The organism is Bacillus altitudinis 41KF2b (assembly GCF_000691145.1).
Taxonomy (GTDB): Bacteria; Bacillota; Bacilli; order Bacillales; family Bacillaceae; genus Bacillus; species Bacillus altitudinis.
Window position 1 is genome coordinate 57,672 of sequence record NZ_ASJC01000004.1, and the last position, 115,343, is coordinate 173,014.

At 41.3% G+C, this 115,343-nt stretch carries 124 protein-coding genes (1 of these 124 only partly in view); 33 read left to right on the plus strand and 91 right to left on the minus strand.

Features of this window, described 5'->3' with window-relative positions; genetic code table 11:
• From budA to chrA, 4 genes are all read left to right on the plus strand, one after another.
• On the plus strand, positions 1–699 hold the 3' portion of the coding sequence (budA, locus tag BA79_RS08600) for an acetolactate decarboxylase (protein WP_370529243.1). The gene continues 63 nt to the left of window position 1, outside the view; the window shows 699 of its 762 coding nt (coding positions 64–762); the start codon falls outside the window, past its left edge; it ends in the stop codon at positions 697–699.
• A 153-nt stretch (positions 700–852) separates the two neighbouring features.
• Positions 853–1,329 (plus strand): chromate efflux transcriptional regulator ChrS, encoded by a 477-nt coding sequence (gene chrS, locus BA79_RS08605; protein WP_017360010.1) that lies wholly within the window; start codon positions 853–855, stop codon positions 1,327–1,329.
• Positions 1,330–1,366: 37 nt separating this feature from the next.
• The gene (chrB, locus tag BA79_RS08610; protein ID WP_034657685.1) at positions 1,367–1,927 is read left to right on the plus strand and encodes a chromate efflux transporter ChrB; all 561 of its coding nucleotides are present in this window, start codon (positions 1,367–1,369) and stop codon (positions 1,925–1,927) included.
• Positions 1,927–2,460 carry a chromate efflux transporter ChrA gene (chrA, locus tag BA79_RS08615; protein ID WP_035702275.1) on the plus strand — a complete coding sequence of 178 codons (534 nt, stop codon included), beginning with the start codon at positions 1,927–1,929 and terminating at the stop codon, positions 2,458–2,460. The genes chrB and chrA overlap by 1 nt, the downstream gene beginning before the upstream one ends.
• Positions 2,461–2,500: 40 nt before the next feature.
• On the opposite strand, the gene BA79_RS08620 is transcribed toward chrA, so the two are convergent.
• Both BA79_RS08620 and BA79_RS19580 read right to left on the minus strand, forming a co-directional pair.
• Positions 2,501–3,820, minus strand: coding sequence for a UDP-glucose dehydrogenase family protein (locus tag BA79_RS08620; protein ID WP_035702277.1), 1,320 nt, complete (start codon positions 3,818–3,820; stop codon positions 2,501–2,503).
• Between the two features lie 114 nt (positions 3,821–3,934).
• The gene (locus BA79_RS19580; RefSeq protein ID WP_003214884.1) at positions 3,935–4,078 is read right to left on the minus strand and encodes a YwzD family small protein; all 144 of its coding nucleotides are present in this window, start codon (positions 4,076–4,078) and stop codon (positions 3,935–3,937) included.
• A gap of 186 nt (positions 4,079–4,264) precedes the next feature.
• Here BA79_RS19580 and BA79_RS08625 point away from each other — a divergent pair, with 186 nt between their 5' ends.
• Positions 4,265–5,872, plus strand: coding sequence for an SWIM zinc finger family protein (locus tag BA79_RS08625; protein WP_008343292.1), 1,608 nt, complete (start codon positions 4,265–4,267; stop codon positions 5,870–5,872).
• Positions 5,859–8,636: a DEAD/DEAH box helicase gene (locus BA79_RS08630; protein ID WP_017360014.1), complete on the plus strand. Its 2,778-nt coding sequence runs from the start codon at positions 5,859–5,861 to the stop codon at positions 8,634–8,636. Before BA79_RS08625 ends, BA79_RS08630 begins: the two co-directional genes overlap by 14 nt.
• Positions 8,637–8,709: 73 nt before the next feature.
• Here the strand turns inward: BA79_RS08630 and ytvA are convergent, their stop codons facing one another.
• From ytvA to BA79_RS08645, 3 genes are all read right to left on the minus strand, one after another.
• Complete coding sequence (gene ytvA / locus BA79_RS08635) at positions 8,710–9,498, minus strand: YtvA family blue-light photoreceptor (protein ID WP_019743575.1); 789 nt, start codon at positions 9,496–9,498, stop codon at positions 8,710–8,712.
• A 153-nt stretch (positions 9,499–9,651) separates the two neighbouring features.
• Positions 9,652–10,512, minus strand: coding sequence for a Cof-type HAD-IIB family hydrolase (locus BA79_RS08640; protein WP_029575441.1), 861 nt, complete (start codon positions 10,510–10,512; stop codon positions 9,652–9,654).
• Between the two features lie 391 nt (positions 10,513–10,903).
• Positions 10,904–11,260 (minus strand): hypothetical protein, encoded by a 357-nt coding sequence (locus BA79_RS08645; protein WP_008343305.1) that lies wholly within the window; start codon positions 11,258–11,260, stop codon positions 10,904–10,906.
• 117 nt (positions 11,261–11,377) lie between these two features.
• Between BA79_RS08645 and BA79_RS08650 the strand changes: the two genes are divergently transcribed.
• Entirely contained in the window at positions 11,378–11,788 is a 411-nt protein-coding gene (locus BA79_RS08650; RefSeq protein WP_003215215.1) for a YwpF-like family protein, read from the plus strand.
• Between the two features lie 27 nt (positions 11,789–11,815).
• Here the strand turns inward: BA79_RS08650 and mscL are convergent, their stop codons facing one another.
• Both mscL and fabZ read right to left on the minus strand, forming a co-directional pair.
• Complete coding sequence (gene mscL, locus BA79_RS08655) at positions 11,816–12,211, minus strand: large conductance mechanosensitive channel protein MscL (RefSeq protein ID WP_007497563.1); 396 nt, start codon at positions 12,209–12,211, stop codon at positions 11,816–11,818.
• 126 nt (positions 12,212–12,337) lie between these two features.
• Positions 12,338–12,772, minus strand: a complete 435-nt coding sequence (gene fabZ / locus BA79_RS08660) for a 3-hydroxyacyl-ACP dehydratase FabZ (protein ID WP_007497564.1) — start codon at positions 12,770–12,772, stop codon at positions 12,338–12,340.
• Between the two features lie 219 nt (positions 12,773–12,991).
• Between fabZ and BA79_RS08665 the strand changes: the two genes are divergently transcribed.
• Complete coding sequence (locus BA79_RS08665; RefSeq protein WP_008343319.1) at positions 12,992–14,047, plus strand: tetratricopeptide repeat protein; 1,056 nt, start codon at positions 12,992–12,994, stop codon at positions 14,045–14,047.
• Positions 14,048–14,061: 14 nt separating this feature from the next.
• Here BA79_RS08665 and BA79_RS08670 read toward each other — a convergent pair whose 3' ends face one another.
• The 4 genes from BA79_RS08670 to spoIIID form a co-directional block, all read right to left on the minus strand.
• Positions 14,062–14,880, minus strand: coding sequence for a flagellar hook-basal body protein (locus tag BA79_RS08670; RefSeq protein ID WP_007497568.1), 819 nt, complete (start codon positions 14,878–14,880; stop codon positions 14,062–14,064).
• 30 nt (positions 14,881–14,910) lie between these two features.
• Positions 14,911–15,750: a flagellar hook-basal body protein gene (locus BA79_RS08675; protein ID WP_017360018.1), complete on the minus strand. Its 840-nt coding sequence runs from the start codon at positions 15,748–15,750 to the stop codon at positions 14,911–14,913.
• A gap of 134 nt (positions 15,751–15,884) precedes the next feature.
• On the minus strand, positions 15,885–16,886 hold the full coding sequence (gene mbl / locus BA79_RS08680; RefSeq protein WP_007497573.1) for a cell shape-determining protein Mbl: 1,002 nt from the start codon (positions 16,884–16,886) through the stop codon (positions 15,885–15,887).
• A gap of 185 nt (positions 16,887–17,071) precedes the next feature.
• The gene (gene spoIIID, locus BA79_RS08685) at positions 17,072–17,350 is read right to left on the minus strand and encodes a sporulation transcriptional regulator SpoIIID (RefSeq protein ID WP_008343327.1); all 279 of its coding nucleotides are present in this window, start codon (positions 17,348–17,350) and stop codon (positions 17,072–17,074) included.
• Positions 17,351–17,697: 347 nt separating this feature from the next.
• On the opposite strand from spoIIID, the gene BA79_RS08690 reads away from it, so the two are divergent.
• The 3 genes from BA79_RS08690 (at position 17,698) to BA79_RS08700 (ending at position 20,023) form a co-directional block, all read left to right on the plus strand.
• Positions 17,698–18,111: a MarR family winged helix-turn-helix transcriptional regulator gene (locus BA79_RS08690; RefSeq protein WP_025208119.1), complete on the plus strand. Its 414-nt coding sequence runs from the start codon at positions 17,698–17,700 to the stop codon at positions 18,109–18,111.
• Positions 18,112–18,126: 15 nt separating this feature from the next.
• Positions 18,127–19,314 (plus strand): MFS transporter, encoded by a 1,188-nt coding sequence (locus BA79_RS08695; RefSeq protein WP_017360020.1) that lies wholly within the window; start codon positions 18,127–18,129, stop codon positions 19,312–19,314.
• A 109-nt stretch (positions 19,315–19,423) separates the two neighbouring features.
• Positions 19,424–20,023, plus strand: coding sequence for an undecaprenyl-diphosphatase (locus BA79_RS08700; RefSeq protein WP_008343330.1), 600 nt, complete (start codon positions 19,424–19,426; stop codon positions 20,021–20,023).
• A 33-nt stretch (positions 20,024–20,056) separates the two neighbouring features.
• Here BA79_RS08700 and BA79_RS08705 read toward each other — a convergent pair whose 3' ends face one another.
• Positions 20,057–21,448: an MFS transporter gene (locus tag BA79_RS08705; RefSeq protein ID WP_035702282.1), complete on the minus strand. Its 1,392-nt coding sequence runs from the start codon at positions 21,446–21,448 to the stop codon at positions 20,057–20,059.
• A gap of 176 nt (positions 21,449–21,624) precedes the next feature.
• Between BA79_RS08705 and BA79_RS08710 the strand changes: the two genes are divergently transcribed.
• The 5 genes from BA79_RS08710 to BA79_RS08730 all read left to right on the plus strand — a co-directional run bounded on the left by BA79_RS08710 (position 21,625) and on the right by BA79_RS08730 (position 25,749).
• Entirely contained in the window at positions 21,625–22,512 is an 888-nt protein-coding gene (locus BA79_RS08710) for a transporter substrate-binding domain-containing protein (protein WP_035702284.1), read from the plus strand.
• Positions 22,513–22,553: 41 nt separating this feature from the next.
• Entirely contained in the window at positions 22,554–23,231 is a 678-nt protein-coding gene (locus tag BA79_RS08715) for an amino acid ABC transporter permease (protein WP_081826985.1), read from the plus strand.
• Between the two features lie 10 nt (positions 23,232–23,241).
• On the plus strand, positions 23,242–23,982 hold the full coding sequence (locus BA79_RS08720; protein WP_035702289.1) for an amino acid ABC transporter ATP-binding protein: 741 nt from the start codon (positions 23,242–23,244) through the stop codon (positions 23,980–23,982).
• Between the two features lie 192 nt (positions 23,983–24,174).
• Complete coding sequence (locus BA79_RS08725) at positions 24,175–25,383, plus strand: ammonium transporter (protein ID WP_017368194.1); 1,209 nt, start codon at positions 24,175–24,177, stop codon at positions 25,381–25,383.
• An 18-nt stretch (positions 25,384–25,401) separates the two neighbouring features.
• The gene (locus BA79_RS08730) at positions 25,402–25,749 is read left to right on the plus strand and encodes a P-II family nitrogen regulator (RefSeq protein ID WP_007497589.1); all 348 of its coding nucleotides are present in this window, start codon (positions 25,402–25,404) and stop codon (positions 25,747–25,749) included.
• Between the two features lie 85 nt (positions 25,750–25,834).
• On the opposite strand, the gene spoIIQ is transcribed toward BA79_RS08730, so the two are convergent.
• Positions 25,835–26,731 carry a stage II sporulation protein SpoIIQ gene (spoIIQ, locus tag BA79_RS08735; protein ID WP_008343344.1) on the minus strand — a complete coding sequence of 299 codons (897 nt, stop codon included), beginning with the start codon at positions 26,729–26,731 and terminating at the stop codon, positions 25,835–25,837.
• A gap of 127 nt (positions 26,732–26,858) precedes the next feature.
• Here spoIIQ and BA79_RS08740 point away from each other — a divergent pair, with 127 nt between their 5' ends.
• The 5 genes from BA79_RS08740 to rpsN all read left to right on the plus strand — a co-directional run bounded on the left by BA79_RS08740 (position 26,859) and on the right by rpsN (position 29,859).
• Complete coding sequence (locus BA79_RS08740; RefSeq protein WP_017360024.1) at positions 26,859–27,356, plus strand: GNAT family N-acetyltransferase; 498 nt, start codon at positions 26,859–26,861, stop codon at positions 27,354–27,356.
• Between the two features lie 227 nt (positions 27,357–27,583).
• Positions 27,584–28,006, plus strand: coding sequence for a DUF5362 family protein (locus BA79_RS08745; protein ID WP_007497598.1), 423 nt, complete (start codon positions 27,584–27,586; stop codon positions 28,004–28,006).
• A gap of 140 nt (positions 28,007–28,146) precedes the next feature.
• The gene (gene rpmG / locus BA79_RS08750) at positions 28,147–28,296 is read left to right on the plus strand and encodes a 50S ribosomal protein L33 (RefSeq protein WP_003214771.1); all 150 of its coding nucleotides are present in this window, start codon (positions 28,147–28,149) and stop codon (positions 28,294–28,296) included.
• Positions 28,297–28,376: 80 nt separating this feature from the next.
• A complete protein-coding gene (locus BA79_RS08755; protein ID WP_035702292.1) occupies positions 28,377–29,573 on the plus strand; it encodes a GTP-binding protein in 1,197 nt (398 codons plus the stop codon).
• Positions 29,574–29,589: 16 nt separating this feature from the next.
• Positions 29,590–29,859 (plus strand): 30S ribosomal protein S14, encoded by a 270-nt coding sequence (gene rpsN / locus BA79_RS08760; RefSeq protein WP_008343369.1) that lies wholly within the window; start codon positions 29,590–29,592, stop codon positions 29,857–29,859.
• A gap of 254 nt (positions 29,860–30,113) precedes the next feature.
• On the opposite strand, the gene moaA is transcribed toward rpsN, so the two are convergent.
• Together moaA and fdhD are read right to left on the minus strand one after the other, a co-directional pair.
• Complete coding sequence (moaA, locus tag BA79_RS08765; RefSeq protein ID WP_019743254.1) at positions 30,114–31,121, minus strand: GTP 3',8-cyclase MoaA; 1,008 nt, start codon at positions 31,119–31,121, stop codon at positions 30,114–30,116.
• Between the two features lie 10 nt (positions 31,122–31,131).
• Positions 31,132–31,920: a formate dehydrogenase accessory sulfurtransferase FdhD gene (gene fdhD / locus BA79_RS08770; protein ID WP_035702296.1), complete on the minus strand. Its 789-nt coding sequence runs from the start codon at positions 31,918–31,920 to the stop codon at positions 31,132–31,134.
• Between the two features lie 134 nt (positions 31,921–32,054).
• Between fdhD and BA79_RS08775 the strand changes: the two genes are divergently transcribed.
• Both BA79_RS08775 and BA79_RS08780 read left to right on the plus strand, forming a co-directional pair.
• On the plus strand, positions 32,055–33,320 hold the full coding sequence (locus BA79_RS08775; RefSeq protein WP_035702299.1) for an L-lactate MFS transporter: 1,266 nt from the start codon (positions 32,055–32,057) through the stop codon (positions 33,318–33,320).
• An 82-nt stretch (positions 33,321–33,402) separates the two neighbouring features.
• Positions 33,403–35,751 carry an FdhF/YdeP family oxidoreductase gene (locus BA79_RS08780; RefSeq protein ID WP_035702302.1) on the plus strand — a complete coding sequence of 783 codons (2,349 nt, stop codon included), beginning with the start codon at positions 33,403–33,405 and terminating at the stop codon, positions 35,749–35,751.
• Between the two features lie 51 nt (positions 35,752–35,802).
• Here BA79_RS08780 and BA79_RS08785 read toward each other — a convergent pair whose 3' ends face one another.
• The 6 genes from BA79_RS08785 to BA79_RS08810 form a co-directional block, all read right to left on the minus strand.
• Positions 35,803–36,477 (minus strand): VWA domain-containing protein, encoded by a 675-nt coding sequence (locus BA79_RS08785; protein ID WP_026050166.1) that lies wholly within the window; start codon positions 36,475–36,477, stop codon positions 35,803–35,805.
• A gap of 81 nt (positions 36,478–36,558) precedes the next feature.
• Positions 36,559–37,257 carry a VWA domain-containing protein gene (locus tag BA79_RS08790; protein WP_080934067.1) on the minus strand — a complete coding sequence of 233 codons (699 nt, stop codon included), beginning with the start codon at positions 37,255–37,257 and terminating at the stop codon, positions 36,559–36,561.
• Positions 37,258–37,581: 324 nt separating this feature from the next.
• Positions 37,582–38,604 carry a stage II sporulation protein D gene (spoIID, locus tag BA79_RS08795; RefSeq protein WP_008343381.1) on the minus strand — a complete coding sequence of 341 codons (1,023 nt, stop codon included), beginning with the start codon at positions 38,602–38,604 and terminating at the stop codon, positions 37,582–37,584.
• Positions 38,605–38,859: 255 nt separating this feature from the next.
• Positions 38,860–40,167: a UDP-N-acetylglucosamine 1-carboxyvinyltransferase gene (gene murA, locus BA79_RS08800; RefSeq protein WP_007497616.1), complete on the minus strand. Its 1,308-nt coding sequence runs from the start codon at positions 40,165–40,167 to the stop codon at positions 38,860–38,862.
• Between the two features lie 32 nt (positions 40,168–40,199).
• Entirely contained in the window at positions 40,200–40,934 is a 735-nt protein-coding gene (locus BA79_RS08805; RefSeq protein ID WP_008343385.1) for a YwmB family TATA-box binding protein, read from the minus strand.
• Positions 40,935–41,062: 128 nt separating this feature from the next.
• Positions 41,063–41,293 (minus strand): DUF1146 family protein, encoded by a 231-nt coding sequence (locus BA79_RS08810; protein WP_008343389.1) that lies wholly within the window; start codon positions 41,291–41,293, stop codon positions 41,063–41,065.
• Positions 41,294–41,463: 170 nt separating this feature from the next.
• Here BA79_RS08810 and BA79_RS08815 point away from each other — a divergent pair, with 170 nt between their 5' ends.
• A complete protein-coding gene (locus tag BA79_RS08815; RefSeq protein ID WP_019743250.1) occupies positions 41,464–41,937 on the plus strand; it encodes a hypothetical protein in 474 nt (157 codons plus the stop codon).
• A 41-nt stretch (positions 41,938–41,978) separates the two neighbouring features.
• Here the strand turns inward: BA79_RS08815 and BA79_RS08820 are convergent, their stop codons facing one another.
• The 21 genes from BA79_RS08820 to prfA form a co-directional block, all read right to left on the minus strand.
• Positions 41,979–42,374 carry a F0F1 ATP synthase subunit epsilon gene (locus BA79_RS08820; RefSeq protein WP_008343393.1) on the minus strand — a complete coding sequence of 132 codons (396 nt, stop codon included), beginning with the start codon at positions 42,372–42,374 and terminating at the stop codon, positions 41,979–41,981.
• Between the two features lie 24 nt (positions 42,375–42,398).
• The gene (gene atpD, locus BA79_RS08825) at positions 42,399–43,820 is read right to left on the minus strand and encodes a F0F1 ATP synthase subunit beta (RefSeq protein ID WP_008343395.1); all 1,422 of its coding nucleotides are present in this window, start codon (positions 43,818–43,820) and stop codon (positions 42,399–42,401) included.
• 24 nt (positions 43,821–43,844) lie between these two features.
• On the minus strand, positions 43,845–44,711 hold the full coding sequence (locus BA79_RS08830) for a F0F1 ATP synthase subunit gamma (protein ID WP_017368206.1): 867 nt from the start codon (positions 44,709–44,711) through the stop codon (positions 43,845–43,847).
• An 88-nt stretch (positions 44,712–44,799) separates the two neighbouring features.
• On the minus strand, positions 44,800–46,308 hold the full coding sequence (gene atpA / locus BA79_RS08835; RefSeq protein WP_008343398.1) for a F0F1 ATP synthase subunit alpha: 1,509 nt from the start codon (positions 46,306–46,308) through the stop codon (positions 44,800–44,802).
• Positions 46,309–46,324: 16 nt separating this feature from the next.
• Complete coding sequence (locus tag BA79_RS08840; protein ID WP_007497632.1) at positions 46,325–46,870, minus strand: F0F1 ATP synthase subunit delta; 546 nt, start codon at positions 46,868–46,870, stop codon at positions 46,325–46,327.
• Entirely contained in the window at positions 46,867–47,379 is a 513-nt protein-coding gene (gene atpF, locus BA79_RS08845; RefSeq protein WP_007497634.1) for a F0F1 ATP synthase subunit B, read from the minus strand. The genes BA79_RS08840 and atpF overlap by 4 nt, the downstream gene beginning before the upstream one ends.
• A gap of 120 nt (positions 47,380–47,499) precedes the next feature.
• Positions 47,500–47,712: a F0F1 ATP synthase subunit C gene (gene atpE / locus BA79_RS08850; RefSeq protein ID WP_003214968.1), complete on the minus strand. Its 213-nt coding sequence runs from the start codon at positions 47,710–47,712 to the stop codon at positions 47,500–47,502.
• A gap of 48 nt (positions 47,713–47,760) precedes the next feature.
• Entirely contained in the window at positions 47,761–48,495 is a 735-nt protein-coding gene (gene atpB, locus BA79_RS08855; protein ID WP_007497637.1) for a F0F1 ATP synthase subunit A, read from the minus strand.
• Positions 48,496–48,502: 7 nt separating this feature from the next.
• Positions 48,503–48,886 (minus strand): ATP synthase subunit I, encoded by a 384-nt coding sequence (locus BA79_RS08860; protein ID WP_007497639.1) that lies wholly within the window; start codon positions 48,884–48,886, stop codon positions 48,503–48,505.
• Positions 48,887–49,384: 498 nt separating this feature from the next.
• The gene (gene upp / locus BA79_RS08865) at positions 49,385–50,014 is read right to left on the minus strand and encodes a uracil phosphoribosyltransferase (protein ID WP_003214553.1); all 630 of its coding nucleotides are present in this window, start codon (positions 50,012–50,014) and stop codon (positions 49,385–49,387) included.
• 147 nt (positions 50,015–50,161) lie between these two features.
• On the minus strand, positions 50,162–51,409 hold the full coding sequence (gene glyA / locus BA79_RS08870) for a serine hydroxymethyltransferase (RefSeq protein WP_026050167.1): 1,248 nt from the start codon (positions 51,407–51,409) through the stop codon (positions 50,162–50,164).
• Positions 51,410–51,586: 177 nt separating this feature from the next.
• Positions 51,587–52,126, minus strand: coding sequence for a TIGR01440 family protein (locus BA79_RS08875; protein ID WP_007497644.1), 540 nt, complete (start codon positions 52,124–52,126; stop codon positions 51,587–51,589).
• 12 nt (positions 52,127–52,138) lie between these two features.
• On the minus strand, positions 52,139–52,588 hold the full coding sequence (gene rpiB, locus BA79_RS08880; protein ID WP_003214714.1) for a ribose 5-phosphate isomerase B: 450 nt from the start codon (positions 52,586–52,588) through the stop codon (positions 52,139–52,141).
• Positions 52,589–52,729: 141 nt separating this feature from the next.
• Positions 52,730–53,188: a low molecular weight protein arginine phosphatase gene (locus BA79_RS08885; RefSeq protein WP_017360042.1), complete on the minus strand. Its 459-nt coding sequence runs from the start codon at positions 53,186–53,188 to the stop codon at positions 52,730–52,732.
• 63 nt (positions 53,189–53,251) lie between these two features.
• Positions 53,252–53,806: a manganese efflux pump MntP gene (locus BA79_RS08890; protein ID WP_035702305.1), complete on the minus strand. Its 555-nt coding sequence runs from the start codon at positions 53,804–53,806 to the stop codon at positions 53,252–53,254.
• Between the two features lie 60 nt (positions 53,807–53,866).
• Positions 53,867–54,919 carry an L-threonylcarbamoyladenylate synthase gene (locus BA79_RS08895; protein ID WP_081826986.1) on the minus strand — a complete coding sequence of 351 codons (1,053 nt, stop codon included), beginning with the start codon at positions 54,917–54,919 and terminating at the stop codon, positions 53,867–53,869.
• 161 nt (positions 54,920–55,080) lie between these two features.
• Positions 55,081–55,524: a GNAT family N-acetyltransferase gene (locus tag BA79_RS08900; protein ID WP_035702311.1), complete on the minus strand. Its 444-nt coding sequence runs from the start codon at positions 55,522–55,524 to the stop codon at positions 55,081–55,083.
• A 63-nt stretch (positions 55,525–55,587) separates the two neighbouring features.
• Complete coding sequence (spoIIR, locus tag BA79_RS08905) at positions 55,588–56,238, minus strand: stage II sporulation protein R (protein WP_035702313.1); 651 nt, start codon at positions 56,236–56,238, stop codon at positions 55,588–55,590.
• Between the two features lie 163 nt (positions 56,239–56,401).
• A complete protein-coding gene (locus tag BA79_RS08910; protein ID WP_017360046.1) occupies positions 56,402–56,881 on the minus strand; it encodes a hypothetical protein in 480 nt (159 codons plus the stop codon).
• A gap of 137 nt (positions 56,882–57,018) precedes the next feature.
• Positions 57,019–57,906: a peptide chain release factor N(5)-glutamine methyltransferase gene (gene prmC / locus BA79_RS08915; protein WP_035702317.1), complete on the minus strand. Its 888-nt coding sequence runs from the start codon at positions 57,904–57,906 to the stop codon at positions 57,019–57,021.
• A complete protein-coding gene (gene prfA, locus BA79_RS08920) occupies positions 57,896–58,963 on the minus strand; it encodes a peptide chain release factor 1 (protein ID WP_008343422.1) in 1,068 nt (355 codons plus the stop codon). Before prfA ends, prmC begins: the two co-directional genes overlap by 11 nt.
• 210 nt (positions 58,964–59,173) lie before the next feature.
• On the opposite strand from prfA, the gene racA reads away from it, so the two are divergent.
• The gene (gene racA / locus BA79_RS08925) at positions 59,174–59,725 is read left to right on the plus strand and encodes a chromosome-anchoring protein RacA (protein ID WP_035702319.1); all 552 of its coding nucleotides are present in this window, start codon (positions 59,174–59,176) and stop codon (positions 59,723–59,725) included.
• Between the two features lie 35 nt (positions 59,726–59,760).
• On the opposite strand, the gene BA79_RS08930 is transcribed toward racA, so the two are convergent.
• The 10 genes from BA79_RS08930 to BA79_RS08975 form a co-directional block, all read right to left on the minus strand.
• On the minus strand, positions 59,761–60,717 hold the full coding sequence (locus BA79_RS08930; RefSeq protein ID WP_017368214.1) for an AEC family transporter: 957 nt from the start codon (positions 60,715–60,717) through the stop codon (positions 59,761–59,763).
• Positions 60,718–60,808: 91 nt separating this feature from the next.
• Positions 60,809–62,509, minus strand: a complete 1,701-nt coding sequence (gene malS, locus BA79_RS08935; RefSeq protein ID WP_024718762.1) for an oxaloacetate-decarboxylating malate dehydrogenase — start codon at positions 62,507–62,509, stop codon at positions 60,809–60,811.
• Positions 62,510–62,788: 279 nt separating this feature from the next.
• Complete coding sequence (locus tag BA79_RS08940; protein WP_007497666.1) at positions 62,789–63,391, minus strand: thymidine kinase; 603 nt, start codon at positions 63,389–63,391, stop codon at positions 62,789–62,791.
• A gap of 87 nt (positions 63,392–63,478) precedes the next feature.
• Positions 63,479–63,679 carry a 50S ribosomal protein L31 gene (gene rpmE / locus BA79_RS08945; RefSeq protein WP_003215407.1) on the minus strand — a complete coding sequence of 67 codons (201 nt, stop codon included), beginning with the start codon at positions 63,677–63,679 and terminating at the stop codon, positions 63,479–63,481.
• Positions 63,680–63,809: 130 nt separating this feature from the next.
• Positions 63,810–65,093: a transcription termination factor Rho gene (rho, locus tag BA79_RS08950; RefSeq protein WP_007497667.1), complete on the minus strand. Its 1,284-nt coding sequence runs from the start codon at positions 65,091–65,093 to the stop codon at positions 63,810–63,812.
• A gap of 364 nt (positions 65,094–65,457) precedes the next feature.
• Positions 65,458–66,423 (minus strand): class II fructose-bisphosphatase, encoded by a 966-nt coding sequence (gene glpX / locus BA79_RS08955; protein ID WP_007497670.1) that lies wholly within the window; start codon positions 66,421–66,423, stop codon positions 65,458–65,460.
• A 32-nt stretch (positions 66,424–66,455) separates the two neighbouring features.
• The gene (murA, locus tag BA79_RS08960; protein ID WP_007497673.1) at positions 66,456–67,745 is read right to left on the minus strand and encodes a UDP-N-acetylglucosamine 1-carboxyvinyltransferase; all 1,290 of its coding nucleotides are present in this window, start codon (positions 67,743–67,745) and stop codon (positions 66,456–66,458) included.
• Positions 67,746–67,991: 246 nt separating this feature from the next.
• Positions 67,992–68,630, minus strand: coding sequence for a fructose-6-phosphate aldolase (fsa, locus tag BA79_RS08965; RefSeq protein ID WP_003215343.1), 639 nt, complete (start codon positions 68,628–68,630; stop codon positions 67,992–67,994).
• 111 nt (positions 68,631–68,741) lie between these two features.
• Positions 68,742–69,599, minus strand: a complete 858-nt coding sequence (locus BA79_RS08970) for a class II fructose-bisphosphate aldolase (protein ID WP_007497678.1) — start codon at positions 69,597–69,599, stop codon at positions 68,742–68,744.
• A 178-nt stretch (positions 69,600–69,777) separates the two neighbouring features.
• A complete protein-coding gene (locus BA79_RS08975) occupies positions 69,778–70,152 on the minus strand; it encodes a response regulator (RefSeq protein WP_003214681.1) in 375 nt (124 codons plus the stop codon).
• 180 nt (positions 70,153–70,332) lie between these two features.
• Here BA79_RS08975 and BA79_RS08980 point away from each other — a divergent pair, with 180 nt between their 5' ends.
• A complete protein-coding gene (locus tag BA79_RS08980; RefSeq protein WP_035702323.1) occupies positions 70,333–70,863 on the plus strand; it encodes a DUF2529 domain-containing protein in 531 nt (176 codons plus the stop codon).
• Between the two features lie 42 nt (positions 70,864–70,905).
• On the opposite strand, the gene pyrG is transcribed toward BA79_RS08980, so the two are convergent.
• The 13 genes from pyrG to BA79_RS09050 all read right to left on the minus strand — a co-directional run bounded on the left by pyrG (position 70,906) and on the right by BA79_RS09050 (position 85,326).
• A complete protein-coding gene (gene pyrG / locus BA79_RS08985) occupies positions 70,906–72,513 on the minus strand; it encodes a glutamine hydrolyzing CTP synthase (RefSeq protein WP_035702325.1) in 1,608 nt (535 codons plus the stop codon).
• Between the two features lie 238 nt (positions 72,514–72,751).
• Positions 72,752–73,288 (minus strand): DNA-directed RNA polymerase subunit delta, encoded by a 537-nt coding sequence (gene rpoE / locus BA79_RS08990; protein WP_017368217.1) that lies wholly within the window; start codon positions 73,286–73,288, stop codon positions 72,752–72,754.
• A 482-nt stretch (positions 73,289–73,770) separates the two neighbouring features.
• Positions 73,771–74,274, minus strand: a complete 504-nt coding sequence (locus BA79_RS08995) for a hypothetical protein (protein WP_035702327.1) — start codon at positions 74,272–74,274, stop codon at positions 73,771–73,773.
• A complete protein-coding gene (locus BA79_RS09000; RefSeq protein WP_035702329.1) occupies positions 74,253–74,864 on the minus strand; it encodes an ATP-binding cassette domain-containing protein in 612 nt (203 codons plus the stop codon). The genes BA79_RS08995 and BA79_RS09000 overlap by 22 nt, the downstream gene beginning before the upstream one ends.
• 39 nt (positions 74,865–74,903) lie before the next feature.
• Positions 74,904–75,425: a stage II sporulation protein M gene (locus BA79_RS09005; RefSeq protein ID WP_035702331.1), complete on the minus strand. Its 522-nt coding sequence runs from the start codon at positions 75,423–75,425 to the stop codon at positions 74,904–74,906.
• Positions 75,426–75,438: 13 nt separating this feature from the next.
• The gene (locus BA79_RS09010; RefSeq protein ID WP_248596533.1) at positions 75,439–76,545 is read right to left on the minus strand and encodes a hypothetical protein; all 1,107 of its coding nucleotides are present in this window, start codon (positions 76,543–76,545) and stop codon (positions 75,439–75,441) included.
• Positions 76,546–76,580: 35 nt separating this feature from the next.
• Complete coding sequence (locus BA79_RS19585) at positions 76,581–76,748, minus strand: hypothetical protein (protein ID WP_169738192.1); 168 nt, start codon at positions 76,746–76,748, stop codon at positions 76,581–76,583.
• A gap of 154 nt (positions 76,749–76,902) precedes the next feature.
• Positions 76,903–77,193 carry an uberolysin/carnocyclin family circular bacteriocin gene (locus BA79_RS09015; RefSeq protein ID WP_035702336.1) on the minus strand — a complete coding sequence of 97 codons (291 nt, stop codon included), beginning with the start codon at positions 77,191–77,193 and terminating at the stop codon, positions 76,903–76,905.
• Positions 77,194–78,770: 1,577 nt separating this feature from the next.
• Positions 78,771–79,913 carry an acyl-CoA dehydrogenase gene (locus BA79_RS09030; RefSeq protein WP_035702342.1) on the minus strand — a complete coding sequence of 381 codons (1,143 nt, stop codon included), beginning with the start codon at positions 79,911–79,913 and terminating at the stop codon, positions 78,771–78,773.
• Positions 79,914–79,929: 16 nt separating this feature from the next.
• Positions 79,930–81,042, minus strand: coding sequence for an acyl-CoA dehydrogenase family protein (locus BA79_RS09035; protein ID WP_035702345.1), 1,113 nt, complete (start codon positions 81,040–81,042; stop codon positions 79,930–79,932).
• 11 nt (positions 81,043–81,053) lie between these two features.
• Positions 81,054–81,917 (minus strand): 3-hydroxybutyryl-CoA dehydrogenase, encoded by an 864-nt coding sequence (locus tag BA79_RS09040; RefSeq protein ID WP_035702348.1) that lies wholly within the window; start codon positions 81,915–81,917, stop codon positions 81,054–81,056.
• Between the two features lie 19 nt (positions 81,918–81,936).
• A complete protein-coding gene (locus BA79_RS09045) occupies positions 81,937–83,112 on the minus strand; it encodes an acetyl-CoA C-acetyltransferase (RefSeq protein ID WP_035702351.1) in 1,176 nt (391 codons plus the stop codon).
• Positions 83,113–83,214: 102 nt separating this feature from the next.
• Entirely contained in the window at positions 83,215–85,326 is a 2,112-nt protein-coding gene (locus BA79_RS09050; protein WP_035702354.1) for a (Fe-S)-binding protein, read from the minus strand.
• A gap of 143 nt (positions 85,327–85,469) precedes the next feature.
• On the opposite strand from BA79_RS09050, the gene cls (BA79_RS09055) reads away from it, so the two are divergent.
• The 3 genes from cls (BA79_RS09055) (at position 85,470) to BA79_RS09065 (ending at position 87,969) form a co-directional block, all read left to right on the plus strand.
• Positions 85,470–86,666, plus strand: a complete 1,197-nt coding sequence (cls, locus tag BA79_RS09055; RefSeq protein ID WP_035702357.1) for a cardiolipin synthase — start codon at positions 85,470–85,472, stop codon at positions 86,664–86,666.
• A 12-nt stretch (positions 86,667–86,678) separates the two neighbouring features.
• A complete protein-coding gene (uvsE, locus tag BA79_RS09060; RefSeq protein WP_035702359.1) occupies positions 86,679–87,641 on the plus strand; it encodes a UV DNA damage repair endonuclease UvsE in 963 nt (320 codons plus the stop codon).
• A 73-nt stretch (positions 87,642–87,714) separates the two neighbouring features.
• A complete protein-coding gene (locus BA79_RS09065) occupies positions 87,715–87,969 on the plus strand; it encodes a hypothetical protein (protein ID WP_017360064.1) in 255 nt (84 codons plus the stop codon).
• A gap of 30 nt (positions 87,970–87,999) precedes the next feature.
• On the opposite strand, the gene BA79_RS09070 is transcribed toward BA79_RS09065, so the two are convergent.
• From BA79_RS09070 to cls (BA79_RS09085), 4 genes are all read right to left on the minus strand, one after another.
• On the minus strand, positions 88,000–88,998 hold the full coding sequence (locus BA79_RS09070) for a S66 family peptidase (protein WP_035702361.1): 999 nt from the start codon (positions 88,996–88,998) through the stop codon (positions 88,000–88,002).
• 71 nt (positions 88,999–89,069) lie between these two features.
• A complete protein-coding gene (locus tag BA79_RS09075) occupies positions 89,070–89,312 on the minus strand; it encodes a hypothetical protein (RefSeq protein ID WP_035702363.1) in 243 nt (80 codons plus the stop codon).
• A gap of 125 nt (positions 89,313–89,437) precedes the next feature.
• On the minus strand, positions 89,438–91,153 hold the full coding sequence (locus BA79_RS09080) for an ABC transporter ATP-binding protein (protein ID WP_035702366.1): 1,716 nt from the start codon (positions 91,151–91,153) through the stop codon (positions 89,438–89,440).
• Between the two features lie 105 nt (positions 91,154–91,258).
• Positions 91,259–92,761 (minus strand): cardiolipin synthase, encoded by a 1,503-nt coding sequence (cls, locus tag BA79_RS09085; protein ID WP_035702369.1) that lies wholly within the window; start codon positions 92,759–92,761, stop codon positions 91,259–91,261.
• 156 nt (positions 92,762–92,917) lie between these two features.
• On the opposite strand from cls (BA79_RS09085), the gene BA79_RS09090 reads away from it, so the two are divergent.
• Entirely contained in the window at positions 92,918–93,886 is a 969-nt protein-coding gene (locus tag BA79_RS09090; protein ID WP_035702371.1) for a S66 family peptidase, read from the plus strand.
• Positions 93,887–94,409: 523 nt separating this feature from the next.
• On the opposite strand, the gene argS is transcribed toward BA79_RS09090, so the two are convergent.
• The 5 genes from argS to speE form a co-directional block, all read right to left on the minus strand.
• A complete protein-coding gene (argS, locus tag BA79_RS09095; protein ID WP_035702374.1) occupies positions 94,410–96,083 on the minus strand; it encodes an arginine--tRNA ligase in 1,674 nt (557 codons plus the stop codon).
• Positions 96,080–96,502 (minus strand): YwiB family protein, encoded by a 423-nt coding sequence (locus tag BA79_RS09100; RefSeq protein ID WP_007497707.1) that lies wholly within the window; start codon positions 96,500–96,502, stop codon positions 96,080–96,082. Before BA79_RS09100 ends, argS begins: the two co-directional genes overlap by 4 nt.
• 124 nt (positions 96,503–96,626) lie before the next feature.
• Complete coding sequence (locus BA79_RS09105) at positions 96,627–96,974, minus strand: hypothetical protein (RefSeq protein WP_007497708.1); 348 nt, start codon at positions 96,972–96,974, stop codon at positions 96,627–96,629.
• A 79-nt stretch (positions 96,975–97,053) separates the two neighbouring features.
• Positions 97,054–97,926, minus strand: a complete 873-nt coding sequence (gene speB / locus BA79_RS09110; protein WP_035702376.1) for an agmatinase — start codon at positions 97,924–97,926, stop codon at positions 97,054–97,056.
• A gap of 69 nt (positions 97,927–97,995) precedes the next feature.
• Complete coding sequence (gene speE, locus BA79_RS09115) at positions 97,996–98,826, minus strand: spermidine synthase (protein ID WP_003214614.1); 831 nt, start codon at positions 98,824–98,826, stop codon at positions 97,996–97,998.
• 225 nt (positions 98,827–99,051) lie between these two features.
• Here speE and BA79_RS09120 point away from each other — a divergent pair, with 225 nt between their 5' ends.
• A complete protein-coding gene (locus BA79_RS09120) occupies positions 99,052–101,121 on the plus strand; it encodes a transglycosylase domain-containing protein (RefSeq protein ID WP_035702379.1) in 2,070 nt (689 codons plus the stop codon).
• Positions 101,122–101,246: 125 nt separating this feature from the next.
• Here BA79_RS09120 and BA79_RS09125 read toward each other — a convergent pair whose 3' ends face one another.
• Together BA79_RS09125 and BA79_RS09130 are read right to left on the minus strand one after the other, a co-directional pair.
• Positions 101,247–101,765, minus strand: a complete 519-nt coding sequence (locus BA79_RS09125) for a YwhD family protein (RefSeq protein ID WP_007497712.1) — start codon at positions 101,763–101,765, stop codon at positions 101,247–101,249.
• Positions 101,766–101,777: 12 nt separating this feature from the next.
• Positions 101,778–102,434 carry a site-2 protease family protein gene (locus BA79_RS09130; protein ID WP_029575408.1) on the minus strand — a complete coding sequence of 219 codons (657 nt, stop codon included), beginning with the start codon at positions 102,432–102,434 and terminating at the stop codon, positions 101,778–101,780.
• 113 nt (positions 102,435–102,547) lie between these two features.
• On the opposite strand from BA79_RS09130, the gene BA79_RS09135 reads away from it, so the two are divergent.
• Positions 102,548–102,733: a 2-hydroxymuconate tautomerase gene (locus BA79_RS09135; RefSeq protein ID WP_008343530.1), complete on the plus strand. Its 186-nt coding sequence runs from the start codon at positions 102,548–102,550 to the stop codon at positions 102,731–102,733.
• A 52-nt stretch (positions 102,734–102,785) separates the two neighbouring features.
• Here BA79_RS09135 and BA79_RS09140 read toward each other — a convergent pair whose 3' ends face one another.
• The 4 genes from BA79_RS09140 to BA79_RS09155 all read right to left on the minus strand — a co-directional run bounded on the left by BA79_RS09140 (position 102,786) and on the right by BA79_RS09155 (position 106,046).
• Positions 102,786–103,598 carry a zinc-dependent metalloprotease gene (locus BA79_RS09140; RefSeq protein ID WP_035702382.1) on the minus strand — a complete coding sequence of 271 codons (813 nt, stop codon included), beginning with the start codon at positions 103,596–103,598 and terminating at the stop codon, positions 102,786–102,788.
• A 223-nt stretch (positions 103,599–103,821) separates the two neighbouring features.
• The gene (locus BA79_RS09145; RefSeq protein ID WP_007497715.1) at positions 103,822–104,322 is read right to left on the minus strand and encodes a YwgA family protein; all 501 of its coding nucleotides are present in this window, start codon (positions 104,320–104,322) and stop codon (positions 103,822–103,824) included.
• A 30-nt stretch (positions 104,323–104,352) separates the two neighbouring features.
• Positions 104,353–105,654: an HD domain-containing protein gene (locus tag BA79_RS09150; RefSeq protein WP_007497716.1), complete on the minus strand. Its 1,302-nt coding sequence runs from the start codon at positions 105,652–105,654 to the stop codon at positions 104,353–104,355.
• A 170-nt stretch (positions 105,655–105,824) separates the two neighbouring features.
• Entirely contained in the window at positions 105,825–106,046 is a 222-nt protein-coding gene (locus BA79_RS09155) for a YuzB family protein (protein ID WP_003215259.1), read from the minus strand.
• Positions 106,047–106,288: 242 nt separating this feature from the next.
• On the opposite strand from BA79_RS09155, the gene BA79_RS09160 reads away from it, so the two are divergent.
• A complete protein-coding gene (locus BA79_RS09160; RefSeq protein WP_035702384.1) occupies positions 106,289–107,089 on the plus strand; it encodes an RsfA family transcriptional regulator in 801 nt (266 codons plus the stop codon).
• A 35-nt stretch (positions 107,090–107,124) separates the two neighbouring features.
• Here the strand turns inward: BA79_RS09160 and BA79_RS09165 are convergent, their stop codons facing one another.
• The 11 genes from BA79_RS09165 to BA79_RS09220 form a co-directional block, all read right to left on the minus strand.
• Positions 107,125–107,358 (minus strand): DUF5970 family protein, encoded by a 234-nt coding sequence (locus BA79_RS09165; RefSeq protein WP_035702387.1) that lies wholly within the window; start codon positions 107,356–107,358, stop codon positions 107,125–107,127.
• Entirely contained in the window at positions 107,355–109,631 is a 2,277-nt protein-coding gene (locus BA79_RS09170; protein WP_035702389.1) for a glycosyltransferase, read from the minus strand. Before BA79_RS09170 ends, BA79_RS09165 begins: the two co-directional genes overlap by 4 nt.
• Positions 109,632–109,734: 103 nt before the next feature.
• Complete coding sequence (locus BA79_RS09175; protein WP_035702392.1) at positions 109,735–110,220, minus strand: tetratricopeptide repeat protein; 486 nt, start codon at positions 110,218–110,220, stop codon at positions 109,735–109,737.
• Positions 110,221–110,259: 39 nt separating this feature from the next.
• Positions 110,260–111,105, minus strand: a complete 846-nt coding sequence (gene lipL / locus BA79_RS09180) for an octanoyl-[GcvH]:protein N-octanoyltransferase (RefSeq protein ID WP_035702395.1) — start codon at positions 111,103–111,105, stop codon at positions 110,260–110,262.
• 232 nt (positions 111,106–111,337) lie between these two features.
• On the minus strand, positions 111,338–111,733 hold the full coding sequence (locus tag BA79_RS09190) for an SMI1/KNR4 family protein (protein WP_035702401.1): 396 nt from the start codon (positions 111,731–111,733) through the stop codon (positions 111,338–111,340).
• A 32-nt stretch (positions 111,734–111,765) separates the two neighbouring features.
• On the minus strand, positions 111,766–112,041 hold the full coding sequence (locus tag BA79_RS09195; protein WP_035702404.1) for a hypothetical protein: 276 nt from the start codon (positions 112,039–112,041) through the stop codon (positions 111,766–111,768).
• A 65-nt stretch (positions 112,042–112,106) separates the two neighbouring features.
• The gene (locus BA79_RS09200) at positions 112,107–112,379 is read right to left on the minus strand and encodes a hypothetical protein (protein ID WP_024719454.1); all 273 of its coding nucleotides are present in this window, start codon (positions 112,377–112,379) and stop codon (positions 112,107–112,109) included.
• 114 nt (positions 112,380–112,493) lie between these two features.
• The gene (locus BA79_RS09205) at positions 112,494–112,829 is read right to left on the minus strand and encodes a hypothetical protein (protein WP_024719455.1); all 336 of its coding nucleotides are present in this window, start codon (positions 112,827–112,829) and stop codon (positions 112,494–112,496) included.
• A 14-nt stretch (positions 112,830–112,843) separates the two neighbouring features.
• Complete coding sequence (locus tag BA79_RS09210) at positions 112,844–114,550, minus strand: T7SS effector LXG polymorphic toxin (RefSeq protein ID WP_035702408.1); 1,707 nt, start codon at positions 114,548–114,550, stop codon at positions 112,844–112,846.
• 11 nt (positions 114,551–114,561) lie between these two features.
• Positions 114,562–114,840, minus strand: a complete 279-nt coding sequence (locus tag BA79_RS09215; RefSeq protein ID WP_035702411.1) for a YwqI/YxiC family protein — start codon at positions 114,838–114,840, stop codon at positions 114,562–114,564.
• A gap of 4 nt (positions 114,841–114,844) precedes the next feature.
• Positions 114,845–115,243, minus strand: a complete 399-nt coding sequence (locus BA79_RS09220; RefSeq protein ID WP_008343584.1) for a YwqH-like family protein — start codon at positions 115,241–115,243, stop codon at positions 114,845–114,847.
• Positions 115,244–115,343 lie beyond the last annotated feature (100 nt).

The following is a 115,343-nucleotide window of genomic DNA, read 5'->3' on the forward strand; positions in this document are numbered from 1 at the left end:
GTATCAACCATGACCTCCTTGCTGGAAGCCGTATACGATGGAGATTTCTCCCTATCACATATTCCCGAGCACGGTGATTTTGGCATTGGCACATTCAATCAATTAGATGGGGAACTAATCGGCTTTGATGGCGCTTTTTATCGACTGCGCTCTGATGGAACAGCCACACCAGTAACCGATCAAGATTATTCACCATTCTGCTCTCTAGCATTCTTTGAAACGGACATCGTTCATCGAATTGATGCACCGATGACGTCCAAAGAGCTAGAGGAAGAAATCGACCGAATCTTACCGAGCAAAAATGTCTTTTATGCGATCCGCATCGATGGGTCATTCAAAAAGGTTCAAACCCGTACGGTTGAAAAACAGGAAAAACCTTACGTTCCGATGGTAGAAGCAGTTAAGTCACAGCCTATTTTCGATTTCGAAAATATTCGCGGGACAATCGCAGGATTCCGAACACCGCAGTACGCACATGGCATTGCGGTAAGCGGATATCATCTCCACTTTATTGATGATGATCGCAGTGTCGGCGGGCACGTATTTGATTACACTGTGGATCAAGTGACCATCCGAATTTCCCAAAAGCGTCACATGAATTTACACCTTCCAAATACGCAGGAGTTCTTCCAAGCAGACATTGATCGTGCTGACCTTGCACAACAAATTGCCAGTGCGGAAAGCAGCCCAGAAAAATAAAATGAACACACCTCGGTGATGCCGGGGTGTTTTTTTATGCAAAAAGATATGTTATCTTCTTTTATTATTTCATTTCGTTACTCAATTAAAAATCAAACATTCTATCCGTAATAAAATATGATAGAATATCAACAGAAGAAAGGTGGTTATACGATGGCACATGAATATCGCATTCCAAACTTAACATTAGATGAAAGAGATAAACAAATTCTTTCCTTATTACACGAGGACGGGCGTATGTCCTATACGGATCTAGGGAAACAAGTCGGCCTTTCCCGTGTTGCTGTACAAGCCCGTATTCAGCAGCTCATTGAAGCAGGTGTCATTGAACGATTCACCGCTGTCATTAATCCAGCAAAGATCGGCATTCATGTCTCTGTCTTTTTTAACGTAGAGGTTGAGCCGAAATGTTTAGAAACAGTCGCCCTTCAGCTTGAGCAGGAAACAGCCGTCACAAGCCTTTATCATATGACAGGACCAAGCAAGCTGCATATGCATGGCATTTTTCAAAATGAACAGGAAATGGAGACGTTCCTGACAAAGAAGCTGTACCCACTTGAAGGCGTCGTCAGTGTTGACTGTCAAATGCTCATTAAACGATACAAAAGCCGAATGGGCATGAAATTGTAGATAGGAGTTGAACCACTTGCAATCATATCTTGAACTCATGATCGCCATGGTGCGAACCGGTATTCTGGGATTTGGCGGAGGACCTTCTGTGATCCCGCTCATTCGCCATGAAGCGGTCGTCAAATACAAATGGATCAATGATGACGAATTTGGAGAAACACTCGCCATCGCCAACGCATTACCTGGACCGATTGCTACGAAAATGTCGGCATACCTCGGCTATCGATTAAAAGGTGTATCTGGCGCCATTGTTGCAACAGCTGCACATATTTTACCGACATGTCTCGCTATGGTGGCACTTGTTACACTTGTCAGCGTCTTAAGCTCTTCAGTCATCATTCAAAATATGATCGGTGCTGTGACACCAGTGATTGCCGTTCTGTTAGGAATGATGGCATATGAATTTGGACAAAAAGCGTTGAAGGGCTTCGGCATGATCTTCGGAATCGCCCTATTCCTTTTGGCATTTGTCGGTCTTCAAGTACTCTCGATTCATCCAGGAATCATTGTCATCATCTTTTTATGTTATGGTGCCTTTCATTTTAGACTGAAAGATCGCTGGACTCGAACAAATAAAGAGAAAGGAGTGTCTTCGTGATGCTGATTCTCTTTTTATTCTGGGCATTCTTCTTATCCAATCTGTTAGGGTATGGCGGAGGACCTGCCTCCATTCCGCTCAATTATGAAGAAATCGTCAATCATTTTCATTGGATGACAAACGAAGGATTCTCCAATATGCTCGCATTAGCCAACGCACTTCCAGGTCCAATCGCTACGAAAATTGCGGCTTATGTAGGCTATGATGTCATGGGATGGCCAGGCTTTATCGTTGCACTACTTGCGACGGTCCTGCCGTCTGCTATTGGATTGATTTTATTGCTAAAACTCATTGATCGTTTTCGCCAATCTTCTGTCGTCAGAGGTATGACTCTATCTGTGCAGCCTGTCATTGCGATGATGATGCTTTTATTAACATGGGAAATTGGCGGAGATGCCGTGAAAGCCATTGGCTGGACGCAATCACTTGCCATTGCCGCCATTTCATTTTTCTTTATGACCAAATTCAAATTGCACCCTGCTTTTCTAATAGTGGCTGCATTTTTATATGGCGGATTCATTCTTCCGCATTAACGCAAAAACCGATAACACGTGAAGTTATCGGTTTTTCTCATTACATATAAATAGGAGAGACAGGCCTGCGCCCAATAGAATGATACTCGACACCAGCTGCTTCTGCCGCTTCAAGCGTATGACAATTCCGGCCATCAAAAATGATCGGCTGCCTCATGAAATCTTTATAAGCTGAAAGTGGAAAGGACTGAATATCCGCCCACTCAGTTAATATACAGACAGCATCAGCATCCTTGATCGCCTCTTCAATCGTTTGAGCAAAAAGGACTTGATCAGGCAGTTCTTGAGCTGCATTGCGAGCGGCAGCAGGATCATAGGCTACGATCTCCGCTCCTAATTGATGGAGCTGATGAGCGATCGGGATTGACGGCGCCTCTCTCATGTCATCTGTATTCGGCTTAAAGGAAAGGCCAAGAAGAGCCATTCTCTTCCCTTCCAAGTTTTCTCCCATCCGCTCCTTCACACTTCGAATAAAACTTGCTCGCTGCTCATTGTTGACTTTGATGACAGCCTTCAATAGCTCAAAATCATGGGACACATGCCCTGCAATTTGGACAAGGGCATTTGTATCCTTCGGAAAACAGGAACCTCCGTAACCAATGCCTGCCCTAAGAAACGAAGCACCAATCCGCTGATCGAGTCCCATCCCCTCTGCAACTCTCTCAACATCAGCTCCCGTTTTTCCACAAATCGAAGCAATTTCATTCATAAAGCTGATTTTTGTGGCAAGAAATGCATTTGATGCGTATTTGATCATCTCTGCGCTTTTCCGATCTGTTCTCACGAATGGAATGTGGAAATCCGCATACATAGACTCTAGCTGATCTAATCCGTTCTTTGTTTCGGCTCCAATCACCAGCCGATCCGCTCGCAGCGTATCTGAGATGGCAGACCCTTCTCGTAAAAATTCTGGATTCGATGCGATAGATAATGGCTCCTTACGACCTAACACGTGATGAATCAAATGATCAATTTGATCGCCCGTTCCGACAGGCACTGTACTTTTCACGACAAGCACTGCGCCTGGCTTTGCTTGTAAGCCCATCTCCTTTGCCGCTTGAAAGACATACTGCAAATCTGCTTGACCGTCTGCCTGCTGCGGGGTACCGACAGCAATCATTAACACGTCAGCCTGCGAATAGGCTGACGCTCCATTCATATGAAAACGAATGCGTCCTTGCTCCATATTCCGTTTGAGCAGTTCTTTTAATCCCGGCTCGTACATCGGAGGATTCCCTTGCTTCAGCTGCAAGACCTTCCGCCGGTCAATATCCATACATGTCACATCATGTCCCGCCTCTGCTAAACACACCCCTGTGACAAGCCCTACATACCCACAGCCTGCAATCGCAACCTTCATGACACATCAGCTCCCCATACTCCTTATGCTTGTAATGTCATCGTATGCCGGGGATTTTCGTTCCATTCATAAAAGCATACAAAAACCCCCTGCTGAGAGAGCAGGGGGTTACTTTTATGAAACAAGGCCATTTCGAATATGAGCAATCAGATTTTCAAGCATTTCTTTTGTTGTGACATCATTGGAATTTTCACCAATATCATGAGCGTACATCAAAATCTTTAAAAACTCTTCTTGATTTAAACCCTTATTATCCATGTCTGTATCCTTTCGATTCCACTAATTTCATTATTATATGCTGTATGGTTGGTTTATGCAATACTCTAATACATCATTCGACAGCTTTTGAAATTTATGACCATTTTCATGAAAAACTTTTTTATAAATCACCATTGAGCTATAATAAAAGAATTGGAATCTTTTACTTGGTTAGGAGCGGATCAAATGCTTCAGCACAACATCAACGAAGAAGAAATCAAACAAACAGCCGAACAGATCAAAGAACTTCTTCCTGCAACAGATGAAAACAAGCAACTCATCAAAAAAGCATTGATTACTTATAGACAGGACAGCGTATATCGGCTCAAGCAAGAGTCTGATACCGAATGGTCAGCTTATGTACATGATGTCGTGGCAGCAAGAGTCCACCTTCATGTGCTGTTTCCAGTGAGAAGCAGCTGCTCATGTCCAGCTGATGGACTATGTAAACACATCCTCGCTGTCTTCTTTTCGCTATACGCTCAAGTAGAGAGTGTGACCGGCTTTACAGAAAATTGGTCAGAGAAGGATGAATTACAGCGCAGCAAAGAACTCATTCGTCAGCACTTCCAAGTGAAGCGCCCAGATGAACAATCACTTCAGAGCTGGCTGAATTTTTTCCAGGAGGAATTTCACCTCTGGCTGAAACGGACACCGAAGCACCAGCAAACACCACAGCATTTGTATTACGGCTATTTATCGATCCTGAAAAAACACGCACCCACTTCACCTGAATTCAAGAGTTTGTATGCGATTCATACGTCTATCGATGTGTGGTTAAGGCTCCATGAGCTAATCGACCTCGGCCGCCTCGATGCCGAAAAAGACTTTTATTCAATGAATCCATATGTAGAACAGCTCATGAACACCATTTTTGATTCAGTGGATCATTTGAGGACATACGCCCTTTCCTTTTCCCTCGATCCGTTTCTTGAAAACACACCAACTGCCGTTCGGACACTTCTTCAAATCAGCGGACCTTTCCAGCATGAACGAGTTGCGGTCTTTATGGAAATGTGGGGAACTATATTAAATAGAGGGAAATGGGTCAAAAAAGAAACAGAATTACTCAAGAGCGCCCAACAGCAGGAGCAAACGGTTGAGCGCACCATTGGGCTGATGCATATGGATTATTTGCTAAAAGAAGACGAAAGACTCTTCCAGCAATTAAAATTGCTCAATGCAGATATGCTGCCAAATGTGCTCAATTGGCTAAAGGATCTCACAAACCGCAAGGACTGGAAGCGTCTCAAACTTTGGTATCAAGAGATCACATATGTATTAGAAGAATATTGCCAGCTTGACCTATCTTATAGAGAACTGCGTGGAGCCGTCAGCGATTTCTTCTTTTATTTAGACGCGTACTTTAAACAGACGAAAGATCATTTCTTGTATGAACGCTATCTCCAAATCTGTATGCCTTATGCATTTACTGAATATAGTCAGCTCTTATATGCACAAGAACGCTATGCAGAATGGATTGAAATACACAGCCTCGTTGGTTTCTCTATCAGTGAGTTGGAGAAAGAATTAATAAAACAGATTGCAAAGGAAGAGCCTGAAGCACTCATTCCTTCATACCACCGGGAAATCTCACTGCTTCTCGATCAAAAGAATCGAAGTGCTTACCGGGAATCTGTGAAAATGCTCAAGAAACTGCGTACGCTTTATCATAAAACGAAGAAAAACGCGGTGTGGGAAAGATATGTACAGCAGCTGCAAGATTCAACAAAGCGGCTGCGTGCGTTCCAAGAGGAAATGAAGAAAGGAAAATTAATTGATGACACGCCATAAACAAATTGTCATTCATGCAGAACAAACCGAAGATTTCTCTTTCACCATTTCAGCGCAAGCAGAGGACGGACAGCCTGTACCGCTAAATGAAATGAAGAGGCAGCTTTTCCAATGGCACGAATCATCTTTTTACGGAACATTCTTAGAAGATGTGAGCTTTATTGGCACACCTGCCTTCCTGTTAAGTCCTTGGATGACCGTTGAATTGCTAGGGAAAAATTCATTCAATACTTTCAGCCATGTGACGTTAACGGATGAAACAGAGCCGCTTATGAAAACAGCCTCAACCATTTACGAATTCATCGAGGATGAAGATTTTGTCCCAGATTTCGAGGCATGGACAAAAGGAATGCTTCGCTTTAAAGACAAAGAAGGTCTGTTAGATGGCTACACAGCTGATTGGTTCTCCTTTGCCGTACAGGATTACATTCAATATGATGATGCCTTGCAGCACAAATGGAACCGAATGACTGCACAATCGCCTGCTCTTTCCTCCTTCCAAGGTCATTTTTTAGATGAACAGGATTTCTTGGAAACGATCGGCTGGATTGATGATGAGACGCCTTTCACTGTCGGCTTGCGTTTAAATGAGCCTGATTTCGACGGAGATGATTGGAAAATTGAACTGTTTTTGCGTGATAAGAAAAACAGTGATCTGCATTTCTTTGAAGGCATCCGTTCTTTAAAAAAATCATGGCGTCCGTTTCAAGAAAAAATCACCAGAGAGCTGGAGCGGTTCGGTCAGATTGTCCCTTGGCTCTCATTTACATCTGGTACCACCCTCATGTCAGAAGAAGAAGCGTGGCTCTTCCTGTCTGAAGCGAGTGAAACACTTGTGAACATGGGGATTGAGATCCTGCTCCCATCATGGTGGCAAATCGTCAAAGAAAGCACCATGATGCTAAAAGCACGGATTTCCTCCACACCACGAGGCGAATCGCACGTTGGAATGGATGCCCTTATGGACTTTAATTGGCGCTTTGCCACAAACGGGATTGAGCTGACAGAAGATGAATTCAACGAGCTTGTTCAAAGTAAACGTCGTCTTGTCAATATTCGTGGACAATGGATTAAAATCGATCCGACCTTTATCCAGCAAATGAAGAAATGGATGGAGCGCGCTGAGAACGAAGGACTTCATATGTCGGATATTTTGTCACGTGAACTCGCAGACCAAGAGGCCTCTTCTGAGTCGATTCCTGAGCTGCTAGACAGTTCGGCCTTTGCCCATATTCAATTTGAACTTTCGTCTCAATTACGAGGGCTTGTTCATCAGTTAAATGATACACAAGAGCTGCCATCCTACGAGATGAGTGAGTCCTTTAAGGGCACACTGCGCCCGTATCAGCAGCACGGTGTCAACTGGCTTCTGTTCTTAAGGTCTCATGGATTCGGGGCTTGTTTAGCAGATGATATGGGTCTTGGAAAAACGATTCAAATGATCGCTTATTTCACCTATTTGAAGGAGCATCAACAAGACGCCGCTCCATCTCTCATCATTGCACCGACTTCCGTATTAGGGAACTGGCAAAGAGAGCTAGAAACATTCGCACCACATTTGAATGTCGCTCTGCATTATGGACCATCACGTCCACAAGGTGAGAACTTTACAAAAGCGTACGAATCAACAGATATCGTCCTCACTTCGTATGGTCTCTCACATTCTGACCGTGATGAATTAACAGCAGCCAAATGGAATACCATTTGCTTAGACGAAGCCCAGAACATTAAAAATGCCCATACGAAACAATCGAGAGCCATTAGGCAATTAAAAGGACAGCACCACATTGCCCTCAGCGGGACACCGATGGAGAACCGTTTGACAGAGCTTTGGTCTATTTTCGACTTCGTGAACAAAGGATATCTCGGCAGCCTGACCAGTTTTCATAAAAAATTCGTCCTTCCGATTGAAAAAGACCGTGAAGAAAAAAGAATCCAACAGCTGCAGCAGCTGATCAAGCCATTCTTATTAAGACGGACAAAACAAGATGAAGAAGTCGCACTCAATCTGCCAGAGAAACTAGAAGAAAAAGAATTCATCCCGTTATCTGCAGAGCAGGCATCTTTATATGAACAGCTGGTCAAAGATACATTCGAACATATGGCCTCATTAACAGGGATGCAGCGGAAAGCCATCATTTTAAGTATGCTTGGCAGACTCAAACAAATTTGCGATCACCCTGCTCTTTATTTAAAAGAGAGCGGAACAGATGTAAAATTGTTGAAGCGTTCATTAAAAATGGATAAATTAGCAGAGCTGTTAAAAGCCATACACGAACAAGGAGAAAGCTGCCTCATTTTTACGCAGTATATTGAAATGGGCAACATGATCAAACAGCTGGCTGAAAAGATGTTTGGAGAACCAGTTCAATTTTTAAATGGGAGCTTATCAAAACATGATCGGGACAAAATGGTGGAACGCTTCCAGAAAAAAGAGTTCAACATCTTAATTCTTTCTTTAAAAGCAGGAGGAACCGGACTAAACTTAACCGCCGCCAATCATGTCATTCACTACGATAGATGGTGGAATCCTGCTGTAGAAAACCAAGCAACAGACCGTGCTTACCGCATCGGGCAAAAGCGGTTTGTTCATGTCCATAAGATGATCACAACCGGCACGATAGAGGAAAAAATTGATCAAATGCTCGAAACAAAACAAACGTTAAATGATCAAATTATCCAAAGTGAAAGCTGGATTACAGAGCTGTCAACGAACGAACTAGAAGATTTATTCACGTTAAGTGCAGCCGCTCAATCATCGTAATGACAGCAAAAAGAGGACTTTTCTCAGGGCGTGATGAAAAGTCCTCTTTTTTTAATCTCATCTAAAGGAATGCTTAAATTTGCAGCTTTTTCAATGCAGATTTCACATTCATATACGTGTTCAACTCACGGAAGTCCTCTCTCATTTCTCCCATTTTCATCGCAAGATTTGGTTTAATACCTGTCACGATCAGTTCTGTGCCAGTCATTAAAATCAAATCATTTAGCTTAAAGATCGCATCCGCCACAAATGAATCCACCTCTAATAAACCAGACAGATCCACAATGAAGTAATCGTCTTTGGATTGAGAGATATAAGTGGAAACCGTTGAGATGATTTTATCAAATCTTGGCGCTGTTAACGTACCTATGATGGGCAGGACAGAAATACCATCCTTCACCGGAACAATCGGGACAGAAATATTCAATACTTCATCAATGGATTGCTCAAGAAGCTCTTGCTGTTCCTTCTCTTTCGTAACATCCTTTTGCAGACCAACGAAATAAAGGCGTTTCCCTTCATTTTCATCAATCCATAGAGGCGCCACACTTAACTCGTTCCAAAACATTTGACCAGATTTTTTATAGTTTTTCAACTGAACAGTGACAGCCTCTTTGTTTTCAATGGCTGTCCTAATTTGTTTGAGAGCAATCTGTTCAGTTTCATCTCCTTGAAGGAAACGACAGTTCTTTCCTAATACTTCGGTTTCTTGATAGCCTGTCATATCTAAAAAGCCCTTGTTCACATATATTAAAGGATTATCAGGTAAAGACGGGTCCGTCACCGTCAGGCCAACCTGAGTATAGTCTAAGGCTTCCTTGATTAAATGCAGATTGTCGGACTTATAAGATTCCAGCGCCATTCGTTTACTCTCCTTAACTTCCTTACAAGCGGGTTATATTCATAATTAAATTATATGATGTTCCATAGCAGGTGTAAATAGAAGTAGTTCTGAATTCCTCTTTTGTAGAATGCGCTTCACCCTATGTCATTTATACAAATACATGCGATTCAATTATTTCAAAAGATGTTGAATCATATGTGCCACACCATGTTCATCATTTGTTAACGTGACGTGATCAGCTAATTCTTTTATATCCTTTCTCGCATTCCCCATTGCAATTCCAACCCCAGCTGCCCGAATCATCGATTCATCATTTAAACTGTCTCCTACAGCCGCTGTTCGGCTTAATGGAATACCGAGCTTTTCTGCCAGCCTGGTTAACGCCTGCCCTTTCGACGCTTCCTTTGCTCCAATTTCAAAGTTATGATCAGCCGAACTAACCAATGTTAATTCAGAATCATGTCCAAACGCCTCCCATCCGGCTTTCAATCTGTCTTGAAAAAATGAGAAACCTAAGATGTTATAAAACGAAAGATTCTGATCCTCACGAAACAATTCTTGATATGTATCAATATAAGCAAAACCTGACTGGCTGTATTGAACTTCAGCCGCTTGCTCAAGAACACGCTGATCCGTTTCTGGATTTGCACTCTTTAAGCGGTCCATTTCTATCGCCAGAAGCTCCCTGCCGCGGTTTGGTGTGTAAATGGCTTCATTCGTAAACACTTCATAGTAATAATCACGCTCTTCAAGCCATGATAAGATGTGTTTTGCTTTTTCTTCTTCTAGAACAGCCGAATGATATACTTGACCTTCTGGATCATGAATCACAGCTCCATTTGCACTAATGACCCACGTATTCATCCCAAGCTGATCAAAAATAGATTTCACATCAAAATACGCTCTGCCTGTTGAAACGACAACCTCAATCCCACTCGCTGCTGCTTCCTTTAACGCCTGCTCGTTTTCCTGACTCACTTTGTGCTCACTGTTCAATAAAGTTCCGTCTAAATCCGTTGCGATTAATTGAATGTTTGTCATCGGTCTCTCCTTTTTTGCCTGCATTTTCAGTTGACCTTCCGTTTATCAAATCCATCATCATTATGAAATGAGTATCCACTATTTGCAAGGGATGATCGGCTTATCAATGAATATAAGAGTACCCGGTCACGCTACATGACCGGATACGCATAAGGGGATTCACAGGGGACACATGACTGATACAAATAAACCTTGGTTCTACTATTACGCAGTGAATATGTGTACAAGGCAAAGTCTATCAGCTATAGCTAGAGGGGGGCCGCGAGATGCTAGACCTTTGCCTTTTGCCTCCTTTCCTTTCAGCTAACCCTAGTCTACTGAGAAATAGCACAAGAGACAAAAAACGAAAATGACAAAATCGTTCTTCAAATTCTTTATTTTCTCAATCATTTTTACTTTTTACCGCTTGCGTATAAAACATCATCTTATTTTGTTTGACGAAATACTTATTTTTCATAAATTGATAAAAAACATCTGAATGAATCCAATTACTAGAAGGCATGTGAATATAGTCAGACCCGTCCCACGCAAACCAATAAAAACAAAGCCTTCCATCATGAATTGACAACTGAAATTCAAAACAGTCCATTTGATCGTCTGTCACGTATTGAAAAGTGAGGGACTCCCCTTCTTCCATATACACATCACAAAATGAGAGAATATCTCCCCATGTATAGACCCTAACATTGCTTTCCTTTTCCTCACCAATATGTATGTTTCGAAGTTGATAGGACTCCATAAAACATCTCCTTTCACTTATATGCAGCTAGTTCTGAGTAGGCAGCGGTTTCATTTATACAGATGTTGTATGCTATAATGATACTTACGAATAATGAACGCTTGTGAGGTGATAAATATGAAAACCTTTAGGCTGATTGATTTAAAAATCGAACTTGATCCAAAGCAAGATAAAATGTCCAGCATTCCCCTTCGTGACGGCTTAATCATTAATAAAGAAGATGGCGAAAATCACTGGATGATCGAGGCACTGATTCCAAAGAAGCATAGACAAGTGTTTGAGGTGCTCTTCCAGCAGCATACAGAAGTAAAGATTCTCGTGACGATTACAAAAGAAAACAACCGCCCTGTTCATCTATCGGTCCAAGTCAAAAACATCGTTGCCTTAGAAGAAAACATATCTGTATTACTCGACGGTAAAATGATCACAAATCGTTACAGAACAGAAACCGAAGAAGTATTAAAAGACCTCGTCAAAGAGGGGCTATCAGGAGAAAAACTGCTGGATGCTTTTAAACAGAACACATAAAAAAGAGCGGGATGAGCCGCTCTTTTTCTATTGCACATCTTTCGATTGGCTTTGATTTTTCAAAAGATCTCTAATTTCGGTTAACAACACTTCCGTTTGATCTGGCGTTTCAACCACTTCTTCTTCCTCTACCTTTTTCCGTTTTAATTTATTTAAATAACGAATAAAGATAAAAATGGAAAAGGAGATAATCAAGAAATCGACCACTGTTTGAATGAAACTTCCATACAAAATTTGAGCAGAACCGATTTTAATAGACAATCCACTAAAATCATGCCCCCCGACAATAATACCAACAAGCGGCATAATTAAATCATTCACAAGAGAAGTGACAATTTTGCCAAATGCTCCCCCGATGATGACACCGACAGCCAGGTCAATCACATTCCCCTTGACGGCAAACTCTCTAAATTCTTTCAGCATTGTTTATCACCTTCATCTTTTTTTGTCTAATATGACGTTTTTTTGTCAAAAAAGCAAGTCCTTATCCGCTTTGGCTGAATGTTTCCATATAAAAAACGGTTCATACATGATGAACCGTCAGACACATTACGATACTTTAGGACCGATAGAAAATGTCAGTTCTGCTTCACATGCCACTTCGCCATCTACTGTTGCAACTGCTTTTCCTTTGGCAACTGGACCGCGAAGACGCGTGACTTCAACCTCTAAACGTAGCTGATCGCCGGGTTTGACCTGTCTTTTGAATCGGCAGCTGTCAATCCCTGCAAACAAACCAATTTTCCCTTTGTTCTCTTCTTTACCTAACATGATGACCCCAAAAACTTGAGCGAGCGCTTCTACAATAAGCACACCCGGCATGACGGGGTATCCTGGGAAATGGCCATTAAAAAATTCTTCATTTACTGTGACATTTTTGATTCCAACCGCTCTTTTCTCACCATCAACTTCTAAAATACGGTCAACCAATAAAAATGGATAACGGTGTGGAATAATGTCTTGAATTTGCTGAGCATCAAGCATGTCTTGATCTCTCCTTCTTTTCTATATCGCTAATCTTCATTTGATTCCTATTGAAGTATATTATGAATGCAGTCATTTTTCAATGTCTAGCCAACAATTATGGTAAAAAATAACATCTATTATTACCTATTGTCATGAAATATAATCCACTCTACACTCATCGTTTTTTCACAAATATGGTAATATATATTACATCATTGATTGAATAAGAGGGTAAAAATGAATTTTATAAGCGATAAATCCATTAAAAAACTTCTCCATTCGTGGTATACAATGCTAAAACATCGACACTTTTCGAAGGCTGAAGAGATCAAAACGTCCTTAACCAAATATAAACGTAGATTGTCAAAGAAACAGGAGCTTCATTTACATTATCAGCTTATGCTTTTTCGCCATCAGCTCTGGATGAACCAAACAGAAGACTTAGAAAAACTGAAGCATGAACTCATGCTCCACAAAGATCAAATGAACGATCAACTACAATATTATTTTTACTTTTTTCTCGGTTTATACGAATCTTTAAAGAGCGATCAAAATGATGCCATTCATTATCTTGAAAAAGCAGAAGAGAAACTGCCCCTGCTAGACGATGAGCTAGAGGAAGCAGAGTTTCATTTCCGTACAAGTGGTGTTTATTATAACAACCGCTATTCACTGTTATCCATTCGACATGTTGAAAAAGCCATGAATATCTTTGCAAAGCACGGGGATATCCACAGCATTTATCGGTGCAAAATTGTGCTCGCACTTAACTTTAGTGACCAAAAAAAATATGAAGAAGCAGAAGCTATTTTTATTGAAATTATTGAATACGTGAAAATGATTGATGACCAAGAACTGCTTGGTATCGTGTATTATGACGCTGGTTTTATCAAGTCGAGACAGAATCGTCATAAGGAAGCACTAGAATACTTTAAAAAAGCGCTTCGGCTCCCAGCATACCGGAAGTCTGCCCACTCCTATGTATCGTGTCTCTATGAAACTGTGCGTTCCTGCTTTAAAGAGAATTTAACTGATGAAGGAATGAAATATATTCAAAAAGGGCTAAAAGAAGCCGTTGATGCCCAATTTGATCTATTAAGAATCAAGTTCCAAATTTTATTCCTTCTCTACAGCCAAACGCCCAAGGCAGATGAACAGATTGCTACACTCGTCACATGTCTTGAACGAAAAGAAGCCTGGATTGATCTTGAAGATCTGCTTGCAGATGTCTCAGATTTTTATAAAAAAAAGGGCGACTTTGAGCGAGCCGCCTTTTTTATCATGAGAGGCTGACATCCGCCTGCTCATTATCGAATGGTATTAATGAGTCCTAGCATCTGATCGCCCATCGTAATGGTTCTTGAGTTCATCTGATACGAACGCTGTGTTGTCATGAGGTCTGTTAATTCTTTAGACATGTCCACATTCGACGTTTCAAGTGCACCTTGCTGAAGTTGAATGGCCTGACGGTTTGCCCCATTCAGTGCCGTTAAAGCGCCTTGATAGTTGCCGTCGACTGAGAACAAATTTTCTCCTTCAGAGATGAGTGCTGAAGAATTATTCACTTGAACAACCCCAAGATTCACCTGCTGATTCGGTTGATTGCCTCGAGAAATAGCTGTAAGCCGGCCATTTTTATCGATAGAAATATCACGAAAATTCGCATTTAAGACAATCTCATTCCCGTTTTCGTCAAGAATCGGATGGCCTTCGCTTGTCACCAGCTGGACTTGATTCCGATTATTTCCTGGCTGTAAATAAAGAGAGCCATCTCTTGTATACCGGATGTTACCGCCAGCATTGACCTGCAAATACTGAGATGGCGCACCAAATGCAACATCAAGGTCACGACCTGTTTCTTTAATAGACCCTTGCAATGAGTTAATGGATGCATTGACCATCGTTCCAGTTCCAAGCCTTAAACCAGCAGGTGTCAGACGACTGTTTGCCACCTGCTCATTTTTTTCATCTACCTGATTAAACTGTTGTCTCACCAGCTCTGAAAAACGGGTGTTTTTCGCACGATACCCTGTTGTTTCACTGTTTGCGATGTTATTACTAATGATATCAAGCTGCTTTTGCACCTCGTTCATCGACACAGCTGCATTGATCATCGTTCTAAGCATGAGAATCCTCCTCTCTCTTTCATTTCTTCATTAATACACTCTTCCGATTTCATTCACTGCTTTTTCTAAACTTTTATCATATGCCTGAACCACTTTTTGGTTTGTTTCAAATGCGCGGTAGGCTGTTGTCATTTCTGTATATGATTTCGTCACATCAACGTTCGACAGCTCTGATACACCTTGGCTTAATGTATAGGACATTTGACCGTTATTGACCGCACTTGGAAGAGGCTGATTATCAGCTGTACGGTATAAATCATTTCCTTCACGCGCAAGGTTTCTTGTATCCATTGCAACACGTACATCAATTTGTCCAAGGTTTTGTCCGTTTTCACTCACGGTTCCATCTGCGTTCACTTTGAAATTCTCACTTTGAACGGTAATCGGCTGGCCCGTCACGGAAAGAAGGGCACGTCCATTGATCGTCAACTGATTTTGATCATTCAATGTAATGGAACTGCTTTTCGTATAACGAACGCCTTCTGGTGTATTCACAGCATAAAAAAGCGCTGACTTTTGATTTGTCTCTGGGTTGATGGGTACATTATTTTCTACTAATGCGATATCCGTTGTTTGATCCGTTGTTTTTAATGTTCCTTGTGTAAATTGAGGAATTAACTCCTGCATGTATGTTCCCGTATTAATTCCGCCAATCGCCGTTTGCTGCGGGATACTAAAGCCTTTGCCTGAAGATGTTTGGAAACGTCCTGATTCCATTCGGCTTAGCAGCATTTCTGGAAATGCGCGCATGGCCCCTTCATCTGCTTTATAGCCTGGAGTATTCGCATTTGCGATATTATTTGAAAGCATTTCTGTCCGCCGCTCTTGAGCGATCATGGCAGATGTTGCGGTGTATAGTCCTTTTAACACGTGCTCACCTCATTCAAATTCTTTCACATGACCTAAAATCATCAGTACACAATCTTCTATGAAATATATCGGCATATTGGCAGGCTTCTTTAATAAAAATCCCCCATTCTTTCTAAAAAGAATGAGGGAAATCATTAGCTGAGTTTACGCTTTGGCAGCTTGTCCATATTATCAAGCATCACGCCAGTACCAACTGCTACACAATCCATTGGATTTTCTGCAACGAAAACTGGTACTTTCAGCTCTTCTGCAAGCAATTGATCAAGCCCGTTTAGAAGCGCTCCGCCACCAGTAATGATGACGCCGCGGTCAATGATATCAGCTGATAATTCAGGTGGTGTTCTTTCAAGAACTTGTTTCGCAGCCTGAACAATGGCAGATACAGATTCACGTAATGCTTCTTCTACTTCTTTGCTTGTGACGGTAATCGTTCTTGGTAATCCTGTCACCATATCTCGTCCACGAATCGAGATCTCTTCGTGACGTGCGTCTGGGAATACCGTTGCAACTTGGATCTTAATGTCCTCTGCAGTTCGCTCACCGATCAACAGCTTGTACTCTTTTTTGATGTAGTTGAGAATTTCCAGATCAAATTTGTCTCCAGCCATTTTAATAGAAGAGGCGGTTACAATGTCACCCATCGAGATGACAGCGATATCTGTCGTTCCGCCTCCAATATCTACGACCATGTTTCCACTTGGCTGAAAAATATCCATACCAGCACCAATTGCTGCTACTTTTGGCTCTTCTTCAAGAAATACATGCTTCCCGCCGCTTTTTTCAGCAGCTTCTTTGATTGCCTTCTGCTCAACAGATGTAATGTTTGTCGGGCAGCAGATGAGCATACGCGGCTTAGAGAACAGCCCTTTCACATTCAATTTGTTAATAAAATGCTTGAGCATCGCTTCAGTTACTTCAAAATCAGCAATTACGCCATCTTTTAATGGACGAATCGCAACAATATTCCCAGGCGTACGTCCAACCATACGTCTCGCTTCTTCTCCAACAGCTAATACTTTCCCACTGTTTTTATCAAGAGCGACAACAGATGGTTCATTTAACACAATTCCTTTTCCTTTGACATGAATCAGTACATTTGCAGTACCAAGATCAATTCCAATATCCCTAGCAAACATCTATATATATCCTCCTTGAAAATCTGTTTCCATAGCAAATACCACATTCTGCCCTAATTATATATTCTATCATAATTTGCAGAAAAAAAGATATTTCTTTACAAAAGTCTTTACAAAATTTGTGGTTAGAAACTACCGATAAGAGGAAGATATATATATCATGTTTATGAACAAAGAACTAAAGCTTACTGTTTTACAGGCTCACCTTCTAAAATTTCTTCTTTTTTATACTTTAACTTTGTGGCTTCTCCCCCTCGCAGGTGACGGATTGATTTATGATAATCCAGTATCTCCTTCACTTCGTTAGCCAGATCTGGATTAATTTCTGGCAGTCTTTCTGTTAGATCCTTGTGTACAGTACTTTTAGAGACTCCAAATTCTTTCGCAATTACACGAACGGTTTTCTTTGTCTCCACGATATACTTTCCTATCTTGATTGTTCGCTCTTTGATGTAATCGTGCACACCACTCGACCTCCCTAAAATGGATGTGAGAAGTGTGAAATGAGATCCGTATCAATATTATCCATTTTCAGCGGCGCTTGTTCGTCTTAATTTCTCATCCATTAGGTAGTAAATGCCAAACACGATCCCTCACCTCAAACACTCTCTTTGTCAGGTTTGTAACAGTGTATTAGCATTGCATAGGGAATATGCTAAAAATGAAGATGGGACAAGGGATTTATCAGAAAAGACAAAACAAAAAATCATTTCGAGTGGCGAAAATTTTCACTTTACAAGCATCGGTGTAACACGTAAAATAGGAAAGGTGAATTTATTTACCTAGATAAATAATGAATAAAGGTGAGCCTATGGATACGTTAAACAGAGAGTGTTTACATCAAATACATCAAAGCGCCCGGCTGCTGTCTAAAAAAGCGAACGAAGCGCTTGCTGCTTATGACTTGTACATGTCCCAGTGGACTGTACTTTTTTGTTTGGATACATTCGGTCCTAAAACGCAAAAAGACATTTGGACCTATTTGAACGTCGAAGCACCGACGATTACCAGAACCGTGACGCGTCTAGAAGCAAACGGCTGGGTGAAACGAGTCCAAGGAAAAGACAAACGTGAGAATCTCATCGTCATGACAGACGATGCAAAAGCAAAGTTTAAAGAAATCAAACAGACGATGGAACAATTTGAAGAAGAATGTCTTTCAGATTTTACCTACGAAGAAAAACAACTCCTCCATACACTTTTACACAAATTATCAACTGAATAGGAAGTGACTTACACCATGAACGAACGCATTTGGACAAAAGACTTTATCATGATTGTCCTGGTGAATTTATTTACATTCACCTCTTTTTATGCCCTTTTGACACTACTCCCCATTTACACAATGGATGAATTAAATGGAACAGAATCACAGGGCGGCCTCCTTGTGACGGTCTTCTTATTATCAGCAATTGTGACAAGACCATTTTCAGGGGCCATTATTGAGAAATTCGGCAAGAAACGCATGGCGATTTTTTCTTCAACGGCTTTTGCCCTGCTCACTTATTTATACATTCCAATTGATCAATTCCAAACACTTCTCATATTGCGTTTCGTGCAAGGAATCTTCTTCAGCATTTTGACAACCGTAGCAAGTGCTATTGCAGCTGATATGATTCCGAAACATAAACGAGGAGAGGGTCTTGGATACTTTGTGATGTCGATGAACCTTGCCGTGGTCATCGGTCCGTTTATCGCACTGAATCAAGTCGGAAAAGTAGGATTCCATTCTTTATTTCTTCTCTTTTCGATAATAGTCTCCATCGGTGCAGCTTTCACGATGCTGATTAGACAGCCAGAGCCTGAAAACGGCGGAAGTGTCATCTTTCGATTCACTTTTTCTCACCTGTTTGAAAAAGGTGCTTTAAAAACGGCAGCAGTTGGAATCATTATCTCCTTCTGTTACTCGCCGATCATTTCATTTATTTCAGTCTATGCCAATTCACTTCACCTGATGGGTGCAAGCAGTTATTTCTTCATCGTTTTTGCAGCTGCAATGCTTGGATCACGTCCATTTACAGGCAGACTGTTTGACCGAGTCGGGCCTCATATTGTGATCTATCCATCTATTGCTCTCTTTGCGATTGGTTTATGGATGCTGACCGCTACACAAACAGCCACCATGCTTCTTTTATCCGGCGCTGTCATCGGCCTTGGCTACGGCTCTTTGGTGCCATGTCTACAAACACTTGCGATACAGCACTCACCAGCACACCGTACAGGCTACGCCACAGCAACTTTCTTTACCTTGTATGATACGGGGATTGCCGCTGGATCCTTTGTCTTCGGACTGCTTGTCAGCTTCACAGATTTTTCAAATGTATATCTCATTGCTGGCGTTGTCGTGTTACTCAGCATGGGCGTTTTTTATTGGAGCGAACGAAAACCGCAAGAAGCAAAAGCACAAAAGGTTTCCCTATCAGAATAGGATACTGTTTTAAACTTCACTGAAAACATGCTAAAATATAGGATATTTCAAATGAACAGATAGGTCTTTTGAAAAATAGTTGGCGTTAAGCGAAAGTATAGGTGATGTTTTGAATTACGAATTGTTTAAAGTCATACACGGGATGGCTCATCATTCTGAGTTTTTAGATCAGGCCATGATTTTCATTACGAAAAAGGCCATTCTCGTATATGCCCTCGTCTTATTGATTTGTTGGTTTTTAGGTAATCACAAATTTAAGAAGCATGTCTTCTTTTCTGGTGTAACAGGCATCGTGGCACTCATCGTCAATTTTGCCATTACGCTGTTTTATTATGAAGAGCGGCCGTTTGTGGCGCACAAAGTCGACACACTCATCCCGCACTCAGCAGACGCTTCCTTCCCAAGTGACCATACAACAGGTGCACTGGCTCTTTCACTAGCCATTCGATCCCGTAATAAAAAACTCGGCAATATTTTGCTGGTTTTTGGATTACTGACAGGGTTCTCCCGCATCTGGGTCGGTCATCATTATCCATTTGATGTATTAGGCAGCTTGATCGTATCGATTGTGGTTGTCTTTATCATGAATAAATTATGGAAGTTCTTTGACTCTCCAATTGACCGTATCGTGACATTTTACGAGAACATTGTGGGCAAAATTTTCAGAAGGAAGCAAAAGGACCAAGGATCAGACCTGTCCAACTCTTAAGCGGCTTGCGATAAAGTATGGAAGACCTCTCTTCTACTTTATCCCAGCCGCTTTTTTCATTGTTTGTTTTCCTCTGACCATACTCGAAAAATAAAGGCTGACGCTAATGCCGACAAGAGAAATCATGATCAATGTCCAGCCTAATTGGTCAAAATGAGAACCTGCAATTTCCTCACCAAACAGCATGCCAAGCACGGCAGATGACAGAATGGAACCAAGGTACCTGCATGTTTGAAAAAGCCCAGAGGTCGTGCCAATCATTTGTTGAGGGCTCGCTTTTAACATCGCAGCTTGAAGCGCAACATTTCCAATCCCGTAACTGAGTCCAAGCAAAGCAAGAACCAGTCCTTTCCCCCAGAATGGCGCAGGAATAAAAAAGAAAGTCATGGCGGAAGCGCCGGCCAGCATGAGCACAGCACTTGCCAAAACAGGATGCCGTTCATCGCCGCGATCTACCCACTTGCCAGTCAGCGGCGATACCATAATGCTCACGCCAGACATGCAAAGCATAAAGAGACCCGTCATCTCCACACGCCAGCCCAATTCATCCTGAAAATAACTTGGCAAGCCAAAAAAGAGACAATAGAAGAAAATATTTAAAATGATAAATTGCACATACACAAGTGAAAGCCGTTTCTCCTGCCTGAACATCCGAATTTGGATAAATGGCTCATCCACCTGATGCTCCCACCATATAAAAGCACCCGCACTCACAAGACAGAGAATGCCCTGCACATACTGAATACCATCAGATAGTGATAATAAAAAAGAAAGCAAAAGGACAATACAAACTGTAAATAGAAACATCCCTGGCAAATCAAGCTTTCGGACAGTGTCTCCGATACGCAATTTTTTCTTTTTCTCCTTAGGAAACAAGGAAAGGCCTAGAAAAAAACTAATCAATATGAATGGCAGATTCACTAAAAAGATCGCCGGCCAGCTGCCGATCGTCATCAAAAACCCGCCAAGTGTCGGACCAAGTGCTGTCATCGCTGAAGCAAAAATAGACAATACCGCTAAAGCAGAAGCTTGTCGTTCCTTCACATGATCCCGAATCAGTCCAACACCTGAAGGATAGATCGCACTACTTCCAATCGCCTGAAGAAGCCGGATTACAATCAGCACCGCAAAAGTCGGGGCAAACGGCGCACAAATGGCTGAGACTGCCACTAGAACTAGTCCAAATAAAAATAAAGTTCTCCGGCTCATCACATGATCTCCAATTCGTCCACTCATCGGCTGCGTGACCGCGCTGGCCAAATAAAAGGTTGAAATGAGCCAAGATACCGTCGTAAACGACAAACCGAACTCATGCTGAATTTGATGCAAGGCTAAAGAAATCATTGAGGAATTCAGTGGATTTAACATCGTTCCAAAAGCAATCGCCGTTAAAAAGACTTTTCGATTGTTTTTCCATTTGATCATACACCCGCCCCCTTCTTTTGACATACACGTTCTTTGTCTATCTCCTCGTTATTATGAGATTCATTTCCCTTTTTTACCCTTAGCAATTCAAGTTCTCTCTCCGAAAAGCAAGACATACATTCTAAAAAGGGCAAGTGTTGGAAAAGCGCATATAAAATTGAGAATATGAGGAACAAATGGTAACATGCTACACATATTTAAAAGCCTACTTTCTCCTTATACGGAGAACGGCTGAAAAGGAGGAGAAGCTTATTATTAAAAAAAGACGGTTTTGGGTCCCAGCCCTTTTCTCGGTTGCAGTATTACTTCTGTCTTCGTGCGGTTCAAATGAAACAAATGGGAACGGAGATAAACGTAATTCTACAGCGAAAGGGTCGCCGATTTTGGAAGATGGGAAATTTATTTTTGCAGCATCAGGTGAATTCCACCCATTCAGTTACATGGATGGAAACCAGATGTCCGGCTTTGATATTGATGTCGGCAATGCGATTAGCGACAAGATGGGCCTAGAGCCTGTACAGAAAAAATATAAATTCGCAGGCATCGTCGAAGGCGTCAAAGCGGGTAAATTTGATGCGGCCGTTGCAAGTCATACCATCAACGAGGAACGAAAAAAACACGTCCTTTTTTCTCAACCGTATTACTACTCCGGTCCGCAAATCTTCACAAGACCCGGCGCAGACATTCACAGTGCAAATGACCTAAAAAACAAAGAAATCGCTGTCTCTAAAGGTTCGTCCTATGCGGATATTGCCAAAGAACATAGCGGGCAGGAACCAAAATATTACGACAGTGATGTTGTCGCTTTAGAAGCACTAGCCAACGGCAAACACGATGCGGTCGTCACTGATTTTGCCACAGGTGCAGAAGCCATGAAGAAAAAACTTAAAATTGAAGCACAAGAAAGACTCGGGCAAAGTGAGCAAGCAATCGCTGTCTCTAAAGACAATAAAGAACTCATGAAAGAGATCAATGATGCGATTGATGCACTCAAAAAAGACGGAACATTAAGACAAATTAGCGAAAAGTATTTTGACGAAGATATTACCGTCAAACAGGATTAAAACCACGATTGTGCGCCTTTCTCTAGGCGCACTTTCTTCAAATGGAGATGATTGTTTTGCCTACCTTATCACATTTTTTTCAAACGCTGATTGATTCTAGAGGCGTTTTCTTAGAAGGAATGTTGCTCACCTTACAACTCACTGTCATCAGTATTTTCATCGGCATGTTCATCGGGCTTTTCTTTGCCTTACTAAAAATATCCCGCGTGACCGTTTTCGGATATATTGCAAATGCCTATATCTTCCTTGTACGCGGGACACCACTCATTGTGCAGATTTTTATCCTGTATTTTGGGCTGACAGAATTAAATATACCCGACTTTTGGGCAGCCTCTATTGCGCTTGCCTTCCATAACGGTGCCTATATAGCAGAAATATTCAGAGGGGCGATTCAATCAATCGATCAAGGTCAAAAAGAAGCAGGACGTTCTCTTGGCATGGGGCGATTTCTAACCATGAGACGTATCATTCTCCCGCAAGCGATGCGGCGCGCCCTCCCCCCTCTTGGCAATCAGTTTATTATCGGCTTAAAAGACTCTTCACTTGCCGCCTTCATCAGCGTCAATGAACTCTTTAACATCGCCACCACTCAAGGTTCCAACAGTTTTGACAACATGACGTACTTACTTGTCGTGGCTGTCTATTACTTAGTTCTTGTCCTGCTGTTAACATTCGCTGTGCAAACCGTTGAGAAGAAACTTTCAGTCAGTGATCATTAGGAGGAGAAGCATGACAGAATCAAAAGAGATCATTCGTGTTGAAAAACTGAATAAATACTTTGGAGAGCTGCATGTCTTAAAAGATATCGATCTCACTGTATATGAAAATGATGTCGTCGTCTTAATTGGTGCAAGCGGCTCTGGAAAAAGCACCTTGCTCCGTTGTATGAATTTTTTAGAAATAAAAAATGACGGTCAGATCATCATTGATGGCAGTCCCGTTCATCCAAAACGAGATCAATTAAACAAAATGAGGCAGAAAATAGGCATGGTGTTTCAGCATTTTAATCTCTTCCCGCACAAAACCGTGCTTGAAAACATCATCGAAGCACCAGTCATGGTGAAAAAAACAAAGAAAGCACAAGCGATAACTGAAGCCAATGTCTTATTAGAGAAAGTCGGACTAGCGGATAAAGCAAAAGTGTACCCTTCAAAGCTATCAGGCGGTCAAAAACAGCGCGTTGCCATCGCACGAGCTCTCGCCATGAAGCCCGATGTCATGTTATTTGACGAGCCTACTTCTGCGCTGGACCCAGAGCTTGTAGGCGAAGTGCTGCAAACCATGAAAAGTCTTGCCAAAGAAGGCATGACAATGGTCATCGTCACTCATGAAATGGGCTTCGCAAAAGAAGTAGCTGACCGAGTTGTTTATATGCATGAAGGACGAATCGTCGAACAAGGTACCCCATCAGAATTATTTGATTCTCCTCAAGAGGAGCGAACCAAATTGTTTCTCAGTTCGATTTTATAGGTCAAACGCCCTTTATTTTTCGTGATTCATGCACGTTTATTCTCATTTTTTACGAACTTTTCATCCATTTATATTGATAATGACCAAAAACCATGTTAGATAAACTTACATGAATATGTTATATATGACTTTTCTCTCTATAATGAAGAATTAAGAAATCTATTAATTCTGAATGATTCGGGGGAATGCAGCATGCAAATGGGTGATACAGTATTTATGTTCTTCTGCGCACTACTCGTGTGGTTAATGACACCGGGTTTAGCCTTATTCTACGGAGGACTTGTGAGAAGTAAAAACGTGTTAAGTACGACAATGCACAGCTTAACCTCACTAGCCATTGTCTCTATCGTCTGGATCGTGTTTGGCTATTCACTGGCCTTTGCGCCAGGCAATGCATGGATCGGAGGCTTTGACTGGGTTGGACTAAAAGGCGTTGGCTTTGAACCTGGTTCATATAGTGACACGATTCCACATTCATTGTTCATGATGTTCCAAATGACCTTTGCCGTCCTCACAACAGCCATTATCTCTGGTGCGTTCGCTGAACGTATTCGTTACTCAGCGGTGGTCGTGTTTACACTCCTTTGGGTCACATTTGTATACGCTCCAGTCGCACACTGGGTATGGGGCGGCGGCTGGATTGGAGAAATGGGAGCACTTGACTTCGCCGGTGGAAACGTCGTCCACATATCATCCGGTGTGGCTGGTCTAGTCGTAGCCATTGTTCTCGGGAAGCGAAAAGAAGCGGCAAGTTCTTCTCCGCATAACTTGATCTACACACTTCTTGGTGGAGCTGTGATTTGGTTTGGCTGGTTTGGGTTTAACGTAGGAAGTGCCCTCACATTAGATAGTGTCGCCATGTATGCCTTTATTAACACCAATACAGCAGCTGCTGCAGGAATCATCGGCTGGCTGTTAGTCGAATGGATGATCAACAAAAAACCAACGATGCTAGGTGCAATCTCTGGAGCCATTGCAGGCCTAGTAGCGATTACACCTGCCGCAGGCTTTGTCACACCATTCGCTTCGATCATCATCGGAATCATCGGCGGGATCGTTTGTTTCTGGGGCGTCTATTCACTCAAAGCCAGGTTCGGCTATGACGATGCACTGGATGCATTCGGTCTCCACGGAATCGGCGGTACTTGGGGAGGCATTGCTACAGGCCTTTTCGCCACTACATCTGTCAATGATGGCGGAGCCAACGGCTTATTTTATGGCGATCCAAGCTTACTTTGGAAACAAGTTGTCGCCATCGTGGCCACATACGTCTTTGTTGCAGTTGTCACATATGTGATCATCAAAGTCGTCAACATCTTCTTCAAGATTCGCGCAACTGAAGAAGAAGAATCAGTCGGTCTTGATTTAACGATGCACGGCGAAAAAGCATATCAAGATTAAAGAAAAAGGGGTGTCTCTATGAGCAAAATGTATAAAGTGGAGATTGTCACACGTCCAGCTAATTTTGAAACATTAAAGGTGGAGCTTGGAAAGATTGGTGTCACCTCGATTACCTTTTCCAATGTGCACGGCTGCGGATTACAAAAGGGACATACGGAACTATACCGTGGCGTCAAAAAGGAAAGCAATGTGTACGAACGTTTAAAGATCGAAATCGTCTTAAGCAAAGTACCTGTTGAACAGGTCGTGGAAACGGCTCAAAAGGTACTTCGTACAGGAGAACCAGGGGATGGGAAGATTTTTATATATGAGATAGAAAATACAATCAACATTCGGACAGGTGAAGAAGGACCTGCCGCCTTATAGCATCCCCTCCGCCATATGGCGGAGGTTTTTTAAAGACAGAAAAAAACCTCTGTGCATTTATCTACACAGAGGATCTGACATGACATTAAGATTGTTTTGTTTCTTCTGACTGACTGCGGTCTTTAGAGGAATCTGAAGACTTTTCTTGATCAGAGGATTTCCCCTTTTCATCAGACTTATCTTCAGATTTTTCTTCAGTCGGCTCTTTTGCCTTATCGTCAGCAGCAGGTTCCTTCATTTTGTCATCAGCTTTTGGCTGAGCAGGTTCTTTTGCTTCTTCCGTCACTTCTTGCGCTGCTTTTTCAATGGAAGAAACAGGCTTATCAATGAAGCTAAGTGGATTAAGCGCTAAACCTTCCATACGAATTTCAAAGTGAACATGGTTGCCGCTTTCAGCACCATATAGATTCTTACCAGAAGCACCGATGACATCATTCTGTTTCACTTCATCGCCTTCTTTTACACTCACTTGAGACAACGATTGATAAACAGTAGACAATCCATCTTCATGTTCAATTTCAACAACGTGACCGAGAACTGGATCTTTTTTCGCCTGAACGACTGTTCCACTAAGAGCAGCTGTGACATCAAACACTTTGCCATCTTTATCTGCAAGATCAATACCTTTGCTTAAGGTATAGGTGTTATTATAGTTTACAAGTGCTGCTTCTTTTTCTTTTTGATCAGCATCTGCTTCATAGAACTTTTTCACGACAGAAACATTCTCAGAATTCTGGACCGGCATAGCAACATTTTCAATTGGCTTTCCAACTTCAACGGCATCATCACGCTGTTCTTGTCCTGTTTGATTTCCATCAGATAGTTGGTCTTTCACATCTTTCGATACAGCTTGATACCAAAGAACGGCTGTTAACACGACCGCTGCGCTGACCAAGTAAATAGCAGGGAATACCCAGCGCTTACGGAAAAATTGCTGAACTTTTGTGATTTTGGAAGTACGTTTCTTTTCTTCCTCTCTCATTTTTCATCACCTCAGCAACATTCTGAACACTTTTCAAAAAATATATACACACGAAATTATTTTTCTTTTTATTTTGCGCAATCGCATCAATAATATGTATGATGAATGAAAAAAGATGGGGGTACATATGGTGAAAACTTTCAACCGCATGGCAACAGAAGATGACCTCAAAGAGATCGTCGATATCTACAATTCAACGATTGCTTCAAGAGAAGTAACGGCCGATACAGAACCTGTTACAGTAGAAGACCGCCGTCAGTGGTTTTTGCATCATTCAGAGAAACGTCCTCTCTATGTGAAAACAGATGAGGAAGGAAATATCTACGGCTGGCTCAGTTTTGAAACGTTTTACGGCAGACCTGCATACAACGGTACTGTTGAAATGAGTATTTACTTGAACCAAAACTATCGAGGAAAAGGTTTAGGGTCACTGTTCTTACAAGAGGCGCTCGAATTGGCACCCTCATTAGGCATCCGAACGTTACTTGCCTTTATTTTCGGCCACAACGAAGCCAGCATCAAATTATTTAAGAAGCACGGATTTGAGACTTGGGGACATTTGCCACGCATCGCAGAAATGGACGGCAATCGGTACGACTTAGATATTTTAGGAAAAGAATTATAAACTGAGCGTCTCTTGAAGAAAGAGACGATTTAGATTGTTGACAAAGTGCTAAATCGAACTTTAATTTAGCCCTTTGTCTTCTTTTCAGATTGATAGCTTGAAAATCATTTAATTATCATAAAAAGTAAATAAATGATGAAAAAAATCAATTGATCAACATTCACTCTTCCTAAAGTACTACATGCTCCAGTATGATAAAGAATGAGTACATAAAGGAGTGAACACAATTGCAACAAACTGAGAAAATCATTCAATCTCTTCATTCAATAACAAAGTGGGGAAAGGTTGGGAGCATCTTTCTCTATATTTCAGGTGGTCTATCCATCCTCAGTGGGTTTTGGCTTGTTCTTCCTGCTGCCATTGGCGTTTTTCTCATCATGATGGGAATACATGTCCAAAAATCCGTGAAAGCAGCTGAACAATTGATTCAAGCGCCTGATACTTCTTACGAAGAATTATTGGAACAATATGCTAAGATGATGAAAATGCAAACACTGTTTGCGATTTCAAGTATTGCCGCCGTTATTCTCTCATTCATCGCGATCGTTTTGATGTTTATACTAGGCGGGCTAGCCTTCCTCCAAGAACTCCCTACCGATGTCCAACAGTACGAAGATTATTACGAAGAAGAACTTGGTGACTTTTATTAATAGAAAGGGGTATCAATGAAATACGATACCCCTTTTTTATTTGAGTTGGCATAGACTTGATACTAAACTTGACAATCAGCCTTTATCATTTTAAAATACAAATCGTAATCATTACGAAATAAAGGAGGATTATAGCAATTATGCGCGTGAAAATCACCTTAGCCTGTACTGAAACAGGTGACAGAAACTATATCACTACAAAAAATAAACGAACGAATCCAGACCGATTGGAGTTAAAAAAATATTCTCCACGATTAAAGAAATACACCCTTCATCGGGAAACAAAATAATTTTTAATATTTAAATCGTAATCATTACTATATAAGTGAGGCGGCATACAAAATGAGCATGTTCAAAAGGACTAAATCAAATGGATAAAAGAATACCTGTCACAGTTCTAAGCGGCTTTTTAGGAGCTGGAAAAACCACGATATTAAATCATGTTCTTCAAAATCGTAAAGGCCTAAAAGTAGCTGTTATTGTCAATGACATGAGTGAAATAAACATTGATGCGGAATTAGTTAAGCAAGGCGGCGAACTCTCTCGATCAGATGAGAAACTGGTTGAACTATCTAATGGTTGTATTTGTTGCACATTGAGAGAAGATTTATTAATTGAAGTAGAACGCCTTTGTAAGGCTGGGAATATCGATTATATTGTCATTGAATCTACAGGTATTAGTGAACCAATTCCTGTCGCTCAAACTTTCTCTTACATTGATGAAGAAATGGGCATAGATTTGACACGTTTTTGCAGATTAGACACGATGGTAACGGTGGTAGATGCAAACCGTTTCTGGACAGATTTCCAGTCAGGAGAAAGTTTATTGGATCGTAAAGAAGCAGTTTCAGATGATGATGAACGAGAGATTTCCGATTTACTTATTGATCAAATTGAATTTTGTGATGTGCTCATTATCAATAAATGTGATCTTGTATCGGCATCAGAACTAGATCGGCTTGAGAATGTGCTAACCAAACTTCAACCAGAAGCAACCATTATTAGAACCTCTAAAGGTAATGTACAGCCTAGTGATATTTTGAATACTGGTTTATTCAATTTTGAAAAATCTAGTGCTTCTGCGGGCTGGATCAAAGAAATTAATGCTGGACACTCTCAGCATACGCCTGAAACAGAAGAATACCAAATCTCATCTTTTGTTTATGAAAGAAGGCTTCCTTTTCATACTGGCAGACTGAATGCTTGGTTAGATCAAATGCCAGAGCAAATCGTTCGAGCGAAAGGATTTACATGGCTAGCGACACATCATGATTTAACCATTTTAATTTCACAAGCCGGAAAATCTGTGGCAATTGAACCAATCGCATACTGGATTGCTGCCTTACCTGAGCAAGAACGATCACGGATCTTAAATCAGGAACCAGAAATTCTAGATGAGTGGGATGCAGAGTTTGGTGATCGACATACAAAACTTGTCTTTATCGGTGTAGATTTACCTAAAGCAGATATTATTCGTACACTAGATCAATGCTTACTCACACCTGAAGAATTTGATCAAGATTGGACAACGTTTGAAGACCCCTTTCAATGGAACATACACACTTAAACCAGGAGGGTTTTAAATGGCAAAGAAATCAAAAATAGCAAAAGAAAAAAAGCGGCAGCAGCTCGTTTTGAAATATGCACAATTAAGGAAAGAGCTAAAAGAAAAAGGTGACTATGAAGCTTTGCAGAAACTACCTAGAGACTCTTCACCCACTCGCTTAAAAAACCGCTGTGAATTAACTGGCCGTCCTAGAGGTTACTTGAGAAAATTTAAAATGTCTCGAATTGCTTTTCGTGAGCTTGCCTATAAAGGACAGATTCCAGGAGTGAAAAAATCGAGTTGGTAAAGATTGATTTGATCTTAGCATAGTTCCTGTCAATGTAAAGCAGGACAAAATGAATAAAAATCTTTTTTTCATCCTTACTCCGTCAATTTTGAGGTGCAAAATAGCATTTTAAAAAAACAGCAGAATCTCTGCTGTTTTTTTATGGGGATGAGCTTATAGGAAAAATTGTCATGATGTTAAAAGAAGATTTTCAACAGTGATTATAGCATTTTCTCTTCTTTTCAAAAATCGATGATCATGATACTTTGTTGTCATTACCCGCCGATGTAGGACATCTCAACTTTTTTCTGATCTTTCTTTTGCTCTCTCTCAGCTGAATATTGATCCTGTCTGTTTGACCAAAGTTCCTTCAATATGTTCACTAGATATTCATCATTTTCTGAATTACGGATGAATCGTCTCAGATCAAAGCCCGATGATGCAAAAAGACAGGTGAATAATTCGCCACGTGCAGATAGTCTAGCTCTATTACACGATCCACAAAAAGCATCTGAAACGGAAGAAATAATGCCAATCTCTCCTGACCCATCCTCATAAAAATAACGCTTGGCTACTTCACCTTGATATCGAGGGGGTTCTGGTTTGATAGGGTATTTTGAATGAATTAGCTCCATAATCTCTTTTTTCGTCAATACATGCTTGAGATTCCATTTGTTCGTATTGCCAACATCCATGAATTCAATAAATCGTAGAATGTGTCCTTCTTTTTTAAAATAGGCTGCCATTGGTAAGATATCTTGATCATTCACACCTTTTTGGACAACCATATTGATCTTAATAGCAAGTCCAGCTTTTTTTGCAGCATCTATCCCATCAAATACTTTTTGGATAGAAATGTGTCTTCCATTCATCTGCTTAAAACGATCTGGATTTAAAGAATCTAAACTAATGGTGACTCTATTCAGACCTGCTTTCTTTAGCTTATCTGCGTACAAAGGTAACAGCGTTCCATTGGTTGTCATCGCGATGTCTTCAATACCTGGAATTTTTGCGAGTTTTTCTATCAAAACGGGCAAATCTTTACGCATTAAAGGTTCACCACCCGTAATACGTAATTTCACTACACCTAATTCCTTTGCAAAAAGCGCAGCAAGTCGTTCAATTTCCTCGAAGCTAAGCAGCTCTTCTTTATCTAAAAAAGGATAATCTGGTCCAAAGATTTCAGCAGGCATACAGTACGTACATCTAAAATTACAGCGATCTGTTACGGATATTCTTAAATCGCGCAATGGTCGATGTCTTTTATCCAAAATACTGACCATACTTAGCCTCCTATTCTGTAATACGCTGATGATGAGTATAGATATTAAAAGATTCTCCTCTTACGAATCCAACTGTTGTTATATTTAATTCTTCTGCCATTTTAAGTGCTAACTCAGTAGGAGCTGATTTTGATATGACGATTGATACCCCTAATTTTGCTGCCTTCAACAGAACTTCAGATGATATCCGGCCGCTAAATACAAGGATTTTATCTCTCAGTGGGATTTTATGAAGTAAACAATATCCATAGATTTTATCCAACGCATTATGCCGTCCTATATCCGTCCTAGTGATGAATAGCTTTTCTGTATCACACAGTCCAGCATTATGGACACCACCAGTATGTTGAAATAACTGACTTTCCTCCTGTAAACATTTCATTAAATGAATACAAGTTTCAGCAGAAATACTGATTCGGTCAATGGCTGTTTTTGCCGTCTTCACATCTTGGAGAAAATAAAAATGTCTTCCTTTCCCACAGCAAGATCCGATCACTCGTTTTGTAAAATCTGAGGATTGGAACTGAGTTGAGTGATGTAAGTCAACATATGCAAAACCCATACTTTCATCTATTGTAAACCTTTTAATCTCTTTTTCAAATCGAATGACTCCTTCTGAAGCTAAAAAACCGATCACCAATTCTTTCAAATGATCTGGTGAACAAACGAGTGTGACAAACTCTTCACCATTCACCAGCACGGTTAAAGGGAATTCTTCTACAACTTCATCTGTTTTACATGTCATTTGACCTTTGCGATATTGGTGTATGCGTCGTTTCGTTTTAACAGAAGGATTCATGATCTGATCTTCCTTTCAACACAAATTTAGTTATATGAACCAGACGAATTGTGATATTATTTTAAAAAGTCATAAAAATGTAACATATTTCTATCTTATCAAACTTTTTGTTTGCTTTATATGGAGGGAACACAATGAATAAAACAAAAAATCGTTGGCTGATCGCTACAAGTGCTGTGGGGATTCATTTATCTATCGGATCTGTTTATGCATGGAGTGTTTTTACGAATCCTTTACATCAAACCTTTCAATGGTCATTAACAGAAATAAGCCTGACATTTAGCATTGCTATTTTATTTTTAGGTTTATCAGCTGCCTTCATGGGGCATTTCGTTGAAAAGTATGGGCCGAGGGCATCAGGGCTCTTCTCAGCTATTTTCTTCGGCATTGGGATGACTGGATCAGGGTTTGCTGTCCACATGTCTTCATTACCTCTCCTCTATTTATTTTATGGTGTACTCGCTGGAATCGGATTAGGTGTAGGTTATATTGCTCCAGTATCAACATTAGTCAAATGGTTTCCAGATCGAAGAGGACTCGCAACGGGTTTAGCCATTATGGGTTTTGGATTTGCTTCTCTGATTTGCAGTCCCATTATTCAATTTCTCATTGAAAAAGTTGATATTGCAAATACCTTCTATATTCTCGGAATCTCTTATTTTATCATCATGGTCGTTTCATCTCTTTATTTATCACCACCAACACCTGATGATGTCAAACAATTTAACGTGCTAAAAACAAGCCAAAGGAAAATTCCTCAAGATTTATCACAGCTCACCGCAAATGAAGCCATTAAAACACGGCGCTTTTATTATTTGTGGATCATGCTCTTTATCAATATCACATGCGGAATTGCTATTATTTCTGTAGCATCACCACTTGCTCAAGAAAGTGTTGGTTTCACGGCCGGTGCAGCAGCTACTCTTGTTGGAATTTTAGGTGCTTTTAATGGGCTAGGACGGATCGGATGGGCATCCTTCTCTGATTATATCGGAAGGCCAAATACGTATACGATTTTCTTTACTATACAGCTCATTGCTTTTCCCTTACTTCCCTACTTAAAAGAACCGCTCATCTTTTCAATCGTGATGGCAATCATTTATACGTGCTACGGAGGAGGGTTTGCTTCAATTCCAGCCTATATCGGAGATTTATTTGGTACGAAGCAGCTAGGTGCCATACACGGTTATATTCTCACCGCTTGGGCCGCTGCTGGTTTAGCAGGACCTTTATTTTCCTCCTTTATTCGTGACATTACAGGCAATTACACACAAAGTCTCATGGTCTTCTCTGGCCTATTTTTCATTGCGTTTATCATATCTCTTCTCATTCGGAAGGATATTAAACAACTTCGTGAATCAAATCTTACTGCTCCTTCTTCTGTCACGGTCCGCTCTTAAGATGAATTTGACAGAATGACAATCTACAGGTAATTTTTAGATATGAAAACGCTTTACAAAGTGATAGGAGGGTGGCGATATCATGGGAAAAACAAAACACAAGGGGCCTATTAAACTCAACAAAAAACCCTCACCAAAGCTATGGGCCTCTTTTGCTCCTATGGGGCTTGGAAAAGTAAAACCGAAACACATTCGAGACACAATGAAAGTGGCATGGGAGAACAAAGATAACCTCCCCTATGCGTACCGTATATTGACTCAGGGCGTTTGTGACGGCTGCGCTCTTGGTGTATCAGGTTTATACGATCAAACACTAGCAGGACCCCATATATGCACAACAAGACTGAATGTGCTACGGCTTAACACAATGCCAGCTATTGATCCAAAATGGTTCGAAGATATTGAGCGGCTCAAACAAATGGATAGCACGTCTCTTCGAAAACTTGGGCGTATTCCTTATCCCCTGATTCGAAAAAAAGGTGAGAATGCCTTTACACGCATTTCTTGGGATGGTGCATTAGATCAAATCGCCGCTAAAATCAAATCGATTGATAAACGTCAGCTTGCTTTCTATTTAACGGCTAGAGGGATTACGAATGAAGTGTACTATACTGCGGCGAAAGCTGCGCGATTTATTGGAACAAATCATATCGATAATGCTTCTCGTATTTGCCATTCACCAAGCAAAACCGCTCTTAAACGCTCCCTGGGTATAGGTGCATCCAGCTGTAATTACAGTGATTGGATTGGAACAGATGTATTGATATTTTGGGGCTCTGTTGCAGCAAACAACCAGCCGGTTTCGACTAAATATATGTACGCCGCTAAAAAGAAAGGAACCAAAATCATTGTCATCAATCCATATAAAGAGCCTGCAATGGAAAAATATTGGGTCCCTTCTATTCCAGAAAGTGCTTTATTCGGCACAAAAATAGCGGATGATTTTTATCAAGTCAATATAGGCGGCGATATTGCGTTTATGAATGGTGTCATCAAACATTGGTTTGATATGGAGGAGCAAGCGCCCCATTCCGCTCTTGACCATGAATTTATCCAAGCGCATACAACCGGCATAAAAGATGTAAAGCAGCATGTCACTCAGTTAAAATGGGCGGATCTCGAAGCATCGTCAGGCTTATCTAAAGAAAGAATGAAGGAATTCGCTGTACTGCTTGCCAATGCCAATTCAGGGGTGTTTATTTGGAGTATGGGTCTCACTCAGCATCGCTTTGCCACTGATAATATATCACAAGTCGCAAACCTTGCCATGTTACGCGGGTTTATTGGCAGAAAACATTGTGGCGTTATGCCTATTCGTGGCCATAGCGGTGTCCAAGGTTCAGGCGAAATGGGTGCCGATCCATTCGTATTGCCCGGCAGTGATTTTGATGAAGAGAATATTAAAAGAATCGAGAAGATATGGGGATTTGATATTCCAAAATGGCATGGTGACACGATTGGGCAATCATTTGAAAAAATGGCTCTTCCAAAAGAACACCCGCAAAAGCTGAAGATGCTGTTTACTAGCGGTGGAAACTTTTTAGAAACAATGCCAAATCCTGAAGCGATTGAAAAAGCACTATCCGAGCTTGAACTCCGTGTCCATCAAGATATTATTTTGAACACCTCTACACTGGTAGAAGCAGAAGAGACTGTGATTGTTCTGCCTGCAATGACAAGATATGAACAGCCAGGCGGCGGTACATCAACCAGTACGGAACGCATGGTGTATTTCAGTCCGGAAATTGAAGGGCCACGCATTGAAGAAGCCAGAGCTGAATGGGACATTTATATTGACCTAGCAAAAAGGGTTCGTCCAGAAGATGCGAAGCTGATTCATTTTGACCATGCTGAAGACATTCGTCGTGAGATTGCCATCGCAAATCGGAACTATGATGGGATCCAGCATTTGCGTCATAAAGGGGATGTCTTTCAATGGGGTGGCGCATGGCTTTGCGAAGATGGGGTGTGTCCAACACCGGATGGAAAAGGACACCTGCTCCCAGCACAGCTGCCCCAATATCGAAAAACTGAGGGGCATTTCAATATCACGACAAGACGAGGCAAGCAATTCAACTCTATGATTTACAGTGAAAAGGATGCCTTTAATGGTGGAAAGCGGCATTCTATCTTGATGAATGAAGAAGATGCGAAAGAGCTTTACGTCCAAGAAGGCGATCCTGTTGTCCTTTTCAATCAATATGGATCCTACCAAGGAGTTGCTCAATTCGGAGAGCTGAAACGTGGAAATATTGCAGTTTATTGGCCTGAAGGAAACGTGTTAATACCAAAAGGAGTTTACGAAAGCTATTCCCAGATTCCAGAATACAATACCACCGCGATATTAGAAAAAGCCGAAACCTTTCATGCAAGAAAAGATCAGCACTACGTGGAGAAACGGATTGATGAATTAGAAACGACTTTAAATTGATCCTTTATGAAAAAACAGCTGGGGGTTTCTCCCCAGCTGTCTATTCACATCCTATTGACCAAAAGAGTTCGCTTCTTTTTGAAGAATATGATTCAATTCTTCTGCATTTGCTGCTGGTTGATATTGTCCACCACCAGCTTTGGCAACAGATTTTAGACTTTTTGCTTCTTTTTCATTTACATCGAAGCCAATGATGTTGACGATTGTGTCAATACCTTCTTCATGTAATTGCTTCGCTGCTTGTGATGGGCTTCCGCCACATGTTTCCTCACCATCGCTGACAACATATACAATATTTTTCCCTTCAGCTTGGTGATCTTCAAAATCTTGTTTCGTATCAGTTAATGCTTTGGCAAGTGGTGTCCAGCCTGTTGGACCATACACATTCAGCGCTTGTTGAAAGGCTGCTTGCTCATATGTTCCAAATCCATAAACTGCTTCGGAACTTGCACAAGAAACGGCTTTTCCTGCATTTTTATTCGTTCCTTCATGACCAAAAACACGAAGCAAGACTTGTGTATCTTCTGATAAAATACTTGCGAAACTTTGGATCGAGCGTTTTGCGATATCAATTTTCTTTTCGCCTTCAACTGATTGTGCCATGCTTCCGCTTAAATCAAGTAAAATCACCACGTGAGCAGGCTCCTTTTTCGTTACAGCATGAGCTGGTGAAGAAAGAAGCAGAACAAGACTCGCTAAAATGGTTAATATAATATTTCTTTTCATTAAAAAATCTCCCTTTTTTTCATTTGTACAGAAAAAGAGAAACGAAAGCATCAATCAATCGTTTCCCTTTTCTTCAGCAAGTTATTCGTGTAGTTTTAATGATTCTGCTGTAAGGATAGAACCCATTTCTTTCCCAGTGCTTGCTTGGTAGTAATGACCTTTACCAGCTTTAGCTACTTGCATCAATTGACCTTCATAGCCATCGTTAAAGTCTAATCCAATCACATTGACTACAGTAGATCCCTTTGAGTTATGAAGCTCTTTCGCTACTTTCACTGGATCTCCACCACAAGTTTCTTCACCATCAGTAATTAAGTACACAATGTGTTTTGTTCCTTTATGAAGCTGCTTATCTGCTTGCTTTGCACTTTCAAGAGCACGTGCAATCGGTGTCCAGCCATTTGGTCCAAGACCGTTTAGAGAGTTTTCGAAACTATCCTTTTCATAAGGCTGAACGCCATAAACGCCTCTAATGACTTCACATGATTGAGCTTTACCTGAGTTTTTGTTGTTTCCTTCAGACCCAAACAAACTCATACGGATTTTAGCATCTTTCGGAAGAGACTGAGCAAATTTAAATACCTCTTGTTTTGCTAAATCGAATTTGCGCTCTCCATCCACTTTTCTTGCCATACTTCCACTTGCATCAAGTAAGATCGTCACTCTTACATCTTTCTTATGTTTTTTGGCTGATGCTGCTTCTGCAAATACTGGTGAAGAGATTGACATTGATAATGTCAATACAGCTAAGGTTACGAGTGTAAATACTTTTTTCAACATGCTTTTCCTTCCTCCTTATGTATTTGATTGAAACATCTTAATCGTAAAATATTCTGTCTTGGAATGGTATAGGACTCGATCCCTTTTTCTCTTTTATCAAAATCACTAAAATTCTGTCAGATGTCTAGATATTTTCACCTAAAGACTCTTTTGTCACCCTCGTTTTCTCATTCTTTCGAGGGGCTTTGTATCGGCCATCGGTTCTTGTCGGGATGTAAATGTTTAAGATTTCCTGAGGTGCGTCTTAAGTCGCAATTTGTCACATTCTGTTCAAACCTCTTCACACATAAAAAAAGATGCCCCCATTTTGAGGCATCTTTGCTTTTATTTCTTAGCCATATATGTGTTCAGAAAGCGATCAGCTGATTCAATTTTTATCCCTTGATAATAATGTTTCACGATCGCCTCTACTTTTTTACCTGACTGTGCCATATAATGTGCACCATACTGACTCATGCCCACACCATGGCCATACCCTTTTGTCGTAATTACGATTTGCTGACCCTTTCGTTCCCATGTAAAGTCCGCAGAGTGCAATCCTAGTGATTCGCGAATGTCTCTACCCGACAATGTTTTTCCGTTAATGACGGCTTTGGCTACTTGATTGCCTGGTGTACGTTCTACAATTTCTCCCACCTGCTGTTGGCCAAGGGTCACACCCAGTTTTTGCTGAAATTCGCTCACTGTGATGGTTTTCTTGTTTTGGAATTTGGGTGATTTTTCGTCCCATTTGCTTGAGACGCTTTTCAAATAAGGGATTTCATTTTTCCAATAAGCTTCTGCATTTTCGGTTTTCCCATTACTTGTCGAAAAGAAGGAAGCATCAATTGGTTTTTCGTCATACGTCAGTACTTTCCCTTGTGTACTGGCGACCGCTTCTGTGACCTTTTTTAATTTCCAATTGTACGCTTTTCCCCAAATTTTCTTCAGTTCCTGTTTATTTTTGTACACTTGGAACATTTGGGTGTCATCTACAAGGGAACCCTGTGGAGATTTGACGGTTTTATCAATGATCATTTGTCTGACGATATACGTTCTAGCGGCGAGTGCCTGTGCCTTGAGCGCCTCAATTTCAAAATCGGCTGGCATTTCAGAAGCGACGACACCGATCACATACTCTTCTAAGGGGATGTTTTCTACCTGCTGATGCGCTGAACGGTAGACGGGAATGGAGACGGGTGATTGTTTCAATTTGACTGAACCTTTCACTTCTTTTTTAACTGATGGTTCTGCTGCTACGTGTTGGCTGGCCGCTGGTTTTCCTTGGAACGTCGGCAACACGAGTAAGGTTGGAATCATTAAAATGATGATGCAAATTCCTGCGATTGTCCATATCATTGGTTTCATTTGGCTGCCCCCATTTGTCATTGAATCTCTTTTATCCTATGGGCAAGGACAAGCTAATATGACAGCTTCTTTCATTCATTGGACAAGTCTTTTGATGATATGTTTGTGCTCTTCATCATTTGATTGACTGTTCGTCTTTATGAATAAAATTTAAAATGATTGGATACACTAATGATAAGCTTTTGAAAATGCAACCAGTCTATGATTCTAAAAAAAATCAGCATGCCCAAATGGACACACTGATTTCTTTTATCATTACGCGTTCAGATCTGATACAACTTGTTCTTGTGTCACATCTGCTGATTCATCATTTACTCTTTCAATATCTGCACCGATTGCTGCTAGTTTTTGGTGGAAGTTCACATATCCACGATCAATATGCTTCAATTCAGTGACACGTGTATGACCTTCTGCCACTAATCCAGCAAGTACAAGTGCTGCTCCTGCTCTTAAATCAGTCGCTGCCACTTCAGCACCTTGAAGTTGAACAGGTCCATTGATAATCACAGAGCGACCCTCAATTTTAATATCGCCATTCATGCGGCGGAATTCTTCAGCATGCATAAAACGATTTTCAAACACAGTTTCTGTGATCATGCTTGTTCCGTTCGCACGAAGCAATAGCGCCATCATCTGAGATTGCATATCCGTTGGGAACCCAGGATGCGGCATTGTTTTTAGATCGATTGGCTTGAGCTCAGATGGTCCAATGACTCTTAAACCTTCTTCTTCTTCAATGATCTGAATACCCATTTCTTCCATTTTTGCCACAAGTGAAGTCATGTGCTCAGGCACAGCGCCTTTTACAAGAACATTTCCTTCAGTAATGGCTGCTGCCACCATAAACGTACCAGCTTCAATTCGGTCAGGGATGATGTTGTGTTTTGCACCGTGAAGTGTTTCTACACCTTCGATTTTGATTGTACCAGTTCCAGCCCCGCGAACCTTACCGCCCATGGCATTAATGTAGTTTGCCAAGTCAACAATTTCAGGTTCTTTTGCTACGTTTTCTAAAATCGTCGTTCCTTCAGCCAATGCTGCTGCCATGATGATGTTTTCAGTTGCCCCTACACTTGGGAAATCCAAATAGATTTTTGCACCTTTTAAACGGCCATTTACTTCAGCCTCGATGAAACCATTACCTACTTGAATTTTAGCTCCCATTGCTTCAAAGCCTTTTAAATGCTGATCAATTGGTCTTGAACCAATCGCACAACCACCAGGTAATGCAACTCTTGCATGACCTGTTCTAGCTAAAAGTGGTCCCATGACGAGCACAGATGCTCTCATTTTACGGACGTACTCAAACGGAGCCTCAGTTTCTAGTGCATGAGATGCATCTACTGATACTTCGTTATTTTCAAAATGTACTTCTGCTCCTAAATGACGTAACACTTCATTGATTGTATATACATCGGAGAGCGTAGGTACATCACAAATTACGCTTTTTTCTGTACTTGCTAACAAAGATGCAGCGATAACTGGTAAAACGGCATTTTTTGCGCCTTCTACTTTAACTGTGCCGTTTAACTTTTGACCGCCGCGGACGATGATTTTTTCCAAGGTCTTCCCCTCCGCGTCCCAAATTCTCTATATTAATATTCAGTCGTTACGATTGGTGTGCCAACCGTAATCGTATGATTTTCGTTCATTTCCGAACTTCTGATGGCAATTTGAACATTCATTTTATCATTTGAAGTCATAATGAACTGTTCCCACTTCTCTGTGTAAGCGGAAAGCGACACAAAATTAGACTCAACGAGATACTCAACTGGTTTTGCTTGAAATTCATTTGCTATCATTTCAGCTTTTTTTTGCAAAACAACATCCATCATACCATTTACATGACCATCGAGACAAGTAAAAATCACAAATTTTTCTTGTAATATGCTTTTTGCATGACGTACGAACTGATCATATGTATGCTCCCAGGTATTCAGTGGGCGAGCACCTTTTTGCTCATATAATAAATACGACTTTTGGTTTGATTTTGTGTCGGTCTTCACGAGTAAAATTTTCGATAATGTATCATTTTTTTCATCTTTGTAAATTCCTGTGACTTTGGTGACATGTTTCTCTTTTTTTTCGGTCCACTCATACTGTCGTAGTTCGTCTTTCAAACGTTTCACTTTTTTTGAAAATTGTTCGGATGAAATGTCTATATTTGTTTTGGCATGAAGCGTCCATCCACTTACTTCGATTTGCTGGTTTTTCATACCTTCTGCTATTTGGGCGAGCGTGGATGTTTCTTCCGCCCGAACACCTTGAATCATCAGAACAAAAAAAAGAATAAATGCAAATAATGGCCAACCTTTTAAATACTTTCTCACTTGTCATTCCCCCTTGCTACAAGTGTTGCCGCAAGGAGATCAATGCATACGTGGAAAAGTCATCAAAGGCCATATTTTTGACACTTCTTTTTACGTTCCCGCAGAAGGCAGTGACCAAACCTTTTATGTTAAAACATATAAGGGATTTGTCTGGAGAAATTTAAATAATCAAGGAAGAAATTGCTGACTGCCGATGCAATAGCAATCGTGAGCAGCATCATGAGCAATCTAGCTTGAATAATTTTTCCTTTTTTAATCAGTGGATCAATATTCACCGCAAGCAATGCCCACCACGTAATGGCGATAAAAAATAGGTGGATCACAATACTGACAATTGCTTGTTGTCCTACGTCTTCCATACACTTGAATCCTCCTTTTATTGATTTCTGTAAAGGAAAACTCCCTTTCATTATATCCTCCAAAATCGGAAAGATGAATCATTTGGAAAAAAGAGCTACATTTAGAGTGAATCCCCTCTTATTCTGATGCGAAGGAGATGATATACTGCGGTGGAAGGAGCTGATCATATTTGAAAGATTCTTTTCCTGACTTTGTTGATTTGTACGGAGAACTGGTTCCCTCATTTGAACATGAATGGGAAGCCATTGCTTTCTACTTTGATTATAGACAGACACAGCTAGAAGAATTAGCACAATTGTGTCATTTTCATAACATTTCTTTGGATTACTCAGAGGAAAGCCTTTATCAGTTAGAGTCATTATACTTCGATGCCTTCCGTCAGCAGCTTTTTGCTGAGTGGAAAATGCCTATTGATGCATTGGAAGCGATGTTGAGTGTGTACATGGGAGAGGTTGTCATCAAGCATCATTCAGATGCTGATTGGGTCGTGCGGCCTTATATGGACTCTTCGCATCAATATACCCTTGGCTTGCGCCGAAACAATAAAACGTGGCATAGTACGCATTTTTGCGAGCATTTATATCTTGAAAAGCAAGCATCTCATCCGTATGTGTCGATGTATCAGTCTCTCATGTCATCCTAAAAAAATCCTTCTTATCGCAATGATAAGAAGGATTTTCTGTTTTATTTCCCTGCTACATTTAAACGGTTTAATGCCCGTTTTAATGCGAGTTCCGCCCTGCGTACATCACTTTCATTCGGGTGGTTCAAATGCTCTTCAGCACGCTGTTTCGCTGATTTTGCACGATCGACATCAACTTTGTCTGATGTTTCAGCAGCCTGAGCAAGAATGGTTACTTTTTCGGGGCGAACTTCAACAAATCCACCGCTTACTGCAACCAATTCAGTTGATCCACTATGTTTTAAGCGAACTGCACCGATTTTTAGCGGAGCAACCATTGGAACGTGGCCAGCTAAAATTCCAAGCTCACCGCTTTCTGCTCTTACACTGACCATTTCCACATCCGCTTCATACACTGGGCCGTCGGGAGTAACGATATTGACTTGAACGGTCTTCATGCTTTTACCCTCCTAAGGACCAGATTAGGCCTCTACACCCATCTCTTTGGCTTTTTCAACCACTTCTTCAATGCGACCGACTAAGCGGAATGCATCTTCTGGAAGGTGATCGTATTTACCAGATAAGATTTCCTTGAAGCCTTTAACAGTTTCTTGCAATGGCACATAAGAACCTTTTTGGCCAGTGAACTGTTCTGCTACGTGGAAGTTTTGAGATAGGAAGAATTGAACACGACGAGCTCTGTGTACCACAAGCTTATCGTCCTCAGATAATTCATCCATACCTAAAATGGCAATGATATCTTGCAATTCTTTATAACGTTGCAATGTTTGCTGAACTTCACGCGCGATCGCATAATGCTCTTCGCCAACAATCTCAGGTGCAAGGGCACGAGATGTTGAAGCAAGTGGATCTACCGCTGGGTAAATCCCCATCTCTGTCAACTTACGCTCAAGGTTTGTCGTTGCATCAAGGTGAGCGAACGTTGTAGCTGGAGCTGGATCTGTATAGTCATCCGCAGGTACATAGATCGCTTGAATCGATGTAACCGATCCTACGTTTGTAGACGTGATACGCTCTTGAAGCTGACCCATTTCTGTTGCAAGAGTTGGCTGATAACCTACCGCTGAAGGCATACGTCCAAGAAGGGCTGATACTTCAGAACCTGCTTGTGTAAAACGATAGATGTTATCGATGAAGAACAATACGTCTTGACCTTGTTCATCACGGAAATGCTCTGCCATTGTCAAACCAGTTAGAGCTACACGCATACGTGCACCTGGTGGCTCGTTCATTTGGCCGAAGACCATCGCTGTTTTTTCGATAACGCCAGAATCTTTCATTTCGTAGTAAAGGTCATTTCCTTCACGTGTACGCTCTCCAACACCAGCGAATACAGAAATACCGCCGTGTTCTTGTGCGATGTTGTTGATCAATTCTTGAATCAGAACGGTTTTACCAACACCGGCTCCACCGAATAGACCGATCTTTCCACCTTTGATGTAAGGAGCAAGAAGGTCAACAACTTTGATACCTGTTTCAAGAATTTCAACTTCTGTAGAAAGTTGATCAAAAGAAGGCGCTTGTCTGTGGATTGGGTCTCTTTGCGCTTCCACACCAAGTGGCTCATCTAAGTCAATGTTATCTCCCAGTACGTTGAATACACGTCCAAGTGTTACGTTACCAACTGGTACTGAAATTGGTTTTCCAAGGTCTACAGCTTCCATACCGCGCTTCACACCGTCTGTTGATGCCATTGCGATGGTTCTCACTGTATCATCACCTAAATGTAGTGCTACTTCTAAAGTTAAGTCGATATCAACTTCACTTTCGCTTTCCGCTTTATGCGAAACTTTGATCGCATTATAAATCTCAGGCAAGTGACCGTCTTCAAAACGAACGTCTACGACTGGTCCCATGATCTGACTGATGCGTCCTGTTTTCATTGCATTCCCTCCTGACAATTATTTCTATTCTAAGGCAGCTGCTCCGCCGACAATTTCTGTAATCTCTTGTGTAATCGCTGCTTGACGAGCACGGTTGTAAGAGAGTGTCAGGCTGTCGATCAATTCTTTTGCGTTGTCTGTTGCACTCTTCATTGCTGTCATCCTTGCAGCATGTTCACTTGCTTTGCTGTCAAGAAGCGCACCGAAAATCAAACTCTCTGCATATTGAGGAAGGAGAACTTCAAGAATTTCTTCTTCAGAAGGCTCAAACTCATAAGATGCGGAACGTTTATTTGGTGTCGCTGCGGCCGAAAGGTCCGTTAGCGGCAATAATTTTTTCTCTGTTACTTCTTGTGAAATGGCACTGACGAAATGGTTATAGAACATGTAAAGCTCATCAAACGCTTCATCAGAGAACATTTGCACTGTACTGCTTGCTAATTCTTTAATATCAGCAAACGCTACTTCGTCTCCAAGCCCTGTTACTTCAGAAATAACTGGAATACCACGCTTTTTGAAGAAGTCGCGTCCGATTTTACCAATCACAATCACCGCATATTCATCAGCAGATTGATGACGAGATTGAATGGCTTGGTAAGCGGCACGTAAAATCGAGCTGTTAAAAGGTCCTGCAAGTCCTCGATCAGATGTAATGACGAGATACCCTGTTTTCTTAACAGGTCTTGAAAAAAGCATTGGGTGCTTAGCACTTGTTCCAGTTGCGATTGCCGCAACGACTTCTTGGATTTTCTCCATGTAAGGAACAAAGGACTTCGCATTATTTTCAGCACGATTCAGTTTCGCAGCTGATACCATTTGCATCGCTTTTGTGATCTGACTCGATTTTTTTGTTGACGTGATCCTTGACTTAATATCGCGTAATGAGGCCAAAGATTTCACCACCTTTTTTCAGGAATCCGTGTTCATTTACGTGAAAAGAGAGAAAAAGAGAATCTTTTTCTCTCGGAAAGATTACTAATTAGTTGCTTGGTGCAAACGTACGTTTAAAGCCTTCGATCGCTGCTTTCCACTCTTCATCAGCAGGCATGTTTCCTGTTTGAGAGATTGTGTCAAACAAGTCTTTATGGTTTTCTTCAATGTACATGAATAACTCAGCTTCAAAGCGTTTGACATCAGCAATCGCTACATCATCTAAGTATCCTCTTGTCAGTGCATAAAGAATCGCTACTTGTTTTTCAACTTTCAGCGGTTTGTTCAAGTCTTGTTTTAAGACTTCAACTGTTCTAGCACCACGGTTTAATTTGGCTTGAGTCGCTTGGTCTAGATCAGATCCAAACTGAGCGAATGCTTCAAGCTCACGATAAGAAGCAAGATCCAGACGAAGTGTACCTGCTACCTTTTTCATCGCTTTGATTTGTGCAGAACCACCTACACGAGATACAGACAATCCTGCGTTTACCGCTGGACGTACGCCTGAGAAGAAGAGATCAGATTGTAAGAAGATCTGTCCATCTGTGATTGAGATAACGTTTGTTGGGATATATGCAGAGATATCACCAGCTTGCGTTTCTACGAAAGGCAATGCTGTGATAGAACCGCCACCCTTTTCATCACTAAGCTTCGCTGCACGCTCTAATAAACGAGAGTGAAGATAGAAAACATCACCAGGGAATGCTTCACGGCCTGGAGGACGACGAAGCAATAATGAAAGCTCACGGTAAGCTGCCGCTTGTTTAGAAAGGTCATCATACACAACAAGCACATGCTTGCCGTTATACATGAATTCCTCACCCATCGTTACACCTGCATAAGGAGCAAGGTAAAGAAGTGGAGCTGGCTGTGATGCAGAAGCTGTGACAACGATTGTGTAGTCAAGCGCACCATGCTTACGAAGTGTTTCAACAACACCACGAACAGTTGATTCTTTTTGTCCGATCGCTACATAGATACAGATCATGTCTTGATCTTTTTGGTTAAGGATCGTATCAATTGCAACAGATGTTTTACCTGTTTGACGGTCCCCAATGATCAATTCACGCTGTCCGCGTCCGATTGGAATCAAGGCATCAATTGCTTTAATTCCCGTTTGAAGCGGCTCATGTACCGATTTACGATCCATAACGCCTGGTGCTTCACTTTCGATTGGACGTGTTTTGCTTGTTAAAATTGGACCTAGTCCATCAACAGGCTGACCAAGTGGGTTCACAATACGTCCGATTAACTCTTCTCCTACTGGAACCTCCATGATACGACCTGTACGTTTTACGTCGTCACCTTCACGGATATCTTTGTAAGGTCCTAAGATTACGATACCTACGTTAGACTCCTCAAGGTTTTGAGCCATACCCATTACACCGTTAGAGAACTCAACAAGCTCTCCTGCCATAATGTTGTCAAGGCCATGTACACGCGCGATACCGTCCCCTACTTGAATGACTGTACCGACATCTTTTACTTCAATTTCAGATTGATAGTTTTGGATTTGCTGCTTTATCAGCGCGCTAATCTCTTCAGCTTTGATACTCACTAAGGTTTCACCCCTTCTAACGATTTTCGCCTGCAAGCTGACGTTCAATGCGGGAAAGCTTTCCGCTAACACTGCCGTCATAAATGCGGTTTCCGATACGGATTTTCACTCCGCCTATTAGATCCTTGTCAATCACGTTTTCTACACGCAGTGATGTGACTCCGGCTTTTTTGGCAAATACTTCAGATAAAGATTGAATTTCAGCTCCGCTGAGCGGTTTAACTGAATACACGATCGCATCGTCTATTTGTTTCGTACGGTTTGCAAGTTTCACAAACTCAGACGCCATTTCAGGAAAAATATTCGTGCGCCCGCGGTCAATCAGTAAATACATTGTGTGCAAAACATATGTCGAAACACCTTTGAAAGCTTCTGCAATCAGATGTTTCTTTTTGTCTGCCGTAATCTTCGGATGAACAAGAAAGTCATTTAATTCTTGGTCAGCCTTCAGAACTTTTTTGATCTCATTCAGCTCTTTTTCAGTTTCGTCTACTGCCGAAGAAGCAAGAACGATGTCAAAAAGAGCAGAAGCGTAACGCTTAGAGACAATAGTCACGCTCATCGGCTTTCGCCTGCCTCTTTAAGATACTCTTGGATCAATTTCTCTTGTGCTTGCTCATCAAGTTCTTTTTCAATCACTTTAGAAGCAATTAATACAGAAAGTGATGCAACTTGCTCTCGCAGTGCAGCCACAGCTTGTTCTTTTTCTTTCACGATTTCAGTTCTAGCAGACTCTTTCAAGCGCTCTGATTCTTGACGCGCTGCTTGAATGATATCTTCTTTTTGTTTCTCACCAATCTTTTTCGCATTTTCGATGAGTGTATGTGATTCTTCGCGTGCTTCTTTCAATAAGACACGTTGTTCTTCAAGAAGCTTTTCAGCTTGAACGTGCTTTTCTTCAGCACTTGAAATTTCATTTCCTATATAATCTTCACGCTGTTTCATAATCCCTAATAAAGGCTTAAGCGCAAATTTCTTTAAAAGTGCAAGCAGGATGAGCATAGCGATCAGCTGGAATATGATATCTCCGGTGTTTAGACCTGCTCCTAAAACTACTGGTAACTGAGACATTTAGTACGGCAACTCCCTTCTTTAAATAATATGTTAAGAAACAAAACATAAAGGAATGGCGAAGTTTCGAACTAATCTGATCTTCGCCATTAAAATTCATATTAGAACGCTTCTCACATATTAACCAAAGAATGCCAAGAATGCGATAACGACAGCGATAATTGGAAGTGCCTCAACTAAAGCTACCCCGATGAACATAAGTGTTCTTAGTTCTCTACCAGCTTCTGGCTGACGAGCGATTCCTTCTACTGTTTTAGATACGATTAGACCGTTACCAATACCTGCTCCTAGTGCTCCTAAACCGATTGCAATTGCTGCTGCTATTAAATTCATTAAAAAGCTCCTCCTTTAAAATAACGTCCTTTTTGGACTCTCAATTTTTTAGTGTTCGTCGCTGACTTTATGGGAGATATACACCATTGTCAGCATGGTGAAGATAAATGCCTGGATGGTTCCGACAAACAAACTGAATGCCTGCCATACAATCATCGGCACGATGGCACCTAATGTACCAATGATACCTAGTGCAAGGTTTTGCGAATAGAAATTAGTCGCAAGTCCTGCAAGTAAACCAAGAAGAATCTCTCCAGCGAAAATATTTCCATAAAGACGCAAACCAAGTGTTAATGTGTTTGCAAATTCTTCAATAATTTTCAGCGGTACTAAAAGTGGGATTGGTCTAAAGTAGTCTTTTGTATATTCCTTGACTCCTTTTGCTTTAACACCATAGTAGTGTGTCAATCCCATGACCATAACCGCTAGTGTCATTGTGATTGCAGGATCAGCAGTTGGTGATTTCCACCATAAGTTGTGATCGACCGTAATCGAGAATGGCAGTCCAAGCATGTTTGAAACAAATATGTACATGAGTAATGTAACGCCAAGCGCTAGAAATGGGGCTCCTGTTTTCATGTCCATCGAACTACCTATGATATTTCGAACAAAATCAACAATCCATTCCATGAAGTTCTGCGCCTTTGTCGGACGAATAGCCAGAACACGAGTAGTCAGCACCGCTATGAGAAGAACGATGATACTAGCAATCGTAATCATGAGAACATTGGATAAGTTGAACGTTAACCCTAAAAATTCTGTAGTTTTTGAACTGTGACCCAAAGAGTATTCACCTCTCTTCCATAGTAGAACGTTTAAGTTGAATGAAGGAATCTATCATAATGACAGGATATATTGTCATTAATCCTATAACAACACCTGCCAGATGAACTTCGTTAGGGTAACGCCAAGCAATCGCTACTGCGAGAATTGCGTTGGCCCACCTGGCTGTACTTCCCATTGAACGAATAGATTTTCCTTTTTTAACTGCTCGATCAAAAGCATGCATTCTCCGAATAAGCAGGAATAAATTAAAGAAAGCAAAAATTGTGCCGATAATGAAACCAAGAAACAGTGGTTTAAAACCAGGCATGGCATAGCCAAACACAAAAATTGCCAATAAATAGAACATATATTTACTCTGTCTGCGGAAAATGACGTTTGGATCGTTCATTCATCTGACTCCCGATGAAAAATATTGTAAAAAAGGTGATAAATGGTGATGAAAACTGCGTAGAAGACGCTTATGATAAGCCGTCCTGTTTGAAAAAAATCAATCACCCATCGGTCTAATTGTGCAATCAGACTTGAAATCTTTAGATCTATGGGATTCTGCTTCATTCGCTGATACAAACCCTGATTATTAAAGGGTTCACAATGAGGATTAGTAGAGTGCTATAGGCTATGAAAACCTTACCATAATACCCTCGTTTAGCATACAATAGCGTCTATGATGTGTCAATCCGTTGAAAGTTAAAAAACTTTTCTATAATGAGAGAGCACACAAAATGTTCACAATTTCATCAAACTTTAGGAGAGATGTGACATTCATTCAAAAAAACTGCTAATGTTCAGTATACATTGATTTTTCTAAGAACGATATCAACCGTTTGTCATATTTTTCAAAAAAGCCCACATGCACGTTTGCATGTGGGCTTTTCATGAATCATTCTTATTTTGTTCCATACATACGGTCACCAGCATCACCAAGACCTGGGATGATGTAACCTTTTTCGTTTAACTTCTCATCTAATGCTGCAATGTAGATATCAACATCTGGATGATGCTTTTGCATTTCTTCTACACCTTCTGGCGCAGCAATCAGACACATGAAGCGGATGTTTTTCGCACCGCGTTTTTTCAAGCTGTTTAATGCTTCTACTGCTGATCCGCCCGTTGCAAGCATTGGGTCTACTACGATAAATTCACGCTCTTCCACATCAGATGGAAGCTTCACATAATATTCAACAGGCTTTAATGTCTTCGGATCACGGTATAAACCGACATGTCCCACTTTGGCAGCTGGAATGAGTTTCAAAATCCCGTCTACCATTCCAAGACCTGCTCTTAAAATCGGCACAACTCCGAGTTTTTTACCTGAGATCACGTTTGATTTAGCGACTTGTACAGGTGTTTCTACATCTACCTCTTCAAGCGGTAAGTCTCTTGTGATTTCAAATGCCATTAATGTTGCGACTTCATCCACTAGCTCTCTAAATTCTTTTGTTCCTGTATGAACGTCACGAATATATGTAAGTTTGTGCTGAATAAGCGGGTGATCAAATACATAAACCTTTGCCATTGCTTGCTACAACTCCTTTTCTGTCATCTTCCGGTGAACTTTGCACACTTCCTACAATTCTACATAAAAAGACATCATCTTTCAATATGATTCGCAAATCCTACAAAAAAAACCCACATGCCAAAAATAGGCAAATGGGTCTGCATTTTAATAATCTAATTCATGATATAGAGGGAAACGAGCTGTCAGATCAGATACACGCTTTTTCGCCTCTTCTAATTTCGCTTCATCTTCATGATGTTTCAGAGCAAGCGCAATAATGGAACCGACTTCTTTCATCGCTTCTTGATCGAAGCCACGGCTTGTCACTGCTGCTGTACCTACACGTACACCACTTGTAACAAATGGTTTCTCTGGATCATAAGGAATCGCATTTTTGTTCACTGTGATACCAATTTCATCAAGAACGTTTTCTGCAATTTTTCCTGTAATGCCAAGAGAGCGCAAGTCGATGAGAACAAGATGGTTGTCTGTTCCACCAGATACAAGCTGAATATCCTCAGATAAAAGTGTTTCAGCTAGTTGTTTTGCGTTATCAATCACGTTTTGTGCATATGTTTTGAAATCTCCGTTCAATACTTCACCGAAAGAAACAGCTTTTGCAGAGATCACATGCATGAGTGGTCCACCTTGAATACCAGGGAAGATCGATTTGTCGATCTTTTTACCAAACTCTTCACGGCATAGAATCATTCCGCCGCGAGGTCCGCGCAATGTTTTGTGAGTTGTCGTTGTCACAAAATCAGCGTAAGGAACTGGATTTGGATGAAGACCTGCTGCAACAAGACCCGCGATGTGAGCCATGTCTACCATAAAGTAAGCACCGACTTCATCGGCAATTTCACGGAACTTTTTGAAATCAATTTGACGTGGGTAAGCACTTGCCCCCGCTACGATTAGTTTCGGCTTATGCTCACGTGCTTTTTCAAGTACATCTTGGTAGTCGATATGTTGTGTTTCTTTATCTACACCGTATTCTACAAAGTTGTACTGTACGCCGCTAAAGTTTACAGGGCTTCCATGTGTTAAATGCCCGCCATGTGATAAGTTCATGCCTAGCACTGTATCGCCATGCTCAAGGATTGTAAAGTATACGGCCATATTCGCTTGAGCTCCTGAGTGAGGCTGTACGTTCACATACTCAGCGCCAAAAATTTCTTTTGCGCGGTCACGTGCGATATCTTCTACAACGTCTACATGTTCACAGCCGCCATAGTAACGTTTACCAGGGTAACCTTCTGCATATTTGTTTGTTAAGACAGAGCCCTGCGCTTCCATGACTGCTTCGCTTACGAAGTTTTCTGATGCAATTAATTCGATTTTGTCCTGCTGGCGTTTCCGCTCTAGTTGAATTGCTTTGAATACTTGTGCGTCTTGCTCAGGTAAATGTTTCATCAGCGAAATCCTCTCCAATCTATTTCCATTCGATGTTTTCACCATCTCATTGTACACGGTTTTTGAGTAAAATGTAAAAGTTTTTTTTGGAAAATCGACTTCTTTTTTATGAAAACCCGAATATTCAAAGGGTGAAGCGTCTTCATCATTCAACATTATATTAGAAATATATCCGAACTATGATCTTGTATAAACGGCTCGTTCTCCGCCAATCAGCTTTGGACGAGTTTTTGCAAACGTCACATGTGCTTGTCCTAATTGATGACGGCTGAGACGGACCGGTACGGCTACCCGCTTTAAGTGCATGCCGATGAATGTATCACCGATATCAATACCTGCATGTGCTGAAATGGATTCAACCAGCACAGGGTGTTCCATTTGCTGATACGCATGAGCCGCCATAGAACCACCCGCCTTACGGACAGGTACTGCCGCTACAATCTCTAAGTTAAGCCGGTACGCCACCTCTTCTTCCACAACGAGGGCACGATTCAAATGCTCGCAGCATTGGAAGGCCAATTCAATTCCTGTCTCGCGTCTCAGTTGATCGAGCTCTTGATAAATAGCTTCAGCAATTTGCTCACTTCCCGCTGTCCCAATGTGCTCGCCAGCCACTTCTGACGTACTGCAGCCAATCACTAAAATGTGGCCAGCTCGCAGTTCAACTGTTTGATGAAACTCTTTTAACATTTCAAGCCAATCTTGACCAATGTTCATGTTAAGCGCTCCTTACAAGTGCTTTTCTTCGTAATCAGCGATTTTACCAATCCGCACAGCATGACGTCCTGCAGTAAATTCTGTTGTCAGCCAAATGTGAGCAATCTCTCTTGCCAGTCCTGGTCCAATGACTCGTTCTCCCATCGCAAGAACATTTGTATCGTTATGTTCTCTCGTCGCCTTTGCACTGAATGTATCATGCGCCAGTGCACAGCGGATGCCTTTCACTTTGTTTGCTGAAATGCTCATACCGATACCTGTCCCGCAAATCAAAATGCCTCGATCGACTTCCCCGTTTGCCACCATATTGGCTACAGGAAAAGCATAGTCAGGGTAGTCTACAGAACCTGATCCACATTCACAACCCATATCAATGTATTCAATCTTTAATTCATCCATTAGTTGTTTGATTTCTTCACGAATATTCGTTCCGCCGTGATCGGATGCAATGGCTACTTTCATCGGGCAATTCCTCCTAAGGGTGAGTTAATCTGTCATGTCTTACATTCATTCTTTATTTACAGTTATATTTTAACCTCTGCCTAGTCATTTGCAAACAAAAGCAGAAAAACCGTTTGCGCAACGGTTTTACAGGTTGTCCATTTATGAGGATTTATGATCCTGTTTAAGCTTTTTAGCAAGTTGATACAATAGCGTTTCTAGTTCATCTCGTGTCTCCTGATAAATGGAGAGGCTCCCTCCAAATGGATCCGACACGTCACCTTCTGATCCTGTCGCAAATTCTTTTAGAGTGAAGACCTTGTCTTTCACATGAGCATATTGCTCCACAATCAACTGTTTATGCTGAATCGTCATGGTGAAGACATAATCTGCTTCATGAAGAAGTTCTTCTGTTAGTTTAGACGACGAGTGATTCAGTGGAATGCTTTTCTCAAATAATGCTTCGACTGCTTGAGGAGAAGCCTTCCCTGCATCAGAGGCGAAGATGCCCGCTGATTTTACAGTGACCTGTAAGCCTTTTTCATCTGCAATGGAGGAAAAAAGGGCTTGAGCCATCGGACTTCTGCAAGTATTTCCCGTACAAACAAATAAGATATTCATCTTTCGACCTCCTTTTCTTCTATTATATAGCATTTCATTCTACATGTTATGTAAGGAGACAGGCTAGAGCGGAAATAATAATTTGATTCCAAAGGCTAGTAAAATCAATCCGCCAAGCACCCCGCTGTATGAACCTACCCATGACCGAACCTGTTTACCGAGTAATAATCCAAGCCATGTGAGCATCATACTAAAAAAGCCAAACAATAAAATGGTCATCAACACCCGAGAACCGTAAATCCCCAGGCTTAAGCCAACGGAAAAACTATCTAAACTCACACTTGTTGCAAAAAGAACGAGACCGGCCCCAACAGGTGCGATAAATGGCTTATCTTCTTTTCGGATAGAAGCGATGATCATTTGCAGACCCAGCACCAAAAGCAGCGCCCCGCCTATATAGGTTGCTAGGAGCCCAAGCCAGCCAGATAAAAGCTGACCTGTTAGCATGCCAAAAAGAGGCATAAACATATGAAATATCCCAATGACAAGTCCAATATAAAGGATTTGGCGGAATCTCAGCTGAATCATCCCCATGCCGAGTCCAACCGAAAAGGCATCCATTCCAAGTGCAAAAGCCATGATACTGAGTGTCAGCAATTCGCCAGCTAGTTCATTCATGTAAATCCCCCTTGGACACGCATTCTCCTTTAACCTATGTTTGTCCAAGAGAGGATAGAACTATTTGAATGAAGAGAGAGTGCGCCCTCCTGCCGCTTTTTGCAGACGGTTCATGATCGCAGAACCAACTCCCTGCTCTGAGAAGGCTTCTGAAATGATCAAGTCTACGTCCGTTTCGTCAAATTGTCTTAGCACACGATATAAGTTTGCCGCAACCGTTTCAGGCTTTTCTCTCCATCCACAGCTAAAGATAACATCCGCCGCAAACCATTCCTTCTTTTCTTCTGTCGTCAGCACACCTACTTTTAGTCCTTCAGCTCGGTACTTCTGAATGTGCAGCTGCATGTCTTCATCACTTCCATGAAATATATACATTTGTGCTTCAGGTGCATAATGTGTATATTTCATTCCCGGCGATACTGGCGCCTCATCCTTTTTCGTCAACCCTGGATCCGTGTTGACCGTTCCTACGACCTCTTCTAATGCTTCTTTTGTAATACCGCCCGGCCTTAAGATCACTGGAATCTCGTCTACACAAGATACAACCGTTGACTCCACGCCAATACCTGTTGAACCACCATCGACAATGCCTGCAATTTTCCCATCAAGATCACTCGCGACATGATCCGCAAGTGTCGGCGACGGTTTTCCCGAACGGTTGGCACTAGGCGCGGCAATTGGCAGACCAGCTGCTCGGATGAGTTCAAGCGCAACAGGATGATCAGGCATTCTTACGCCTACTGTAGATAAACCTGCCGTCACCTGCTTTGATAATGTGCCCGGCTTACAAGGTAGAACAATGGTGAGAGCGCCTGGCCAAAAGGCATCCATCAGCGCTGTTACTTTTTCATTTTCTATTTGCGCAAATTCATGAAGCTGTTGAACGTCCGCAATGTGAACAATCAACGGATTATCACTTGGGCGTCCTTTCGCTTCATAAATTTTCTTCACAGCCTCTGTCTCTTTTGCATTTGCCCCTAGTCCATAAACCGTTTCTGTCGGAAAAGCGACCACTTCATTCTGCCGCAACAACAGAGCTGCTTGTTCAATTTGTGGATAGTATGTGGATAAATCCTTTTTTAAATCCACAGACCACCTTTTTGTATTTAACATCATACAAACTCCTTTTAAAAAAGATAAAACTGTTGATATATCTCAATTATCCTTTTGAAAGTATAAAAGATGATGCTAAATAAAACAAGCGTTGTCCACAATTTGTGGATAACGCTTGTTTTACAGTGGATAAGTATGTGAATAAGTCCGGTGTTTTGTGATTAACTAGCTGTTTTTTGCAGCACAACCGCCTGCTCTTTTCCCAATGACTCTTTTGCATGCGCAGATACCCATACACTTTCTGGGATTTCCTCTATAGGCGTAAAGCCCATCAGCGCTAAAAAATCATGCGAAGAGGAGTGATTGGCTACAACATAAAAGGTGTCCACACCTTGTTTTTCCCCTAGCGTTTGAACACTTTGGAACAGAGAAACGATATGCCCCTGACCAAGTTTATCTGATATCACAAGTGATCTTAGCAATCCTTCTTGTTCATTTAGTCGTTCAAGACCTAAACAACCTGCAAGCTCACCGTCTGCATCTTCCATGACCACAAATGACGTACGCTCTGCAATCGTCACCCCGCCTTTTGCTTGGCCTTTTTTAAGAAAAGCATTAATGGCCGGAGCATCTTCTTCTGTCGCTATTCTTAATTGATAATACATGCTTTCACCTCTTTTTGTTCTCTTACTTCAACTCTATGAGGCAAAAACAGATTTAGACCTTTTTTAAGAGAAAAGACTAGAGACCCATTCGAACAGAAAGAATTTCACTTCACCCGTCTCTTCTTCTTTTACCACTTCATTGACAGATTCATTTGTTGGCTCTGCGGCTACCTGCTCTTTATCATCTCCTTCTGGTGAGGCGATCGCTTCTCCGTTTGAAAAATCGATAAAGCAGAGAGGTGGGAATAACACACACCACCAATTGGCTCCGTCTCCTTCCCCTAACGTAATCAAAATGGCTTCATATTTCCCAGCAGGATAAACAAAGTTGCCATATAGCTTTGTTGGAAATGAGGCTTTTTGAAAGCTGACCGATACGGATTGATCAATGTGTTGTTCCTTTAATTTTGCTTTGGCGATACGATTGATGTCTGGAAGCTTTGAACGAATCACACGTCTAGCTTCTTCAATGGATGTGAGGTCTTTCACCCACTCCGTTATATTGGCATTGACCTCATCTCGAATACTTCGTTTCACATCTTGATCTGCCGACTGGTCACTGTTGGCTAAAATGCGTAAACGAATGGCTTCATCTGGAATCACAACAGGCTGATTAGCAGAAGCAGCCGCCGTCTCCTCTTTTCCAAGGTTTGCAAAAGCACCACATAATAATAGAAACATATAAAGACAAATCATCATTTTACTTTTGAACATGATGTGTTCCCCCCACTTTTTCTCTTCGCTACAAACATTGTGTCCAGGAAACGCATCTCGTAAACAGCAAAAATGATTTTTTTAATAGATTATGAGTAAAAAACAACTACATGAGGTGAGCGAATCAATGTTTTTTCTGCATGCAAAAAAGCCATTCAACAACTTATGAACGGCTTTTTAGTGAGGATTGGTAATCGGAAGGGTACAATCTCCCATCCCAATCTCGGCTGATTTTTAAACCCGAATCTGTTTTGATGACTGTCATTGCACCTTTTTTCTCAATTTCCTTTTTGACCTTTCCTTTATGGTCAATAAATTGAATGATCATTTCATAGTCAAATTCAATCCTGTCATCGCTTTCATCTGAAGGTGTAAACGTAATTTTTTTCAGTTTAATTTGACAATCTTGATCTTTTGCTGCTTCTAATACACTTGGAAACATGCTGTCTTGTGTATATTCTTGATATTCATGCTCGGTTAAATAATCCTTCAACTTCTCCTTCATGTCAGATAGGTCATCCGTCCGATTCACTGTGTATTGTGCTTTTTTATAGTTTTCCCCAAATGCTGCTGCTTCTTTTTTAAAGCTCGGTTTACCGCAAGCACTCACAATCAATAGTACACTGACGATGACCAACACCATCGCATACCTTCTGTTCACACCATTCGCTCCTTCAAAACAAATTTATGTAAAAAATCATGATCAGAATGTTCATTCTTCTATATATACGTTTCCCTTTTACCATAAGTTTCATCTTTACATAATAAAATAGTCCGACTTTATTCAGCCGGACTTCCGTTTTGAATGTGTGCGCAAACCGCTCGATCCTTTCCGTTGATGTCCTTGATGATATGAACATCAGCTGAAGGGAACGCCTGCAAAAGAAGCGCTTTTACATCTTGTGCTTGTGTATGTCCTATTTCAAAGACAACCACTGCTTGCTGATGAAGTACCTTGTGGAGGTCACAGGCGATACGCTCATAAAACCACAGGCCATCACGCCCATCTGTCAGCGCATTGACAGGTTCATGCTTTGTGACAACCTCTGATAAACCATCCATTTCTTCTGCCGCAATATAAGGCGGATTGGAAATAAACACATCGACTTTGATGCCTTGAGCCATAATCGGTTCAAGTAAATCCCCTTGGACAAAATGAACGTCTGCACCAAGCGCTTCTTGATTTCGCTTTGCTACTTCAAGTGCTTCATGTGAAATATCCGTCGCTGTCACAGTGAGAGATTCTTTTTCAAGAGCTAACGTAATCGCAATTGCACCGCTACCTGTTCCTACATCAACAGCTTTGAGCGGCTGATCATTAGGAAACACACGATTCATCATGTTCAATGCCGCCAACACCACTTCCTCCGTTTCAGGACGAGGAATCAGAACATGTTTGTTTACCTCAAAAGGACGCCCATAAAAAAATTCAACACCCGTTAAATGCTGCACAGGCACTCCACGCTTGTGCTGCGCGACGAACTCACTGAATTGTGAATCTTGCTCCTCTGGCAGTGGATCATGAAAACGGGCAAGAAGTTCACTTCTGCTCCATCCAAGCACATGCATCAACATTAACTCTGCTGCGTTTTGGTCTCTGCCCGCTTCCGTTAACAAAGAAGAAGCCCATTTAAGGGCTTCAAAGATCGTTCGCTCTTTATTTTGCATTTTGAAGTTTTCTTGCTTGGTCTTCCATAATTAATGCATCAATGACCTCGTCAAGTTTTCCTTCTAAAATTTGATCAAGCTTTTGAATCGTCAATCCAATGCGGTGGTCCGTCACGCGGTTTTGCGGGAAATTGTACGTACGGATACGCTCTGAACGATCCCCTGTTCCAACAGCAGATTTACGGGTTTGGTCATATTCAGCTTGTGCTTCACGCTGGAATTTATCATAAATTCTCGCACGCAAAACTTTCATCGCTTTTTCTTTGTTTTTGATTTGTGATTTCTCATCCTGACAGGAAACCACTACACCGGTTGGAAGGTGAGTCAAACGAACAGCAGACATTGTGGTATTAACACTTTGTCCCCCTGGTCCGCTTGATGCAAATGTATCCACACGAATATCTTTTTCGTGGATATCAATTTCAACTTCCTCAGCCTCTGGTAATACAGCAACTGTCGCTGTTGATGTATGAATACGGCCGCCTGACTCAGTTTCAGGAACACGCTGCACGCGGTGTGCACCGTTTTCAAACTTTAGTTTAGAATATGCACCTTTACCGCTAATCATAAAGATGATCTCCTTATAACCGCCAGTTCCAGTGACACTCGCTTCCATGACTTCCGTTTTCCACCCTTGCATTTCAGCATAACGGCTGTACATACGGTACAGGTTTCCTGCAAACAGCGCAGCCTCTTCTCCGCCCGCTGCACCACGAACCTCCACAATAACGTTTTTATCGTCATTCGGATCTTTCGGGATGAGCAAGATTTTCAGCTCGTCTTCTAAACGTTCTGTTTCCTCTGTGAGCTCTGAAATTTCTTCCTTGACCATGTCGCGCATATCGGCATCGAGCTTATCTTCCAGCATGGCTTTCGCATCACTTAGCTGATCATATGCCGCACGATATTGTCTATATACCTCAACAGTTTCTTGAATATCAGATTGTTCCTTCGAATATTCACGAAGCTTCTTAGGGTCGTTCACCACTTCAGGGTCACTTAAATATTCATTTAGCTTTTCATAGCGTTCTTCAATTGATTTTAAACGGTCTAACATGGTCTTCACCTCTGTTTTGTGCGTAACAGTCTAATTATAGTATAGCGGGGTATGACAGTCAAAAAAATTTCCAAAACAATTGATTTTCTGCAATTTTTCACTAGAAAACACGATCTTTGGCGATTGGTTACTTGTTTTGTCTAACGTGAAGGAACGGATGCTCACGAAAGAGAATGGTACTTGTAATTGAAAAAAGGGAGGGCATTTGGTTTGAATACAAATGAGGTTGCAAAGGAAATTGGTGTATCTTCAAAAACCATTCAGCGCTGGGTCAAACAGCTCAACATCCCTGTCGCCCGGAATGAACTTGGACATTACGAATTTCATGATGACATTGTCCAGCTGCTCAAAGAGGTCCAACACCAAATGAACGAAGGTGTGATTCTCCATGACATTAGACTGCCGATCCATGAAGAAACCGCCCAGCAATTATCACCTACTGTAGAAACTTCTGACTCATCAAAACGGATAGAAGCCTTAGAAAAACAAATGAAACAGCTCCTTCAAGAGCAATCACATGTCAGTCATATTGAAGCCCGTTTTCAAGAATTAGAACGGAAACTCGCTAAGAAAGCAGATGAAGGCGTTTCCTACCAGCTCCTCCAGCACAGAAGAGAAATTGAAGAATTAACTGCAAAATTAGAACGCCTCACAGCCACATTGACAAAACCAAAACCATCAAAAGAAGAAGAAAAGGAAAAGGCACACCCCGAAATGAAAAAAAAGCGTGCACTCTTCCCTCTGTTTCATTCATTTCGCTAAGAAAGGCTGCCTAACGAGGCAGCCTTTCTACTATATTATACGGTAAGTGCAATAATGATTGGTAATGTAATGAGTGACATGATCGCACTGATCACAAATGCGGATGCTGTTTCTGCTTCCTGTTTCTCAAATCGAGTGGCGATCATGGCCGCAACAGCTGAACCTGGGAAGGCAACAAGCAATACAGCTTTTGTAATTTCATCCGCCGAAAGACCCATAAGAATGGCGATGAAATACATAAGTAACGGTTGTACAGCTACTTTGAGCAATGCGATACTGAAAGCTGGTAAGCTCAGTTTAATCTTGCGGATACCGACTGTGACACCGACTGCAAAGAGCGCAACCCCTGATGTCACACTTCCAATTTCCTCTAGCATTTCATGTCCGATTTCAGGAAGTTTAAATCCTAAAAGAACAAGAATGATACTTGCTAACGGTGCAAGCGCAAGCGGCTCTGATAAACCGTGCAAAATCGCTTTCGTCGTCATTTTTAGGAAACTTTCGCCGTCTTTGGCTTTTCCTTTTGTTTTTTCACCGACAGTTGACACAATAATAGCAATTGGATCAAGCAATGCATTTACAACTATTCCGGTAATAGCAATCGGAATTGCAACTTCTTGAGCCCCAAATAAACTGCCCAAGACCGGAATCCCCATAAATGCAAAGGTCGGTTGTGCTGAGTTTAATGAGAAAACAGATGAATCTGTTAAATCATATTTAAAAGCAAATTTCGTAACTAAAAGGATAATGATATAAAAGCCTACGATTCCGAAAATCAATGCAACGAAAAATGGAATTTGACTATAGAATTTATCTTTTGGTGTTGACAGAATGCTGGCGATAAAGTGCGCTGGCAAAGCATACTTTGTAACAAGTGTACTTACACCTTTTGCAGATTTAGCGTCATAGCTGCCGAAGTTCCCTGCGAACCAACCCAGCGCGATAACGAAAAAAATCGGTGCTAGGAGGATCAAAATATTTAAAAAGTCCATCTTACTATTCCTCCTTGAATCCTTTACATGTTTCTTATTTTATAGCGGCATTGCTTACATTACCCGAAACAATGCCGCGTTACACATTTTATTATGCTCTTACAATTTTTTTATATTCAGGAATCCACATAGCATCTTTCACAGCTTGTTCGATGTTGTCAGGTGTTCTTCTTGCGACACCATCTTTAATTGCTGCTTTTGCCACTTCAACAGCTACCTTGATTGATACTTCTTGCAATTTATCAATGCTTGGAAGCAGTCCAGCGCCTGGTTTTTCATGATCAACCATTTCAGCGATCGCATTTGCAGAAGCAACGAACATGCCTTTTGTGATAATTTTTGATTCCGTTACGATTGAACCAAGACCAAGTCCAGGGAAAACGAACGCATTGTTTGATTGTCCGATTTCATGTTCAATTCCGTTATACTCGACATTTTCGAATGGGCTTCCAGTTGCAACAAGCGCACGACCGTCTGTCCATTTGAATAGATCTTCCGGTACTGCTTCAGCAAGTGGAGTTGGGTTAGACATCGGCATGATCACTGGACGCTCTGTATGAGCTGCGATTTCTTTAATAATTTCTTCAGTGAATGCGCCGCCTTGACCTGATGTACCAATAAGAATGGTTGGCTTCACCTTGCGAACAGCTTCAGCAAATGAGATTTGTCCTTTTTCATCACGAGCCCAGCCTTCTACTTCATCAGAAGAACGAAGGTATGGTTTTTGGAAATCAAGCACTTCATCTTCAAACTGATCTGTTAGCAATCCTCTGTAGTCTAACGTCCAGAATGCATTGTTTGCTTCTTCTTCACTTAGACCTTCAAGAACCATTGTGTCACGCATTTGATCGGCGATTCCGATTCCAGCTGATCCAGCTCCGAAAATCATCACACGGTGATCTTTCAATTGAGTACCAGTTTTCTTGACAGCTGCAAGAACACCCGCTAAAGTAATGGCACCAGTACCTTGGATATCATCATTAAAAGTTAAGATGTTGTCGTTGTATTTTTTCATGATGTTACGCGCATTTTTGTTTCCAAGGTCTTCCCAGTGAAGCAATGCTTTCGGGAAGAATTTAAGTGCTGCTTTTACATACGCATCAATGAATTCTTCGTATTTTTCACCTTGTACACGTTTGTGGTGGTTCCCGATGTACAATGGATCATTCAATAATTTCTCATTGTTAGTTCCAACATCTAATACAACTGGAATGACGCGGCTTGGATCAATCCCTGCTGCAGCCGTGTAAACAGCTAATTTACCAATTGCGATGTTGATACCACCAACACCCCAGTCACCAATTCCAAGAATACTCTCAGAGTCAGTTGCTACGATGAGGTCGATGTCGCCTGCTGTTGCATGTAAGTTTTCAAATGCTTTCTCAATGCCGTCAATGTTGTCGATTGAAAGGTAGACACCATGAGGTCTTCTGTATTCATGGCTGTATTCTTGAATCGCTTCACCAACAGTTGGTGTGTAAACAACAGGAAGCATTTCACGAAGCTTGTCCGTTAGAAGCTTATAGAATAATACTTCGTTACGGTTTTGCAAATCACTTAAGTATACGTTTTGACGAAGACGATCTGGCTGAGCTAGAAATTGCTTGTATGCTCTCTCTGCTTGCTGTTCTAAAGTCAGAACAGTTGGAGGAAGTAATCCTTCTAGTCCAAGCTCTTGTCTTTCTTCTTCAGAGAAAGCAACGCCTTTGTTCAACGTTGGAATCGATAATACATCTTTACCTGTCAAAGTGGTTTCGAGGTACCCTTCTTTTGTTTTCTTCACGTTGTTCATCAAAAACTACCCTCTTTCTAAAATATAAATAAAGTGAACTATTAATACAAAGAACGATCAAGGAGAAAAATCCTTAATCAAAAAAATTATGACAAGAAATCGAACTTTTCGTTTAAATGCTTTACACTACAGTTAGTCATTTTATGCCTGCTTATACCAAAACGCAAGCGTTGAAAATTAGATAATTTTTTCGTAGCGTTATTTAATTTATTTAAGTACAAATGATGGGTGTTCAGCCAAAATCTCGAAAAACGAAACACAGCGGCATTTGCTATTTTTTTAATTGTCAAGTGTTGTACCAACATCTAATTTTGGTACTTCATGGTGATGTCTGCATCGTGCTTCGTATGATTCCTGCGCACCTACTAAAATAATGGGATCATCATAGGATGCGGGTTTACCGTCGATCAAGCGTTGTGTTCTACTCGCTGGGGAGCCGCATACCGAACAAACTGCTTGAAGTTTTGTTACAAGCTCTGCACATGCCATTAAATGCGGAACAACACCAAATGGCTCTCCTCTGAAGTCTTGATCAAGGCCTGCAACAATGACTCGGTAGCCTTTATCAGCCAATTGAGTGACAATATCAATGATTGTCTCATCAAAAAATTGCACCTCATCAATGCCAATGACATCGGTTCGTTCTGATATGTGCGTTATTATGTCTTTTGGTGAGGTTACTGCAATCCCATCGACGGATGAACCGTTATGTGACACAACTGAGCTTGTGCTATACCGGTTATCAATCGCTGGTTTGAATATTTTTACTTCTTGTTTGGCAAAGGTGGCTCTTTTGGCTCTCCGAATCAATTCTTCCGACTTTCCAGAAAACATACTTCCGCAGATGACTTCAAGCCAACCGCTTTGTTTCATCACATACATAAGGTCTTCTCCCCCGTTTTAAAGTTCCATCAATCCACGTAAAAAAACAGGCAAGAACGGATTCCTGCCTGTTTATTGTATCTATTATTACTTAAGACCGTATTTTTTGTTAAAGCGGTCAACACGTCCATCAGCAGAAGCGAATTTTTGACGGCCTGTATAGAAAGGATGGCACTCAGAGCAAATCTCGATGCGTACCTCTTCTTTTACTGATCCAGTTTCAAACTCATTTCCACAAGCGCATTTGACTGTAGCTTTTTTGTAGTTAGGATGAATTCCTGTTTTCATCTACTGTCATCTCCTTCCGCCCTGAATCCAATTCGGAAACAGAGTTAATATCTCAGAATAAATTCTGAAACGCACATGATAAAATTATAACAGTGTGAGTCTATGATTGCAAATGTATTTTTTCATGAAGCTATCTTCTTGATGCAGACATATTTGCTTGTTTCCACTCTTGCGTTAAAATATCGAAAAATTCTTGGTTTGTCTTTGTTTTTCTCATTTTGCGCATGAATTTCTCAGCGAAATCAGGTGTATCTGACATTGATTTTCTCATCGCCCATAGACGATCAAGATGCTCTTTAGGCACAAGCAGTTCTTCTTTTCTTGTACCGGAACGACGAATGTCGATGGCTGGGAAAATTCTTCTTTCTGCAAGAGAACGATCTAAATGGAGCTCCATGTTTCCTGTTCCTTTAAACTCTTCATAAATCACATCATCCATACGTGATCCCGTATCAACAAGTGCAGTAGCTAAAATGGTCAAGCTCCCACCTTCTTCGATGTTACGCGCAGCACCAAAGAAGCGTTTTGGACGGTGGAAAGCCGCTGGATCAATACCGCCGGAAAGCGTTCGGCCGCTTGGCGGGATGACAAGGTTGTATGCACGAGCAAGCCTTGTGATGCTGTCCATTAAGATGATGACATCTTTTTTATGTTCAACTAGACGCATCGCACGCTCTAATACAAGCTCTGCTACTTTAATGTGGTTTTCCGGTACTTCGTCAAAGGTTGAGCTAACGACATCCCCTGCAACAGAACGTTCGATATCTGTTACTTCCTCTGGACGTTCGTCAATAAGAAGAACAATCAGTTCTGCCTCTGGATGATTTTCAGAGATACTGTTGGCAATTTCTTTGAGCAAAATGGTTTTCCCAGCCTTAGGCGGTGCAACAATTAAACCACGCTGTCCAAACCCAACTGGTGCCATCATATCCATAATTCTAGTAGACAGGTGATTAGGCTGTGTTTCAAGAATCATTTGACGATCAGGGAATAGCGGCGTGAGTGCAGGAAAGTGAACACGTTCCTTAGCTGATTCTGGGTCGTCCCCATTTACCGCTTCGACATGAAGGAGGCCATAGTAGCGTTCATTCTCTTTTGGAGGTCGTACCTTTCCAGACACCTTATCACCATTTCTTAAATCAAAGCGTCTGATTTGTGAAGCTGAAATATAAATGTCTTCAGAGCTTGGGGAGTAGTTAATTGGTCTTAAGAAACCAAATCCCTCTGACTGAATAATTTCTAGAACCCCTTCCATAAATAAGAGATCCTCTTGCTCAGCGTTCGCCTTTAAGATGGCAAAAATTAATTCTTTTTTTGTTAGTTTGCTGTAATAAGAGATTTTGTACTTTTTTGCTAACTCATACAGCTCTTTTAATTTCATATTTTCCAAAGATGAAATCGAAACATCTTTCAATATGGACACCACACTTTTCTAGTCAATGTATTTCATTACAAATGCATGACCATTGTATTTGATTAGCTTTTAATTCCGTTTTTGTTGGAATGACCTCGCTCTCATGGTAACGCTCCCACTCGTTTTATCGTAAAGATAGGAACAATGTGAAATTGAGCTTTGTCAACATAGAGAAGGATAATGAGTATATCGTCATGATGCGGCAGTATTTAAACTTGTTGAAGCTTAAAAGAAGTAAATTCGCAGAAAATTTCGCAGCACTCTTTAGTTTTACCTCATTTGCAGGGAATATTCAACTTTAAAAAGAAAATGATATATATTTGACACCTATATGAAAAGCGGGTAAAGAATACCCGCTTTCAGATTACGGACGAATGACAAGATTCGGTTTTTTCTTTAAACTGTGTCTGCCATCGACGAATCGAACAGTACCTGATTTCGCACGCATGACAACACTATGTGTTGTTCCAACAGAGCCTTTAAATTGAACACCTTTTAATAACTCGCCATCTGTTACACCTGTCGCTGCAAAAATGGCGTCATCGCCTTTCACGAGGTCTTCCATTCTGAGGACTTTTCCAACATCCAGTCCCATTTTCTCACAGCGTCTCAGCTCTTCTTCACTTTGTGGAAGAAGCTTACCGTGGATTTCTCCACCAAGTGCTTTAAGCGCAACAGCAGAAAGGACACCTTCAGGCGCTCCACCTGAACCAAATAGAATATCAACACCTGTGTGATCAAATGCTGTATTAATGGCTCCTGCAACGTCACCATCATCGATCAACTTGATTCTTGCTCCAGCTTCTCTCAGCTCAGCAATGATCTTTTCATGTCGCTCTCTGTTTAAAATTGTCGCAACAACATCTTCAATATCTTTGTTTTTTGCTTTTGCAACAGCACGAAGATTGTCAATGACAGGCGCTTCAATGTCGATGCAGCCTACCGCTTCTGGACCTACTGCGATCTTATCCATGTACATATCAGGTGCATTCAGCAAGTTGCCATGATCTGCAACAGCGATAACAGCTAAAGCATTCCAGCCGCCGCTTGCCACAATATTTGTTCCTTCCAATGGATCAACAGCGACATCCACGCGAGGTCCATATCCGTTTCCAAGCTTTTCCCCAATATAAAGCATTGGCGCTTCGTCCATTTCTCCCTCGCCGATGACCACAGTTCCCTTCATCGGAATCGTATCAAATACATCACGCATGGCACTTGTTGCAGCATCATCCGCTTCGTCTTTTAAACCTCTACCCATCCAACGAGCAGATTTTAATGCAGCTGCTTCTGTCACCCGTACTAGTTCCATCGATAAACTTCTTTCCATTTTTGTCCAAATCTCCTCTCACAGTCAAAGCCTTATGAATTTTGAAGTTCTTCTATTTCTTGGTCATTCAGCTTTTCACGCCAGATGGTTGCACCCAAGCCTTCAAGCTTCTCCTCAAGCATACTATATCCTCTGTCTATATGTTCAAGCCCTGTGATTTCGGTCACACCGTCTGCCATTAACCCTGCAACAACGAGACAAGCACCTGCTCGCAGATCACTTGCTTTGACCTTAGCACCTTGAAGCTGCGTTTGACCTGTAATAATGGCAGATCTTCCTTCCACCTTCATGTTAGCACCCATTCGACGCAATTCGTCAATGTGTTTAAAGCGGGCAGAGTAAATGGTATCTGTCACGACACTCGTGCCTTTCGCTTTTGTTAACAAAGCCGTCATCGGCTGTTGAAGATCGGTCGGAAAGCCCGGATACACAAGGGTTTTGATATCGACAGGCTTGAGTCCTTCATTTCTGCCAACGATCAGCATTTGATCGTTGCTTGTTTCAATTGTGAATCCCATCTCTCTAAGTTTCGCCGTAATTGATTCTAAATGAGTTGGGATCACATTATCAAGCACAACTTCATCCCCCATCGCTGCACCTGCAATTAAAAATGTACCTGCTTCTATGCGGTCAGGGATGATGGAATGCCTGCAGCCATGAAGAGATTCCACACCTTCGATCCGAATCACATCCGTCCCCGCACCTTTGATTTTAGCTCCCATGCTTGCAAGCAGTGTCGCTACATCAATGATTTCGGGTTCTTTTGCGGCATTTTCAATCACTGTTTTCCCTTCAGCTAGAACGGCTGCCAGCATGATGTTGATGGTCGCACCTACACTGACAACATCAAGATAAATACGGGCTCCGACTAATTTTTCAGCGCGCAAATAAATCGCACCCTGTTCGTTTGTCACCTCGGCTCCAAGTGCTTCAAAGCCTTTGATATGCTGATCGATCGGTCTAGGTCCTAAGTGACATCCCCCTGGCAATCCAATGACAGCCTGCTTGAATCTACCGAGCATGGCGCCCATTAAATAATAGGATGCTCGTAGTTTCTTCACTTTCCCATTAGGAAGCGGCATACTGATCATGGAGGCAGGATTGACAACCATCTCACCTTTTTCAAACGTGACCTTTCCGCCAATCTCTTCTAACAGATCTCGTAATGTGTCAATATCTGAAATATGCGGAAGGCCTTCAATGGTTACTGGAGAATCAGCGAGAATCGTGGCAGGAATCAGTGCCACAGCACTATTTTTCGCACCACTAATATGTACGGTCCCGCGCAAGGGGTCACCGCCGGCAATGTTTAACTTTTCCATATTTGTCTCCCTTCTTAAAGAAGATCACTGTTGGAGTTATACTGTTTGTGGATGTCGCGCTTTAAAAGGTCTTGTCCAAAATTTAGCCAATATCAAGAGAAAGAATACAGGTTAAACGAAATTTGTCGGAAGAAAAATAATCGAAGCTTTGCGAGGCTGTGATGTTCTCTTCTTTGCACAAAACATTTCTTAGCGTATTTAAGGAAAACTGCGGCAAACGGATGCGTATCCGTCTGCCACAATCACTTATTTATTCCAGTCTGCTAAAAATTGCTCAATGCCTGCATCCGTTAATGGGTGTTTTGTCAGCTGCTTGATGACTTTCAGCGGCATTGTGCCGATATGAGCACCTCTAAGCGCAGCTTCTGTCACATGTTGAGGGTGACGAATGGATGCAGCAATGATTTGTGTATCTAATCCATGAACATCAAAAATGGTTTTCACTTCACTAATGAGATCAAGACCATTTTGGCCAATGTCATCTAAGCGGCCGAGGAATGGAGAGACATACGTCGCACCAGCTCTAGCTGCAAGAAGTGCCTGATTTGCACTAAAAATCAACGTGACGTTTGTTTTAATCCCAAGGTCTGTTAACGCTTTGACCGCTTTAAGGCCGTCTGTTGTCATTGGGATTTTCACTGTGATATTTGGTGCAATAGCAGCCAGCTCTTTTCCTTCTTCGATCATTTCTTCTGCTTTGAGGGAAATGACTTCCGCACTAACTGAACCTGATACCACGTCAGTGATTTCACGAAGGCGGTCGTGGAACGATACGTCCTTTTCTTTCGCTACTAAACTAGGGTTTGTTGTCACGCCTGCTAAAATGCCAAGCTCGTGTGCCTCTTTGATGTCTGCGATATTCGCTGTGTCTACGAAAAATAACATAACTGTGCCACTCTCCTATCAATAAATTGTCTGAAATGTAAATTTGATTGCGCTTTCTCATGATATGGAGAAAACCGCCTGTGACTCAGGCGGCTTTCGGTTCTCATCAAATTATGCTTGGTTAGAAGAACCAAATTCACGCATTTTGCCGATAACAGTCGCTTTAATTGCGTCACGAGCTGGTCCAAGATATTTACGTGGATCATACTCTTCTGTTTTTGCAGCAAGTGTTTCGCGAACTGCTTTCGCAGAAGCAATTTGGTTTTCAGTGTTTACATTGATTTTTGCTGTACCAAGTGAAATCGCACGCTTGATGTCAGCAGTTGGGATACCTGTTCCGCCGTGAAGAACAAGTGGAAGTCCAGTTGTTTTACCGATTTCTTCCATTTCAGCGAAACCAAGGTTTGGTTCACCTTTGTATGGACCATGAACTGAACCTAGTGCAGGCGCAAGGCAGTCAATACCAGTACGTTCTACAAGCTCTTGGCACTCTTTTGGATCAGCATAAATAACGCCCTCAGCGATGACGTCGTCTTCTTGTCCACCAACAGTTCCAAGCTCAGCTTCTACAGATACACCGTGGAAATGTGCAAGCTCAACCACTTTTGCAGTTGTCGCTACGTTCTCATCAAATGGATGGTGAGAAGCATCAATCATCACAGAAGTAAATCCTGCATGAATCGCTTTTGCACAAGATTCAAAGCTTGAACCGTGATCTAAATGAATCGCAACAGGAACTGTTACATTATATTCTTCGATTAACGCTTTTACCATTGCGACAACTGTTTTGAAGCCGCCCATGTAGCGTCCTGCTCCTTCAGATACTCCTAAGATAACTGGAGATTTCTCTTCTTCAGCAGCTTGTAAAATCGCTTGCGTGAATTCTAAGTTATTTAAGTTAAACTGTCCAACAGCGTAACCTTTTTCCTTTGCGTCTTTCAACATTTCTGTCATTGAAACTAAAGGCATGATGAAAAATCCTCCCTATGTAGCTAATTTGCTTACTAAAAAAAGCTCTCCACCCTAGCATGACCAGAATTTCTCGCCATATGTAAACTTTCAAAGTCAGATCGCTTTCTTCTTCTTATCTAGAATACCAATTATTCGACAAATCGGCAACAGAATGACTTGATTCAATCATTTCCATCTAGCCATTTGTTTCGAGTGGCAAGTATTCTTTGACCGCATCACGGATTTCATCAATATCAAATGGTTTAGCAAAATGCGTTAATGCACCGAGCTCTTTAGACTCTTGAATCATATCTAGTTCGCCATAAGCTGTCATAATGATCACGCGAATGTCTTCATCAATTAATTTCATGCGTTTTAAAATCTCAATGCCATCCATTCCGGGAATCTTCATATCAAGCAGGACGAGATTTGGTCTATGGTTTTTCACAATATCTAATGCCTGTAGTCCATTAGCGGCTTGAAAGGTTTGATAGCCTTCTTTATGAAACACTTCATTCAGCAATATTCTAATACCGTACTGATCATCGACAATTAAAATTTTCTCATTCATCTGTTACACCCCATTGCTTTCATTTTTCGCCATAAAAAGAGCTGTTGTTAAATAATTCTGTTTGATTTTCACATTTCCTTTAATTATAATAGTTTACTTTACGACATTTTCTGAGCATTTTTCCTAATATTCTCTTTATATTCTATTATAAAATGATCTGACAGAAGGAGGAAATGAGTCTTGTTAAAAATTTTCACTACCCAATTATCAGGTATTTTTTCACGTATTGGAGATAAGCAGGCCGAAGCGATCGAAGACGGTGCACGCCTTCTTGCTCAGGCCGTTGTCAGTGGACATGCCGTGTATTTCCATGGCAAGAATGAACTGGCGGCTGTAGCCTTAGAGGCATCTGAGAGCAAGGAGCCGTTTCCGGGTGCGAAGGTTCTGCCGCTGGATCAAAAGGAGCGCAGCATACTTCATCCAAGTGACAGGGTGCTTTTATTTTATTCAGATCCAGAAGCTCAAGAGATTCAATCCCTTGTCAAAGAGCTGCACGAACAAGGCACACCTATTGTCGGTGTCGGCCCTGCACAAAAGGAGACATCATTTATTGAAGAGCATTGTGATGTCCACATTGATTTTCAGCTCAAAAAACCACTTGTGCCTGCTGAAGATGGAACAAGGTTCGGCTATCCTGCACTGATGACCTGCTTATATGTCTACCATGCTCTATCGTTTACTGTGAAAGAAATCGTTGAGGAATATGAATAAAAAAAACTGCCGAGAAGATGATATTCTCGGCAGTTTTTTGTTTTATTTTGATTCAGATGCTTGTAGTGAAGCACCAACGAAATCTCTAAATAATGGTTGTGGTCTTGTCGGTCTTGAAACGAATTCTGGGTGGAACTGAGAAGCAAGGAACCAAGGGTGATCCTTCAGTTCAATGATTTCAACAAGACGTCCGTCTGGGCTTGTACCAGAGAAGACAAAACCTGCTGCTTCCATTTGCTGTCTGAATTCGTTATTAAACTCATAGCGATGACGGTGGCGTTCGTACACGACTTCGTCATTGTATGCAGCAAATGCTTTTGAGTCTTCATTTAATTTACAAGGATAAAGACCGAGACGAAGTGTTCCGCCTAGATCATCTACATCCTTCTGTTCTGGAAGAAGGTCAATGATTGGGAATGCTGTTTCAGGATCAATTTCCGCTGAATGAGCTCCTTCAAGGCCTAATACGTTTCTCGCGTATTCGATTGATGCCACTTGCATTCCTAAGCAGATTCCGAAGAATGGCACTTTGTTTTCACGGGCAAATTGTGTAGCAATGATTTTCCCTTCTACTCCGCGGTCTCCGAAGCCTCCAGGAACAATGATGCCGTCAACATCTTGTACGAAATCAGCGATATTCTCTGCTGTCACTTCTTCTGCATTGATCCATTTAATTTGAACATCTGCATCAAACGCATAACCAGCATGACGAAGTGATTCAACGACAGAAATATAAGCATCTTGCAGCTCAACATATTTCCCTACAAGACCAATTGTGACTTGTTTTGAAAGGTTTTGCACTTTATCAACAAGCGCCGTCCACTCCGTCATGTCCGCATCTTGACAGTCAAGCTTCATGTGCTCACATACAAGCTTGTCTAATCCTTGTTTTTGTAAATCAAGCGGAATCGAATAAAGGGTATCTGCATCCTGACATTCGATGACTGCTTTCGTATCAATATCACAGAATAGCGCAATTTTGTCCTTCATGTCTTGTGCCAATGGCATTTCAGTTCTGACCACAATGACGTTTGGCTGAATACCAAGACTGCGAAGTTCTTTTACACTATGCTGTGTTGGTTTTGTTTTCAGTTCGCCTGCTGCACGGATGTAAGGAACAAGGGTACAATGAATGTACATCACGTTTTCACGGCCGATGTCACTCTTCATTTGACGAATCGCTTCAAGGAATGGAAGGGATTCGATGTCTCCTACTGTTCCACCGATTTCTGTAATGACCACATCTGCACCCGTTTCTTTTCCGGCACGGTACACACGGTCTTTGATTTCATTTGTAATGTGGGGAATAACCTGTACTGTTCCACCTAAGTAGTCGCCGCGACGCTCTTTCTTCAAAACAGTAGAGTAGATTTTACCTGTTGTAACGTTGCTGTACTTATTTAAGTTAATGTCAATGAAACGCTCGTAGTGACCTAAGTCAAGGTCTGTTTCAGCACCGTCGTCTGTAACAAATACCTCACCGTGCTGGTATGGACTCATTGTCCCTGGGTCTACGTTGATATATGGATCAAATTTTTGAATGGTGACATCCATCCCTCTATTTTTCAGAAGGCGGCCTAACGATGCAGCCGTGATCCCTTTTCCAAGTGAGGAAACAACTCCTCCTGTTACAAAAATATACTTTGTCATTTCGTATGCTCCTCTCTTTTTTACCCTTGCATGACTAGACATGCACAGCTTCATCCTTTTAGAGTGTATCCCTAAATCTCTTGAAAAATAAGAAAGCTCCCTTTCAAATAAATGAAAGGGAGCGTAAATGAACGTATCTTTACGTACTCTTTTTTAGAGAGCCCAAAATACATACTACATAGTTCACTCTGGAAAGTCAAGACGGTTTTGTCCTGTTTTCAGGACCGGTTTGTGAGGGTTATTTGTCTTCCTCATCATCGTCTAAATCGTCTTCATCAATTTCCGTTAAGCCGTCATCATCTTCATCATCATCTTCGTCGAAGTCTTCTATCTCTTCATCGATTTCTTCATCATCTAGGTCAAGGTCCTCATCGTCTTCAACAAGATCAAGATCTTCTTCAAGCTCGTCGATTTCTTCTTCCTCTTCAATATCATCGAAGTCTTCTTCAACGACAGCAGCTTTTGTTTTTTTCTTTTTCGCTTTTGTTTTCACAGCTGGCTGAACTTCTTCTTCGATTTGATCAACTGGATACCAGCTGCGAAGTCCCCATCTCTGATCACCTAACGAAATAAAGCGGCCATCTATATTTAAGTCTGTATAAAATTGAGCAAGTCGATCATCAAGATCAGATTTTTGTATCCCTTGCAAACGGACAATTTCATCTATTAACTCGGAAAACGTAATCGGTGTTTTGCTGTCTCTGAAAATTTCATAAGCAAGTTCAACTAAAGACATTTGTTTGAGCTGTTCCTGTGAGTATTCTTTCAAACTCAAGGTCAGACACTCCCTTTCTATTACATGTATGTATCCATTTATCAGTGAAATAATAAGTATTTATACCTTATTCTTACGACAAACCATACCTCTCATTATAAACAAATTAGGGGAGTTTATGCCACCTTTATTGATGTTAATTTTTGATTTTTTCATATGAAGCCAGTCTTTTGCGTTAAATTGGCCTGATTCCTGTGTGTGATATAGTTTTTGCAAGTGTCCCTTCTATGAAAGGCAATGTTAGGAATGAATACAATAAAGACAATGCACCTGATCGGCTATCGATTGAACGAAGCGATTATCAATCATATAAAAAGGTACACATAAACGGGTTTAAGTCTACGTGTACCTTTTTGAAAAACTTCTTGTACATTTTTTTAGATGCATCTTTTCTTAACTTGCACTAATATGGTTTCCCCTTTTTCACAGATCTTGTTTATAAACTACCTATAAATGCAAGTTCATGCTCTACTTATCATACATCACAGTATAGAGAAAATTTCTTTCCCTAAGGAGATTAATGCATCAATGATAAACGGCGTAGCAAAGAGAATTGATGCTTTCCAGTTCTCTTTTTTGTACTGGAAAAAGAGCAAAATGAGAACAGACCCTATAAGCGCTGTCAACATGTACAACAATAAGTTATTTATCTGCAAAATCCCCATGCATATTACATTGATAAACATAATGAGGATCTTAGGAATCAGAGCATAGAACAACTTACTCTTAACTTCAGGAGCAAAGATCATCAATAAGAATTTACCAATTAGATACTGCACTAAAAGGCTTATTGTTGTTAAAGTTGTAGTGATGACAACAATTAGATTCAGCATTGTTTCATAGGAGATATCCTCTAACAAAGCTTTCAAATCATCTAGTATAGAAATGTAGCCATTCAACTCAATAGCAAAAGTTACAAAATAATAATTGGCAAAAATAAAAATGATCAATGATATCAGTGATGTTATTCTTGGACGTTGTTCCATAAAAGCATCCCATCTCCTATACTAATAATGCTTGAATTATCATTTAAGCGTTTATTGACCATGCTATGGGAAACATAAATAATGGTTGCGTTTTTTTTAGAAATTTCCACTAACCTTTCAGATAGCATATCTATACTTTCTGAATCGAGCGATGACATGGTTTCATCAATTAGTATTGTTTCCCAATCTTTTACGAACACTAAAGATAACCCTACCTTCGCTTTCATACCCGTAGATGCTCTACTATACGAACCATCTAGGTTGCCATCAAAAAAATCATTCACATTACACATTTGTTCTTCAGTGGGTGTAATATTAAACGTATTCCACAAGATCTCTAGATTTTCTCTAATCGTAAATGGGTGAATACCAATAGAGTCCACATTTAAATAAAGAGTCGATTCTTTGTTTATCTCAATAACTCCAGAGTATCTTTTATCTAATCCAGATATCATTCTAAGGAGAGTACTTTTACCTGCACCATTTCGGCCTACTAAATGAAAGAGACCCGATGGAATTGAAAAATTCACTTTATCGAGTATCATATTATTTTTGAATTTCTTCGTACATTCTACAAATTCTAATCCCACTTGAATCCCCTTCTCTGTAATATAGAGTCCTCAATAAAATCAGCTATTGTTGATAATGATAGAAAATAATAAGGAATCATACCCTTCAATAAAGGCAGCTATTATTAGGATGACTAACGATAGTACATAATAAGGAATCATTTTTTTCATGACCCCTAGAGCAGCTTTAATTGACTTCGTATAGATTAATGTGAAAAGCACATACTGGCTTATTCCTTGATACAGCAGCATATTTGGGAATTCTAATAAACCATGAGGAATTAATTTATCTAAAGCTTCTTGCGCTCCTAACGTCCTAAAACCCATTGTAATAACGAAGGACGAACCTCCGAAATCCATTATTTGAAATAATGGCGAAAATAAAAAACCCAATAAATACATTCCAAAGTTCGTTAAGTTATGCATCAGGACTACAGACATAAAATCTTGACCCGAAGTTGGCGGGGCTGCTTCAAATAATTCTTTGTTGACTATGTTTCCAAAATAAATTCCTATACTAATCAGTAATATACAGTAGCTAGAATAGTACCAAAGAAAACATTTGAATCTTTTATGTATCATTTTCCTCCTCTTTTCATGAAGTAATAGTAAATATTGTAATGCATATTAGTAATAAAATAGGCAAAGAGAGTTTCAGCAATGTATGTTCATAATCGTTGATTAATAGTTCGGTTTTTCTGAAATATACAACCCCAATAAAGATTATTATAGGAATCGACAACATATTTTTAAGATTAATTGAGATATCAGAAGTGTTTACCATTACTCCGACTATTCCACATGCGCTTATAAAAATGAGCACAAGACATAGTAAATAAATCGTACTAGATTTAAATCTCTCGTATGGACCTACAATCAAAGAGGCTTGTAACATTTCAACTCTGGCCTTATCAAGCATGATTTCTTCCTTTTTTGACCCTATTAAGATTTCTAAGATCGTTATAAAATTTATATAGACTAGAATTAGCGCAGGCAGGTTTTCTACTTTTGTTAAAAGAGATTGGGCAAAATAAGTAAGCACTGAAGCTAAGGTACCTATTAAGACTATTAATATTTTATTGCTATTCATATAAGATAAAAATAGATACAGAATATTACCAGATCTATATTTCTTATTAGCACTTTTTAAAAATGAAAGTCCAATTGTCATCGGTATTCTATGAGAATTACTTATGTAAACATAAATAAGAAGAGATTGTACTATCTGCAGTATAATAACTGCTTCAAGAGTTGATGTTAAGATATACCAAAATTGCAACAAAAGAAGTACTCTGTTCATAATATTGAATAAACCCGACAATAATTGAGATGCAAATGAAAGTATTATAACAACAATAGATAGTATAATAATTAAATATTCCTTTTCTACTAACAAAAAGATTGTAGAGATTAAACAAGCAAGAAGTATTTGAACTGCATATCCTTTTTTCATAGTAAAGAATAAATGTTTCATCAACAATTGTTTAGAGATAAAGACCAAGCCTGGTTGTTGTCTTCTGTATGGTAATACACAACGATTGATATTAGCTGTAGCTACAATATATATTGAAATAAAAATAAAGTTGTTCAGGTAAGAGTTAGGAATTATACCACGATAGAAAATAATCCCTACCATAACAATAAAAGAAAAAAGGATCATCCCAATATAATTGAGGTACCCCATTATACTTCGATCATACATTTTAAATAGCTTATTTAGTTTGTACATAAGTCACTTTAACAAGCAGTAGCTTTGGCTTTCCCATGTACAGCCAAAATACCAGCATTCCCATTACTAACACCCAACTTTACTGCAATCAAAGAACCTCTACCAACAAATAAAGCAACCATTATAACTGCAAATAACAATGATGAGAATAAGTAAGTCTTTTTGGGTTTTATCATCAAAAAATACCTCCTAATTAATGTTTTATAATAATCCAAAATGGGCATAAAACGTTAAATTAGTTTTAAAATTACCGTTTATTCACACATATTCACCATACAATAATATTGGAAAAAATCATCTCAATAAAGATTGAGATGATTTTTTCTGAGATTAAAAAGCAGCAGCTTTAGATTTTTCTTTTTTCTTGATGATAGCCAAAATAGAAGCAGCTACACCTGCACTAATTGTTCCGACGCCAGTGAACATGCCAACGATAGTAATGACAGTTGCTACCGAGGACCAAGCATCTAAGAAATTAACTATTGTAAACGCGGTTCCAGTACTTACACCAAGATTTGCTGCAATCAAAGAACCATTACCAATCACTAAAGCTATTAATGTTACTGCAAGAAGTGACAGCGATAATAAAGCATAAAACTTAGAATCTGTTGCTTTCGTCATAATATGACCTCCTTCGATTATTTACTACTCCTTTAGTCTAACAAGAAGTAAATTACATTTCAATATTTTTTTGGAAAATTTGTAATAATTATTTAAATAGAGTTTAGAAATTAAGCTCTTTTTTCATTTCACAGGGTACTTATTTAATGGTATAAAACACTCTAATTCGCCAAAATCTAGTGGAAATTTCTAATAAAACACTATTAAAAATCAATTCATCTCATATCTATAATATCTTAGAAGTAGATAGCTTTTATCATGACTGAAATAATTATGGCATTTATATTTTCAAGATATGATTAGCTACCTTTATTTCTTGAATTTATTAACATAATGTTCTTAATAAAATAAGTCCATCTTCACTAAAGGCAGAGGCAAAGCCAAATTTAATGAATTGAATTTTCAGTACTAATCCTACCCCCTTGAACCTTGTAAAGACAAGATCTTTATAATTTTTTAAAGTTATATTAGTATGATCGAACATGTCAGTATCTTTATACATCGCAATACCTATGAAAGTCTTCAAAAGTTGAAAAATATTAGAAAATACGATAAACATGCTACTCTTAAAAACCCAACATAGGTCCCTGTATATGGATTTTGAAAAAGACTGGAACGGATGAAGTCAACCAATTAAATTGTACCAATTTCTAGTATTCCAAAAAATCGAGACACTCATTATGAGATGTCCCGATTTAGGTTGATAACAGAATAAATGTACTTTAATAAAGGTTATATTTTCATTTTAAAGGTTACTAGTATTAATTTTGGCTATTTTGTATTAAATACCTCACGGAGAACTTTTCAATTTCGGACAAATAAAATCTTTTCTTCATCTATGTTTGAATAATATCCAGCATTTTAGAAATTCATTCTCTTTTAGAAATAAGCTAATCATTGATTTGTTATATATTTCTCAAACATTGAGATTTGCTTTAAATATGTAATGTCTGTGAGATGATCGCCTTACTTATAAATATGTTTAAAAATTAAATGATGAAAACTTTATAGCTATACACTTTTATTTATCTTAATCTAAAGTTTTTGAAATAATGAAATTACTACAGCTATGGTCAATACAATTCCTGCAAACATTAATACAATTAATTTTCTACGACTGTTTTCTTTTTGATCACTGTCCTTTTTTGAATTCTTAGAAAGTTCTGTCGAAACCAGAATCCATATAACCATTGTTACGATTCCTAAGATGGTAGTAGTGGTCATAATAACCTCCAAATATTTATATTTCTTCAATTTTAACATAACCCCATGATAAGATGGGTCAATACTGGAAATCATATTAAATTCAGGGAAAAACGACTATTACCTTTTGTGCAGATTTAGTTAATCCTTTATTTAGTATCTAATACTTTAGTAGTTTTTTTGCCAGTTCATATGAATCAATACTCTCTACATCATCGGTGACAGATCACTCTTAAGTTAAAGCTGTTATACTGCTATACAATCCTTTTCCACTCTAAAAAACCTTTAGATTTTGCTACTGTTTTAAAATTTTAAAACTAGTTGAACTGTACAAAGTAAAGACCACCTCACATCAGGTGGTCTTTGCTTCGTTTCTACATATCTAGCAGTTTCCGTGAGATGACCAGCCGCTGGATTTCTTGTGTACCTTCATAGATTTGAGTGATTTTCGCATCACGCATGTAGCGTTCGACTGGGTAATCCTTTGTATAGCCGTATCCACCAAAGATTTGTACGGCTTCTGTCGTCACCTTCATGGCTGTATCACCGGCAAAGAGCTTGGACATAGCTGATTCTTTCCCATACGGAAGCCCTTTCGTTTCAAGCCATGCTGCCTGATAGGTGAGCAGTCTTGAGGCCTCAATTGCCGTTGCCATATCCGCTAACTTAAAAGCAATGCCTTGCTGCTGAATGATTGGTTTGCCGAATTGTTTACGCTCCTTTGCATAATTGACTGCTGCATCCAGAGCACCTTGAGCAATACCAACAGCTTGTGCGGCAATACCGTTTCTGCCGCCGTCAAGTGTCATCATCGCTATCTTAAAACCTTCGCCTTCTTGACCAAGCCGGTTCCTTTCGGGTATACGACAGTCTTCAAAGATGATTTCTGTCGTTGGCGACGAGCGTATGCCCAGTTTGCTTTCTTTTTTGCCGATTGAGAAGCCTTGCGTCTCTTTTTCTACAAGAAAAGCGGTTGTATTGCGGGATGAAGCATCCTGGTCAGTAACAGCAAACACAATATAATAATCCGCAATGCCTCCATTGGTAATAAAAATCTTTGCACCGTTCAAGACGTATTCATTCCCTGCTTTTACTGCTGTTGTTTTCATTCCGCCAGCATCTGAACCCGAGCCGCTCTCGGTCAGTGCGTATGCGCCGATCTTCTGTCCCTCTGCAAGCGGCTTTAAATACGTCTCCTTTTGCTCATCTGTTCCGAATGTATAGATCGGCCATGAGGCGAGTGATGTGTGAGCAGATAGGGTGACGCCTGTTGAGGCGCACACTCGTGAGAGCTCTTCAACCGCTATGACATAGGCCAAATAATCACTACCAATCCCTCCATTTTCTTCTGGCCAAGGGATTCCCGTTAAACCAAGCTCTGCCATTTGACGAAAAATAGCCGGATCATACGATTCTGTTTCATCTCGCTCTGCTGCTGTTGGCTCCACTTCATTTTTCGCAAAATCTCTCACCATTTTTTGTATCATTTCGTGTTCGTCACTTAATTGGAACTGCATCATGAGCCACCTCACTTCATATTAGCTGTTTACAAATAACCAGCCTTTGTATTTCACTTGTTCCTTCATAAATCTCACAAATTTTCGCATCACGAAAGTACCGCTCTGCTCGGTATTGCTTCGTGTAACCGGCTAGACCAAGCAAATGGATGACTTCTGTACTAATATCAACCGCTGTTTTAGATGCAAATAACTTCGCCATCGACGCTTTCTTCGTGACAGGGCGATTGGCCTCTTTATAAGAAGCCGCTTGATAGACAAGAAGTTTTGCCGCTTCCAGCTTAGTGCCCAGATCGCCCAACCGAATGGTCGTTTCAAGGCCAGCTGGATGCTGCTTTAAATACGTCACCGCCTCAGCTAATGCGGCTTCTGCAATGCCAAGGCTTTGAGCCGCAATGCCGATTCTCCCCGCATTTAAGCTAGACATGGCAATCCGAAAGCCATCTCCTTCTGCACCGAGCAGCTGTTTTTTTGGAATTCGAACACCGTCAAAATGAAGTGTGACTGTTTTTGATCCATGCAGACCCATCTTCTTCTCATCTTTTCCGATCGTAAATCCTGGTGTCCCCTTCTCCACAATGAACGCTGATATATTTTTCTTAGCAGAAGTAGGGTCTGTCACGGCAAATACAAGATAGACTTCCGCTTCACCGCCGCTTGTGATAAAAATTTTCGTTCCATTTAACACATAGTGATCGTCTGTGCGCTCTGCTTTCAACTGAATACTAGAGGCATCTGATCCTGCCTTCGGTTCAGTTAGACAAAAGGCGCCCAGCTTCTGCCCAGACGCAAGCTTGGGAACGTAGGATTCTTTTTGTTCAGTTGTTCCAAACGCCAAAATCGGCATCGTCACAACAGATGTATGAACGGATACAATGACACCGATGGTTGCACTTACTTTGGATAATTCATGAATCGCCATGATATAGGTTGTGAAATCTGCCCCTAATCCGTGATACTTATCTGGGATCGGAATGCCTAAAAAGCCTTGCCGACCCATTTCAGCTAAAAGCGTTTTCGGGAACACGCCCTGTTCCATCGCTTCTATTTCAGGGAATACATACTGGCGTGCAAATTCTGCTACTCGTTTTCTCCAAAGACGTTGTTTTTCTGTCAGCAACACATCCATCTTGACTCCCCCTATGAGTGGTCGTGGTAAGTGTAAAAACCTCTCTTTGTCTTTTTGCCCAGCCAGCCTGCGTTCACGTATTTTTTCAAAAGAGGACAAGGTCGATATTTGCTATCTCCAAGACCCTCGTGAAGGGTATTCATAATAAATAAACAAGTATCGAGCCCGATGAGGTCGGCAAGACGAAGCGGGCCCATTGGATGGTTCATTCCAAGCGTCATGATGCCGTCAATACTTTCTACATCTGCCACGCCTTCATAAAGGGTGTAAATGGCTTCATTGATCATCGGCATCAAAATGCGATTTGACACAAAACCGGGGAAGTCTTCCACTTCAATTGGCGTTTTGTCTAATGTCTTTGCGGTGTCAAAAACAAATTGGTACGTGGCATCATCCGTTTGTAGCGCACGGATTACTTCCACAAGTTTCATCACGGGAACTGGATTCATAAAATGCATGCCAATCACTTTCTCAGGCCGTTTCGTCACGGCTGCTAATTCTGTGATCGACAAGGAAGACGTATTTGACGCAAATATCGTGTCATCAGGTGCAAATTGATCGAGGGTTTCAAAGATTTGTTTTTTGATCTTCATTTGTTCAGATGCGGCTTCAATCACTAAATGCGTCTGCTGTACATCCTTTAAATCTGTTGAAACAGCCAGTCGCTGTGTAATATCACGGACTGCCTGATGTGCCAGCTTTCCTTTTTCTGCTCGTTTCGTCAGTTGTTTGGTCATAGAGGAAATGGCTCGATGAATCTGCTCCTCTTCCGTATCATGGAGCAGGACGGTATAACCTGACTGTGCAAATACTTGGGCAATACCCGAGCCCATTTGACCAGCCCCAACGACCATGACGGTCTCTTCTATACTCATGACAATGAACGCCTCCTTTTTAATCCACCTTGATCATGATCGCATCACCTTGACCCCCGCCGCTGCAAATCGCCGCAATGCCGATCCCCCCGCCTCTTTGTCTGAGTGCATGGATCAAGGTCAATATAATACGTGTTCCGCTTGCTCCAATCGGGTGACCAATCGCGACTGCCCCTCCGTTCACATTCATTTTCCGCCGATCCAGCCCAAGAATTTTTTCGCATGCCAATGCAACCGCTGAAAAAGCCTCATTGATTTCAAACAAATCAATATCCTCTACTCGCTTCCCTGTTTTCTTTAACACTTTTTCGATGGCATAGGCTGGTGTTTTCGGAAAGTCCTTTGCCTCTACTGCCACTTGCGCATGCCCAAGCACAACTGCCAGAGGTTTTTCACCTTGCTGCATGGCGTATGTGTCTTTCATTAATAGAAGCGCACTTGCACCATCATTGACACCCGGTGCATTGCCAGCGGTGATCGTACCTGCCTGATCGAAAACGGGCATCAGTTTTGACAAACGTTCATATGACGTATCACGCCGCGGGGCTTCATCTTCTGAAATCAGCTGATCACCTTTTTTATTCTTGACGGTAACGGGGATGATCTCATTTTTAAAAAAGCCGCTTTTTTGCGCCTCAATGGCTCGTTCATGACTTCTTAACGCCCAAAGGTCTTGTTCTTCTCGTGTAATGTCAAGCTCTTTCGCCGCCATGCTTCCATACTCACCCATATGAACACCTGTAAACGAACAGGTTAATCCATCTAAAATCATGGCATCTTGTACAGCACCATCTCCCATTTTGTAACCCCATCGTGCTTTTTTCAGAAGATAAGGAGCATGAGACATGGATTCCATACCGCCTGCCACGATCACATTGGCATCTCCCGCTCGAATGATTTGATCGGCTGTCGTGACACTGCGCATTCCTGAAGCACAGACTTTGTTGATGGTTTGCGTCGGAACCGACCAAGGAAGATCTGCATGTCTAGCTGCCTGTCTTGAAGGAATTTGACCTTGTCCTCCTTGAAGGACACTGCCCATGATGACTTCATCCACTTCATGGACATTTGAGGCTCTTTCCAGCGCAGCTTTTATCGTCATCCCCCCTAATTCTGCAGCAGTCAAACGACTTAAAGTTCCACCTAGTTTTCCAAATGGTGTTCTCGCTCCAGATACAATGACCGTCGTGCTCATTTCTTTCCCCTCCTTTTTGTTACCGCTTACATAAATGCTAGACAGCTCTTAAATATCGGTGTCCACTGGCCGATGAACAGTCGATCCATCGGCCTGACACCTTTATGAAGCCTGCGTTCTTGTTTCGCCAAACACTGATTTTTCAAGAAGTTCTGCGACATCAAATGTGCCGACCTGCTCTTCTACTTCCTTCGCTTTCGTCCCATCCCCAAGCATGGTTAAACAATATGGGCACCCTGAGCTGATGATGGACGGCTGTACCTGTAAGGCCTGCTCCGTTCTCGCTGTGTTAATCCGAGTACCTGTCTCTTCTTCCATCCACATTAAGCCGCCGCCGGCACCGCAGCACATCCCGGATTCACGATTCCGTTCCATTTCTTTCAGTGTCACACCCGGAATGGATTTTAAAATATCTCTTGGCGGATCATAGACCTCATTATATCTGCCTAGGTAGCAAGAATCGTGGAAAGTAATGACTTCGTTCACTTCATGAATAGGCGTTAATTTTCCCTCTTTTACTAGCTCTGCCAGTAATTCTGTATGATGGTACACCTCTGCCTCGAGCCCGAAGTCTGGGTATTCATTTTTAAATAAATTATAAGCATGCGGATCGATCGTGACAATTTTGGTTACGTCATTTTTTTGGAATTCTTCGATGTTCTTTGCAGCAAGCTCTTGGAACAAAAATTCATTCCCAAGTCTTCTCGGTGTATCACCTGAGTTTTTCTCTTTATTGCCTAGGATGGCAAAAGAAACCCCTGCTTCATTGAGCAGTTTTGCGAAGGCAAGAGCAATCTTTTGGCTTCTATTGTCATATGCACCCATCGATCCAACCCAGAATAAATAGTCAAAGGTCTGATCTGCTTTTTTCAGCTCTTTCACTGTCGGAACATGCACATCTTCTCTTAGTTCACGCCAGTTTTCTCTTTCTTTTCGGTTCAATCCCCATGGGTTCCCTTGGCGCTCGATGCTTGTCATCGCACGCTGTGCATCTGCATCCATTTTTCCTTCTGTCAGCACTAAGTATCTGCGCATATCAATGATTTTGTCGACGTGTTCGTTCATGACAGGACACTGATCTTCACAGTTTCGGCATGTCGTGCATGCCCAGATTTCTTCTTCTGTAATGACCTCACCAATGAGAGAAGGATGATACATTGCGCTCGCCGCAGATTCTTCCGCTCCAGCTCCTCTTGCCTGCATCGCCAGCTGATTGCCTGTCGTCTGCTTGAAAGCAAGCTGCGGAACCCACGGTGTCTTTGAAGTAATGGCAGCCCCTTTATTTGTTAAATGATCTCTTAATCGTAAAATCAAATCCATTGGAGACAGCATTTTCCCCGTCCCTGTCGCCGGGCACATATTCGTACAGCGCCCGCACTCCACACAAGCGTAAAGATCGATCAGCTGAGATTGACGGAAATCTTCAATTTTCCCAACGCCGAACGTTTCTTGTGTCTCATCTTCAAAATCAATTTTTTGCAGTTTGCCTGGCGGGTCCAATCTGCTGACAAATACGTTGACCGGACCAGCGATGAGATGGGCATGCTTAGACTGCGGGACGTACACTAAGAACGTCAGTAAAATGAGAAGATGCACCCACCATGCGACATAGAACACAATTGTTGCCGCAAGTGGTGAAAGCCAGCCCAGCAAGAAAGCAATGCCGGAAGCAATTGGCTCAGTTGCCGATAGTGAGTGCCCATGCCAAATGATGTTCATTCCGTTTCCCAGTAAAACGGTCAGCATCAATCCGCCAATAAACAAAAGGACAAGCCCTGACTTAAAGCCCCTTTTTAAACGGACTAACTTCTCGACATATCTTCTATGGAACGCCCAAACCACCGCCACTAAAATGAGAAGTGTGACCACCTCTTGGAAGAATGTAAAGACACCGTAAAGCGGACCTAATGGTAGCCCGCTGTCTGGAACAAGTCCCTTCATAATAAAATCAAGGGCTCCGAACTGCACTAAAATAAATCCATAGAAAAACAGCACATGAATGATGCCGCTCTTCTTGTCCTTCAGCAGTTTCTTTTGCCCAAACACATTCACCCAAACACGTTCTAAACGTTTTTTCATGTCTTTCTGAAATTCTTCTTTTTTGCCAAGACGAATATACGCCGCTCGTGTTCGAATGAGATAAATAAACAAATACACAGCGTAAGCGGTCACTGCCGCAAATGCAATCAAGTTAACAATTAAAAGGCTATTCATCTTGCTCCCCCTTTCATTCCCCAAGACCCACTTTGTTCCGTTTCCATGTTGTACCTCTATCATAAATAATGAATGAGTATTCAGTCAATATTTTTTGCCCATTTGGGTACACTATCGTCATATGTAAAAAAGGAGGAACCTTCATGATCGCATGGATCATTCTACTCGTCGTATTCGTCATTGTTCTACTCGTCAGGCTAGATCTTTATATAGGGAGAAAATATTTTTCTACCCATGCTTTTGAACGGTCTTTTGACCAAACAAGCGGCGATGCAGCCTTTTATCATGATGGCGAACCACTGTTTGATCAGCTTCTTACGGATATACAGCAAGCCTCTTCTTCTATTCATATGATGTTCTTTATTGTAAAGAACGACAAGATTGGGCAAAGGATTCTGCAAGCACTTAAAGCGAAAGCAGAGCAAGGTGTTTCGGTTTTTTTGCTCACTGATCGGTTAGGCTCCTATCCATTTGATCAAACATCCATTCAGATGCTAGAAAAAAGCGGCATTCAATTTTACTTTTTAAATAAACCACGTTTTCCTTTTTTCATTTATCGTTTGAACATGAGAAATCACCGAAAGATCACGGTGATCGATGGGAAGATCGGCTACATTGGCGGGTTTAATATTGGAGATGAATATGTAGGGAAAAACGGCAGGTTTGGCATTTGGAAAGACTATCACCTGCGCATGACAGGACAGGTTGTCGCAGACCTACAGCATGTGTTTCTGAATGATTTGTACCGGTCATCTGGTATTCACCAGCTGCAATACGAGGTTTTTCCTGCACTGGAACCGGGAACATTACAGTGCACTACACGTGCGACGGCAGGTTTTTCTTTAGAAGCCTTATTTCTTCACGATATTCAACAGGCGAAAAAGCAAATCACCATCTGCACGCCCTATTTTATTCCATCTGCTCCTCTTCTAAGCGCCCTTCTTGACGCACGGAAGCGAGGCGTGACTGTCGACATCATCATCCCAATGAAGGCGGATCACCCGCTTGTGAAAGAAGCTGGATTTCATTATTTGAAAGATCTGATCGCTGCTGGATGTCTTGTGTATCGTTTTTATAAAGGGTTTTATCATGCGAAAGCCATTCTCATCGATCATAGCCGTTGTATGATCAGTACGGCGAACTTTGATAAACGAAGTTTGTTTTTCAACGAAGAAGTGGATGTGGCCATTGATGATCCCGCCTTCACCGCACATGTAGAGGAAAAGATTCGTGAACACATGGAAGTGTCAGAACTGATGACTGAAGAAAAATACAAACAACGCCCACTTCTCACGCGTCCAATTGAGTGGATAGGCGCCCTGTTCTCGTATTTTTTATAAAGGAGTTGACCTATGCGTTATCGATTTGGTTATGTATCCAACGCCGTCACTTTATGGGAAGCTTCACCTGCCAAGTCGCTGACCTTTGCAAGATACAGTAAGCTCTCAAAGGAAGAGAGGACAGAGGCTCTATTGCGAACGACGAAAGCCAACCTCGTCAATACATTAAGAACGCTTTATTTTGCGATTGCCCATGATATTCCGCTTTACCGTTTTTCAAGCTCGATTGTCCCGCTCGCCACCCATCCTGAGGTGCGGTGGGACTTTGTGACACCCTTTCGCAAAGAATTTATAGAGATTGGTCAACTCGTAAAGCGGCACGGATTACGAGTGAGCTTTCACCCCAATCAATTTACTTTGTTCACAAGTCCAAAGCCATCTATTACAGAAAACGCCGTCATTGATATGACCTATCATTATGAAATGCTTGAGGCCATGAAGCTTGAAAAGGAAGGCTATATGAACATTCATGTCGGAGGTGCATATGGCGACAAGGCATCTGCTTTACAGCGTTTTGATGACAATATAAAGCAGCTTCCTGCACATATCAAGGCGAGAATGACGCTTGAAAATGATGACAAAACATACACGTCATTAGAAACGCTTGATGTTTGTGAAAAGCATGGCATCCCGTTTGTATTTGATTACCACCATCACATGGCAAACAAAGATGATGATGCGGCACTTGATGACATTTTGCCAAGAGTGTTTGACACGTGGGCAAACACTGGCATACCGCCTAAAGTCCACTTATCCTCACCAAAATCAGACAAGGCGATACGGAGCCATGCGGATGGTGTGGAGATGTCCTTTGTATTGCCACTTTTTCAAGCTTTAAAGCCGTATGGTCGTGATGTGGATTTTATGATTGAGGCAAAGAAAAAGGATCAGGCTTTGCTCCGTCTTGTTGAGGAGCTGTCAGCGATCAGAGGCAATCGGCGGACGGGCGGAGGCACCATTGAGTGGAAATCGTAGAGAAAGGTTTACCTCTATCGCAACAGGGGTAACAAAGCTATTGTGAGAAAGTATTTAACAGGAGGATATGAAGATGTCACAAATCTATTCAATCCGAATTGCTGCGAAAGCATTGAATTTACATAAGCTTATTTCTCTATACGAAAAGTGCCAGCACGCTCAGCATCGTTTATATGTATATTCTAAAAAAACAATGTGCAACATTAAGAACATCGTAGAGCTAGAAACCTTTAGGCTCACTCATTTAGAATCAGACTATTTAATTGTGGTAGAAGGAAAAGAGGCACAAGACCTTCTACAGCCATTTGAAAAAGAACATGCTTCGTAAAGAAGAGCAGCATTAGGGCTGCTCTTCTTTCTATATCCACGCTTCTGTCAGCCAAACCTCTCCTGACGTTGCATTCATTTTTACTTGTGTACCGATTGGCATCGTGAGCATCGGATGCGTATGGGCACTGTCAAATTCTGCGATGAGTGGCCGTTTTGTATCTCCCAGTACTTCAAGTAAAAGATCGTGCGGCCTTTTGCCCGTTCCTTCATCATCAAACAGCTCATGTTTCCCTAAGAGGATACCAGATACCCGTTCAAACACACCATTTATCTTTAACAGAGAGAAGTTCTTTTCGACGGTGGAGGCGGTTTTCATACAATCTTCAATGAGAAGGATATCGCCCTTTTGGATTTGAGGCATGAATTCACTTCCCCATATGCCATACATGGCATTTAGGTTCCCGCCGATCAGTCTGCCTTCTGCCTGCCCTTCAATGACGCACATCCAATCGTTTGGACGTTTTTCTTTTTCTCGTATTTTCTCTTCCCAGTTGATCCGTTCGTCCGTCCAGAAGGGCGGTTTTTTCACCTGATACGGGATGGGCTGCGGATGAATGAGAATGTCCTCGAAAGATTGATATGTATGATTGACAAATGGTTCAAACTCTCCAAAAGACGGCACAAGTGCAGGCCCGTAAAAAACAGGCAGGCCCGTTTTTTCATAAGCCGCTAAAAGAATTGCCGTCGCATCTGAATAACCAATCATGATTTTCGGATGCTTCATCAGCAGCTCAAAGTCGAGATAAGGCAGCAAACTATTCGAGTTCGTCCCCCCAATCATCGACATGATACAGGACAAATCTTCTCTCGCCATCAGCTCATTCAGCTCAGCTGCTCGTTCTTGAATTGTTCCCGAACGATAGTGATCCTCTTTCCCTGTTAATGATCCTGGTACCACATTGAATCCTTTTTGTTCAAGCCATTCCTTCGCCCGCTCATACCTAAGAGGCGAGGTAGCAGATGCTGGACTTGAGGGAGAATAAATACCTATTTTATCGCCCTTCTGTAAATGCCGAAGCCCCTTCATTCCATCAGATCCTTCCTACACGAGTTTTTACTATCCTAGCAAAAAAAGCCCTTTTTCAAAAGGGCTCAGATTTAATATAAGAGCTTAAACAGCCCAAACAATATGACAGCAAAACTGATGGCCAGCATCACAAATATCTTTTTTTTGCTCAGAGAACTACCTATGATGTTCACTCCAGTATTGATGCCAAACAAAATCATTCCCACATAAAAAAAGACTGGATTGAGTCCAGCGGGAATGATTAAGATAAATAAGCCAACCAGCGTCACATAGTGAATGCTTTTGATCATGACTGTTTTTGCCGTTTCACTCAAGCCATCCTCTCCTTTTGAATCCAATTGCCTTATAGTATATCAACATTCCATTTAAATGGAAAAGAAGATTTTATTCTATCAAAAAGAGCCCAGCTTAATAGCTGGACTCATTCAATCACTTCTCTTCAATGACCAAACTGCGCTTCATGCAGTCTGCTATAGACGCCGCCCATTTGGATTAAGTCTTGATGGCGGCCTTGTTCTTCAATGCCTTCCTCTGTCACGACGATGATTCGGTCTGCATGTTTAATTGTCGCAAGGCGGTGAGCAATGACGAGTGTCGTCCGGCCGACTGCCAGTTCGCTTAGTGCGTCTTGGATCGCTTTTTCTGTTTCTGTATCAAGCGCTGACGTCGCTTCATCCAAAATAAGAATAGACGGGTTTTTCAAAAACATCCGTGCAATTGACAGGCGTTGCTTTTGACCGCCAGATAGCTTAACGCCGCGTTCACCAATGACAGTATTCAACCCTTCTGGGAACCGCTGAACGAGCTCCTCTAAATGGGCACGTCGCACCGCCTCCCAAATGTCTGCATCACTCGCTTCTAGGTTGCCGTACGCAATATTCTCACGAATGGTGCCTGAGAATAAAAAGACATCCTGCTGCACAATGCCAATCTGCTGTCTTAAAGAGGACAAGGTCATCGATTTTGTGCTCACACCATCAATGGTGATGTCTCCTTCGTCCACATCATAAAAACGAGGCAGCAGACTGCAAATGGTCGATTTCCCCGCTCCTGATGGCCCGACAAACGCAACAGTTTCCCCTTGTTTGATCTTCAAGTTGATATCCTTCAATACATGACTGTGCTCATCGTAGCCAAATGTCACGTTTCGATACTCAATTTCACCTTTCAAGCCGTAAAGATCACGTGCTCCTTCTGTATCCTTCACATCTGGCTCTGTTTCCAGTAAATCGACATAGCTTTTAAAACCGGCAATGCCTTTTGGATACATTTCAATTACCGTGTTGATCTTATCAATTGGTCTGAATAACACATTTGTGATCAAGACAAAGGCGATAAATCCGCCTGCCGTTAATTGACCTTGAAGGACAAACCATGTACCTGCCAGAAGAACGAACAGCGTCACAAGCCTTGTGAGAATATAGCTGATTGATCCGTTAACCGACATAATTTTATAGGAAAGCAGTTTCGCTTTTCGAAAGCGGTTGTTATTTTCAGCAAAGCGCTTTTTCTCAAAATGTTCATTTGCAAAGGCTTGAACAAGACGAATACCGCCAATATTGTTTTCAACCCTTGCATGAAAATCTCCAATGTCATTGTTGAGTTGTGTAATCGCCTGTGTCATTTTTTTATTAAAATGAAGGGCTAACCAGATGATGACTGGCATAATTAAGAAGGTTAAAATGGCAAGCTGCCAATTAATCATGAGCATGACGGCAAAGGCGCCAAGAATGGTCATAATGGCAATAAACAAATCTTCCGGCCCATGATGCGCCACCTCTCCAATGTACATGAGGTCATTTGTCATCCGTGACATGAGTTTGCCTGTTTTGTTATTATCGAAAAATTTAAAGGACAGACGCTGAAAATGATCAAACAGCTTTTTTCTCATATCTGTCTCAATATTAATGCCAAGCATGTGCCCCCAATATGACACGATAAATTGCATCACTGAACTGAGCGCATAAATGACAAACAACGCAAGTGCGGTCCAGCCAATGACCGCCCAGTTCCCTGTCGGCAGTAATGTATCAATGAAGTAGTTCACGATCAGCGGGAAACCTAGTTCCATGAGTCCGACGGCCACAGCACAAAAGAAATCTAAAAAGAACAGACCGCGATAGGGCCTGTAATAGGCAAAAAAGCGTTTTAGCATATGTAAAAGAACCTCACTTCCTCTATAATTGATAATCATTTTCAATTATAGAGGAATCGTCATAGAAATACTAGATCAGGAAATGATTTCTTTCCCTGGAAACCCTCACAATACACCTGAAAACAATCGCGCAAACGATTCCTTTAAACGTTCCTTTAAGCCCCTTTTATAAAAATGAACCGGCCCCATTTGCTCGCATTCTTTCATATCTTCCTCATAATGAGCCATCAATTGCTCGATCGGCTTCTTTGCCGCTGTAAAGACATTGACCTCAAAATTGAGCTGGAAGCTTCTCATATCGACATTTGCCGTTCCGACAGAGGCAAGCTCTCCATCTGCAATCATGACCTTTTGATGCATGAAGCCTTTTTGATAGTGATACACCTTGATGCCTTCTTTCAAAAGCTCAGAAAAATAAGATCGTGTGGCGTATTGCGTGAGAAAGCCATCATTAATCTCAGGCACCATCACACGCACATCCACCCCTCTTGTGGCCGCAATTTTTAACGCTGTGCGAATAGATTCATTTGGGACAAAATAAGGGGTCGCAATCCAAACAAATTGCTGTGCATTCGAAATGAGTGCGTCATATAAATCACTCATACTTTCCTTCATATCAGGTCCAGTCGGCACGACCTGAATGACATCTTTTCCTGTCACAGGATGCGGGGTGTGATACTTCGGATCATCAATTAACACTTCATCTGATACATACTCCCAGTCCAGCATAAATATGGAGTGAAGTGTCTGAACGGCTTCACCCTTTAACATCGCATGCGTATCACGCCAAAAGCCGATGTTTTCATCGCGTCCTACATATTCCTTCCCGACATTGAGCCCGCCAACAAATCCTGTTTCTCCATCAATAATCACGATTTTTCGGTGATTTCGGAAATTGAATTTTTGATTAAAGAATCCGTATTTTAATGGCAGAAAAGGGGCGACCTTTATCCCCGCCTGCTTCAATCGTTTAATATCTTTTCGTGAGAAGCGAATGCTGCCAGCCGCATCATAGATGAATCGGACCTCTACTCCTTCTTTCACTTTTTCAATCAGGATCTCCATCATCCGGTGACCGAGGAAATCAGATTTGAACATGTAATATTCTATATGGATGAACGTTTTTGCCTTTTTTAATTCTTCAAAAATACGTGGAAAGGTTTCCTCTCCATTCTTTAAAATCTCCATATCACTATTTGTATTTACATGCATCCCTGTTGCTTTTTCTGTGTAATGAAAAAAAGCACGCTGATTATCGGTTAAACGCGTCTCATCCGGTTTACTCTCAAGCTCTGATATTCTGCGTAATTTTTCTCGGTTATACATTCTCTTTGATTTAAACAAATGTCCCTTGACATATAGCTGTCCTGAGAACAAATAAAACATATAGCCGATGATCGGGAAAAAGATCAGTACATACATCCATAACAGCGTGTGCTGTGATGTCCGGTTCTCTAGCATAAGCGAGATAATACTAAATAAAATGATGGCGATGTAACTAGCTGCATAAAGCTGAAAACCCCACGCTGGAACCGGCCACCAAAACACCACATATGCCCCAAATATCATGAAATATAAAAATAGAAATTCCAGTCTCCTCTTTTTCACATTCTCCGCCCTCATTCGTTTCTGTCTTTTTCTCTTCCATACCCTTTGCACAGCTCGTCTGAAACGCACGGTTTGCTGCTTTCTTTTAGCTTTTACAGACTGGAGCGTTTTGATCCGATATAATGGAAAATATGTGAAGGAAGGGACGAATGACTTATGCGTACACCATCTGCTTTAAAAAAGGGAAGCCACATTCGGGTAATTGCTCCAAGCCGAAGTGCCAGCATTTTATCAGAAGAAGGAATGGCTCAGGCGAAAAAACGTTTAGAGGCATTAGGGTTCACTGTTTCTTTTGGACAACACGTGTTTGAATGTGATCTGCATTCCTCTTCTTCTATTGAACAACGTTTATCTGATCTACATGAGGCATTCTCAAATGATGAAGTCGACGGCATTTTGACAGCAATCGGCGGCTTTAACTGCAATGAGCTTTTGCCTTATATAGATTATGATTTGATTCGTCAGCACCCAAAAGTTCTTTGCGGCTACAGTGATATTACCGCACTTGCAAACGCCATTACCGCCAAATGTGACATGGTGACGTACTCAGGCCCTCATTTCTCCAGTTTCCAAATGGAACAAGGACAAGAGGAGCAGACAGCCATGTTTCAAGCGTGCGTGATGAGTAGCGAGCCATTTGATTTCACCCCTTCTACAAAGTGGAGTGATGATGCGTGGTATCTTGATCAAGTAAATAGGCAGTTTCATCCGACAACATGGGGGATTTATCAGGAAGGAACAGCTGAAGGCACCTTGTATGGCGGAAATCTTTGTACACTGAACTTACTGCAAGGGACACCCTTTATGCCTCACCTCAAGGATGCCATCTTATTTGTGGAGGATGATGACTTGGTCTTTCCTGAAATGTTCGCCAGAGACCTTGCCTCGCTCTTGCAGCATGCCGAATCCATTAAAGGGTTAATCATCGGACGTTTTCAAAAGAAATCCAAGATGACAGAAGAACATTTGAGGTTCATTCTAGATAAGCACTCAATGCTTCAACACATTCCAGTGATTTACGATGTCGATATCGGACATACACAGCCGGTCTTCACCTTGCCGATTGGCGGGAGTGCCGAGCTATCCTGCTACGACGGACAAATCCAATGGCGTGTTCATGCATAAATAAAACCTAAAAAGCACCCTCATATGTGGGTGCTTTTTCTATTTCATCGATTCTTTTTTTAAAATTTTTTTAGAAAAAGTGATCCAATCCTTCATCCCCTTCGTTAAGTAGATGTAAAAAGAAAAGAGAGGAGGCAAAAACATGTTCTCTGATGTACTTAGTCAATTATTCGATTCTATTTCTAACATTATCAATACACTTGGATAATCCCATTAACGCACACATACTACATGCTTGCCGAAGGGAGGATACAAACTATGTTCTCTGATGTACTTAGCCAATTATTCGATTCTATTTCTAACATCATTAACACACTTGGGTAATTCCTATGACACGCACATACTACATGCTTTCTGAAAGGAGGATACGCTCATGTTCTCTGATGTACTTAGTCAATTATTCGATTCTATTTCTAACATTATTAATACGCTTGGTTAATGTTCAAAACCCGCTATCTCTCGAGAATAGCGGGTTTTTTATATAAAGAAGCCCCGCTCATAAAATAGAGCGGGGCTTTGTGCATTACATTTTTTCCGGTGCAGATACGCCAATGAGTTTTAATGCATTCGCAAGCGTAATTTGTGTCGCCTTCATTAGTGATAGGCGTGCTGTTGTTTTTGTTTCATTTTCAACATCAATGACCTTCTCGGCATTGTAGAAGCTGTGAAGGGCTGATGCTAGATCATAGATATAGTTTGTGACGCGGTGCGGAATACGTTTTTCTGCTGCTTCTGCTACAACCTCTGGGAAGCTGCCGATGATTTTCAGAAGATCGTATTCTTTATCGGACTGAATGTGAGAGAAATCAGCTTTTTCAAGGTTTGGCTCGTAGCCTTTTTCTTCCCCTTGACGGAGCATGCTGCATATTCTCGCATGTGCATATTGCGCATAGTACACAGGGTTTTCGTTAGACGTAGAAATTGCTAAGTCTAGGTCAAAGTCCATATGAGTTGCCGCACTTCTCATCGCAAAGAAATAACGAGTAGCATCTAAGCCCACTTCTTCAATCAAGTCACGCATTGTGACGGCTTTACCTGTACGTTTACTCATCTTCATTTTTTCACCGTTTTTGTAAAGGTGAACGAGCTGAATGATTTCGACTTCCAGTTTGTCCGCTGGATATCCGAGTGCTTGGATCGCCGCTTTCATTCGAGGAATGTAGCCATGATGGTCCGCTCCCCAAATGTTGATGAGCTGGTCAAAACCTCTGTCCAATTTGTCCTTGTGATATGCGATATCTGGAAGCAAGTACGTGAAGCTGCCGTCTTTTTTAATCAGGACACGGTCCTTGTCATCACCAAAATCAGTTGAACGTAACCATGTTGCGCCATCTTCTTCAAAGACATAGCCTTTAGCGCGAAGTGTTTCTAGCGCTGGTTCGATTTTTCCGTTTTCATATAAAGACGTTTCAGAATACCACACATCAAATGGGACACGGAAATTCTCTAGGTCGACACGTAGTTTTTCTAGTTCATATTTTAAACCGTACTCACGGAAGAATTTCATACGCTCTTCTTCTGATTCATGCACGAAACGGTCACCAAATTCATCAGCAAGTTTCTGCCCGATGCCTTTGATGTCTTCTCCTCTGTAACCGTCCTCTGGCATTTCTTTTTCAAGACCGAGCGCCTCAAAGTAACGTACTTCTACAGATAGAGCAAGGTTATTGATCTGATTGCCTGCATCGTTGATATAGTATTCACGGCTCACGTCGAAGCCTGCTTTATCAAGGATGTTGCAAAGAGAATCTCCTACAGCTGCGCCGCGGGCATGTCCAAGGTGTAAATCCCCTGTTGGGTTTGCTGATACGAACTCAACTTGAACCTTTTGGCCTTTGCCTGTATTTGTTTCTCCATATGCCTCTTTTGCTTCAAGGACTGCGGGAATCAGTTTCGTTAAGTATTGATTGTTCATATAAAAGTTGATGAATCCTGGACCTGCAATATCCAGTTTTTCAATTGAAGCTTTGCCTTTGTCAAAAGCATTCACAATGTCCTCGGCGATTTGACGAGGTGCTTTTTTCGCAATGCGTGCAAGCTGCATCGCCATATTGGTGGAATAATCACCGTGAGTTTTGTCTTTTGGCACTTCCAAAAGAACATCCGGCACCTGGCTTTCATCAGCAAGTCCTGCTTTGACGACTGCCGCAATGATTTCTTCTTTTAACGCATCTTTGACCTGTTCTGCGATATTCATGAACGTAAATCCTCCTTATATGAAATCGATAATGTATGTAAATGCTTTTGATCTTCACCTGTCAGCATATCGTACGTAATGTGCAGAAGCCCATTGTCTACATCAAGATCAATACCATGTGTGTGCACATCGAGCTGAAGTGTGCCAAATGGCATCGTGTAATGTGTCACGGTCGTTTCTCCAATGAGAAAGCGCTGCTTCATTTGAATCGCACCTGATCTCATGACAAAAATTTCTTTTTCACTTATTTTGACAACAGTTTTTACTTGACCCATTTCATGTTCTTCATGGTAAGTGAGGTACGTTTTGTCATTCTTCTCTTGATACGTTCCAGTTGTTCGGAATTCGATCGTTTCAGCCGGTTCCGTCTCTGGTTTCATCACTGACTTTACATGAATTGAAATTTGGTTTTGTGTCATTTTGCACTTCCTTTGCTAAGACCCGTTTAACTAAAATAGTATACCATAATCCCGATTGCCTATCATCCCATCATTTCTCATCTCCGTGTGGATGAAACCCCATTTTTGATCTTCACATGTCTCTTTAGAAAAAAAGAAAAATGAAGCTCACCCCTATCACGAGTCCAGTCTTGAGCCCTGCGCTTTTTCGATTGATGAGATAAAACAGTGCTTGGATGCCTGAACTTGCCAAAAATGCCTGAAACAAATCAAATGGGAGAAGATGCCCTTGCTTATAAACAAACTGCATCAACAGCGCTATGCCAGTGAGATAGAAAAAGCCTCGATCCTGAAACAGATGAACCATCTCATCCTTTGCCTCTTTTTTCGAGGTGAACGTGGGCGGACTCGCTGCAAGCTCTCTTTTCAGCGTAAGAAAGCCTGCCGCTAACACACATAAAGCGAGTAATACCATCAATACAGAAGAAAACACGACCTGCCTCCTTTATCATGTCACCAATGTAAAAAAAAGAGCTTGTCCATATGAGATGACAAGCTCCTCTATCAAGATGTTATTTCACAAAACCAAGCAGCATTTCTCGTAAAAGTTTGCTTGCTGTATTCGCTGTTTGATCGGAATGATCGTATACAGGCGCTACTTCCACAAGGTCTGCACCGACGACATGCACATCAGAACCAGCAATAGCATGAATAGATGCCAGCAGTTCTTTTGACGTAATACCGCCAGCATCCACAGTTCCAGTACCAGGCGCATGTGCCGGGTCAAGTACATCGATGTCAATTGTCACATAAACTGGGCGGCCTTTCAGCTTTGGCAATACTTGCTTCAATGGCTCCAGCACTTCAAATTTAGAAATGTGCATACCTGCTTCTTTTGCCCATTCAAATTCTTCTTTCATCCCTGAACGGATGCCGAAAGAGTATACACTTTCAGGTCCAATAAGTCCTGCCACTTTACGAATCGGTGTCGAATGTGAAAGCGGCTCACCCTCATATTCCTCACGAAGATCGGTATGTGCGTCCATATGGATGATGGCCAAATCAGGGTATTTCTTATACATCGCACGGAAAACCGGCCAAGACACAAGATGCTCGCCGCCCATTCCTAATGGAAACTTCCCTTTTTCTAAAATGCTGTCAACATACTCTTCAATTAAATCTAAGCTTTTCTGTGCATTACCAAATGGAAGCGGGATGTCGCCAGCATCAAAGAATGGCACCTCGTGCAGTTCACGATCTAAATAAGGACTGTATTCCTCTAATCCAATGGATACTTCACGAATACGGTTCGGGCCAAAACGTGAGCCTGGACGGTAACTGACGGTCCAATCCATTGGCATCCCGTATAAAATGACTTTCGCATCTTCCCATGTCGGATGACTTCCAATAAACACTTTTCCTGAATAAGCCTCGTCGAATCTCATACAAGATTCCTCCTTTTACGCTTCAAAAAATGCGCAAACTGACATTTGCGCATTTCCATTTCGCTTGATTTATTTGATTAAATCGCTCACAAATTTCGGCAGAACGAATGCCGCTTTGTGCAATTCTTTTGTGTAATATTTCGTATCAATATCAAAGAAGCGGCTGTCTTCTACAGCTAGTGGATCATACTTCTTAGAACCAATGGTAAATGTCCAAAGACCGCTTGGATATGTTGGGATATTCGCTGTGTATAGCTTGGTAATCGGGAAAATTTCTTTTACATCACGCTGTACATTTGTAATTAACTCAGGTGTGAACCAAGGGTTGTCCGTCTGTGCAACGAAAATACCGTCTTCTTTTAGTGCTTTTGAGATTCCTGCATAGAAACCTTTAGAGAACAAGTTCACAGCTGGTCCAACTGGCTCAGTTGAGTCAACCATGATCACGTCATATTCGTTGTCGGCTTCCGCAATGTGCATAAAGCCGTCTCCGACTTTCACATCTACACGAGGATCGTCTAGTTTCCCAGCAATTGAAGGAAGGAACTTCTTCGAGTATTCAATGACCTTGCCATCAATATCAACAAGTGTCGCTTTTTTCACACTTGGATGCTTCAGGATTTCACGAATAACACCACCGTCTCCTCCGCCTACGACAAGAACATTTTCCGGGTTTGGATGAGTGAAAAGAGGAACATGTGCCACCATTTCGTGGTATACAAACTCATCTTTCTCTGATGTCATCACCATACCGTCTAAAAACAGCATATTGCCAAACTCTTCTGTTTCCACCATTTCTAAATGCTGAAAATCTGTTTGTTCTGTGTGAAGGGTTTTGTTCACCTTCAATGTAATGCCAAAATTCTTCGTTTGCTTCTCTGTATACCAAAGTTCGCTCATTGTTCATCTTCCTCTCATCCAATAATAAACAAACATCTATTGTTAGCGCCTTTTATCGGCTATGACTATATCGATTGTCCAAGAAAAAAGTATAGTGGATTCATATCAAATTGTAAAGAACCGCATGAGATAACTTCATTTTTAAAGCGCACCCTTGCAGTCGCCTGTTTAAAACGGTTTTCTTTGTCCCATACTGATAAAAAACCGTCAAAATGGGGGCTTTGCATGGACACAATCATGAGTAATAAAAAAATCCGCATGACCGTGAAAACGATTCGGGCCTGTTTTTTTATCGGCTTGCTCGCTTTTCTATTTGCAGGCACAGTCTTTTTGACGATTCTTTTACTTGCTAAGTGGCAAGGCGCTCCCTCTGTTCAAGTTCCCCAATCCACGACCATTTATGCAGCCGATGGGTCTAAACTTGGCGAATCAAACTTTGGAGAAAAGAGATATTGGGTTCCGTTAAAGGACATGTCCCCTCATATACAGCAGGCAGTGGTCGCGGTTGAGGATAAAACCTTTTATCAGCATCACGGCTTTGATGTGAAACGCATGGCGGGTGCTGCGGTGGCAGACATTCGTGCAATGGCAAAGGTACAAGGCGCCAGCACGATCACCCAGCAATACGCACGAAATTTATATTTAGATCATGATAAAACATGGAAGCGAAAGTGGAATGAAGCCTTTTACACGATCCGCTTAGAACAAAACTATACAAAAGATGAGATATTAGAAGGATACTTGAACACCATATATTATGGCCACGGCGCATACGGCGTGGAAGCGGCATCTCGCCTTTACTTTGGAAAAAAAGCGAAAAACTTAACTTTAGCAGAGTCTGCCTTGCTTGCTGGTATTCCAAAGGGGCCTTCTCTCTACTCCCCTTATGTGAATGAGGAGAAAGCCAGCGCAAGAAAGAATATGATTCTGAGGCAAATGCAAGAGGATGGCATGATTACGAAAAAAGCGGTTGCTGATGCCAGCAAGGAAAAGCTGTCCTATCGCCCGCTCAAACAAAAGCAGCTACAAGCAAAGCAGGCCCCGTATTTTTATGATGATGTGATTCGCGAACTGAAACAAACGCTGGGTTTAACCGAGGAACAAATTGAAACGTATGGTCTTCATATCGAAACGACCTTACAACCTGAATTACAAAAAATCGCTGAAAAGACTTTAACCAACATCATGGATTCTGAATCAGATATCCAAATCGGCTTTGCTGCCATCCATCCCCAAACAGGGCATGTACTCGCCCTCATAGGCGGGAGAGATTACGAGAAAAGCCCATTCAATCGTGTCACACAAGCAAAAAGACAGCCGGGTTCAACAATGAAACCACTTCTCTATTACATGGCTTTGCAAAATGGGTTTACACCAGCAACCGTGATGCGCAGTGAAGAAACTGTTTTTGAACTCGATGAGCAAGGAAGCGGCGCCGCTTATTCACCAAGCAACTATCATGGCTATTACGCCAATGACGGTATTACGATGCTTCAGGCTTTGGCTCTATCTGATAACATTTATGCGGTCAAAACCCATCTATTTTTAGGAATGGAACAGCTTGTACGTGCAGGGAAAACGTTCGGGATTCACGAAAAACTAGATCAAGTGCCTTCACTTGCGCTAGGTACTTCACCTGTCAAACCAATCGAAATGACCAATGCTTACGCGATGCTGGTCAATGGAGGAAAACGTGTCAAGCCAACCTTTATTACGAAAGTAACGGACGCAAAGGGCAACTTACTCTTTGAGGAGAAACAAAAACGAGAGCAAGTACTAGATGAAAAAGCAGCATTTGTCACCACTGACATGATGTCAGGGATGTTCAATGATCAATTAAATGGCTATACAAGTGTCACAGGACGTACCATTTCAAAAGATCTTACCAGAAATTATGGAGGAAAATCGGGGACGACAGGCGCTGACAGCTGGATGATCGGCTTCTCTCCCCAGCTCGTCACAGGTGTGTGGACCGGCTACGATAAAGGACGCACCATTGACTCGGTCAAAGAAACCGCCTATGCGAAAAAGATATGGGCTTCCTTTATGGAATCAGCCCTCTCAAACCAGCCAGCCTCCTCCTTCATGCCGCCAGACGGTGTAAAAGGCGTATATATCAATCCAAAAACGGGTGATCTCGCAGGCCCAGGATGCGAATCAAAGGTATTTACCTATTTTATAGAAGGAACGGAGCCGACCGGTGTCTGCTACGGTGCCGAGAACAAAGCATCTGAGCAAGACACGGCTCAGGATCAACAGCCTAAGAAATGGTGGGAAAAGTGGCTGAAGCGTTAAAAATGGACATGAAAAACCCCGAGATCTGCATCTCGGGATTCTCCATGTCCTAGCTTTAACACCAGTTTACTGAAAAAACGACTGGAATTGGTATCCATTCATCATTCTTCACAAAAATTTCACAATTACTCAGGAACAGCCAATCCTTCTTTTAATTCATCTGTGGATGCTTCCCATAACGCCTCATTGTGACTCTTCAAGAAATCAGCGAGCACCTTTTTCGAACCATCATCCATATGACTGACAACGATTTTACGCTTCATGGATTTATCCATTAAATTCACATGCTCAGGAAGTGATTTATATCCTCTGCGGATCGAGCGGTCAACCGTCATTTCACAAGCTGTGACACCAGCATAATATGGTCCCTCTTCTCTACGGTCAATCGTCACCCATACGAGCCAGTAAGGTTTTCCGTTAGGTACCTCTTCTTTGGTTTTTAAAAATTTAATTCCTTTTTCGACGGCACTTCTTGCATGCATCGCACCAATATCAATGACGGCTTCCTTTTCCTCCACATCAATGATCACTGGCGAGATATTATCAAGGCTGAGGGCACCTGCCCCAAAACCTCCATGCCCATCCGTTGCATCTGTTTTTTTAATGATATTAAAACCAATTGGTTTCTTCTTTTTACCTTCCATTCACTAAACCTCCTAAAGCAGCGGCTTCAAAATAAGATTAAACCAGTCAATAATTTGATTACGCATTCCGATCAATGGACCAAAAACAAACTGACCTAGCGGCGTGATGACGAAGATGAGGAAAATGATGATTCCATACTGTTCAAATTGCGTCATCTTTGCACGGATGCCGGGACTGACAACATCCTCAATAATACGATATCCATCCAGCGGCGGGATCGGTAATAAGTTAAATAGGAACAAAATCACGTTCAAGTTAATAAAGATTTGGAAGAAATAATCGATCCCCGGCTCAAAGCGCATGAGCGACTCCCCGCCAAATTTCTGAAGAAGCACATACACAAAAAAGCCTAGAAACGCCAACACCAAGTTACTTAATGGGCCCGCAATCGAGACGCAGATTCCTGCTAAGCGCGGGTTTTTGAAATGGTACCGATTCACAGGTACAGGCCTCGCCCAGCCAAACCCAGCCACAAAGATCAAGATCGTCCCGAAAATATCAAGGTGCTTCAATGGATTGAGTGTCAGTCTGCCTTGATTTTTAGCTGTCGGATCTCCAAAACGATACGCAACATATGCATGCGCCAGCTCGTGCATCGTAAAAGCCACAACAAGCGTAATGGCGACATATGGAATCAGTTCTAATGGATAAACAAGAAATTGGTCCAAAGGCATGAATCCCTCTTTCTTTCTATACAATGATTTACTTCATTCAGTATACTATAAGAAGTCCCTTAAACTAAAGGGAAGCGTAGCACTACAGGAAAAAGGAGGTTGCCATCATGCCGATTATCACCGTTCAAATGCTTGAAGGAAGAACAGATGAGCAGAAAAGAGCTCTTGTGGAGAAAGTCACAGATGCCGTTGTTGAAACAACAGGCGCAGGTGCAGAAAAAGTCTCTGTCATTATTGAAGAAATGAAAAAAGAACATTATGCTGTAGCAGGAAAGCGAATGAGCGACCTGTAAGCATATAAAAAGGACAAACACTTTTTCTGTGTTTGTCCTTTTGTCTCTTACCTTATCTGTACCAAGCTTTATTACGGTTCACTTGATTTTTATGAGCCGCATCGAAGAAATCGACAGTGTAAGAATAATCATAATTCATTAAGCAGACAATTCCGCTGCCTTGAGGGTCATGCGGCAAACCAAAGTTATGGCCGTATTCATGTGTAGCCGCTTTTGCTGTGTTCGCTGTTCCTTGATCAAGGTTGACACTGAATGCACTTCCGCTCGGTGCACTATTGTAAACATAAGCGATTCCGCCAGCATCAAAGTTTGGATTTGCTGTAAATCCTGTGACAAAATCGTATCCTCTGCCATCAAAGCTGCGCTGAAGGTTGGACAAAATTTGTGATGAATTTGATCCTGAGGACGTCCAAGACCCTACGGCTTGTACAACAAAGTCCACATCATGATCACGGTTAAATGTCACATCCGCTTGCTCAATGATGCTGACAATGCGCGTCTGCCAATCACTATATTTCGCACGATACTGCGCATCAGCTACTGCATAGACGGTCACTTTCTGACTGCCTGTACTAGCTTTTGTTGAAATCGAATCTCCTGTATTTGCTTTAAAGGTTCTAGACCCTACCTGTTTACCAGACTCATCTAAAATCTTTGTTGTCACATCTCTTTCAATAGGAGGTGCCTTCGTCAAATCTTTAAAATCGTTTGCCTTTGGCAACCCTTCACTAATATGTGTTTCGAACGGTGCATGATCATGATCATGCCCATGACCTGCACTTGCAACTGGTGCTGAAGCTGAACTTACCCCCGGTAACAAACTACCTACCAATAAAAATGACAAAAAGACTGAACGCTTTTTCATTCCTATCCCTCCTTTGTTTTTCACAAGGTTATATATTCACTGAAAATTCACCATTTTCCTTCTATTCAGTCAAAAACAGGGAATTTGATATACAGGAAGAAAGTCGAATCATGTCATTTTCACTAATTTTTCGGATATTTTGACACACATTTCATTCAAAAATAGCGCTTTCGGTCCGGGTCTTACAAAACAAAAAAAGCCCAAAAATTGGGCTTTTGCAAAGTTAGTTCAATTCCTTCAACTGATCAATATACGCAAGGGCTGCCTCAAATTCTTCGTCCGTATAGCGTTGCTTGCTTTTAATGGTGAAGACCTTTTCCTTTACCTCATCTTTTGGCAGATCATCAAAGTATAAAATCGTTGAGACAAGCTCTAGAAAACGAGACGATTGCTCATTCATCTGCTGCGTCAGCACTTTGAGGTCAGGCATGTCCACTTCACACTGATCGAGAAACTCTTTCCCATTGTCCGTCAGCGAATAACGATATTGATAGTATCCGCCCTTTTTTTCCTTCATTTCGTCCAAGAATCCAAGGTTGCACAGCTCTTCAATTCTGAGCGTCAACTCCTCTGAATAGGGGCCATAAAAATGAAAATCGTATTTCTCGTAAAAAGGCAAATCTAGCTTTTTTGCTATGTAAATCATTTTTTGCAGCTTCTTCCGTCCAACGATTTCCCCAGATTCAGAGAACACCTTCATCAACTTTGCATGCTCTTTCAACAAATTCCCGACATCTCCTTTTTCAGTACTTCCTTATCCCAATCCAAGCAGCTTCATGATCGCCTTCTTTTCTTCAGCTTTTTCCGACATATCTACAATTAAGTCCATCGGGAAATAAAGTTTATGATCGGTTCTTCGTTTACCGGAAATGGCGTCAACAATATCTGACTGTCTCGACAGTTCTTTAATATGACCACTTTGCGTCAAAAGGTGGATCGGCAGCCGTTCTTCTTCTTCGCCCGGTCTATAGAAGTCATAAGGCAAATCAGAGGAAGAATCGACCACTAAATAATAGTCAGGATCAATTCCTGCTTCTTTGAACAAAGCCGTCAGCTTGAAATATTTCGTCATTTCTTCGTTTGGATTAAACTCTGTATATTGGAATAAACGGCGGTTCATAAAACGGCGGCACAAATCAGCCAGCACGTGATCTTCTTCATCTTCCCACGCCTGAAAATAAAATAAGACAATGGATTCATCCAGCTTAATATAGTCCTCTGTGGTGACATTTCCTTCAAAAATTGAATAAAAATGCACAGGAGCATGTGTGAAAATATATCCCGTTTCATGCAGCTCTTTTGCACGATGGAGGATTTTTGTTAAAATGACCTCCGCGCTGCGGGTCACTGGGTGGAAATACACTTGCCAGTACATTTGATAGCGGCTCATAATATAATCCTCTACGGCATGCATCCCGCTCTGTTTCATCACAATCTGATCTTCTCTTGGACGCATCACGCGTAAAATACGTTCCATATCAAAGTGACCATAGCTGACGCCTGTATAGTAAGCATCACGCTGCAAGTAATCCATTCGGTCGGCATCAATTTGACTTGAAATCAAACTGACCACCTGTTTGTTTTGATACGTTTTGGCAATGACTTCTGCTACATGCTTTGGAAAATCGTCACTGACCCGGCGCAGCACTTCATTTACTTCCGTCTGCCCTAAAATGATATCTCTTGTAAACGATTCATGATCTAAATGAAAGACCTTTTCAAAGGAATGAGAAAACGGACCATGTCCAAGGTCATGAAGCAGGGCGGCACTCAGTACAAGCTCACGCTCCCCTTCATCCCATTCGGGTCTTCCTTTAAACACATCATCCACAATTCGTCTGACAATCTCGTATACACCGAGTGAATGATTAAATCGGCTGTGTTCTGCCCCATGAAACGTTAAATAAGTGGTGCCTAGCTGTTTAATTCGTCTAAGGCGCTGGAACTCTCTCGTTCCGATTAAATCCCATATCAATGCATCCCGTACGTGAACATAGCGGTGCACAGGATCTTTAAATACCTTTTCTTCGGATAATTTCCCTTTTGGATACGCCATCGTTTCGTCCCTCTTTTTTTAAGACGTGTTTCTATTATATCGGGTAACTTTTCCCGAAAACATCCTTGAATTTGCTGGCGAATGTGTTCTCATAGATTGAACGGACGTAAAAAGCCCGACCTGACAGGGACGGACCTCTTTTTAGGTCGACTGAACACATTCAGTGACATTTATTTGACTTTTTTTTGAACCTTTTCGAGTAACTCATCTTCTGTTGGTGCGGATAATGGGCGATTGTTCACAAACGCAAAAGCCTTTTTTCGTCCTGGACCGCAATACGATTGACAGCCAATCTCAATTTTTGCATCAGGGTCAACCGATTTAAGTCGAGGCAATAACGTTTTTAGGTTCGTCGCATCACAATCGTCACATACGCGAAACTCATTAGCCATGTTCTTACGCTTCCTTTCAATGATGAAACTTCATTCTATATGAAACAGTTGGACAACTAAGAGTGAATAATATACCACCCAACATTGTACATCGAAGCGACTGGAGTTGCAAGAAGCATTGTCAGCACAGAGACGTATTCACATAAAAGCTAGTATTTTCCACTATCCTTTTAGCAAACTTGTATAAACCTTCTTCAACTTGGCTAATCTAATACCATCAAATCTTATGGGGGTTTAAACACATGTCAAAACAAAGACAAGATGCTTGGTCAGAGGAAAATGATCTCCTTCTGGCAGAAACCGTCTTACGTCACGTCAGAGAGGGCAGTACACAGCTGAACGCATTTGAAGAAGTTGGAGACAAGCTAAACCGTACCTCAGCGGCATGCGGATTTAGATGGAATGCTGTCGTGAGGCATCAATATGAAAAAGCATTGGCACTTGCCAAAAAACAGCGTAAACAACGCATGCGTGCACTCGGCAATGGACAGCCTGCGAAAAAACGTTTGCTCTATCAGCCGCAAGTTGAAGAAACGATCACACAGGAAGAGTTCTCTCAAGAACTGGAACCTGCGCAAGAAGAAACGTTTGCACCTGCAGCCGAAACAGCCGAACAGCTTCAATTTGTGGATCAAAGCTACAATGAAGAGTTAGCTAGTTTATCACATTTATTGTCACAGGCTTCTCAAGTGACAGAGAAAAAGCCAGAAGCTAATCCATTTGGGCAGCGCCAAGAGTTAACCATTGAGGATATCATTGATTTCTTACGCCGCTATGAAGGCGATGGACAGCAATCATCTGCCTTACGGATGGAAAACAGCCGGTTAAAACGAGAAAACAACGAACTTTCACATAAAGTCACGCAGCTAGAAGCTGAAGTGAAAAAGCTTGAAAAGGATCAGCTCACGATTCAAGAAGATTATGAAACACTCGTCAAAATCATGAACCGTGCAAGAAAACTAGTTTTGTTTGAAGAGGACGACAGTGCCGCACCAACCTTTAAAATGGATCGTAACGGCAACCTTGAAAAAATGGCTGAATAACCAAAAAGTGCTCCCCACCTGCGGGAAGCACTTTTTTAAATATCCAAAAATAGCATCACACTAAAAAGGACATTGATCAAGAAGACGAACATAAAAATATACCTGACTTGCCTCACCTGAAAATCACCAAACATAAAAATATAAAGCCCTGCGATACCAAGCGTCAGTACAGGCTGAAGAAACGGCACGAAAAGCGAAATGCCGTAGCCGGCTCCTATGATGACAGGAAGCCATAGTAAATAGAGGTAACCGCCATTTTTAGATTTCAAGAAACCACTCCCTCTCTTTCTTCTATCTGCTTGATTTCAGGCTGAACAAACTTGAGTCCGGCCATTGTACGTCTGCGTTTTTGTGATGTCCAAACCGCAATCGCCGGCTGATCTGTTAGAGACTCTGTGTCAATGGTGATCAGCACTTTCCCATTTAATTCAATTGAATCTTCAAACTCAATTTTGCACCCAGATAAACTGATATCATGTATGATCACCGGCACCTTCTCTTCTAGTCGGTCCTCATAGGCGATCGTACCTGTCACACCTTGCAATGGCCTTCTCATCCATTTGCGACGCAGAGCCTTTGGTACCTTCTCCGTTTCTCTTAAAAAGCGGAGAAACGTCCGAACAGCATACGATTTTTTCTCACGATCCGTCATCGCTACATGCTCTCGTGTGAATAAGAAACGGATCAGTGATAAATACTCTGATTTTTGTGTGTCAGTAAAAGCAACACCAACCATCAGCTGGTCTCCCTCTGGATAGCTCCAAACCACGTCACACGACACGCTTTCATTCTCTGAAAAAAATAATTGCGTTTGTCCTTGATAAAGAGAAGACGCTTGGTCCAATGGAATGGACAGACGCGCACCTGAATCACTCATATCTAGTAGAAAACAAGCAAGCGACTGATCTTGATGATCAGAACGAAGATGCCCCTCTTTTTCAATGACAAATCGCTCTGATTTCCGATAACGCGGTCGATCAAACGCCACAAGCAGTGCCATGAATAAGCCTGCACCGTTATAAAGCACCCAAAAAATATTAATCAACATAAGATCAGCGTTCATCGTCCCATTTACCTTCACATCGTAACCTATTTTCACAAGGGCAAGCAATGAGAGCAGCAAGAAGATCAGATGGGGAATCATCGTTTTTAAATGGAAATGCCTTTTGTCCGTTTGAATTCCCTTCGGTGTCACCAGAAATTCAACCCGTTTTTTCAAGAACAGTTCACTGAGTGCCACACCAGCTAAGTGGAATGCCATTGAACTTTCATAAATATGACTCCAAAACATACTTCTTTTTTGATTCGACACAAGTTTAAACGCTAAATACGAGCTAAAGAATGCCGGCAGCCAAAACATGAAAACGGACTGGAAATCTGCCCAGAAACTTTGAATACCAAACAATAAAAACAAAATCGGTGTGAGAATGTAAATCATTTTAAACAAACCGTTAAACCAATACAAAATGCCATCTAAATAAAGAACTCTCTGCATCAGCGTTAAGCCGCGCACCTTCAAAGGATTAAACTTACGGGCACACTGAATGTTCCCTCTCGACCAGCGATCTCTTTGCTTTAACAGATCAAGCCAGCTTTCAGGTGCCAGACCGACGGCTAATACTTCTCCGACAGACACAGATTTGAATTTCCCTTGGAGAAGCATTCCTGTTGCCATGTCTTCTGTAATCACTCCAGTAGCAAATCCGCCAATTTCATCTAATGCCGTTCTTCTAAATACCGTATTACTCCCAACATACATGACGGCATTAAACCGATCCTTACCAGCTTGGAGAGTTTGCATGAAAAAGTCCTGCTCATTTGGAATTCGATCTTTCGAGAACATATTATATTGGAAAGGATCTTCGTTATAAAACGCCTGTGGAACTTGAACAAACGCAGTTGCTCCATCATGAAAATAGGGCACTGTTTTTTCTAAAAAGGAAGGAAGAGGGACCATATCTGCATCAAGTGTCAGAATCAGCTCTCCATCCGTTTGAGACATCGCATGATTTAAATTACCTGCCTTAGCAAATCTGTTATCTGTTCTTGTCAGGTAATGAACACCAAACGCAGAAGCAAGCTGCTCTACTGCTTCCCTATTACCATCATCACATAAATAAATTTGAACGCTTTCCTTCGGATAAGAGAGATTCAAACAACCTGCAACAGTGCGTTTCAGCACCTCAATTGGTTCATTATATGTAGCTATGAAAATATCAACTGTTGGCAGCCTTTCAAGATCACTGATCATGACTTGTTTCCGATTTGAAGGCTTCCACACAAGTGTATAAAACACAAGCAACTGGATAAACCCAATGCATTCACAGACAACAAGCAAAATGCCCATGACAACATTAAAAGTACCTTCATGCGGCAATGTAAAGAAGAGGCGCCAGCAAATATAGGCAGCATTTGTTAACACACATAGCACAATGATGATTTTTTTCACAGTAGAGGCCATTGGCTGGATACGATATATCATATACAACAGAGACAACATACAAAGCATAAACAGCGGGTAATACGTGGTGATGAATGACAATACATTTTCCTTCTTTCTTATGTCATAAAGGACTATCACATATAAAATGTCATAACAAAGGAGGGGATTCTTCCATTAGATTGCCCCTCCATGTCTATATAAATCATTTCCACAATCGATCTAACTGATTTGAATAAAAATCAATGGCCTTTCGATAGCTCAAAATAGCAGGATCGTTTGTCGTCTCAGTTAAACAGTTCAGTAATATTTCCATTGCTTTGCTATGTTCATTTAAATTATACAAAGTCATGGCATAAAACGTTTGAATGGCTTTATTATGCGGATAAGCTTCCATCGCATGGAGGAATATCTGTTTTGACTTTTCATATTCCCCTAAGGTTCTGTATGTACTTCCTAATCCTAAAAAAGCATCTTCTCTTTCTTCTGAAGACAAACCTAGCTCAAGCGCCCTCTCATAAAAAAAGACAGCTTGTTTTTCCTTCCCTAACACATCATAACTCCAAGCACATTGATAGTGAATGGAGGCATGATCTGGATACTTTTCTACAAGACGGATGAGCATGTCATTGGATTCTTGAAGTTGTCCACTTTCTCGAAGTTCAATCGCTCTCAGAAGTTTCGTTTCCATTACATCACCCCTATTTTTAAGATGGCTGGAAAGATATGTTTACGAGAACACTTTCTCATTCCGCTCAATCATCCGCGTCATGTTTTTCTCAAACTCCAGCTGTTCCTCGGTGGTCAACCCTGAAGCGGTCAGTTGCTCGCTCAGCTTTTGAAGTTCTTCAAGTAAAAGACGCATGAGAAGCGCACAGTCAATGGGTTTTCCAGTTAATTCTGATAGGGATGCCATCGTATCAGGCTGTATATCAGGGAATACCGCTTTCACCTCATGCCGTTTATCCTTTAAGGCCGCCTCATAAAAACGGCGAATCAAATCAGCTCGTTCCCGGCCGCTTCCATCTGCACACAAATAGATTTGCACAGCGACCCCTCCGCGTAATCTACGCTGAGAAATGCCGGCAAATTTCTTTCCATTGATGCTTAGATCATAGCTGCCCGGACAATAAGATCCGACAATCTCATAAGCTTCAATGTCCACCTCATACATCGACAGCATCCGGCGGATCAATTCCACCATCGCATCATATCCTCGGTCAATATCAATGCCCTTCTTTTGTTCCGCAAAGATTAAAGACACATTCAGTACGCCTTCATCCAGCACCACAGCAAGACCGCCTGAATTGCGCACAATGACGCGATATCCCTCTTCCTCAAGAAGCTTTACACCATCTTGGAGAAATGGAAGTCTTGTATCCTGAATCCCAAGAACGATCGTATTGTGGTGCACCCAAGAACGCGCTGTCGCTGGTGAGAGTCCTTTCCCGACCGACGCACAAAGCGTATCATCCATCGCAAAAGATTGCTTCGGGTCCACATAAAGACCAAGGCTCGATTGATCTATGATTCGCCATGTCGGCTGCGTCAATAACTCAATAGGTTCATTTTTCATTCCTGCATATCCTCTCGTTCATAAACTGTGTTTATTATAACATGGAGGGAGAATGAGAGAGAAAAAAGCTCTATGACAAGGAACGTCACAGAGCTTTTCAACTGGATTTGGTTTTCTTGTTCTTCCTTTTCGAAATGAAATAAACAGCTGCAATCAAAACGACAGGAGCCCCAACCAAGAGGCATGCAGCGATCAATGTGTTCCACGGCAAATCGATCATCTCCTTAATAGACTAAACTTCTATGAAACAGCCGTGACTTACCCAGCTTAACAAGTCTTCAGCCACTAATTCCGCATGCTGAGGGTCCATCACACCAACATCGACGATCCACACTTTTTTCTCTTCTTCTGCCTGCCGCATGAGAAGTACTCGCCCACCGCCATCGTCACCAATGGCTACATAGCCGCTGGCATAATGATGGACTTCCCATGTTTTATTGCGTTCCACTATGTCCTCAGTTCCGTATAGTAGAACATCGCCTTCGACGGAACATCCATTTGTCTGTTTCAGCAATGTCTTATAAGCATGGGGCAGCAGCATGTTTAGCTGGGATTCTGTCTCTTTGATGTTTATATCAGTTTCTGGTTTGTTTATGACCAGGTTGGGAATCTGAGAAAAATGAATCATTTTGAAAGCCTCCTAAAAGGATGTACAAGCGTTTATTCAGCTGATTTTGGCATAATTCTTTTATACACCCGCAGGAGCACTTTTAATAGAAAATAGAAAATGATGACATCGAGTATAAAACCAAAAAATAGAAATTCAACACCATAATTTGAATGCAGGACTAGCCAATCAATGGGAAAACCCCGATAAACCGGACCGGCATGTGGGACATAAACCCCTCTCATAAAAGCTGTCCCAATGACGAGAAGAACACTGATGCTTAATAGCCAATTGACTGTTTTTTTGTTGATGTGTTTTTTCTGATTCATACGAATTCCTTTCTGTGTTTTTGTATCGCTTTTTAATAAAAAGACTTCTACATATCACTATATAATCAATACAACAATTCTTTTAGTAGACTTTCCGCTTTATGTAATTCATCTAAAAATGGATTTAGATAATCATTATGACTATCCAAGTAAGCCCTAACTCCGCCAATGATAAAGACTTTTTGGAGATCATCATTGGCTTGCATGATTCTTTGGGCATTCTTGTATCTTCTATATATTAATTCAAGTACACCTTGATTGATCTCTTGCGAATATTCTTTTTCTAGGATGTTGATGACCGTTTGGATTTGTTTTGTTAGTTCTTGTTTTTTGTTCATTTTGTTCTCCTATTTACAGCTTTTTGGAACAAAAACAAAGCCGATGCTCGAATCGTTATATTTCGAATATACAAAAGACCCTCTTACAGAGGGCTCTTATTACGCCTATTGTTTTTATTCTTCAAGGGATAATTCCCATAACTTTTGACCGTTTGCTAAATACACTGCATTAGGTGGATCATCATAAAGGGATATTTCTACTAAAGACCTTTCTTCTCCTATCAACCAATCATACACTCTGCTTTCTTTATTTGGAGACGATATGATGTTCTCTACTCTAAAAGCAACGGCATAATATTCAACGTAATTGATATCATCATCCTCTAACCCATTATCAGTTTCGTAAAGTGTGTCTGGTTTCCCTATGATCTTTAATCCGTTACCCCACTCTAATATCAGCTCTTCCCCGCCGTAATCATCTAATGTTTTTATTAAAGGGTTATAGTCCATATGTATCCACCTTTTTAATTTAATTCTAATGGTTTTGAAGGTACGATATGAGCACCATCTTTTGAATAATGTATTGTGCCTCTAGTAGTCTCTATATATTGTTGAGTTTTCATATCATAAGTCTTTCCTATCTTTTGACCAAAATCTATAACTTCTCTCCCGTTTTTTAGGAATTCCCCTCTACCAGCGTATTTATCAAGCAATTCTTGTGCCTTTTTATTATCTCCGTAAAAAATGCTTTTCTTTTTTCCGTTTGCTACTTCTTGCTTGTAATTTGGTGTTTCTGGAATATGTTTTTCTTGAGCTCCTGATTTTACTTTTGCAGGGAAACCATTTACTTCACGGTAAGGTCCCTTAGGTACGGATTGTTTACCGTAAGCAGGTGTTTTAACCCTCTTCACATTCTTCCCTTGCTCCAACCTAAAAACATATTTCCCAACCTTCACTATTTTCGTGATTGGGATGATAGAGGCTGCGGATAAAGCTTGGTCTGTGCTGCTGATGTTTCGGCTGGTTTCTGGGTCTTTACCAGTAACGGCTCGGTAGCCGTCGTAGATGCCGCTGTATTCTAAAATGATGTTTTCGGCGGTTGAGACGACCTCACCGTCTAGTATGCGTTTGGCATTTCCGCGGCTGCGGCTTTCTGGGATGTTGTCGACTTCTTCTATTCTTACTTCGCCGTTTGCGATATACGTTCGAATGATTTGTTTATTGGCGTAAACGGTGTATCTCCCGCCTATAAAATCAATGTCCGACGGATCTGTGACGACTTCATCAGCGATGTCGAATTCTTTTAGCTTTTTGACGCCTTTTACGTTATATAGTTTACCATTTACGACCCTGATGTCTCTATGAATCTTACTTTTCCTGCTCACAGGTTCTTTTTGTAATGTCGTAAGCAATGGATCGTTTGCTTTGACTTGCTTGTTGACGTTTCGGAGGGTACCTCTATGAACCACCGTATCCACATTCGCCTGTTCTTTCTCACTCAATTTCTTCAACATGATCATCATCGGATTGTCTTTCGTGTTGTCTATTTTGTCATTCAATCCGCTGATCGTGCTGCTTATTTTTTCTTCTTTTCCATTTTTGAAAATAGACCCTTTTTGATAGCTCGTGATGTCGATTTTGGGACCGGTGAACATGGTGCTTAGCGTGTTGATGTATTGCTTCATTGTTTGCAATGCACTTGTTGTTTCATTCATAGCACTTGTTTGTTCTCTGTCAAAGGCATGGAGCAGTCCAATGGTTCTGGATGTCTCAAGCCACGCTTTTTGATAGCTCTGTTGAAAAGCAGACTCGTCTACATGAGGCAAGTGAACGATATGACTGACCCTGCCGATCGCCTGGCTCACATCTGAAACAATGTCAGAAATCGCTCGCTCTGCTTTTTTTAAACCTGAATCAAGTTCGTGTTCAATAAAAGCTTGTGATATAAAGCCATGCTGATTTGATTCAAGTGTATGAAGTGCCTGCTTTGTTTGTTTGAGCGCAGAGCTGAACTCCTCAATGACAACCTGAAAAAATTGCAGGAAGGGAATATGGCATTCTGTATAAAAGGAGCGGATGGCTTGTCCCGCCTCTCCCTTTAGTGCGCCATCAAGTGAGATGATCTGTTGGATTTGTTTTTCTATGGATCTAATCTGTTCTGATTGCTGTTTTAATGTATTCAGCGTTTGGTCAATTCCGTTTATTAGCGCAAAAGCATCAAGGGTTTTCATTACGTTCTCCTTTATTTTCTTTTACTGCTAGAAGCAAGCGCCTTGTCCGTTTCGATCATGGTGTTCACCGCTTGTTCTGTTTGTACAAGTTGTTTCTGAAGAATGTCTATATAGGATGTACTTAATTCGTTCAGCTGCTGATTGACTTTTTCTAATGTGTCTGCCGTCAGGAGCTGATTTCTTCCTTTGATGGTTGTTGGAAGTGTTGCATTCATTTGAGCGCCTGATTGTTTTGCATGCTGTAATACTCGTTTGACCTGACTGGCATCTATTTTAATTTCTCTGCTCATGTGACTACCCTCTTTTTTCTTCCAGTTGTTTCTGCTTTTCTTTCTCTATTTTTCTTTCAACCGAATGAATTTCATGTTCTAATGAATGGATCTCTGATTTTAAGTCGCTGATTTTCTCATCAATTCGGTTCACTAGATTGGTCAGCTGTACACTTTTTATCTCTTGACTGGCGGATGCCATCTCGTCTCGAATGTCATCAAACGTATCTGCGAGATGGCCAAACCATGTATGTGATGTCAGATCTGGATGAGTCATTTTCTTGTTAGCATCTGCCAGAGCAGACTTTGCTTCTTTTATTTCTTTTCGACACATGTTCAGTTCTATGATTTGTTCTTTTTTTATGGATATGTCTGCCTTTAACGAATACAAGGCTGTTGTATAACCGATGATAGCTCCAGACATCGTCAAACACCTCTATTCCTCAAATAGTCCTCCGTTATGTTACCATTTACTAGCACAAGAGGCATATGATTGAAAACGAATTCACTAAAAAATGAATCGT

Excerpts from the sequence above, each read along its gene's own strand:
- chrS (WP_017360010.1), top strand. The coding sequence starts at position 853 with ATGGCACATGAATATCGCATTCCAAACTTAACATTAGATGAAAGAGAT.
- chrB (WP_034657685.1), top strand. The coding sequence starts at position 1,367 with ATGATCGCCATGGTGCGAACCGGTATTCTGGGATTTGGCGGAGGACCT.
- chrA (WP_035702275.1), top strand. The coding sequence starts at position 1,927 with ATGCTGATTCTCTTTTTATTCTGGGCATTCTTCTTATCCAATCTGTTA.
- BA79_RS08620 (WP_035702277.1), bottom strand. The coding sequence starts at position 3,820 with ATGAAGGTTGCGATTGCAGGCTGTGGGTATGTAGGGCTTGTCACAGGG.
- BA79_RS19580 (WP_003214884.1), bottom strand. The coding sequence starts at position 4,078 with ATGGATAATAAGGGTTTAAATCAAGAAGAGTTTTTAAAGATTTTGATG.
- BA79_RS08625 (WP_008343292.1), top strand. The coding sequence starts at position 4,265 with ATGCTTCAGCACAACATCAACGAAGAAGAAATCAAACAAACAGCCGAA.
- BA79_RS08630 (WP_017360014.1), top strand. The coding sequence starts at position 5,859 with ATGACACGCCATAAACAAATTGTCATTCATGCAGAACAAACCGAAGAT.
- ytvA (WP_019743575.1), bottom strand. The coding sequence starts at position 9,498 with ATGGCGCTGGAATCTTATAAGTCCGACAATCTGCATTTAATCAAGGAA.
- BA79_RS08645 (WP_008343305.1), bottom strand. The coding sequence starts at position 11,260 with ATGGAGTCCTATCAACTTCGAAACATACATATTGGTGAGGAAAAGGAA.
- BA79_RS08650 (WP_003215215.1), top strand. The coding sequence starts at position 11,378 with ATGAAAACCTTTAGGCTGATTGATTTAAAAATCGAACTTGATCCAAAG.
- mscL (WP_007497563.1), bottom strand. The coding sequence starts at position 12,211 with ATGCTGAAAGAATTTAGAGAGTTTGCCGTCAAGGGGAATGTGATTGAC.
- fabZ (WP_007497564.1), bottom strand. The coding sequence starts at position 12,772 with ATGCTTGATGCTCAGCAAATTCAAGACATTATTCCACACCGTTATCCA.
- BA79_RS08665 (WP_008343319.1), top strand. The coding sequence starts at position 12,992 with ATGAATTTTATAAGCGATAAATCCATTAAAAAACTTCTCCATTCGTGG.
- BA79_RS08670 (WP_007497568.1), bottom strand. The coding sequence starts at position 14,880 with ATGCTTAGAACGATGATCAATGCAGCTGTGTCGATGAACGAGGTGCAA.
- mbl (WP_007497573.1), bottom strand. The coding sequence starts at position 16,886 with ATGTTTGCTAGGGATATTGGAATTGATCTTGGTACTGCAAATGTACTG.
- BA79_RS08690 (WP_025208119.1), top strand. The coding sequence starts at position 17,698 with ATGGATACGTTAAACAGAGAGTGTTTACATCAAATACATCAAAGCGCC.
- BA79_RS08695 (WP_017360020.1), top strand. The coding sequence starts at position 18,127 with ATGAACGAACGCATTTGGACAAAAGACTTTATCATGATTGTCCTGGTG.
- BA79_RS08705 (WP_035702282.1), bottom strand. The coding sequence starts at position 21,448 with ATGATCAAATGGAAAAACAATCGAAAAGTCTTTTTAACGGCGATTGCT.
- BA79_RS08710 (WP_035702284.1), top strand. The coding sequence starts at position 21,625 with ATGGTAACATGCTACACATATTTAAAAGCCTACTTTCTCCTTATACGG.
- BA79_RS08715 (WP_081826985.1), top strand. The coding sequence starts at position 22,554 with ATGGAGATGATTGTTTTGCCTACCTTATCACATTTTTTTCAAACGCTG.
- BA79_RS08720 (WP_035702289.1), top strand. The coding sequence starts at position 23,242 with ATGACAGAATCAAAAGAGATCATTCGTGTTGAAAAACTGAATAAATAC.
- BA79_RS08725 (WP_017368194.1), top strand. The coding sequence starts at position 24,175 with ATGCAAATGGGTGATACAGTATTTATGTTCTTCTGCGCACTACTCGTG.
- BA79_RS08730 (WP_007497589.1), top strand. The coding sequence starts at position 25,402 with ATGAGCAAAATGTATAAAGTGGAGATTGTCACACGTCCAGCTAATTTT.
- spoIIQ (WP_008343344.1), bottom strand. The coding sequence starts at position 26,731 with ATGAGAGAGGAAGAAAAGAAACGTACTTCCAAAATCACAAAAGTTCAG.
- BA79_RS08740 (WP_017360024.1), top strand. The coding sequence starts at position 26,859 with ATGGTGAAAACTTTCAACCGCATGGCAACAGAAGATGACCTCAAAGAG.
- rpmG (WP_003214771.1), top strand. The coding sequence starts at position 28,147 with ATGCGCGTGAAAATCACCTTAGCCTGTACTGAAACAGGTGACAGAAAC.
- BA79_RS08755 (WP_035702292.1), top strand. The coding sequence starts at position 28,377 with ATGGATAAAAGAATACCTGTCACAGTTCTAAGCGGCTTTTTAGGAGCT.
- rpsN (WP_008343369.1), top strand. The coding sequence starts at position 29,590 with ATGGCAAAGAAATCAAAAATAGCAAAAGAAAAAAAGCGGCAGCAGCTC.
- moaA (WP_019743254.1), bottom strand. The coding sequence starts at position 31,121 with ATGGTCAGTATTTTGGATAAAAGACATCGACCATTGCGCGATTTAAGA.
- fdhD (WP_035702296.1), bottom strand. The coding sequence starts at position 31,920 with ATGAATCCTTCTGTTAAAACGAAACGACGCATACACCAATATCGCAAA.
- BA79_RS08775 (WP_035702299.1), top strand. The coding sequence starts at position 32,055 with ATGAATAAAACAAAAAATCGTTGGCTGATCGCTACAAGTGCTGTGGGG.
- BA79_RS08780 (WP_035702302.1), top strand. The coding sequence starts at position 33,403 with ATGGGAAAAACAAAACACAAGGGGCCTATTAAACTCAACAAAAAACCC.
- BA79_RS08785 (WP_026050166.1), bottom strand. The coding sequence starts at position 36,477 with ATGAAAAGAAATATTATATTAACCATTTTAGCGAGTCTTGTTCTGCTT.
- BA79_RS08790 (WP_080934067.1), bottom strand. The coding sequence starts at position 37,257 with ATGTTGAAAAAAGTATTTACACTCGTAACCTTAGCTGTATTGACATTA.
- spoIID (WP_008343381.1), bottom strand. The coding sequence starts at position 38,604 with ATGAAACCAATGATATGGACAATCGCAGGAATTTGCATCATCATTTTA.
- BA79_RS08810 (WP_008343389.1), bottom strand. The coding sequence starts at position 41,293 with ATGGAAGACGTAGGACAACAAGCAATTGTCAGTATTGTGATCCACCTA.
- BA79_RS08820 (WP_008343393.1), bottom strand. The coding sequence starts at position 42,374 with ATGAAGACCGTTCAAGTCAATATCGTTACTCCCGACGGCCCAGTGTAT.
- atpD (WP_008343395.1), bottom strand. The coding sequence starts at position 43,820 with ATGAAAACAGGACGCATCAGTCAGATCATGGGACCAGTCGTAGACGTT.
- BA79_RS08840 (WP_007497632.1), bottom strand. The coding sequence starts at position 46,870 with ATGAGCGTGACTATTGTCTCTAAGCGTTACGCTTCTGCTCTTTTTGAC.
- atpF (WP_007497634.1), bottom strand. The coding sequence starts at position 47,379 with ATGTCTCAGTTACCAGTAGTTTTAGGAGCAGGTCTAAACACCGGAGAT.
- atpE (WP_003214968.1), bottom strand. The coding sequence starts at position 47,712 with ATGAATTTAATAGCAGCAGCAATTGCAATCGGTTTAGGAGCACTAGGA.
- BA79_RS08860 (WP_007497639.1), bottom strand. The coding sequence starts at position 48,886 with ATGAACGATCCAAACGTCATTTTCCGCAGACAGAGTAAATATATGTTC.
- upp (WP_003214553.1), bottom strand. The coding sequence starts at position 50,014 with ATGGCAAAGGTTTATGTATTTGATCACCCGCTTATTCAGCACAAACTT.
- glyA (WP_026050167.1), bottom strand. The coding sequence starts at position 51,409 with ATGAAACATTTACCTGAGCAAGACGCACAAGTATTCAAAGCAATTCAA.
- BA79_RS08875 (WP_007497644.1), bottom strand. The coding sequence starts at position 52,126 with ATGAACATTGGTCAAGATTGGCTTGAAATGTTAAAAGAGTTTCATCAA.
- rpiB (WP_003214714.1), bottom strand. The coding sequence starts at position 52,588 with ATGAAAGTAGCCATTGCATCCGATCACGGCGGAACGAATATTCGTGAA.
- BA79_RS08885 (WP_017360042.1), bottom strand. The coding sequence starts at position 53,188 with ATGAATATCTTATTTGTTTGTACGGGAAATACTTGCAGAAGTCCGATG.
- BA79_RS08890 (WP_035702305.1), bottom strand. The coding sequence starts at position 53,806 with ATGAATGAACTAGCTGGCGAATTGCTGACACTCAGTATCATGGCTTTT.
- BA79_RS08895 (WP_081826986.1), bottom strand. The coding sequence starts at position 54,919 with ATGTTAAATACAAAAAGGTGGTCTGTGGATTTAAAAAAGGATTTATCC.
- BA79_RS08900 (WP_035702311.1), bottom strand. The coding sequence starts at position 55,524 with ATGTATTATCAATTAAGAATAGCGACAGAAGAAGATGCTCCGGCCATT.
- spoIIR (WP_035702313.1), bottom strand. The coding sequence starts at position 56,238 with ATGTTCAAAAGTAAAATGATGATTTGTCTTTATATGTTTCTATTATTA.
- BA79_RS08910 (WP_017360046.1), bottom strand. The coding sequence starts at position 56,881 with ATGGTGTTGGTCATCGTCAGTGTACTATTGATTGTGAGTGCTTGCGGT.
- prmC (WP_035702317.1), bottom strand. The coding sequence starts at position 57,906 with ATGCAAAATAAAGAGCGAACGATCTTTGAAGCCCTTAAATGGGCTTCT.
- prfA (WP_008343422.1), bottom strand. The coding sequence starts at position 58,963 with ATGTTAGACCGTTTAAAATCAATTGAAGAACGCTATGAAAAGCTAAAT.
- BA79_RS08930 (WP_017368214.1), bottom strand. The coding sequence starts at position 60,717 with ATGGACTTTTTAAATATTTTGATCCTCCTAGCACCGATTTTTTTCGTT.
- malS (WP_024718762.1), bottom strand. The coding sequence starts at position 62,509 with ATGAACAACGTGAAGAAAACAAAAGAAGGGTACCTCGAAACCACTTTG.
- BA79_RS08940 (WP_007497666.1), bottom strand. The coding sequence starts at position 63,391 with ATGTATGTGATGAAACAAAGCGGTTGGCTTGAAGTCATCTGCGGAAGT.
- rpmE (WP_003215407.1), bottom strand. The coding sequence starts at position 63,679 with ATGAAAACAGGAATTCATCCTAACTACAAAAAAGCTACAGTCAAATGC.
- glpX (WP_007497670.1), bottom strand. The coding sequence starts at position 66,423 with ATGGAAAGAAGTTTATCGATGGAACTAGTACGGGTGACAGAAGCAGCT.
- murA (WP_007497673.1), bottom strand. The coding sequence starts at position 67,745 with ATGGAAAAGTTAAACATTGCCGGCGGTGACCCCTTGCGCGGGACCGTA.
- fsa (WP_003215343.1), bottom strand. The coding sequence starts at position 68,630 with ATGTTATTTTTCGTAGACACAGCGAATATCGCAGACATCAAAGAGGCA.
- BA79_RS08970 (WP_007497678.1), bottom strand. The coding sequence starts at position 69,599 with ATGCCTTTAGTTTCAATGACAGAAATGTTGAAAGACGCAAAGGAAAAA.
- BA79_RS08975 (WP_003214681.1), bottom strand. The coding sequence starts at position 70,152 with ATGAATGAGAAAATTTTAATTGTCGATGATCAGTACGGTATTAGAATA.
- pyrG (WP_035702325.1), bottom strand. The coding sequence starts at position 72,513 with ATGACAAAGTATATTTTTGTAACAGGAGGAGTTGTTTCCTCACTTGGA.
- BA79_RS08995 (WP_035702327.1), bottom strand. The coding sequence starts at position 74,274 with ATGGAACAACGTCCAAGAATAACATCACTGATATCATTGATCATTTTT.
- BA79_RS09005 (WP_035702331.1), bottom strand. The coding sequence starts at position 75,425 with ATGATACATAAAAGATTCAAATGTTTTCTTTGGTACTATTCTAGCTAC.
- BA79_RS09010 (WP_248596533.1), bottom strand. The coding sequence starts at position 76,545 with ATGTATGATCGAAGTATAATGGGGTACCTCAATTATATTGGGATGATC.
- BA79_RS19585 (WP_169738192.1), bottom strand. The coding sequence starts at position 76,748 with ATGATAAAACCCAAAAAGACTTACTTATTCTCATCATTGTTATTTGCA.
- BA79_RS09015 (WP_035702336.1), bottom strand. The coding sequence starts at position 77,193 with ATGACGAAAGCAACAGATTCTAAGTTTTATGCTTTATTATCGCTGTCA.
- BA79_RS09030 (WP_035702342.1), bottom strand. The coding sequence starts at position 79,913 with ATGCAGTTCCAATTAAGTGACGAACACGAAATGATACAAAAAATGGTG.
- BA79_RS09035 (WP_035702345.1), bottom strand. The coding sequence starts at position 81,042 with ATGGATGTGTTGCTGACAGAAAAACAACGTCTTTGGAGAAAACGAGTA.
- BA79_RS09040 (WP_035702348.1), bottom strand. The coding sequence starts at position 81,917 with ATGAGTATAGAAGAGACCGTCATGGTCGTTGGGGCTGGTCAAATGGGC.
- BA79_RS09045 (WP_035702351.1), bottom strand. The coding sequence starts at position 83,112 with ATGAGCACGACGGTCATTGTATCTGGAGCGAGAACACCATTTGGAAAA.
- BA79_RS09050 (WP_035702354.1), bottom strand. The coding sequence starts at position 85,326 with ATGAATAGCCTTTTAATTGTTAACTTGATTGCATTTGCGGCAGTGACC.
- cls (WP_035702357.1), top strand. The coding sequence starts at position 85,470 with ATGATCGCATGGATCATTCTACTCGTCGTATTCGTCATTGTTCTACTC.
- uvsE (WP_035702359.1), top strand. The coding sequence starts at position 86,679 with ATGCGTTATCGATTTGGTTATGTATCCAACGCCGTCACTTTATGGGAA.
- BA79_RS09065 (WP_017360064.1), top strand. The coding sequence starts at position 87,715 with ATGTCACAAATCTATTCAATCCGAATTGCTGCGAAAGCATTGAATTTA.
- BA79_RS09070 (WP_035702361.1), bottom strand. The coding sequence starts at position 88,998 with ATGAAGGGGCTTCGGCATTTACAGAAGGGCGATAAAATAGGTATTTAT.
- BA79_RS09080 (WP_035702366.1), bottom strand. The coding sequence starts at position 91,153 with ATGCTAAAACGCTTTTTTGCCTATTACAGGCCCTATCGCGGTCTGTTC.
- BA79_RS09090 (WP_035702371.1), top strand. The coding sequence starts at position 92,918 with ATGCGTACACCATCTGCTTTAAAAAAGGGAAGCCACATTCGGGTAATT.
- argS (WP_035702374.1), bottom strand. The coding sequence starts at position 96,083 with ATGAATATCGCAGAACAGGTCAAAGATGCGTTAAAAGAAGAAATCATT.
- BA79_RS09100 (WP_007497707.1), bottom strand. The coding sequence starts at position 96,502 with ATGACACAAAACCAAATTTCAATTCATGTAAAGTCAGTGATGAAACCA.
- speB (WP_035702376.1), bottom strand. The coding sequence starts at position 97,926 with ATGAGATTCGACGAGGCTTATTCAGGAAAAGTGTTTATTGGAAGTCAT.
- speE (WP_003214614.1), bottom strand. The coding sequence starts at position 98,826 with ATGAGCGAACTTTGGTATACAGAGAAGCAAACGAAGAATTTTGGCATT.
- BA79_RS09120 (WP_035702379.1), top strand. The coding sequence starts at position 99,052 with ATGGACACAATCATGAGTAATAAAAAAATCCGCATGACCGTGAAAACG.
- BA79_RS09125 (WP_007497712.1), bottom strand. The coding sequence starts at position 101,765 with ATGGAAGGTAAAAAGAAGAAACCAATTGGTTTTAATATCATTAAAAAA.
- BA79_RS09135 (WP_008343530.1), top strand. The coding sequence starts at position 102,548 with ATGCCGATTATCACCGTTCAAATGCTTGAAGGAAGAACAGATGAGCAG.
- BA79_RS09140 (WP_035702382.1), bottom strand. The coding sequence starts at position 103,598 with ATGAAAAAGCGTTCAGTCTTTTTGTCATTTTTATTGGTAGGTAGTTTG.
- BA79_RS09150 (WP_007497716.1), bottom strand. The coding sequence starts at position 105,654 with ATGGCGTATCCAAAAGGGAAATTATCCGAAGAAAAGGTATTTAAAGAT.
- BA79_RS09155 (WP_003215259.1), bottom strand. The coding sequence starts at position 106,046 with ATGGCTAATGAGTTTCGCGTATGTGACGATTGTGATGCGACGAACCTA.
- BA79_RS09160 (WP_035702384.1), top strand. The coding sequence starts at position 106,289 with ATGTCAAAACAAAGACAAGATGCTTGGTCAGAGGAAAATGATCTCCTT.
- BA79_RS09175 (WP_035702392.1), bottom strand. The coding sequence starts at position 110,220 with ATGGAAACGAAACTTCTGAGAGCGATTGAACTTCGAGAAAGTGGACAA.
- lipL (WP_035702395.1), bottom strand. The coding sequence starts at position 111,105 with ATGAAAAATGAACCTATTGAGTTATTGACGCAGCCGACATGGCGAATC.
- BA79_RS09190 (WP_035702401.1), bottom strand. The coding sequence starts at position 111,733 with ATGATTCATTTTTCTCAGATTCCCAACCTGGTCATAAACAAACCAGAA.
- BA79_RS09195 (WP_035702404.1), bottom strand. The coding sequence starts at position 112,041 with ATGAATCAGAAAAAACACATCAACAAAAAAACAGTCAATTGGCTATTA.
- BA79_RS09200 (WP_024719454.1), bottom strand. The coding sequence starts at position 112,379 with ATGAACAAAAAACAAGAACTAACAAAACAAATCCAAACGGTCATCAAC.
- BA79_RS09205 (WP_024719455.1), bottom strand. The coding sequence starts at position 112,829 with ATGGACTATAACCCTTTAATAAAAACATTAGATGATTACGGCGGGGAA.
- BA79_RS09210 (WP_035702408.1), bottom strand. The coding sequence starts at position 114,550 with ATGAAAACCCTTGATGCTTTTGCGCTAATAAACGGAATTGACCAAACG.
- BA79_RS09215 (WP_035702411.1), bottom strand. The coding sequence starts at position 114,840 with ATGAGCAGAGAAATTAAAATAGATGCCAGTCAGGTCAAACGAGTATTA.
- BA79_RS09220 (WP_008343584.1), bottom strand. The coding sequence starts at position 115,243 with ATGTCTGGAGCTATCATCGGTTATACAACAGCCTTGTATTCGTTAAAG.